We start from the raw sequence: 114,341 nt of genomic DNA on the forward strand, positions 1-114,341 counted from the left end.
TAGCGACTTCAAGTTTATCTCTAGCTTTGCTGAAGAATATGTGTGCGAATATACTGAAAGGGATAATATTTACTGGACCCAAGTACACTCCAAAGAAAACATATACTTGAACTCTATATTAGTGGATAAAATTATTAGTCACTTAGTTGGAATTCCGGCGACTCAACTTGCACAATCCACGAGCATCGTACTTTCAAAGCTTTCCAGCGCCATTTATGAGTGTTACTCCAAGTTTTTATATTTACAATCTCAAAGCAGGCCTTCAACCTCCGCAATTAGCCAGTACAAAGATGAATTCATTGCCACCTTTGAACATTTGAAGTGCAAACCAACATCAGAAAAGGTGGAATTTGAAGGTTGCGTTTTCTGGGACAAATTTCGTACTGACTTAAACTTACTTAATGAAAAGCTTTCCGACGTAATTAGCACAGAAAAAATAGATGACAGCTTTGAAAAGTATTCAAACAACTTAATAAAAGCAGGTATCTCTCCAGAAAATATTCATTACTTTGTCCGCGGACATGACCTATACTCACTAATAAACGAATTATCTTGTAAGACCATCGAGTCGTACAAGAAAAAAGCAATTTCGGAAATTGTTTCTTTAGTGACGAGAAACTCTTCACAAAATATTAAAGAATACGTGGGAAGTATGCAACCTTTTGGCATCTGTTTGAAAGCAAGAGAGCCTATATTTAACGGCCTGACTTTTTTCGAAAAAACACTAGAACATATAAAACATACTTATAAATGAAACTTGTTCCGCTCACAATTATGGAAGCCGACTAACTCCAAACCAGGCACATAAAAAGCCTTACAACTTTAAGATCTGCTGTTTATTGAAGACTGCTGCTGGTTGCGGCGGCAGTTTTCGATCATCGGAATTAGAGAGTAATATATTTTAGCTTTATTCCTAGTTGAGTAGCTTCGTCTGAATTGCTTAAAAACACCGATGCATTTCCTGGTACTGGCGTTGCCCCGTGAGTATGAGCGGCCAACTGGGTGTTCATCTTTTGCACCAGTTCGAGCAAATCACACACCACCTGAAAGATGTTCACACTCTCGGAGCCAATATGGCATTTTGGAGCAACTAACCGTTAACTGATCGCTGCCACACTCTCACGCAGCCCCAAAATCCTTTCCTCCATATCGCCACTCACCGTGGCGTTGTGCTTCTGCCCCACCACCAGGTTCAGATCCCGCCCAGTCGCCTGGTGCAGATCATCCACTGCCGCCAGGCTTGCAGATCCTCCCGAAAGCAGCTTGAGCGCGCCCAGGGCTTCAAGCGTCTTGATGCCCCCTACCGACTCGGTTGAATGGTCGTCCACGGTCCTGGTGTGGCTCTGGTAATGCTCAGTGTTGCCCATCGCCTCCACTTCCCGCTCGATCGCCTTGTCCAGAATCTTGCCGTCCGTCTGGCGCAGCCAGTTGCCGTCCGCGTCGACACGCTGCTGACAGGCTTCGCTGTGCTGCCACACCTGGTCACCCTTCGGAACGCTGGGCATGCTTAGGCCGTGGGGCAGAATGGTTTGGATATAGGGCTTGTGTGGCAAGCCGTATGGGCCGGCCCTCGGGTATCCGAGACCATCGCCCTAGCTTGGGAAGATGTCGACCTGGAGCAAGGCACCGTGACATTCCGCAGGTCCAAGGTACGTGGAGCTTACCGGGTGACGAAAACCAGACGATCTACCCGCAAGGTTCGCCCCCTCCCCCCGCCTGGGATGCGCTGCAGAAGATCGATGCACTGAGGAACCGGAAAGCGGAGACGGTTGATATTGTTGAGCGGGACAACAAGACGGTGCGAAAACACAAACTGCATTTTGTCTTCCTTAATACGAAAAGCGGCCTGCCTCACGCCAACGATTTTGTGGTCCGCCACAGGTTCTTCAAGGCTCACTTGCTCGCGGCCGGGGTCCGCTATCGTGGGCCTGGCCAGTGCAGGCATACATACGCCAGTCAGTTACTAACCACCGGCGTTGCGTCGATCGACTGGATAGCCGAACAGATGGGACATACCAACGGGAACATGATCCGTCAGCATTACGGGACCTGGATCAATGAAGACGGCCCAGATGTCATGGGGATGCTGCAGCTGGCATTGAGGCTTTAGGCGCAAGGTTGTTTTTCTCTGAAAGGAAGCTTTCTGCCAACAGCTGCCGTAAACGGGCCTACGAAACGGGGAAAATTCGGAAATACAAATTGGTCAACGCTTGATAGATTGCTCGATTCTCGAATAAAGAGGCTCTAGATCGGAAAGCAATGATGACTGTCTAACTACATCTTCAAATCCGAATTTTCGCGCAACGGCTTTAACCGCCTTGACATATGAGGCGCTGCAAAATGGTGATACCACAATTTCATCAATAATAAAGGCGCAATCAATAGGAGCCATGTGCGACCTGTATGTCTCAAGATCATTTATCTGAGCCCCTTCAATTTGCATATACGCTCTCACCTCTCTCTCGTGAGCATAGGAACTCCTCTTGAAGATAGGATCAAGAAGAGCGTTTTGTTTTTGTGCGTTCATCACTGCTTCGGAGTCCGCCTGCGTCAAGCGCGTATAATTAACGTAACTCACCCTTGCGATTTTACCGTTAAACTCTTTTCCCAGCGCTTTCGCAAGTCCTCCTACCGTAGTGCGAATTGCAATAGCTTTCCCGGCATCACCATAAAGTTTCCACATTGCCTCAGACTCGTCATCTCCTTGATACCAACAAGATACTACCCTAGAATGAAAAAGCCTTTGAGCAAATACCTTGAAGTTATTTAAGTCTTGCGACCCACTAGCCTCATGAGAAAAATACATCGTGGGGGGGCACTTCTCTTTGACCAAGTTAAGAACAACAGGCGGGGGATATCCCTCATAAGGATCACTTTTGCTATATGCGCCCAAGCTAGACATGTATAGCGCACTATCATCTAATATATTGATAAACCTATCGAGTGTCATGTAGCGCCAAATATTTTCCTCGCAGGACAGATCCCCCACTAGAGTCGCTGACATTTCTCCACCCCCAATGATTATTCAATAAAGTTATCAGCAGCTCATGCTGAAAAATTTGATCCATATCGCCTTGTACATCTGCTACTAACGAAATTAGCTTTGGCTTGATGTTGATTGTGACTTTACCAGACACACAGGACGTAGTGTTTTTGTCAGAAAAACAGAATCTACCAAACCTGGCAGAAAGCATCCTATGATCGAACGCTCCATATTGGCAGATCTCCATCGGTCCCAACAAGCGGGCTCCTGCGAAGGTGAGTTGCTCGGAGATATTCACAAAACCAAGAGCTATTCAATATCGTCCTTTCAGGTGTTCTGTCACAGTGAATGGTGCTACATACGGAGCTGATCGAACCTGATTCATTAGATTCCAGTAGCAACTTCTGGCATATTGATGCTCAAGTGCCGTTGGATGCTGAAATCTATAGAGAGAAGACCCATTAATATCCGGAGTAAAACTACGAGAGTATTCAGGCATTAAATAATTTTGAATTCCCCACGACAGCCTGTTCAAATGCTCAGCAATGGTGCTGGCCTGGTACGCACAAATGTCATCATGAAAAATTTCGTACATCTCTTCTTGGGCGAGCATTGCTTGGTATAACTCGACCGTATACCCCGCCTTATTTAGAATGCCCTGCAGCTCCTCAGCCACACCAACGGAGCGCAAAGAATTGTGTTTGGATAAATTCCCAACAATTTTGAGAACAAGGTATCTGGGAACTCGTATCTCTGCTTCCAAAATTATCGAAGGCAACCATAGATCCACAGCAATTTCCAAACTAAGCCATTCTGTGAAGTCGTCTACGGCCTTTTTTAGATCGAATACAGAGAAATTTTCTTCAAAGCTTGGTGCTTCAGCGATAGACTTTAATGCACGTAAATAGGGAGTCGACGGAACTAGCGCTTTCTTGTCTGTCATGGACAAAAAATCCACAAGTACAATAAAGAAAAATTGCTGATGCGTCATTGTTTTGAACTGGATGCTTTGACGCTTTCCCTCACCGCCTTGGGTAATCAATTCATAGTTGAGCATTGAACGCAGTAGTTCATTCACAGCTGAAAGGTAAACGACCTCTTGTTCCATTTTATTCAACTGACTCATCTCTATTTACCTTTCAGGAGCGGTCACGCGTTAAAGGATCCATGAGCTGACTCTAGAAATCCCGCAGGTCACCCTGAATGGGAAACTGAATCGCGTCTAGATCCCCATCGCTAGCGGAGGCGGAGGCCTGATGTTGATTAATTTGCCGCCAGCAAATATCGACTTCTGCATGTCGATTGTAGGCTGACAGGCCGACGCGGCAAGGCTCCATTCGCAGACGAGAAAAACAATCATCTGTCCCAGATCTGTCCCATATAGCCTTTTTTCAGACACCAGAAACCAAAAACCCCCGACTTTCTCTAGGAAAATCAGGGGTTTGTGTTTACTTAATGTGGCGGTGAAGGAGAGATTCGAACTCTCGATACAATTTCTTGTATACACACTTTCCAGGCGTGCTCCTTAAGCCACTCGGACACTTCACCGTATCTCGTCAAACCAGTTCAGTCTGTCGAGGCGCGCTAATGTAGTCGAAAGCCTTTCTGATGGCAAAGGTTTTTTTCAGAATTTTCATGCGCTTAGACGGTTATGCCGTTACCCACCCAGCGAGGGACGGTGAATCTGCCATTCTCGGGCATCGGCGGTACGCGTTTGGTAGGGCTGCTGCGCCCTGCTCCGGGCCGTCTACCCTTGGGGATGCAGGAAAAGTCTGACTGTGTAGTCAGTCACGGCGCTTTACCGGGGCGGGTGTGGTGGGTAACGTCTGCGCATGCGCTTCTATAAACAGCCTATCTATAACAAATCCTACAAGGAACCGCGTCATGAGTGAGTTGATTGCCTACCACCTCGAAGACGGTATCGCGACCCTGACCTTGAGCAACGGCAAGGTGAATGCCATTTCTCCGGCCGTCGTCAGTGAGTTTAATGCTGCACTGGATCAGGCCGAGAAGGATCGCGCGGTGGTGATCATCACCGGCACGCCGGGGATTCTGTCGGGTGGTTATGATTTGAAGGTGATGACAGCCGGGCCTAAAGAGGCCATCAGCCTGGTGACGTCGGGCTCGACGTTGGCGCGTCGCCTGCTGTCGCACCCGTTTCCGGTGATTGTGGCGTGCCCTGGGCACGCGGTGGCCAAAGGTGCATTCCTGCTGTTGTCGGCCGATTACCGCATTGGTGTGGAAGGCCCGTTCAGCATTGGCCTGAATGAAGTGGCGATCGGCATGACCATGCATCACGCCGGTATCGAGTTGGCGCGGGATCGTCTGCGCAAGTCGGCGTTTCACCGTTCGGTCATCAATGCCGAAATGTTTGACCCGCAAGGTGCCTTGGCAGCCGGCTTCCTGGATAAAGTGGTTGCGCCAGAAGAGTTGCACGCGGCGGCCCTGGAAGCGGCGCGCCAGTTGAAGAAGATCAACATGAACGCTCATAAGCACACCAAGTTGAAGGTGCGTAAGGCACTGCTGGAAGCCTTGGATGACGCAATCATCCAGGATCAGGGCCATAACCTGATCTGATGCCTTACCCATGTTGTGCCAAAGCCCGACCTTGAGTCGGGCTTTTTCTTACAAAAAATGGGGATACGTCTTAAACCGCTCTAGCTGGGCGCTGCCGGCACACATTGAAACATGTGCTTAAACATCGCCTATCTCCCACATCTGTAGGGGCAATTGCCGAATACAGTGCACATCCGTACACTGCGCCACCTTTTGTCCCGATGGGCTGTGTCGATGCTTTTTCTGTTACGTATGTTGTTGATGGGCCTGCACTTTATGGTCGCCGGAGTGCTGGGCGTGCTGCTGGGCATCTGTCGGCCGTTCAACCCGGATAACAGCCGCTTGTGCGCTCGCCTGTATGGGTTGCCTGCGATGTGGATGTTGCGACTGAACGTGAAGGCGGACGTCGACTCGCTGCGTAATAAGCCCGGCACGTGCGTGATCATCGCCAACCACCAGTCCAACTACGACCTGTTTGTGCTGGGCACTGTGGTGCCGCATCGCACGGTGTGCATTGCCAAAAAAAGCCTGAAATGGGTGCCGCTGTTCGGCCAGTTGTTCTGGTTGGCGGGCAATGTGCTGATCGACCGGGGCAACGCGCACAAGGCGCGGCGCGCGATGCTCACCACGACGCGCACTTTGCAGCATGAAGACACATCGATCTGGGTGTTCCCGGAAGGCACACGCAACTTGGGCAAGGGGCTGCTGCCGTTCAAGAAAGGCGCGTTTCATATGGCGATTGCGGCGGGTGTGCCCATCGTGCAGGTGTGTGTCAGCAATTACGTCACGCACATGCAGCTTAATCGCTGGGACAGCGGTGATGTGCTCATACGCTCGCTGCCGCCGATTCCTACCGTAGGACTGACTTCGGATGACATCCCGGCGTTGATGCAGGCGTGTCAGAAGCAGATGGATGAGTGTATTGCACAGATGGACCGTGAACTGCAGACCGCTTGGGCACCTGCGCCTTTGTGATTTTTTGCGGGCGCTTTGCACCCCCATACAAACAAGCGTGCTCGCCACAAAAAGCGTGCCTGCATGAGCAACAAGGGAACGCCATTCAAGCTAAGCTGCCCAACATCTGTCCTCCCAATAAGAAGCGATCAGCACCATGGGTAGAGTTGTTGCGGCGGCCGTTTACAGCGCCGGAAAGAAAGTCACTGATATCACCCTCGATGAAGGCGCTGCCTGGGCCGCCAAGCCCGATCACTTTGTGTGGATCGGCCTTGAAGAGCCCAGCGCCCAGGAGCTGGCCAACCTGCAACGCCAGTTCAACCTGCACGAACTGGCCATCGAAGACGCCCTCGAAAAACACAGCCGCCCCAAGCTTGAAACCTTCGGTGATGCGCTGTTTATCGTCACCTACTCACCGGTGCGCGAGAACGGCAAGCTGGAGTTTATCGAAACCCATATTTTTGCCGGCAACGGTTACATCATCACTGCCCGCAACGGCCACTCGGCGTCCTACGGCTTTGTGCGCCAGCGCTGTGAGGCGCGGCCGTTGTTGCTGGAGCACGGGGAAGATTTCGTACTCTATGCGCTGCTGGATTTCGTCACCGAGAATTACCAGCCGGTGAGCGAAGCGATCCACGCCGAAATTGATGAGCTGGAGCGCAATGTGCTGTGCAGCTCGCTGAGCGAGCGTGATATCCAGAACCTCCACGGCCTGCGCCGCGACGTGCTGCGGCTTAAACGCTATGTGGCGCCGATGGTAGAGATCAGTCAGGAACTGCAAAAACTGAGCTTCCCGTTTATCGACAAGAACATGCGCCCGTATTTTCGCGACGTGCAGATCCACGTGACGCGGCAGATGGAAGACCTCACCACCTTGCGCGATATCGCCAGCCAGACGATTGAGATTGGTGTGTTGCTCGAAGCCTCGCGTCAGAGCGTGGTGCAGCGCAAGTTCGCCGCGTGGGCGGCGATCCTGGCGTTCCCCACCGCGGTGGCGGGGATTTATGGGATGAACTTCCAGAACATGCCCGAGCTGCAATGGCATTACGGCTACTTTGCGGTGCTCGGGTTTATTGCGGTGGGCTGCACGAGTTTGTGGGCCAGCTTCAAGCGGTCGGGCTGGTTGTAAATCAACGCCAGCCAGCCGGCCCCGCCTCAAGCGTGATTCAGGCCACGTCGGCTTCTGGCTTGTGCGCCACAAAACGCATCATCCATTCCGCCACGGTTGCGCCGTGGTGGTCACGCGCCAGACTGGCCACGCCATTGGTGTAGATCTTCTCGCCCAACGTTGTCTGAAGAATTTCCAGCAGCTCGCGGGAATAGTCGTGGATGAATTCCGGGTGGCCCTGGAAGCACAACACCTGGTCTTCAATGTGGTAAGCGGCGTACGGGCAGAAATCGCTGGAGGCAATCACGGTAGCGTTTTCCGGCAGGCGGGTGACCTGGTCCTGATGGCTGATCAACAAGGTCAGCTCTTCCACCACCGGGCTCATCCACGGCGCCTTGGCGTTGAGTTTGTAGTCGTGGATGCCCATGCCCCAGCCCTTGCTGGCGCGCTCGGTCTTGCCGCCCAACAGCAGCGCGAGCAACTGGTGACCGAAGCACACGCCCAGCAACTTGTCGCCGCGCTCATAGCGTTCAAGCAGGTAGGTTTTGAGGGTCTGAATCCACGGGTCGGTGCCAAAGGAATCGGCTTTGCTGCCGGTGATCAGGTAGGCGTCAAACGCCTCGTCATCCGGCGGGTATTCGCCCTGAACCACGTTGTACACAACAAACTCAGCAGCAATCGGCTGCTTGGAGAACAGGCGCTTGAACATCTGCCCGTACCCTTGGTATTGATCGATCAAGCCTGGACGCAGGATATCGGTTTCCAGGATACAGACGCGTAGCGACATAAAAAATACCTGACACGGTGGTGGGAATAATGCACACCCCAGAGCCTGCCTTGAAACACCCCTGCAAAGCAAGTCTCGCCAAGTGCCTCAGTGTGGGGGCGGGCTTGCGTGCGATGGCGTCATATCAGCCGACATATGCATTGGCTGACACACCGCTATCGCGGGCAAGCCCGCTCCCACATGGGTGCTATATCGCTCAGGCTAAGGTGTTTAGGTCAGGTGAATATTTCTCCTTGTGCTGCTTTTTCCAGCAGCAGAGCCGGGGGCGAGAAGCGCTCCCCGTACTGCTCGGCCAGGTAGCGCGCCCGGGCGATAAAGTCGTTCAGGCCGTACTGGTTGATAAACTGCAGCGCACCGCCGCTCCACGCGGCAAAGCCTATGCCGAAGATTGAGCCGACGTTGGCGTCAGCCGTCGACCTCAACACGCCCTCCTCCACACAACGCACGGTTTCGATGGCCTGGATGAACAGCAAACGGTCGCGCACATCCTGCGGCGAAATTTGGTTATCGGGCTGTTCAAAGCGCGCTTTCAGCTCCGGCCACAGGTGTTTCTGCGCCCCTTGGGGGTAGTCGTAAAAACCACCGCCCGCCGCCTTGCCCGTGCGTTTGTACTCATTCACCAACAGGTCGATCACCAAGGTCGCGGGATGCGTCGGCGGCGCCTTGCCTTCAGCCTGTAGATCTTTCGCGGTTTGCTGCCGGATGTGGCTCATCAAGCTCAGCGACACCTCATCCGACACCGCCAACGGCCCCACCGGCATGCCGGCCTTGCGCGCTTCGGTTTCGATCATCGGCGCGGCCACGCCTTCGCCGAGCATGGCAATGCCTTCGTTGGTGAAGGTGCCGAACACCCGCGAGGTGAAAAAACCACGACTGTCGTTGACCACGATCGGAGTTTTCTTGATTTGCAGGACGAAATCAAAACCTCGGGCCAGGGTTTCGTCGCGGGTATGGGCGCCCTTGATGATTTCCACCAGCGGCATCTTGTCGACCGGACTGAAAAAATGCAGACCAATGAACTTGCCTTGATCGGGCACGGCGTTGGCCAGGCCGCTGATGGGCAAGGTCGAGGTGTTGGAGGCGATGACGGCGTCGCTGCCGACCACACGTTGCGCGGCGGCCGAGACCCTGGCCTTGAGCTCACGGTCTTCGAACACCGCTTCGATGATCAGGTCGCAGCCGGCCAGGTCGGCGTCGTCTTGCGTAGGATGGATCCGCGCCAGGATGGTATCGCGCTGTTCGGCCGTCAGTTGCCCACGACTGATCTTCTTGTCCAGCAGCGCGGCCGAATGCGCCGTGCCCTTTTCGGCCGCAGCCAGGCTGACGTCCTTGAGCACCACGTCGATGCCCGCACTGGCGCTGACATAGGCGATGCCCGCGCCCATCATCCCCGCGCCCAGTACGCCGACTTTGCGCGTGACGTACGGCGCAAAACCTTGTGGCCGTGAGCTGCCGGCGTTGATGTCATTGAGCTGGAACCAAAAGGTGCCGATCATGTTTTTCGCCACTTGGCCGGTGACGAGTTCGGTGAAGTAGCGCGTTTCGATCAGGTGCGCAGTGTCGAAATCGACTTGGGCGCCCTCCACGGCGGCGCAGAGGATTTTCTCCGGGGCCGGGAAGCAGCCATGGGTTTTGCTGCGCAAAATCGACGGCGCAATCGCCAGCATTTGCGCCACCTTCGGGTTCGACGGCGTGCCGCCAGGGATCTGATAAGCCTTGTTGTCCCACGGTTGTCTGGCCTCGGGATTGGCCAGAATCCAGGCGCGGGATTTGGCCAGCAGCTCATCGCGATCCATCGCCAGCGCATTGATCAACCCGGCTTGCAGCGCCTGCTGCGGCCGCACCTTCTTGCCTTCCAGCAAATACGGCAGGGCCTTTTCCAACCCGAGCATGCGCACCATGCGCACTACCCCGCCGCCGCCCGGCAACAAGCCCAAGGTGACTTCAGGCAAGCCGAGCTGTGTCGAGTTGTCATCCAGCGCGACGCGGTAATGGCACGCCAGGCAAATCTCCCAACCGCCGCCCAACGCCGCACCGTTGATAGCGGCCACCACTGGCCTGCCAAGGGTTTCCAGACGGCGCAGTTGGGCCTTCAACACCAACACGCCGTCGTAAAATTCCTTGGCGTGAGCCTTATCGACTTTGATCAATTCATTGAGGTCACCGCCGGCAAAAAAGGTTTTCTTCGCCGAGGTGATCACCACACCGGCGATGCCGTCCTTTTCTGCCTCCAGGCGTGCGACCGCGGCCGCCATGGCCTCGCGGTACACGCCGTTCATGGTGTTGGCGCTCTGGCCGGGCATATCGAGGGTCAGCACCACGATCTGGTCCTGGCCTTTTTCGTAACGAATGGCGTCGGTCATGACAGGTTCCTTGGACTCAGAGGCGTTCGATGATGGTGGCGATGCCCATGCCACCGCCGACACACAGGGTGGCCAGGCCGTAGCGCTGCTGGCGCACTTCCAGTTCGTCGAGCAGGGTGCCGAGGATCGCGCAGCCCGTGGCGCCGAGCGGGTGCCCCATGGCAATGGAGCCGCCGTTGACGTTGACCCGTGCAGCGTCGATGCCCATGTCTTTGATGAACTTGAGGACGACCGAGGCAAACGCTTCGTTGACTTCAAACAGGTCGATGTCTTCCACGCGCAAACCGGCCTTGGCCAGGGCTTTGCGCGTGGCCGGTGCCGGGCCGGTGAGCATGATGGTCGGGTCGGTGCTGGTGACCGCCGTGGCGACGATGCGCGCCCGCGGTTGCAAGCCCAGTTCGCGGCCTTTGGCCTCGGAGCCGATCAACATCAGCGCGGCGCCGTCGACGATACCGGAACTGTTGCCTGGCGTGTGCACGTGATGGATGCGTTCCACATGGCTGTAGACGCGCAGGGCGGTGGCATCGAAGCCCATCTGGCCCATCATCTCGAAGCTTGGCTTGAGCTTGCCGAGGCCTTCAAGGCTGGAGTCGCCACGAATGAACTCGTCGTGGTCCAGCAGCACGATGCCGTTTTGGTCCTGCACCGCGATCAGCGACTTGTTGAAAGAACCGTCCGCACGCGCCCTGGCCGCTTTCTGCTGGGAATGTAGGGCGAAGGCGTCGACGTCATGGCGGGTGAAGCCTTCCAGGGTCGCGATCAAGTCCGCGCCGATGCCTTGGGGCGTGAAGTGACTGTGCATGTTGGTCTGCGGGTCGAGCACCCAGGCGCCGCCATCACTGCCCATGGGCACGCGCGACATGGATTCGACGCCGCCGACCACCACCAGGTCCTCAAAGCCGGAACGCACTTTCATCGCGCCCAGGTTCACCGCTTCGAGGCCCGAGGCACAGAAACGGTTGATTTGTACGCCGGCGACACTGATGTCCCAGTCCGCCACCAGTGCGGCGGTTTTGGCGATGTCGGCGCCCTGGTCGCCCACCGGGGTGACGCAACCGAGCACGATGTCATCCACCTGGCGTGTGTCGAGGTCGCTGCGCTGCGCCAGCGCGGTGAGCAGATCCGCCACCAGGTTTACCGGTTTGACGCTGTGCAGGGCGCCGTCGGCCTTGCCTTTGCCCCGGGGCGTGCGTATCGCATCAAAGATCAAAGCTTGGGTCATGACATCCTCGAACGCAGTGCGTGTGTGCCCCTACCTTAGGCCCGATTGACACGGTTTCAATGACGGATGCGCTCATTGCTTTTGACCCTCACGCTCGGACGAACGGTAGGGTGCTATGGGAAAGCGCGGGTTAATCGTTTTAGCGGTCTAGCCAAGGCATTGGCGCCAAGATGGCGATATGCCTCATGCCTTTTTAAGTAGAAATGCTGATTAGCTGATATTAAATGGATCTAAGCGACGCAGAACGAGGGCTCTAAGGTTCAATCAGTAAGAAGTTGCTGCCGGGTTTTGCTGGAGCAGCTGTAAGAAAAGCGACACGTCACGTTGCGATACTGAAATTGACCGGCACGCATTTGACGCTCAGGAATAACAACAAAAGGCAGTCAGCCATGTTCAAACATTCGAAAGTACGTCAGGCGGGACTTATTCTGTTCGCCACCACACTGATTCTGATCTTGCCCAATTTAACCAAGGTTATTGGGTGACGACTCGATCCTCACATTCCGTGCACACATTGCATCAGGACTGCAGCTTTTGGCAGCACCTGCCGGGACATTGCGCATAGCGGTCCTGTTGCAGGGGCTGTCTTTTTGCGTGCCGATTTCCGGTATCGTGGGCGCCATCGCCACTTCAAACCGGGCTCACTCTTGAAACTGATCCTCGCCTTTCTCGCCGCGCTGTTGGCCCTTCCCGCTGCGGCCGCCCAGCTGACCATCGACTTGGACCACGCCAGCAAAACCTGGCAGACCGAAGACCTGCTCAAGCACCCGCAGGCGCAGACGGTGCATATCGTCGATGACGTTTCCTACAAGCGCGACATGACTTATCGCGCGGTGCCGCTGGCGGCTCTGTTGCCGGGCCTCTCGCCGGAAAATCATCTGCAAGCCGTCGCCCTCGACGGCTTCGCCGCCGAGCTGACGGCGGCGCCTTTGCTGCAAAAACACGGTGCCCGTGCCTGGCTGGCGGTGGAAGACCCAGCTCATCCGTGGCCCGCGCTGGCCGAAGGCAAGCCAAGTGCCGGGCCGTTCTATCTGGTGTGGACCGACCCGCAAGCCGGGAACATCAGCCCTGAGCAATGGCCCTTCCAGATGTCCGGGATCAAGCAATTGAAGACGGTGGCCGAGCGCTTTCCAGCCCTGTTGCCTGACCCGAAACTCGCCGCGAATGACCCGATCAACCAGGGCTTTGCGCTGTTCCAGAAAAACTGCCTGGCCTGTCACCGCCTCAACGGCGCCGGCGATGCGCAGGTGGGGCCGGACCTGAATATTCCCTACAACCCTACGGAATATTTCAGCGGGGATTTCCTCAAGCGTTATATCCGCGACCCGCAGAGCCTGCGGCACTGGCCCCAGGCGAAGATGCCAGCGTTCGCAGCCAGTGTGTTACCGGACGGCGAGCTGGATTTGCTGGTGGGGTATTTAAAGCATATGGCGGGGCGTAAGCAGCAGCCGTAAGCCTTACCAAGCTCCCTTGCTCAACGGGACTGCTGTGGCGAGCGGGCTTGTTGTGGCGAGCGGGCTTGCCCCGCGTTGGGCTGCGCAGCAGCCCTAATAAAGCAGAATGCGGTGTGTCAGGTACTTCTCAAAGTGTAGTTTTGGGGCCGCTTCGCAGCCCAACGCGGGGCAAGCCCGCTCGCCACAGCAAGCCCGTCCGCCACGACAGGTCCGCGCCTGCATTTGAGCTACCCGACTCCGGAGATTATTGCTGCTGCACCGAAATCACCGGCGTCGGCGCCACGAACACTTTGGCGTGCATTTGCTCATGCCCGCCGCCTCGGCGCATGCCGCGTACCGGGCAGGCATCCAGGTAATCCAGGCCTACCGCCAACTTTAAATGCCGCTCGGGCCGCGCCAATTGGTTGGTCACATCAAAGCTGTACCACGCGTCATCCAGCCAGGCTTCGGCCCAGGCGTGGCTGGCCAGGTGCGTGCTGTCTTCGGTGTACAAATACCCCGACACATATCGCGCTGGAATGCCCAGGCTGCGCGCGCAGGCCAGGAATGCATGGGTGTGGTCCTGGCACACGCCTGCGCGCCCCGCGAATGCCGTGGCGGCGCAGGTGTCGACTTCAGTGGCGCCGGGCGTGTAGACCATCGACTGGTTGAGCGCATGCATCAGGTCGATCAACGCAGAGCGGTCGCGGCGTTGACGGCAATGCTGGTCGGCAAAACCGCGCAACGCGTCGTCCGGCTCGGTCAGTCGCGTGCTGCGCAGGAACGGAAACGCCGACTGGCTTTCATGCTCAGCTTCGCGCAATTCATCGATGTCCACTTGGCCACGGGCGCCGATGATGATGGCGTCGTGGGGCTCATCAAGGGTCAGCACATGCAGGATGTTGCCAAACGGGTCGACCTGCGCGCGCACCGGGCGCGGCAGGTCGAGCTGCCAACTGAGCACGTGCTGGCGTTCGCTGTCGTGGGGCGTGAGGCGCAGGTACTGGATGCTGGCGCGCACCTGGTCTTCGTAGTGATAGGTGGTTTCGTGGCTGATGGAAAGTCTCATGCCGCCTCCAGGTAGGAACTGTAGATGGCGTCGCCCAACTGGCGGACCAAGGGGATAAAGTCGGTCAGCCAGGCATGCAGGCCTTCCTCGAGAATTTCGTCGATGGCAGTAAAGCGCAGGCGCGCGTCCATCTCGGCGGCCAGGCGCTGGGCCGGGCGCCCGTTGAGGCCGGGCAGGCTGGCAAGGATCTGGTCAATCTCTTCGCTGCAAGCACGCAGCGAACGTGGGACATCAGCGCGCAACAACAGCAGTTCGGCCACTTGCCGGGCGCCGGGTGCGTCACGGTAGATCTCGGTGTAGGCCTCAAACGACGACAACGCGCGCAGCAGGGCACTCCACTGATAGTAGGCATGAGCCGTGCCGTCGCTGACCGCAGCGGCTTGGTCGCCAGCCATTTCGTAGCGCGCATCCAACAGGCGCAGGGTGTTGTCGGCACGCTCGATGAAGGTGCCCAGGCGAATAAAACGAAACGCGTCGTTACGCATGATGGTGCCGTAGGTGGCGCCACGGAACAGGTGCGACCGCTCCTTGACCCACTCACAGAACCGACTCATGCCGTAGCGGCTCAGCCCTTGCTGGGCGATATCCCGGATATCCAGCCAGGTGGCGTTGATGTTTTCCCACATGTCGGCGGTGATTCGCCCACGCACCGCATGGGCGCTGGCGCGCGCGGCGCCGAGGCAACTGTAGATGCTCGCCGGGTTGGCCGCGTCCAACGCAAAGAAGTGCAGCAGGCGCTCGGCATGCAGTTCGCCGTGGCGCTCGTGGTAATCCTCCAGGGTGCCGGTGATCAGCAGCGGCATGGCCAATTCGTGCAGGCCATCACCGCGCCCATCCTGGGGCATCAGCGACAGCGAATAGCTGACATCAAGCATGCGTGCGAGGTTTTCCGCGCGTTCCAGGTAGCGCGACATCCAGTACAAATCCGAGGCAGTTCTACTCAACATGGCATCAGTCCTCGACCACCCAGGTGTCTTTGGTGCCGCCGCCCTGGGACGAGTTGACCACCAGCGAGCCCTCGCGCAGGGCCACGCGGGTCAAACCGCCGGGCACCACGCGGGTTTCCTTGCCGGACAACACGAACGGCCGCAGGTCGATATGGCGCGGCGCAATGCCGTTTTCGACGAAGGTCGGACACGTGGATAAACACAGCGTCGGCTGCGCGATATAGGCGTGGGGCTTGGCCTTGATGCGCGCGCGGAAGGCTTCGATTTCCGCTTTTGTCGACGCCGGGCCCACCAGCATGCCGTAGCCGCCGGAACCTTGGGTTTCCTTGACGACCAGGTCCGGAAGGTTGGCCAGCACGTGGGACAATTCGTCGGGCTTACGGCATTGAAACGTAGGCACGTTCTTCAGAATCGGCTCTTCATCCAGGTAAAAACGGATCATCTCGGTGACGAAGGGATACACCGACTTGTCATCGGCCACCCCGGTGCCAATCGCATTGGCCAACACCACATTGCCCGAGCGATAGGCTGCGAGCAGGCCGGGCACGCCGAGCATGGAGTCGGGGTTGAAGGCCAGTGGGTCAAGAAATGCGTCATCGAGGCGACGGTAGATCACATCCACGGCCTTGGGGCCGTCAGTGGTGCGCATGAATACGCGGTCATCGCGCACGAACAAGTCGGCGCCTTCCACCAGTTCCACGCCCATTTCCCGCGCAAGGAAGGCGTGCTCGAAGAACGCGCTGTTAAAGCGCCCCGGGGTCAGCACCACCACGCTGGGGTTATCCAGAGGGCTTGAGCTTTTCAGGGTGTCGAGCAACAGGTTGGGGTAATGGTCGATGGGCGCGATGCGCTGGGCGGCGAACAACTCGGGGAACAGGCGCATCATCATCTTGCGGTCTTCGAGCATGTAACTCACGCCGCTCGGCGTGCGCAGGTTGTCTTCCAACACGTAGTAGGTGCCGTCGCCATCGCGTACGAGATCGACACCGGAGATGTGGGAATACAGATCGCGGTGCAGGTCCAGGCCCTGCATGGCCAACTGGTATTGCTCGTTGGCCAACACCTGTTCGGCGGGGATGATCCCGGCCTTGATGATGCGTTGCTCGTGATAGAGGTCGGCGAGAAACAGGTTCAGCGCCTTGACCCGCTGAATGCAGCCGCGCTCGACAATTTGCCACTCACTCGCCGGAATGCTGCGCGGAATGGTGTCGAAAGGAATCAGGCGCTCGGTGCCCTGCTCGTCCCCGTACAGGGTGAAGGTGATCCCGGCGCGATGAAACAGCAAATCGGCTTCACGCCGGCGCTGGGCCAGCAGTTCGGCGGGAGTTTCAGCTAACCAGCGGGCGAACTCGCGGTAATGGGGGCGGACCTGCCCTGCCCCGTCGTACATTTCATCGTAATAAGTGCGGATCATGCCGTACTCCTTGTCACCCGGGCGCGAGAACCGTCGCAAGGCCCGTGCCAGCGGCATAAACACTTAAAAATCAGTGAGTTAAATAACCTGCAGGTTTTGCGCGCACCGTCCTGGTGCGCAGAATGCCCGCTGTCCTGTACCACGCTTCATCGCAATGCGGGCTTTGACTATCAACAGCATAGTCAGAGTTGATTTCACTGCCCGGTTGCGCTTGCGGATAATCCTCACATCGGCTGACCAGGATGTTTCCTGAGATGTCAGCGAACCGCTCTTCCCTTTAGGCCACCCTCTTTGGGTGGTTTTTTTTGCGCCGTAGAAAGCCAAGAGCCCGGCTTGCCGGCGATCGCGACGTTAAAGACGCTATCGGCAGCAGGCCGGGCTCGTAGTGGGTGGCGATGTTAAGGGTGCAGTTGTGGGGAGTGCACAAACAAAATCGGCCGACCCAAAGGTCAGCCGATACGCTGTGTTGCTCATCGAATGCCGCTACATGGGTAACCCACGCACCTCCTGCTTGACGCCCCATCCCTCAATGATTCCGCCCAAAGGCTCGACCACCGCTTCAAAGTCTTGCTCGAAGTCTCCTATGCCGTCGTAGGTTGCGAACATGATTTTGCTCAGTTCCAGGTACCAGGCGCCATCGTCGCGCGCGCTGACCTGGGCATTCAGGGATTCCCCACGAAATCGACCCGCAGCCCTGCGCGCCCGTTCCTCATCCGGGAAAATGGCGTAGAACTCGATGGGGTGGAACCGTGAGAAGTCGAAACCGCCTTCTTTCATGCGGCGCAGTACGTTGGTGCTGATGTCTTCTTGATAGGCTGTGCTCATGAAACGTCCTCCTCAAACTGATGGATAGACTTTCCGTGCTTCCCGAAGACCGCGCCCTGCTGGCGCGGGTGCTACGGCATTAACGACACCGCGGGAAAACAAGCATGTAGCTGACAAGACCAGACCTTAGCGATTCATTCGCTGATCTCGGTTGCAGAGTAGCGCGAAGCTATCACCTCCACCAGAGGTGCTTGAAGGGCATACAGGCAATGTTCAGGCGGCGGGCGAAATGTCGAGGATTTGAATGCTGTTCTGGTCTTTAAGAATCTTGACCGTAGGCTCGGGTTTGCGCCCTTCCAAGTCATTCAGGTCAAGTTCGGCGGCCACTGGCACCAGCTTGTTACGAATCATGTGTGCCGCATCTTCGAGGCTGGGCTTCTGGTCGCAGCTGAACTGCTCGACGGACTGAACGCCGTGATCATCAACGAAGGTAATCTGCCACTTTTGCATCGGTGCCTCCTCGATAAAACCCATGTGTGGGCTTACAACTATCTGGACCTTGAGGGCTCTGCAAACGTTCCACTCAAGTCAGGAGGCACTTGATTAATTACACTTATTTTTCAGCGTGTTCTTTCAAGGCTTTCAAGGTGTTGAACGGCGCGTCCACTACAAACTTGTTGGCCAGCCACGATGGCACGCTGCCGCCTGGCTCGGTGTGCACCTGGTAGGTCACTTCGGTCTGGTTGTCGCCTTTGGGTACCAGCTTCCAGTAGCCGTCTACCTGGGCAACGCGCACGTAGCCTTTCACTTCTGGCTGATAGGTCGGCACTTCCAGCAATTTGCGGGTCACGGTGCCGTCGGCAGCCTTGGAAGTGGTGATTTCGAGGATCGAATCGCGGTCGGTCACCGGGAACGGTGCCTTGAACTGGGTGTAGGTCCAGCTCTTGTCGCCTTCGGTCTTGAGCAGTTTTTGCGATTTGCATTCGTGGATCCAGGAGCAGGCACCGGCCACGTCTTCCTGCAGGGCCTGGATCTTGGCGACAGGCGCCTTGATCAGCGCCACACCGCGGTAGGCCTTGTATTTGGAGCCGGCAATTTCGCTCAGGGAGACCTTGATACCGTCTTCGTCCTTGGCGACCTGCCAATCCTCAGCCTGCGCAGTGGCAGCAAACAACACCGTAAAACCGCACAACACAGCCATTCGTTTCAGCGAACCCATTGTTGTATTCCTTATTGTCGAAGTTCTGAAAGTAAGTTCTGAAAGTAAATTCCGATAGTAAAGCCCATCAAGCCGCCGTCATCTGCTCCCACCAGCCGATCAACCGGATCGCATCGGCCTGGTCGTTGCCACAGACATCCAGATCTGCCTTGAAATCACTGCACACCGCTGGGCGTTCCGGTTGGCCAAACAGCAGGCATAGCTGTTCGACCGACAGGTGCAGGCAGCGTTCGCCCGCAGGTTTGCCGTGTGGCATTCCCGGCAATGGCGAACTGATGGAGGGGGCAATGCAGCATGCGCCACAGCCTTCACGGCATTTCATGACCAACAGGTCCTCGACGACTCAATGTGGATGGCCGGGCTAGAGTACGCCCTTAAACAGCCGTTTTAAAATGGTCTAACAGGGGTTTTTCGCACAAAAAAAAAGTGACTGACCAGTCTGCGACAGATGGTCGATGAGCGGCGTCACCTTTGCGCGAAATTTATTGCTTGAACTCGAAATCCAGCGCCGCGCCTTCGATATCGCGACGTTCATCGTTACGCAACTGCAGCTTCATCTCGTTGCTGAGCAAGCGGCCGTTGATCTGGAACGCGCTGTTGTCGGAAGGTTTCTCGCCAAACATCGGCGGCAGCAAGGGCACGCTCTTGGGCTTGGGCATGGTGCCAATGGGCTGCAAGTGCCTGACCATGTCCGTAGGCAGTGTCAGGTCCAACTGTGCCGGTGGCAGTTTGGTCTGCGCCACTTCATGGGCTGACTTGGATTTGCTCGCGACGGGGGCGCGCTTTTTCACCGTGGCGGCTTTCTTCTTGGCTGCCGGAGCCTTTTTGGCGGGCGCCGGTTTTTTCGCGGGGGTGGCCTGCTCGGTACTGGCGGCGGGCTTGCTTTCAGACACCACAGGCGTTGCCGCCAGCACGGTGCCGACGTTACACAGGCTTAACAGGCCAACCACTACAGCAGCGCGAAAAATAGATGTCATATCGCCAACAGCATTAACGGCAGAGGGCCATATGCTCGCTTGTTGTGCGCGGCATGACAAGTCTGGTGATTAGCCAGCTATCGGTAATGTCCCCATTACACGCCTCAGCCACCGGCCTCAAAGCCCGGCCGCAGTTTCCTGGCACAGCTGGCTGGCGAGCATCCCCAAGGTCATCAGCGCCCGCTCTGCCTCGCGGTTCCACGGCGTGCCGCAGTTGAGGCGAATACAGTGGTTGAACTGTTCCGTATTACTGAAAATCACCCCCGGCGCAATGCTGATGCCCTGCTGCAGTGCGCGCACGTGCAGTTCCTGGGTATTGACCCGCCCCGGCAAACTGACCCACAAGATAAAGCCGCCGTTGGGACGCGTCATCTGTGTGCCTTCCGGGAAATACTGCTGCACCGCCAGCTGAAAAGCGCTGAGGTTCTTGCGGTACTCCTGGCGGATATAACGCAGGTGGCGGTCATAGCCGCCGTTTTCCAAGTAGGCCGCAACGCCCATCTGGGTCACGCTGCAGGCCGAGTGGGTGCTGAACATCTGCAGCCGCTGGATTTCCTGCTGGTATTTGCCGGCAATCATCCAGCCGATGCGCACGCCGGGAGACAAGGTCTTGGAAAAGCTCGAGCAGTAGATCACCCGGTCGAGGCGGTCATAGGCTTTCAGCGCCTTGGTGCGGCCCAGTTCGAACATCAGTTCGCCGTAGATATCGTCCTCGACGATCTGGATATCGAAATCCGAGGCCAGGCGCAGCAACTGTTTCTGGCGTTCTTCAGGCATGGTCGCGCCCAGGGGATTGCTCAGGCGCGTGGTCAGCACCAGGGCCTTGATCGACCATTGGTTGGCCGCCAGCTGCAAGGCCTCAAGGCTCATGCCGGTGGACGGGTCGCTGGGGATCTCGATGACTTTGAGGCCCAGCAGGTCGGCCAATTGCAGCAAACCGTAATAGGTGGGTGATTCGGCGGCGATCAGGTCGCCCGGGCGGGTCAGCACGCGCAACGACATCTGCAACGCATCGACACAACCGTGGGTGATCACCACTTCGGAGGGGTCCACCACTACGCCGGCGTCGCGCATGCGAATCGCCACTTGGCGGCGCAACGGCTCAAAGCCCGGGCTGAACATGTAACTGAATGCGCGCGGGCTCTGGAAGCGGGTGACTTTGGCCAATTGCTGGTGCAGCGCCCGCACAGGCAGGTAATCCACACTCGGCACGGCGGCGCCCAACGGGAACACACCTTCGCGGCGCGACTCGACCAAGACTTGCTGGATGATGCTGCTGCGGGTGACCAACCCCGGGCGCTCGACCCTCGCGATGTCCGGCGTGGGCGCCGTCAACGCAGGCGTCTGGTGCACGTAATAGCCCGACTGCGGCCGCGCCCGGATCAGCCCCTGGTCTTCCAGGTTGGCATAGGCCTGTAACACCGTGGCGTGGCTGACGTTGAGCTGGGAGCTCATTTTGCGCACCGAGGGCACACGCTCACCGGGTTGATAGACACCACGGCGGATGTCCTCAGCCAGTTGCTGGGCGATACGTTGGTAGAGCAACAGATTGGTCATGACGCAGCACTCGATTTCACGGGTATTTTATTTTTGTGTGAAACATACCGGCACAGTTTAGAAGTGTACGGGGACAGTTGCGAGAATAGTCGAGCTCGGGCGGCAGTGATAGAAAAAACTGTGCGGGTGTTGAACATGAAAAACCCGATCAGCGATCGGGTTTGCTTGGGTGGGAGCTGGCTTGCCTGCGATGGCATCACCTCGGTTAGCCAGATCCACCGAGGTGCCCGCATCGCAGGCAAGCCAGCTCCCACAGAGGACCGCGCAGGGCGTTAGCGGGCTGCGCCCAGTTGGCCCTTTTCATCGGAGAACACAATTTCCACCCGACGGTTCTGCGCGCGACCGCGCTCGGAGGCGTTGGCTTCGACCGGGTACTGGTCGCCATAGCCTTCGACCTGGATACGTTTTTCATCGATTCCCAGGTCCATCAGCACGTCGGCCACCGATTGCGCACGGTCGCGCGACAGCTTCAGGTTTTCCTGCTCGCCACCGGTGTTGTCGGTGTAACCCTCGATGCGCACCACGCGCTTGGGGTTAAGTTGCAGGAACTGCACGATCTTCAGCACCGTCCGATTGGCCGAGTTTTCCAGCTGCGCATCACCGGTGTCGAACAGCACATCGCCGAGGGTCATCACCAGGCCGCGATCGGTCTGGGTGGTGGTCAGGCTGGCGATTTGCTCTTCGAGCCACTTGCCCTGTTGCTGCACGCTGGCGAGTTTGTTTTCGCGCAGGGCCAGTTGCAGGCGTTGGCGTTCCAACTCGAGCTTGGTGCCGCGCTCGGCGTTAAGGCCCTGTTCGGTGTGTTCGCGGGCGATCGCACTGTACCGCTGGCTCAGGTAAGCGTAATGCACCACGTCGGCACCGCTGCCCCAGTAGCTGGACAAACGATCGGCGCGCGCCAGGGATTCACCGGCGCGAATGACGTCCTTGGGTGCAAAACGCAGCACATTGGCGTCTTCCTTGACCTTCTGGAAATCAGTGCCGGCCTGTTGCAAGGCCTGCTCGCTGCTCGGTTGGCTGGCGCAACCGCCCAGGGCGGCGCTGCCCAGCAGCACGACACAGCTCAACCCACGGATCATCGGGCTCATTGGGCTTCTCCCAACTGCAATTGCTTGCGCAGGCGGGTGATGCGGGTGTTGAGCACGCTCAGTTGCTCCTGGCTCTTTTGGGTCAGAACCTTGGCTTCTGCAAGGCGCGCGTCCAACTCGGCCTGTTCGGCCCGCATGCGCGCATGCTTGTAGGACTCATCGGCCATGTCGGCCTTGGCCCTGGCGAACTTGTCTTCGGCCAGTTTCAGCTCAGGCGAATCGTCGGCGCTGGCCCCCACGGCGCTGGCTTGTTCCAGGGCTTGCTGGGTGAGGCGTATTTGCTCATTCGGCGCAGGATCGGCTGCACATCCCGCCAAAGCGACAACGGCGAGGGCCGCGAAAAGAGGTCGAATAGTCACTGTAAATCCTTACTTTGCTGGGGTGCCGACGGGTTGCTGCAATTGCGCTTTCCAGCGCTCGAGGTTGCGCTGCATTGCTGTTTGCACCACACCGGACGCGGGCAATTCTGTCATCTTTTTGGCCAGCTGTCCGCGCAGCCACGGATCATTGCAGGCCGAGTTGTGGGAAATCGCCAGGTACAAGCCGGGTTGATCGACAGGCACTTCCCGCGCGATCAAGTCGTTGCTCATGCCCAGCGTCTGGGCCATGGCCATACCCGAATAACGCCCGGCGAGCACGTAGTCCACTTCCCCCAGCAGCAGTTTCTGAAAGGCCGGCGTCAAGGTGGGGAAGCGTTGCAGGTTGAGCTGTTGGCTGGCGAAGGTGTCGAAATCGGCACTCAAGCGTGCGCGTTCCGAGACTGCGCCCTTTTGGCCGTGCAAGTCGGCCGCCGTGGCGTAGACCAGCGCCGAATCCTTGCGGGTCCAGACCAGGTAGTCGATCTGCATCAAGGCCGGGTGGATGTAGTCGAGGGTTTCCAACTCGCCCAGGTTCAGCGGCGCATCGGCGAGGATGTCCATGCGCCCGCTGCGCACTTCATCCAGGGCCAGGGCGCGTTTGCCGCCATAGAGCAGGTCGATTTTAAGCCCCAGCTCCTTGGCCACTTGTTGCAGCACATCGGCGGTGGCGCCGATCAGGTGCGTCGGGTCTTGTGGGTCACGCCATAACAAGGGCGGCGCGTCCGGGCTGCCGGTGATCACCAGGCGCTCACATTTGCCAGCGGCCAGCGCCAGGCTCGGCAGTAGTGCCAATCCAAGTGTCAGTGCCAGCCCTACGGGACGCAGATCCATGGCGGTTCTCCAGATTAAAAAGGGGCGCGCAAAAAAAAGCCCGGTCCAAAGACCGGGCTCTTTATAAGTGAAGCGGCTGGATTAGACCAGCTTCTCCAGCTCAGGTACGGCTTCGAACAAGTCCGCCACCAGGCCGTAATCAGCCACCTGGAAGATCGGCGCTTCTTCGTCCTTGTTGATCGCAACGATCACTTTGGAGTCTTTCATACCGGCCAAGTGCTGGATCGCGCCGGAGATACCGACGGCAATGTACAGCTGTGGCGCAACGATTTTGCCGGTCTGGCCGACCTGCATGTCGTTGGGTACAAAACCTGCGTCGACGGCCGCGCGGGAAGCGCCCACCGCAGCGCCCAGCTTGTCGGCCAGGGCGTACAGGTGCTTGAAGTTGTCACCGTTCTGCATGCCACGCCCGCCGGAAACGACGATCTTGGCAGCGGTCAGCTCAGGACGATCCGACTTGGCCAGCTCTTCGCCAACAAAGCTGGACGTACCCGCGTCGTGGGCGGCGGAGACGGCTTCAACGGCCGCCGAACCACCTTCAGCAGCAACCGGGTCGAAACCGGTGGCACGCACGGTGATGACTTTTACCGACGCGTTGGACTGCACGGTGGCGATGGCGTTACCGGCGTAGATCGGGCGCTTGAAGGTATCAGCGCTTTCAACCGAGATGATCTCGGAGATCTGGTCAACGTCCAGCTGCGCGGCAACGCGTGGCAGGATGTTTTTGCCGTTGGAAGTAGCGGCAGCCAGGATGTGGCTGTAGCCAGCGCCCAGCTCTGCGACCAGAGGAGCAACGTTTTCCGGCAGTTGGTGAGCGTAGGCGGCGTTGTCGGCCAGCAGTACTTTGCTCACGCCAGCGATTTTCGCCGCGGCGTCAGCCACGGCGCCAGCGCCCTGACCTGCTACCAGCACGTGAATGTCGCCACCGATTTTCGCAGCGGCAGCCACGGTGTTCAGGGTGGCCGGGGCCAGCACCTTGTTGTCGTGTTCTGCGATTACCAAGATAGTCATGATTAGATTACCTTCGCTTCGTTTTTCAGTTTCTCGACCAGTTCAGCCACCGACTTGACCTTGATGCCCGCGCTGCGTGCAGCCGGTGCTTCTACCTTGACGGTCTTGTTGGTGGAGGCGGTGGAAACGCCCAAAGCTTCTGGAGTCAGCGACTCAAGCGGCTTCTTCTTGGCTTTCATGATGTTTGGCAGGGACGCATAGCGCGGCTCGTTCAAACGCAGGTCGGTGGTGACGATGGCCGGCAGTTTCAGCGAAACGGTCTGCGCGCCGCCGTCGATTTCACGGGTAACCGCTACGCTGTCGCCGCTCACTTCGACTTTGGAGGCGAAGGTGCCCTGGCCGTAACCGGTCAGTGCAGCCAGCATCTGGCCCGTCTGGTTGTTGTCGCTGTCGATGGCTTGTTTGCCGAGGATCACCAGCTGAGGCTGTTCCTTGTCGACAACGGCTTTGAGCAACTTGGCAACGGCCAGGGAGGTCAGCTCTTCAGCCGATTCAACCAGGATGGCGCGGTCGGCGCCCAGTGCCAGGGCGGTACGCAGCTGCTCTTGGGCAGTGGTAGGACCGATGGAAACCACGACGATTTCAGTCGCCACGCCTTTCTCTTTCAGGCGTACGGCTTCTTCCACAGCGATTTCGCAGAAAGGGTTCATCGACATCTTGACGTTAGCGAGGTCGACGCCGGAATTGTCCGCCTTGACGCGAACTTTCACGTTGTAATCGACAACGCGTTTGACAGCTACAAGAACCTTCATGGATTCCTCGTTACTCTCCGGTGAAAAGAAAGTCGCCTAGGCGAACCTGGCGGTTGATGCTCATCGGCACACAAGGGCACCTCCAAAAACGTCGGCGGATGACCTTACTCACGGGAAATGATGACCGTTCGTCAGTGGTGACTGAGAGGTCATTCTTTATCGCGGCGTGTAAACTGCGCGCCATCAATGAAACGCGCGTCACCTGTTTTGCCTTGGCCCTGCTTTTGGACGTGCTCTTGAAACCTGCGGTATGCCTACGGTATGCGCAAAACCGACCGTATATTGACCGGAACGCCTATTCTGGTCAATACGCCAAAATAGCCAGTCATAAGCCGCGTTGCTTTGATTTACCTAGCTTCCAAGCAATTCAAACAAACGTTTGTATTGGACGCTGCCAGTGGTGTAGATATAATGCGCCACCTAGAGAGAAAGGTGGGTCATCGCTTGCTCCGAATGCACTGATGACGGATGCGACACCGAACCTCCACCCATTAAAAAAAAAGCCTGTTGAGCCTTGAGTAGGAGATAGCCTGTGGAACGCGAATACATGGAATTCGACGTGGTCATCGTCGGCGCTGGCCCGGCAGGCCTGTCTGCCGCCTGCCGACTGAAGCAGAAGGCCGCCGAAGCCGGTAAAGAAATCAGCGTCTGCGTGGTCGAGAAAGGCTCCGAAGTCGGCGCGCATATCCTTTCCGGTGCGGTGTTTGAACCCCGCGCCCTGAACGAACTGTTCCCGGACTGGAAAGCACTTGGCGCCCCGCTCAACACTCCCGTGGTGCGCGATGACATCTATGTACTGCGCAGCCCGGAAGCCGCCACCAAGGTTCCCGACTTCTTTGTGCCCAAGACCATGCACAACGAAGGCAACTACATCATCTCCCTGGGCAACCTGTGCCGCTGGCTGGCCCAGCAGGCTGAGAACCTGGGCGTGGAAGTCTACCCAGGCTTCGCCGCTCAAGAAGCACTGTTCGACGAAAACGGCGTGGTCCGCGGGATCATCACCGGCGACCTCGGCGTCGACCGTGAAGGCCATCCAAAGGAAGGCGTCTATACCCCGGGCATGGAGCTGCGTGGCAAGTACACGCTGTTCGCCGAGGGCTGCCGTGGCCACATCGGCAAGCAACTGATCCAGCGCTTCAACCTGGACAGCGACGCCGACGCCCAGCACTACGGCATCGGCCTCAAAGAAATCTGGGAAATCGACCCCGCCAAGCACCAACCTGGCCTGGTGGTACACACCGCCGGTTGGCCGCTGGACATCATGAGCAACGAGAACACGGGCGGTTCTTTCCTCTATCACCTGGAAAACAACCAGGTGGTCGTGGGTCTGATCGTCGACCTGTCCTACAGCAACACCTTCCTGTCGCCGTTCGATGAGTTCCAGCGCCTCAAGCATCACCCGGTGCTGGCCCAGTACCTGGAAGGCGGCAAGCGCGTCAGCTACGGCGCGCGTGCCTTGGCCAAAGGCGGCATCAACTCGTTGCCGAAGATGGTCTTCAAAGGCGGCGCCCTGATCGGCTGCGACCTGGGCACCATGAACGTGGCCAAGATCAAAGGCAGCCACACCGCGATGAAGTCCGGCATGCTCGCCGCCGACGCGGTGGCCGAACGCCTGTTCGCCGAGTCTGAAGGCGGCGACGAACTGACCAACTACGTCGACAGCTTCAAAGCCAGCTGGCTCTACGAAGAGCTGTTCGCCAGCCGCAACTTCGGCCCGGCGATGCACAAGTTCGGCCCGATCCTCGGCGCCGGCTTCAACTGGTTCGACCAGAACTTCCTCGGCGGCAAAATGCCGTTCACCCTGCACGACACCAAGCCGGACCACGCCTGCCTGAAGCTCGCCAAGGACAGCAAGAAGATCGATTACCCAAAACCCGACGGCAAGCTGAGCTTCGACAAGCTGAGCTCGGTGTTCATCTCCGGTACCAACCACGAAGAAGAACAGCCATGCCACTTGAAGCTCAAAGACCCGAGCATCCCGATCGGCACCAACCTGCCGCTCTACGATGAACCGGCGCAGCGCTACTGCCCGGCCGGCGTGTATGAAGTGATCACCAAGGAAGACGGCGAGAAGCGCTTCCAGATCAACGCCCAGAACTGCGTGCACTGCAAGACCTGTGACATCAAGGATCCTTCGCAGAACATTACGTGGGTGACGCCGGAAGGCGCCGGCGGGCCGACTTACCCGAATATGTAAGTCATTGGCTTGAACAAAAAGGCTCCCAAATGGGAGCCTTTTTTATGCGCAACATATATCAACTGTGGGAGCTGGCTTGCCTGCGATAGCGGAGTCTCAGTCAACCAATCTTTAGCTGACCCATCGCCATCGCAGGCAAGCCAGCTCCCACATTGAGCGAGGTGTGATCAGGCAACCCGCTCTTCACCGGGGTTACGCAGGAAATAGCGCTTATATTCGCGACTGAACTGCGACGTACTCTGATACCCCACACTGTGCGCCGCCTGCGCCACGCTCAGGCCGTCCACCAGCAGCAACTGCTGCGCCTTGAGCAACCGCAGCCGCTTCAAATACTGCACCGGCGACAACAACGTACAGCGCTTGAAATGCTCGTGGAACGTCGACGCGCTCATGTGCGCATAACCGGCCAGCGTCTCGATATTCAGCGGCTCGGCGTAATGGGCATGCAGGTGATTCAACGACGTGGCGATGCGCGAAAATTGCCCCTGCTGCTCCACCAACGCCCGCAACACATCCGCCTGCGGCCCGCGCAACGCGGTGAACAACAATTCGCGCACCCGCGCCGGGCCCATGATCCGGCTTTCCAGCGGATCGTGCAGGCACTGCAACAGCCGCTCCACGCACCCACGCATCGCATCATCGAGCACCACCGAACTCATCGATTCCAGCGTCTGCGCTGCCGGCGGCGGCCCGGCCTGAATGCCCATGGCCATGACCAACTCGCCCAGCACCACCCGATCAATACCCACCGTCACGCCATACAACGGCGCGTTCGGCAGGGCAAAGGTCTCGCATTCAAACGGCACCGGCATCGCCTGGATCAAATAATGCCCGGCGCCATACTCCAGCGTACGCGGGCCCAGGTAGGCGACTTTGCTGCCCTGGGCGACGATCATCAGGCTCGGCTCGTAGATCTGCGGGCCGCGCGCCACGTCGCAGCTGGCGCGCAAGACCTGCACGCCGGGAAGGTTCGTCGGCGAAAATCCGTCGCAGGGCGTAAGCCCTTTTATCAAGGCCACCAACGTGGCGTTGGCGTCGAGATGGCGGGTCAACAACATGGCAAAAAACTTCGCGAAAAAGGGATGAGAGCATCATCGCAGGTCTGAGGGCACATGAATCCAAACAAGGGGCACTCCCGGACGAATAGGCATGAGACTCGGAGCAATCGCCATGGCCGCATCGGGGCGCGGCGCGGAGAATGCGCCGCCTCCCTAGTTATTCCTGTTGCGAGGTTTCCTCATGTATACCGCCATCGGTTATGCCGCCCAGTCGGCGACCACTCCCCTCGCCCCCATGTCCTTCGAACGCCGCAGCCCGCGCGCCGATGACGTGGCCATCGAGATTCTCTACTGCGGCGTGTGCCACTCCGACATCCACCAGGCGCGCAACGAGTGGGGCATTGCCGTGTACCCGCTGATGCCGGGCCACGAGATCGTCGGCAAAGTCACCGCCGTCGGCGCCAGCGTCACCGCGCACAAAATCGGCGACCTGGTCGGCGTAGGCTGCATGGTTGACTCGTGCCGCCACTGCGACGCCTGCCACGCGGACCTGGAGCAATACTGCCTCGAAGGCCCGACCATGACCTACGCCACCCCGGACCGGGTCGATGGCAGCAACACCATGGGCGGCTACTCCGACAGCATCGTGGTCAGCGAGCACTTCGTGGTGAAAATCCCGGCCAAGCTCGACCTGGCCAGCGCCGCACCGATCCTGTGTGCCGGCATCACCACCTACTCGCCGCTCAAGCACTACGGTGTGAAAGCGGGCGACAAAGTCGGCGTGCTGGGCATGGGTGGCCTGGGCCACATGGGCATCAAGTTCGCCAAGGCGATGGGCGCAGAAGTCACGCTGTTCACCCGCTCCGCGAGCAAGGCTGAAGAAGGCCGTCGCCAAGGCGCCGATCACGTGATCGTGTCCACCGACGCCGAGCAAATGAAAGCCGCCGCCGGCAGCTTCGACTTCCTGCTCGACACCATTCCGGTGCAGCACGACCTGAACCCCTACCTCGACGTGCTGCGCTTTGACGGCGTGCACATTCTAGTCGGCCTGATCGAACCGGTCGATCCGCCGGTCAACGCCGCCAAGCTGGTGTTGGGCCGTAAAGTGCTGGCCGGTTCGTTGATCGGCGGTATTGCCGAAACCCAGGAAGTCCTGGATTTCTGCGCCGAGCACAACATCACCTGCGACATCGAAATGCTCGACATCCGCCAGATCAATGAGGCTTACACCCGCATGATCGCCGGTGATGTGAAGTACCGCTTTGTCATCGACATGGCGACCTTGAAGGCCTGATCAGGCCTTCGCGCCCAACTCCGCTGACAGCCGCGTTGCGACCTGTTTGATCACAGGGATCAGCTCGGCCATTTTTTCCAGCGGCATGTAGGGCACGGTACTGGCGATGCTGATGCCGGCGACGATTCGCCGGCTGGCATCGCGCACCGGTGCCGCCACACAACGGATCGACGGTTCGTTGTCTTCCAGATCGAACGCATACCCCCCCGCCACGTATTCGCGCATGCGCTGCTCGAACTGCGCCCAGGATTGCTCCGGGTGCTGCGGCCACTGCTGGCTCTTGCCACCGGCCGGAAGGCTGGCTTCATACAGGCGCTGCCACTCCTGCACCGAGTCGTCCAGCAACATCGCCTTGCCCACACCCGTGCGCGCCAGTGGCATGCGATGGCCCACCCGCGAGCGCATTTCCGGACCGTTACGGCCGGGATTCTTGTGCAGGTAAAGCACGTCGTCGTATTCGCGAATCGCCAGGTGGATGGTGTCGCCTGTCAGCGCCGACAACTCATCCAGATACGGCACCGCGAGGCTCACCAACGGCAATTCTTCACGGGCCTGGAAGCCCAACTCGATCAGCTTGGGCCCCAACAGGTAACCGACTTGCGGCACCACGCGCAGGTAACGCTCCTCCACCAGGCAACTGGCCAGGCGGTGGGTGGTGCTGCGGGTGGTGCCGATGCGCCGGGCGATCTCTTTCAGATCCCGCGCACCGGCCGCCACTGCCTGCACCACGCCCAGGCCACGCAACAGAGTCTGGGTGCCGGTGGGCGCGGCGTCTTTGACGGGGATGTGGGCGTTTTCCTGCATATCGGGCCTATTGGGAAGTACGAAAACGGCGCCATTATGGCAAAAGCAGCCCTCCTGAACAGAGGAGATCCACTGTGGGAGCTGGCTTGCCTGCGATGAGGCGTGTCAGGCAGTCAATGTGCAGGCTGACACACCGCTATCGCAGGCAAGCCAGCTCCCACATTTGGATCTCCACAGGGCAAGGCTTCAGCGTTGTTTCATACGGTCGATAATCACCGCCAGCAACAGGATCGAACCGCGGATCACATACTGGTAAAAGGTGTCGATGTTCTTCAGGTTCATCGCATTCTCGATGATCGCCAAAATCAGCACCCCGGCAATCACATGCCGGATCATGCCGATGCCGCCGCTCAGCGACACGCCGCCCAGTACACAGGCGGAAATCACCGTCAGCTCAAAGCCCTGCCCGATCATCGGCTGGCCGGAGGTCATGCGCGAGGCCAGAATCACCCCCGCCAACGCGCCGATCAAACCGTGCACGGCAAAGATGATGATCTTGGTGCGATCGACATTCACCCCGGCCAGCAACGCCGCTTCCTGGTTACCGCCAATGGCCATGGTGTTGCGCCCGTAGGTGGTGTAGTTGAGCAGCCAGCCGAAGAACACAAAGCACAGCACGGTGATGATGATCGGCACCGGCACGCCCATCAATTGGCCGTTGCCGAATACGAAAAAGCGCTCGTCCATCACGCCGACGGCCTTGCCGTTGGAGAAGATATAGGCCAGGCCGCGCACGATCTGCATGGTCGCCAAGGTGGCGATCAACGCATTGATGCGCAGCTTGGCGATCACAATGCCGTTGATCAGCCCCACCACCAGGCCCATGGCCAACGCCGCCGACACGCCGAGCACCACGCTGTCGGTGTCACGAATCACAATCCCCGCCACGACGCCGGCGCAGGCAATCACCGAACCCACCGACAAGTCGAAGTGCCCCGACGCCAGGCAGAACAACATCGTGCACGCAGCGATACCCACCGTGGAAATCGCCAGGCCCAGCCCGCGCATGTTCAGCGGCGAGAGGAAGTTGTCGATAAACAACGCGCTGAGCACAAAAATGCTCAGCGCGGCGAGCAGCATCACCCAATCATCAAGAAACTTGCGCTGGTTAAAACCCGGCCAGAAGCTCTTTGCAGTTTTTATTTGCGACATCATTCACCTCGAATTCTTCAAGCCCGCGTACGCGGAAGTGCCAGTTGCAATAGCTGTGCTTCGTCCGCCTGATCGCGGTTCAACTCGCCGGTCAGCACGCCTTCACTCATCACCAGGATGCGGTCGGAGATGCCCATGACTTCCATCAAGTCGCTGGACACCACGATCACCGCGATGCCACTGGCAGCCAGGTTGTGGATGATCTGGTAGATCTCCGACTTGGCGCCGATGTCGATGCCGCGCGTCGGCTCATCGAGCAGCAACACCTTCATCGGCATCGACAGCCAGCGGCCGAGAATGGCCTTCTGCTGGTTACCGCCGGACAGGTACATGATTTTCTGTTCGGCGTTCGGCGTTTTGACTTTCATCGCCTTGATTTGATGGTCGGCGTTGCCCTTCTCCCAGCCGTCACGCAAGAGCCAGCCAAACGTGGAATGGGCGCCGCGTGCGCTGATGTTGATGTTCTCGGCGACGCTGGACAGCGGGATGATGCCTTCCTTTTTACGGTCTTCCGGGCACAGCAGCACGCCCGCATCGATGGCATCACGCGGCGAGCGCAGGTGCAGGTTTTCACCAAAGAGCTGCAGCTGCCCGGCGGTGGAACGCGTCAATCCGCTCAGCAGCCGAAACAACTCGGTACGCCCCGCGCCAACCAACCCGAACAGGCCGAGAATCTCGCCTTTGTGCACCTCAAGGCTGACCGCTTCGCGCAAGCCCGGGCCCAGCAAGCCCTCGACCTTGAGCGCCACCTCGCCGCGCTCACGCGGGCGGTAGTCGTAGATGTCCTGAATATCCCGGCCGACCATGCACGTCACCAATTGGTCGTGGGTCAGCGTGGCCATGTCGTCAAAGGTGCGCACGAAGCGGCCGTCCTTGAACACCGTCACCGCATCGCAGATACGAAACACCTCTTCCATACGGTGCGACACGTAGAGCACCACTTTGCCCTCGTCACGCAGGCGCGTGATGATCGCCATCAAACGGTCGATCTCCCGCGCCGACAGACTGCTGGTGGGTTCGTCGAAGGCAATCACATGGGCGCCACGGGACAATGCCTTGGCGATTTCCACCAGCTGACGCTGGCCCAGCGACAACCGCCCAAGTTTTTCCTGCGGGTCGATCTCATCGGCCAGGCCTTTGAGACACGCCAGCGCCTGCTTGCGCAGCAGCCCGCCATTGACCACGCCGAAACGCGACGGCAAATGCCCGAGGAACAGGTTCTCGGCCACGGTCATTTCCGGCACCAGGTGCAGCTCCTGGTGGATCACCGCGACGCCGCTGGCAATGCTGTCGGCGGCAGACTTGAAGTCCATGGTCTGCTCGCCGATCTGCACCGTGCCGCTGCTCGGAATGTAGGCGCCGCCGAGGATTTTCAGCAGGGTCGATTTGCCCGCGCCGTTCTCGCCCATCAGCGCGTGCACCGAGTGCGGTCGCGCTTCAAAGCTGATCTGCGCCAAGGCTTTGACCCCGGGAAAATCCTTGCCGATGCCGTTGAACCGCAAGGCCGCGCCGGTCATTTCCACAGACCGATTTTGCTCAACTCTTCCTTGAAGTTGGCGCGGGTGATCAGGGTCACGTTGTCCAGGGCGGTGAACTTGGCCGGCTCAGTGCCTTTGGTCACCCACTCGAACATCGCCGTGGCGGTTTTGTAGCCGGAAGCGTCCGGGCTCAGCAGCATCGAGCCGTAAAAGCCGGTGTCTGATTTCTTGAGTTCTTCGATGGCATCGGTGCCATTGATACCCACGCCAATCACATTGGCCGCCTTGAACCCGGCGCTTTCGGTGGCGCGCACGCCGCCGAGCACGGTGCTGTCGTTCATGCCGCCGATGATCAGGTTTTTCGCGGTGCCCGGCAGTTTCACCAGTGCCGAGTTGGTCGAATCCATACTGCCCGGTACGTCGAGGGTTTTCTGTGCGCTGAACAGGATGTGGTCGGCGGGCAAACCGGCGGCCTTGAGGCCTTCTACCGAACCGTCGGTGCGCTTCTTGCCGGTTTCCAGCTCGTCAAAGGTGTTGATGACGGCGTAGGTTTCCTTCCAGTCCCAGTTGCGGTGCTTGGCTTCGGTGGCCATGGCTTCACCTTGTTTCTGGCCGATCTTGTAAGCGTCCAGGCCGACGTAAGGGACGTCTTCCATGGGCTTGCCTTTGGCGTCGACGAAACGGTCATCCACCGCCAGCACTTTCAAACCGTTGAGCTTGGCCTTGGCCATGATCGCCGGGCCCAGTGACACGTCCGGCGGGCAGATCACAAAGCCTTTGGCACCGTTGGCGGCGAGGGTGTCGATGGCCGACAGGGTTTTCTCGCCATCGGGCACGGCGATCTTGATCACGGTGAAGCCCTGGTCCTTGCCGGCCTTTTCGGCGAAGGCCCATTCGGTCTGGAACCAGGGCTCTTCTGCCTGCTTGACCAAAAAGCCGATCTTTACCTCTTCGGCAGACACGAAGCCGCTGAAGGCTGCGGCGAGCGCCAGGGCACCGAGTGTTTTCTTGAACATGAACCACCTCTTCTTGTTATCGAAAAATTTTAGTCGTGGTACATCACAGAACGCCCGCCATCGATCATCAGGCAGGTTGCGTTGATAAAGGGCGCCTCGTCAGTCGCCAGGAACAGCGCCGTCATCGCCACCTCGACCGGCTGGCCGATGCGCTTGGGGGGGTGCAAATCGAAGGCACGCTGGCGCTCGGCATGCGGGTCGGGAAAACCGTTCCAGTAATCGACGTTGAGCTGGGTTTCGATATAGCCCGGCGCGATGGCATTCACACGGATGCCCTTGGGCGCGTATTCGATGCCAAGCGCGCGCGTCAGGCCGAGCAGGCCGTGCTTGGCGACCGGGTAGGGAAAGCAGCCGGGGATGATGTGGCTGGAATGGGTGGAGGCGATGTTGATGATGTTGCCGATGCCCTGCTCGATCATGTGCGGCAGCACCGTACGGCAGCCGTACCAGGCGCCGTCGAGGTCGATGGCGAAGCAGCGGCGCCAGTCTTCGTCGGTCATTTCCAGTGGGTCGCGGAACACGTTGACGCCGGCGCAGTTTACCAACACATCCACACGGCCAAAGCGCTCGATGGCCAGGTTAACCAGCGACTGCCATTGCTCTTTGGACGTGATGTCGACGGCCTGCGCGACAATGTCGGCACCGCGTTCGCGCCAGTGGGCGGCGACGTTCTGGACTTTTTCAGCCTGGATATCCGCGATCACCAGACGGGCCTGCTGGGCCTGGAAGCAAGCGACAATCGCCTCGCCAATGCCTTGAGCGGCGCCGGTGATGATCACCACTTTGTTTTTCAGCCGCTCGCCGTAGGTGGGTTCCGGCACGGCGGGTAATGACAACGGTTGGGGCTGCATCGCTTCACCTGTTTTATTTTTGGTAGTGAGTGCTGATGCAGGCGACTATAAACCCATCTTTTGAAATATCTCAATATATAAATTTGCATCCCATATAGTGAAACAAAAGCTGAGAAGTGCGGGTGTGGGGTTGCTTGGGAATGCGGTGGGTCAGAGGTGAAGGGTTGGCCGGACGAGCGCCATCGCGGGCAAGCCCGGCTCCCACAATTGGGCTGAGGTGGATGCGGAATTTTGCTCTGTCGCTCATTAGTGTGGGAGCTGGCTTGCCTGCGATAGCGGCGGGTCAGGCGGCCTGGTTGGTGCAGATACACCGCCTTCGCGGGCAAGCCCGCTCCCACATTTGGGCTGCGGCGGGTGCGGAGATTTTGGTCTGTCGCAAAGTAAGTGTGGGAGCTGGCTTGCCTGCGATGGCGGTGGGTCAGGCGGCTTGGTTGGTACAGATACACCGCCTTCGCGGGCAAGCCCGCTCCCACATTTGAGCTGCGGCGGGTGCGGAGATTTTGGTCTGTCGCCAATAAAGGTTGGAGCTGGCTTGCCTGCGATGGCGGTGGGTCAGGCGGCTTGGTTGGTACAGATACACCGCCTTCGCCTCAGGCGGCTTGGTTGGTACAGATACACCGCCTTCGCGGGCAAGCCCGCTCCCACCTTTGATCTTCTGGGGTTACAGAGGGTTGGCTTCAGCCCTGGGCGAAATCGCGCAGTGCGTCGCCTTCCATGCGGTAACGCACCCATTCTTCCTGCGGTTGTGCGCCGATGGACTTGTAGAAGGCGATCGCCGGCTCGTTCCAGTCCAGCACGCTCCATTCGAAACGTCCGCAGCCGTTGTCGCAGGCGATCTTCGCCAGGTGGCGCAGTAATTTCTTGCCCGCCCCGCCGCCGCGCTGTTCGGGGTTGATGTAGAGGTCTTCGAGGTACAGGCAATTGCTGCCCAACCATGTGGAATAGCTGAAAAAGAACACCGCAAAGCCAATCGGCAGGCCGTCCCGCGAGCAGATCAGGCCGTGGGCGGTGGCGCCCTCGCTGAACAGACTGCGCTCGATATCCGCCACACTGGCGATCACTTCATGCCGGGCCTTTTCGTATTCGGCAAGCTCGGTGATGAAGGTCAGGATCTGCGCAGCATCGCTGGGCACGGCAGGGCGAATCTCGATGGTCATGGGCGGGCCTTGGGCAATTTGAAAGCCCACATACTAAGGCGCTTTCATGACTGATTGCAGCGCATTTTCGTGCAGTCAGGGCGCCTTACTCCAGCGGATGCTAAAGCAAGCACCACCAAGCACAGAACAATCGGTCGCAGCGTGCGTGGTAAAAGTTGGCCACAACTCCAACTATTCCAAGGCTTACCCCATGCACGCCACTGCATCCGCAAAAAAGCAAGGCGCGACGCTCTTCGCCCTGTTCTGCCTGGCCAGCTTCCTGTTGTCGCTGTCGTACGGCTCGACGTTTCTGCTGTCACTGCTGATCCATTCACGCGGTGGCAACGAGCATGATGCGGGCAGTGTGATCTCCACGGCGATGCTCAGTACCTTTGTGGCCGTGGTGTTTTCCGGGCACCTGGCCGATGCGGTCGGGGCCGCGCGGGCTATTGCGGGAATGGGCGTATTGCTGGTTGTGGCCTGCCTGGGTTTCGCCCTGACGCCGGGGTTCGGCCAAGGCTTGATGGTGTTCGGACTGGCCCTTGGTTTGGGCTGGGGCGTGTTCTACACCTTGGGCCCGATCATCGTGAGCCTGCTGGTGGAGCCCCAGCAGCGAGCCAAATACTTTGCCCTGCTGTCGGGCAGCATGTTGAGCGGGATCGGCTCCGGCCCGTTGCTCGGCCGAGCCGCCAGTGCGCTGGACCTGCCGCTGACGACGGCCTTCTATATTGCCGGGCTGGCCAGCTTTGCCGGGGTGCTGATGTTCTGGCGCATGGGCGCCCGCCTCAAACAGCACGCGAATGTGCCGGCCTCGAGGATTTCCTGGGCCGCCAGCCGTCGCGTGCTGTCATCCAAGGCCGGGTTCGCAATCCTCATGGTCGGCCTGGGAGGGTGTGTGTTTGGCGGGCTTTCGTCATTTCAAACCAGCTATGCGGCCGCGCATGGCCTGGACTACTCGCTGTTCTTCGCCGGGTTCCTGAGCGCTGCGATCACCAGCCGTCTGTTGATCGCAGGCCACGTGGTCAAACGTGATGCCTACCGGGCGGCGTGTGTGTTGTCGGGGATCATGCTCGGGTCGATCGTGCTGTTTGCGGTGGGCGTGAGCGGCAATTTCAGCTACTTGCTGGCCGCCGCCACGCTGGGAGTGGGTTACGGCCTGACGTATTCGGTGATCAACGGGCTGGTGGCCAACGAAGCACCGCCCGGCACCACGTCCCAGGCATTGCTGCTGTTCAGCCTGGCGTACTTTGTCGGCGTGTTCGGGTTTCCCTGGCTGGCGGGCAGGATCATCGTCGATTACGGCCTGCCGACATTGATGGCAATTGTCGTGGGCGTGGCGTCGTTGAATTGGCTGATCACGGTGGCGCGGCTGGTGTGGCGCAAAGCCTCTGCACACAAAATCTTACAGGTGAGCTAAGACCGTTCGTCGCCATCAAGGCACGAACCGCCAGCGGGGGCTGACCAATAAAGGGTAAGGACATTAATCATATGGAGACACCCCCATGAAGAATTCCAAGTTTGCCGCCCTCGCCCTCACCGGCCTGCTGTCTGCCGCATCGCTGAACGCCTTTGCCGCCACTTCCTCGACTGGCAAGACCGACCCGGTCGGCAGCCCACCAAGCCCCGCCACCCAGGAATCCCAGGATTCGATGGGCACCGGCCTGGACACCAATGGCGGCGCGATCATCGACAACGGCGCTGGCGCTGACCCTCGCACCAAGGGTAACGACACCCAACGCCAGGCACCGGCTGCAGTCGGCAACGGCAAAATGGGCCCCGGCATCAGCAATGAGCCGAAGGTCAATAAAGGCGACGACTCGAACATCCCAGGCGCCCCAAAACAACCTGCGCCTTGAAGCATCCATAACGACACCGACACCCGATCATTCCCAGTGAAGAGGTACGCATGAACGTCGATAGAAACCTTGAAAGAGAAGTCCTCACCCGCCTGCTGCACGCCCACCCTAACGGTCTGGGCAAGGAGGTGCTGGATAACTACCGCGGCGGGAAGGAGGTTGCCAGTGTCTTGGCGTTCCTGCAGGACCGTGGATTTATCAAGGATGGGCATGTGACCACCGACGACGCCGGTGAATACTCGTTGAACCTGCCGATCAAGCTGACCGCGTCAGGCGTTGACGAGGCGCGCAAGCTGGAAGGCGAAAGCACCCAGTAATCCGTTTTGTCTGGTCTGGCCCTGACAACAGGGCCAGTTGGAGTATCGCAATGCCTCTTGGAAGCAAAGCTAAATACACCGCCGCACAGAAGCGCAAAGCTGCCCGTATCGAACACAGTTACGAGCACAAAGGCGTGCCCAAGGAAGAAGCCGAAGCCCGCGCCTGGGCCACCGTCAACAAGCAGTCCGGCGGCGGCGACAAAGCCGGCGGTTCGGGCCAGCGCAAAGCGCCGCAGAAAAAAGCCGAGGCACGCAGTGATTCGGCCAAGCGAGCTGCCGCCAGCCGCGAGGGTCACCCTCGCACCGGTCGCACTTCGCTGGCGACGCAGACCAAGGAAAGCTTGCTGAAAGAAGCGCGGGCGAAGGATATTCCGGGCAGGTCGAGCATGCGCAAGGATGAGCTGATCGAAGCGCTGCGCAAGGCTAGCTGACGCCGGCCTTGCCGACACAACAAACACAATGTGGGAGCCAGCTCCCACATTGTGTTTTGCGTTGCACATCCAGAGTCAGCGGTGAGCCGATACCAGCAGCATCATGGGGCGCTCTTGTTCTTCGGCCAATGCTGGCCGAGCAATGAGGTCCGCTTCGCTTGGCCCCCACTCCTGCACGTGACTGAGCGTGAACCCCGCCTGAATCATCAGAGTGAGCAACGTGCCCAGCGTACGGTGCTGCTTGATCACGCCTTCGGCCAACCAATGGGTCACCCGCGGCCCTTCCAATTGATAGCCATCCACCGGCCAGCTTTTGCGGCCTTGATCATCGACCAGCCAGCCCGGATTGCGCGGTGCCATGAAGATTGGATGCTCGATGGAAAACACCAGTCCCCCGCCAGGCACCAGGGCGTGGTGAATACGCTCGAACAGCCCCTTCAGATCGACGATGTAATGAAAGGCCAGCGAGCTGTAGGCCAGATCGAACGAGGCAGCAGGCAGGTCGAGCTGTTCCAGGTCGGCGATGGCATAGGTGATGGTCGCCTCAGAGGTCATCTGTTTGGCCCGCGCCAGCATCTTCTTCGACACGTCCAAGCCCAGCACATGAGCCGCGCCCTGCTCCTGCGCCCAGCGGCTGAACCAGCCATAGCCACAGCCCAGGTCCACCACTTTCAAGCCAGCCATCGGCGGCAACATTGCCTGTAAGGCAGGCCACTCCGGCGCGCCAGCCAGGCCTTCGACCGAGCGGCCCATTTTGCTGTAGCCCTCGAAGAAGGCTGGCGTGTCGTAGATGTTCTGGGTCATGGCGTCGCTCCGTGCTGAGTGGCGCCTATTCTGCCAACAACGCATCCACTTCGGCAGCCCCAGGTGAGGTTGCCGGCCCCCAGCGCGTGACCGCCAGCGCTGCGGCCGCATTGGCGCGGCGTGCCGCATCAGCCGGTTTCAAGCCCTTGGCCAACCCCGCAAGAAACACACCGGCATGCGCATCGCCGGCGCCGTTACTGTCCACGGCGGTCACCTTGAAGCCGGGCACATGCCTGGCCTCGCCTTGAAGGCTGACCCAGCACCCGTTCGGCCCGTCGCGCACCACCAGCAACGCATCGGCAGGCAAGTGCCGTTCAAGTTCGAGCAATGCCTCGGCCAGGGTATCGGCGCCGGTAAACGCCAGGGCTTCCGGGCCGTTGCTGGTCCAAATGTCGATGCGCGGCAGCAAGGCCACCATCAGCGCCGAGTCCGGCGCCTTGACCAGCGGCCCCGGGTCGAACACCACCGTGATGTCACGCGCCAACGCCAGCAGCCAATCAAGCAATGCCTGGGCCTTGCCTTCGAGCAACAGGCTGTAGCCGCTGACGTACACGTAATCGTCCGCGCGCGGCACGACGTTCGCCAGGTCCTCGGCGCTCAAATCCCCTTCAGCGCCGATATGCGAAATGAAGGTACGTTCGGTGGTGGCTTCGGTCAGCGACACGCATAAGCCGGTGTCCTTGTCGTCGCTGGTCGCCTGGGCCATCTCTACGCCCTCGGCTTGCATGGCCGCGCGCGCCAGGTCGCCGAAACGGCCGTTGCCATGGCGGCCGAGGTAAACCACCGGCAGACCATTGCGTCGGGCGGCGGCCATCACGTTGAAACCGCCGCCGGCTTCGAAGCTGGCAGACCGCGCCAGCACGTCGCCGCCGGCTGCAGGCAAGGTGTCGAGGGCCATGACCAGGTCGACGATGACCTGGCCGGTGTGCAGCAATCTAGACATTGGGGCTCTCTACTAAAGCCGGACGACGGTCAGCTGCGCCGCCCAGTACTGCGTAAATTCCGCCGGCCACCAGGAAGGTGACGATCCAGCCCAGCCCGTTGTGACCCAGCCATGAGTCGGACAGCGGCCCGGCGAACCAGATGTTTTCGGCCGTGGTGCCGATGGTGGTGAAGCTGAAGCCCAGCACGATGGCCACGGCCCAGGCGCCGAACGCACGCCATTCCACGCCGCCGCGATACCAATAGGCACTGCTTGGGCTCACGTCCAGCAAGTCTTTGGGGCTGTAGTAGTGGCGATGAAGCAAGTCGACCACGAAGATCCCGACCCACGCCGTAATCGGCACCGCCAGCAGTGAGATGAACGTGATGAACGGGCCGTAGAAACTGTCGGCAATCAGCATGAAGTAGATCGAACCGGCGAAGATCGCGACGATGTCGACGATCACCGCGTGCACGCGCTTGACCTTCAAGCCAAGGGTCAAGGTGGTCAGGCCCGCCGAGTACACCGACAGGTTGTTGGACAGCAGCAGGCCGCCAAACGCGGTGATCAGGTACGGCACGGCCATCCAGGTGGGCAGCATGTCGCGGATCGCGATGATCGGGTCAGTGGCCGAGGCCAAATCGTTGTTGCCCACCGACAGCAAGCCGCCGAGGGTGATCAGCAACACCAGCGGAATCCCCGCACCAAACGCGGCGGAGGCCACCAGGCGCACGGCCTTGACGCTGCGGTGCTGGTAGCGCGACATGTCGGCGCCGGCATTGGCCCAGCCGATACCGGTGCCGGCAGCCATGGTGCCGACGCCGATGATCATCGCGCTCAGCGGCGCCGGCGTGGCGTTGAACACCGCGCTCCAGTCGATGGTGGCGCAGAGGAAGCCGCCCACCAGGATGTTCAAGGCGCCAAATACGTAGGTCGCCCACTTCTGGATCACCAGCAAGGTCGCGTGGCCCAGACCGGAGACGGACAGGGTCAGCAGCACGAAGATGGCGATGAAGATCAGTGTCAGCACGGGCGCGCTTTTCGCTTCCACCGGCGAGTGGAACAGGATCGAACACAACGACAGCAACACGAATGCTGCCGTGGTGGTGTTGACGGTTTCCCAGCCCAGTCGCGACATCAGCGACACAAGGGTCGGGCCGATATTGCCGCGCACGCCGAAGATCGCGCGGGACAGCGTCAGGCTCGGTGCACGCCCGCGGCGGCCGGCAATCGAGATGATGCCCACCACGGCGAACGAGCCGGCGGCGCCGAGGATTGCGACGATGATCGCCTGCCAGATCGCCAGGCCACGGAACGCCACGAGGGTTGCGCCCAGCGGCAAACCGAGAATGCTGATGTTGGCCGCGAACCACACCCAGAACAGTTGCAGCGGATGACCGTTGCACTCGCCTTCAGGGACCGGTTCGATACCGCGTGTTTCCAATTGCCCGGCACTTTGGCCGGAAGAAGTGCTGCTCATGAGGGGTGCTCCTGGTGCCTGTATTGTTGTGGTTGTGGCAGATACTCAAGGTGAATCGACTCTCGGTCTTCCTGACTCTGCGAGTTCAATGCCTGCGGCGCTTAGCGAATTTGCAGCAGCCCCTGCACCAGCGGCTGCAAGTCCAGGCCATTGACCCGCTTGACCTGTTCAATCATCGCTGGCGGCCAGCACTGCATGCCCAGGCACGCGCCCAACATCGCGCCGAGCATCGCGGCGATGGTGTCGGTGTCGCCGCCAAGGCTGGCAGCCAGGCACACGGCTTCAAAAGCATTCATCGCGCCCACCGCCACTTGCTGCGCGAGGGCGAACGACACCACCACCGATTCCTGGGAGGCGACAGAGGTGCCAATCAGTTCGTAAAGCAGGTCGGCAAACAGGGCCTTGTCGCCGCTGCCGACGCTCAAGGTCCGCGCCCAGCTGATGCGCGTGGAAATACGCCCACCGGCAATCCAGTGACCATGGTTTTCCGCCTGCTGGGCGATCTGCGTGCCGATGTTGAGCGCTTCGCCCAAGTCCACGCCGTTGATACCGGCTGAGACCACCGCCGCAACAGCGGCCGCGCTGGAGATGCCCAACGTGGTGTTGTGGGTGACCTGGCAGGCCTGGATCACCGCCTGGATGAACGGCGCCGGGTCGCTGACATCGGCGGCGATTCCCACCGGCGTGATCCGCATGGCGGCGCCGTTGGTGGTGCCATAGCGCCCGGACTCTTCCGGGGTGTGGCCGGCGAGGATCATGTCGATGGCGCGCTTGGTCGATGGCCCGAGCAAATCCTGGGAGCCCTTGGCGCGCATCGCCGCTTCCCAGTCGATCAAGCGCTGGGCGAGCACGGTCGGTTCGATCTTGCCGTGGCCTTCAACCAGTAACTCGCCGACCAGGATCGCCTGCTCAGTGTCATCGGTGATCGAACCGGCCGGCATGTTTGGCGCAATGGGTTGGTCGGCGTCGGCGTCTTCCAAACCCGTGATGGCACCGAAGCGCTGTTGCACCTGCTCGCGACTCAAGGACTGGGTGGGCATGCCCAATGCGTCGCCCAACGCCAGGCCATAGAAGGCGCCGAGGGCGCGGTTTTGCGGGGTCATTTTGACGCTCCAAACTGCAGGTGCAGGCGAAAGTGCAGAGGGTCGAGCAAACTTTCGACGTACTCCATGAAGCGCTCGCGGCGGTCGTAGGTGGTGCGCGAGGCCTTGAGAAACACCGTGCCCGCAGGGCGGCCAAGCAGCTCGGCGTCTTCGTCGCTGAGGGGCTCGGCGCCGATCCATTGGTCACCTTCGGCGCCAACGTAGCCGTAGGCGGCCAGGGTGATGGTCAGGGAATTGTCGATCAGGCCGACGCGGGGCAGGCCTTCCAGGCCACCGGAGGCGGGCATCAGCGAGCGCTCCAGCGACACCGCCGTGCCATCGGTGGTACGCCGGCGACGGTCGAGGGCGATAAATTGGTCGCTGCCGAAACGGCTGAGCAGGTCGGGCCGGGTCACGGCTTCCAGGCGCAGGACGTCGGTGGTGACCAGCGCCCCCGTGTCCGCCAGGGCCTGGGCCCAGCCGCTGTGTTGGTCGAGCACCATGCCGTCGAACGTGACGATGGAGCCGACGCCGCTCTGGGTCGCAATGTAGTTGCGGCGTTTGAGCTCGGCCAGGGCTTCGCGCAACGTGCCACGGCTGACCGCAAACTCTTCGGCCAACTGGTGCTCGCCTGGCAGCAGGAAACCGTCGGCCATCACCCCCGCCTCGATACGGCGGATGAGCTCGTCGACGACGCGTTTTTTCTTATCAAATCGGACATGTCTAATCATGTACAAATTGATAACCGATAGCGCCCGACGACAGCAAGCGAATTATTTCAGGAAGGTGAAAAAGCCGGCCTCAGGGCTCCAGGCCAATGCGGAAAAACTCCCCAGCGCTCCATACGCCAAGCCAGTTCTGACCGTTGATCGGACGGCTGACCGCCAACTCGACCAGTTGGTAGAAAACATTGCGATGCACGAGGGCTTCGAGGTTGGTGCGCACGCGCAAATAGGGCGCGGGCTCCTGGGTGATGGGGTCGATTTCGACGCGCAGCGGGTGTTCGAGGCTGGCCTCGACGTGCTCGTCGACGTTGGTGGTGAAGTGCAGCACCTGGCTTTCGCCCTGCCCTTGCACCTCAAGGGTTACCGCCACAAACGGCGCGTCATCGACGGTGATGCCGACCTTCTCTACCGGCGTCACCAGAAAATAATCATCACCGTCGCGGCGAATGATGTTGGAGAACAACTTGACCATCGGCTTGCGCCCGATCGGCGTGCCCTGGTAGAACCAGGTGCCATCGCGGGCGATGCGCATGTCGATGTTGCCGCAGAAATCCGGATTCCACAGGTGCACCGGTGCCGGCCCCTTGCCCTTGGGCAATTGAGCCAACAGGTCATTTGCCTTGGCGGAATCGGACATGCAGTTCTCCTTGAGTTTTTTACTGATCTCCCATGCCCAGCAGGCCGCGGGCGTACTGCGCCAGGGGGCGGGCAATCAGATCTTCTGGCTTGTTGTCGTGGAACGTCAGTAAACCGCCACGACTGCGAATACGTGCAGTATCAATCAAATACTGGGTGCTGGTCTCGATCAACATGATCTGGATGACGCCGCTGTCCAGCCCGACGCGGTCCAGCGCCTGTTGGTCCGTCCATTCATCGGCATTGCCGATGCGGTCATCGGCTGCAGCGAAGCGGCAATACAACAGGTAATGCGCACCCGCCCCACGGGCTTCGGCCATCGCCTGCTCCAGGCCTTCGGGCTTGCGCGCGCGGCGCACCATCGGGAAGTATTCGACAAAGCCGTTGAAGGCTTCTTCGGCCACCACGTTAGGTCGCGGATAAGCGCTGCCCGGCGGCACAAACGCACCTTGGGCGATAAAGACAAAAGAGTCCGGCTGTATGCGAATCGACGCAGTGCGGCGGGTATCACTGTGGTCCAGCAAGCCGGCGTCGCTCATCTGATAGCGGGTGCCTTCGGCCATATCGCTGACGGTCATGCAACCACTCAGCGTCAACGACGCCAGCAACAAAACCAGACTACGCATCCTAATCCTCCAGAAGCCGGTGACGGAAAACCGGCGAATGGGCGTGAGATGCAGAATCCGCGCCATCCGGCAGCGCCGCAAATGAAATGTGGGAGGAGCGTGCGTGGGCTAGCCGCCAATGATCTTCATGATGGTGGCACCGCCGGAGAAGGCCACTTCCTGTTTGTCGCCCAGGGCCTTCATCAGCAGGCCTTGCAAGGCTGGCAGCGCCTGATGGCGCGGCAGGTCGAGCAGGTCGCCGACGTAATGACGGTTGCTCGACGACAGGCAGCCATGCAGCCAGCCGGTAGACGACAAACGCAGACGCGAACACGTCCGGCAAAACGGCACGCTTTCATTGGCGATGACACCAAAGAAGCCCTGGCCAGGCACCTCGTAGCGCACTGCGGTGGCGTCTACTGGCGCGTTGGCTTGCAGGTATTCGTGGTGTTCACCGATCAGGCTGAGCAGTTGCTGCAGGCTGACGAATTGCTGCAGGAAGGCGTTGGAATCCTTGGCCAGATGGCCCATGCGCATCAGTTCGATAAAGCGCAGCTCGTAGCCACGCTCAAGGCAGTAGTCGAGCAGCGGCATGACCTGGTCCAGGTTCTGCCCGCGCAACGGCACCATGTTCACTTTGATCTTGATCCCCGCGGCGCGGGCCTGGTCCATGCCATCAAGCACCGTGGCCAAGTCGCCGCCACGGGCGATGCTGCGGAAGGCGTCGGCGTCCAGGGTGTCGAGGGAGACGTTGATGCGCCGAATGCCGGCATCCACCAGCAGCGGCAGTTTACGCGCCAGCAATTGGCCGTTGGTGGTCAGGCTGATATCACTGAGGCCCATTCCGCCGACCGCGCTCATGAAGGCTTCCAGCTTGGGGCTGACCAGCGGTTCGCCGCCCGTGATGCGCAGGCGGTCGATGCCCGCCGCTTCAATCAGGTACGCCACCCCACGGGCCATAGCCTCGGCCGAGAGTTCGTCCTGGGCAGCCACCAGCCGCTTGCCGTTAGGCACGCAGTAGGTACACGCGTAGTTGCAGGCTGAGGTCAGGCTGATTCGCAAGTTGCGAAATCGCCTGCCTTGACGATCAACGATCATGGATCACTCCGGCAGAGGATGATTCGGGCGCGCTAAAAGCTGACCTATAAATCAACTTTTAGCAAGGTCCTTGCCTGAGTATATTCCTGGGGTACTGCAACTGGCAGTAAATCATTGCGCCATCACTGTCGGGAATAGCTCAAGCAGCGGGGGTTTCACCGCTCTTGGGCTCAGCGCCCGGCAGTTCAGCGCTGTGCTTGCGTTTGTTGCCCATGCGCACGCCGATGTCCATCAGGAACTGGAAGAAACCTTCCTGATCTTCCAGCACGTTGCTCCAGAACGGCGAGTGGTACAGCGCCACGGCGCCGTGCACCAACGCCCAGGCGGCGCAGTAGTGGAAATAAGGCGGCACATCTTCAAGCTTGCCTTCGCTGATGCGACCTTTGATCAGCAGGGTCAGGCGCTCAAAGTTCGAGGCGCGAATCTTGTGCAGCTCCTCGACCATTTCCGGGACCTGGTTGCCCTTGACCACTTTCTCTTCCAGGCGATCGAACAGGCGGTAGCGCTGCGGATCACGCATGCGGAACTCGAAATAGGCACGGGACAAGGCTTCCTTGTCTTTGTCCACATCGGCCGAGTGCAGCAGCTCGTTCAAGTCGCGCTCGTAGTCGAGCATCAGGCGCAGGTAGATCTCGGCCTTTGACTTGAAGTGCTTGTAGATCGTGCCTTTGCCGATACCCACGGCATCCGCAATCATCTCGACGGTGACGCTGTCTTCACCTTGTTCGAGGAACAGCTTGAGTGCAGTGTCGAGAATTTCCTGCTCACGGCGGCGAAACTCACGGACCTTACGGGGTTCTTTTTGCATGAGGGAGAAGTCTGCAGAGGTCAAAGTGGGAGGGTTACGCAGGGCCATTGATACGTGGCGATACGATTTACCCAGTGCGAGGGATTATCCCGACTGAACAGTCGTTGGGCAACGCCTATGTGAACCCGTTATGCACTTAACTTTCAGCACGCCAACGTTTTTGCCGTTGTCAGTCAGAAACAATACGCAATAATGACACCCGTGCACCTGCGCAATGAGAACTCAAGCGAAGCGCGCGTATTCCAAATCTGTTTAAAAAACGATCAGATGCGACTGGACTGAATGGGATCCTGATCAATACTTGAACTGTCGGCGTGGCATCTCCCCCAAGTGACGCGTCGACCTGGGTACCGACGGACTGTGTACCCTTGTTTACTCCTAATGGTCTTAGCCCGGATTCACCCCCCAGAACCCGGGTTTTTTTTGCCTGCAATTTGGCCCTATCAGCCGCCGACGTGGGCCAGTGGGAACAGGCGCTTGAAGTTTTCGGTGGTCTGCTCGGCGAAGCGTTCGTACGACTCACCCCGCAGCATTGCCAGGTAATCCGCTACATCGCGCACATATTCCGGCAGGTTCGGCTTGCCGCGATGGGGGATGGGCGCCAGGTAGGGCGAATCGGTTTCCACCAGCAGGCGGTCGGCCGGCACCTGGCGCGCCACATCACGCAGGGCATCGGCGTTGCGGAAGGTGACGATGCCCGACAGGGAAATGTAGAAGCCCAGGTCCAGTGCGGCCTTGGCCATGTCCCAGTCTTCGGTGAAGCAATGCAGCACGCCGGCCTGGGGCAACGCGGCCTCGCGCAGCAGCGTCAGGGTGTCTGCGCGGGCGCCACGGGTGTGAACGATCACCGGTTTGCCGGTTTGCTGGGCGGCCTGCAGGTGCAGGCGGAACGACGCCTGCTGCAACTCAGCGGCTTCGGGCTCGTAGTGGTAATCCAGTCCGGTTTCGCCAATCGCCACCACGCGTGGGTGATTGAGTTCGCCCAGGAGCCAATCGAGGGCGGGGGCTTCGCCGGGCTTGAGGTCCAGCGGGTGAATGCCCACCGAACAGTCAACATCGGCATAACGATCAGCCAACGCTTTGACGTCGGCGGCGTTTTCAGCGCTGACCCCAATGCACAGGAAGTGCCCTACTCCACGCTGGCGGGCAGCTTCAAGGGCAGCGTCGAGGGAGCCACCATGTTGGGCAAGGTCGAGGCGATCAAGGTGGCAATGGGAATCTACGAGCATAGGAATGTACAACTTGAGTCACGGAAAGTGTCTGGCCGACGATACACCGTCGGCCGCGGAAATTAACGCCGGCCGAGCAAGCCGACCCACTGCACCAGCAATGCTTCGAGTAACAGCACGCGGTTGAGGTTGGCTTTGCCGAGCACCTTCTGGCGCTGGGCCAGAATCCAGTCCTGGATATTCAGCACCTTGTCCTGCGCGCTTTTCTGCGCCAAGTACTGCACCACTTTGCGCATGTCCGGCAGGCCCAGGCCGGTTTCATCCTGGGTCAACTGGTAGCGCAGGATGAGGCTCGACCAGTCACAGAACCAGTCGAACAGCAGCAATAACGGAATATCTTTCCAGGCGCTTTCGGCCAGTTGCGTCGCGGACAGCTCCTGCTTGAGCAGCTTCTTCACGCCATCGACCACCAGCGCACGTTGTTCACGCACACCTTGGGCGTGCAGCTTCACGGCCGCCAAGGGGGAACCTGCGGCCAGGGTCAGCAACTCGACGCGTTCGTCTTCGCCGCACTCGGGCAGCGCCTGCGCCAGCCACCGCAGGCTCATCGCTTCGCTCGGCAATGGGCAGGCCTGCTGCACGCAACGACTGCGAATGGTCGGCAACAGGCGACTGGACTGGTGACTCACCAGCAGAAGCACCGTATCGCCCGACGGCTCTTCCAGGCTTTTTAGCAAGGCGTTGGCGGCGTTGATGTTCATCGCCTCCACCGGCTCGATCAGCACCACTTTGCGCCCGCCCATCTGCGCGGTCTGCACCACAAAGCTGACGAGGTCACGCACCTGGTCGACCTTGATCGCCTTGTCGGCTTCCTCGGGCTCCAGCAGGTAGTTGTCGGGGTGGCTGCCGGCCTTGAGCAGCAGGCAGGATTTGCACTCACCGCAAGCCTCCAGATTGACCGGACGCTGGCATAACAGGCTGGCCATCAGGCGCTCGGCCAACGCACGCTTGCCGATCCCCGCTGGCCCATGCAGCAAATACGCATGCGCATGCTGGGCACGCCCGGCCAGTTGCTGCCAGAGGCTGTCCTGCCACGGATAGGCTTCAGCCACGGGCGCGCTCCAGCAGCGTCGGCACCAGGGCGTCGATGGCGCGCTGTACCTGCGCCAGCGGCTGGGCCGCGTCCAGCAGGTGGTAGCGCGCGGGCTCCGCCTTGGCGCGTTGCAGGAACGCACTGCGCACCGCATCGAAAAACACCTGGCCTTCCAGTTCGAAGCGGTCCAGACGCCCCCGGGCACTGGCGCGGGCCATCCCCACTTCCACCGGCAGGTCGAACAGCAAGGTCAGGTCTGGACGCAAATCGCCCTGGACGAAAGTTTCCAACGTGGCGATACGCGCCAGGCACAAGCCGCGCCCGCCGCCCTGGTAGGCGTAGGTCGAATCGGTGAAACGGTCGCAAATCACCACCGCGCCACGCGCAAGGGCTGGGCGAATCACCTCGGCCAGGTGCTGAGCGCGTGCAGCAAACACCAGCAGCAGCTCGGTGTCCGCGTTCATCGGTTCCTCACCCGGGGCCAGCAATACTTCACGGATGCGCTCGGCGAGCGGCGTGCCGCCGGGTTCGCGGGTCAATACCACCTCGATGCCCTCCGCGCGCAGGCGTTCGGCCAGGTAATCGCGGTTGGTGCTTTTGCCGGCGCCTTCCGGGCCTTCCAGGGTAATAAACAAGCCAGTCACAGGCAGTCCTTAGTCAGAGTCATTGCGGGCTTTGCGGCGCGGCGGTATCCGGCGCAGCCTCGACGGGCTTTTCAACCGGCGCTTCGGTCGGTGCTTCGGCAGGAGGCGCCGCGTCTTCCGCCGGTTTCACCGCCGGCGCAGGGCTGGAACGGTAATCGGCACGGCGCTTGAGCTGAAACTCGCGCACGGCGGCATTATGCGCATCCAGGTCATCGGAGAAAATATGGCTGCCATCGCCACGGGCGACGAAATACAGGCTGCTGCCCGGCGCCGGGTTCAACGCCGCATGAATCGCCTCGCGGCCGACCATCGCAATGGGTGTCGGCGGCAGGCCTGCAATCAGGTAGGTGTTGTAAGGGTTGGCTTCCTTGAGGTGCGCACGGGTCAACTTGCCGTTGTAGCGCTCGCCCAGGCCGTAAATCACTGTGGGGTCGGTCTGCAGCAACATGCCGATCTTCATGCGCCGCACGAACACACCGGCGATTTGCCCGCGCTCTTCCGGCACGCCGGTCTCCTTCTCGACCAGGGAGGCCATGATCAGCGCTTGGTAAGGGTCGGTGTAGGGCGCATCGGCGGCGCGTTTGCTCCACTCCTGGGCAAGTACATCATCCAGGCGGTTGTAGGCTTTTTTGAGGAATTCGACGTCGGTCATGCCGCGCACGAAGCGGTAAGTGTCAGGAAAGAATCGCCCTTCGGGGAACACGCCGGGGTGACCGAGCTTGTCCATCACTTCACTGTCACTCAGGCCCGACAGGGTCTGCACGATCTTTTCATGCTTGGCCAGGGCCGACCTCACCTGACGGAAGTTCCAGCCTTCGACCAGCGTCAGGCTGTATTGCACCACTTCGCCGCGCTGCCACAGGCCGATCAGGCCTTCGGCGGTGAGGCCTGGGGTCATGCGGTATTCGCCGCTGTGCAGTGGCTGGCCGTCAAGGTTGAAGCGCCAGTACAGGCGCAGCCAGAAAGCGTCATCCAGCACGCCCTCGGCTTCGAGGCGATTGAAGGTGCCCGTCGGGGTCGACCCGGCAGGCACATCAAGCAATTGGTCCTGGGTCAGATTCAGGGGCTGCTTCAAGGCAGAATCGAGCTTCCAGGCCGAGAAGCCCAGCAGCAAGCCTGCCGAGACCAGGCCGATCTGCAGCAGTAAAACCAGTTTTCGTATCAACTCAAATATCCAATAGCGCGCGAACAATGCCCTGCAGTTTACGGGTGAGCGGCCCAACCGACCAGCTCATCGCAGCGCAACTGCGCACCGGCCAAACGCCATAAACGCTGTTGCACACGAAGACTTCATCGGCCTGCTGTAACTGCTCAACGCTGATGTCGGCCACGGCCAGCGGGATACCCAGTGCGTGCGCCTGGGCGAGAATCTCGGCGCGCATGACCCCGGCAACGCCACAACGATTCAGATCAGCGGTCAATAACACGCCATTGCGAACCAGAAACAGGTTGCTGAACACGCCCTCGATAACGCGACCAGACATATCCAGCATTAAACCTTCGGCATGCTCGGCATCCTGCCACTCGGCGCGGGCGATCACTTGTTCCAGACGATTAAGGTGCTTGAGACCGGCGAGCAACGGCTGCTCGGCCAAACGGGTAGCGCACGCAAACAGGCGGATGCCGTCGGTTGCGTGAGCGTGGGGATAGGTCGCGGGCGGATTGCCCTGCAAGATACGGCGCACCGGGGCGCCGGGGTTGATGCCATAACCGCGCTGGCTGTCGCCGCGGGTGAGGATCAACTTAAGCACTGCGTCGCCAAGAGCGGCGGCGTAAGCCAATACTTCGTTGCGGATCAGTGCGTGATCCGTGATCAACGCAAGGCGCCGGCAACCCTCCTCGAGGCGTTGCAGGTGGCGGTCGAGCAGCACGGGCTGCCCGGCCTTGACGGCGATGGTTTCAAACAGCCCATCACCGTACGCCAGGCCGCGATCTTTCAGGGGCACGCTGTCCGCTGGCTGACCGTCGACCCAGCTGTGCATCACTCGGCGAACCGGCGGAACACCAGGGAGCCGTTGGTGCCACCAAACCCGAAGGAGTTGGATATCACCACGTCGATTGGCATCGGCTGGGCTTCGTGGGGCACGAAGTTCAGGTCGCAACCTTCGTCCGGCTCATCAAGGTTGATGGTCGGCGGAGCGACCTGATCCTTGATGGCCATCACGCTGAAGATCGCCTCGACCGCGCCTGCCGCACCCAACAGGTGGCCGGTCATGGACTTGGTGGAGCTGACCGCCAGCTTGTAGGCGTGCTCGCCAAACACCGACTTGATGGCCTCGGCTTCCGCCAGGTCGCCGGTCGGGGTCGAGGTGCCGTGAGCGTTGATGTACTGCACCTGGTCGGGATTCACCTTCGCATCGCGCAACGCATTGGTGATGCAGCGCGCAGCGCCGGCACCGTCGGACGGTGGCGACGTCATGTGATAGGCATCGCCGCTCATGCCAAAGCCGATCAGCTCGGCGTAGATGGTGGCGCCACGCGCCTTGGCGTGCTCCAACTCTTCCAGCACCAGGGCACCGGCGCCGTCAGACAGTACAAAACCGTCACGGCCCTTGTCCCACGGACGGCTGGCACGGGTCGGTTCGTCATTGCGCGTCGACAGCGCACGGGACGCGCCGAAGCCGCCCATGCCCAGGCCGCAGGCGGCCATTTCAGCGCCACCGGCGATCATCACGTCCGCCTCGTCATAGGCGATGTTACGCGCCGCCATGCCAATGCAGTGAGTGCCCGTGGTGCACGCCGTAGCAATGGCGTAGTTAGGCCCCTGCGCACCCAAGTGGATGGACAGGAAGCCGGAAATCATATTGATGATCGAGCCCGGTACGAAGAACGGTGAAATTCGACGGGGGCCGGAATCGTGCAGCGTGCGGCTGGTTTCTTCGATATTGGTCAAACCGCCAATACCCGAACCCATGGCCACGCCGATGCGGTCACGGTTGGCGTCGGTGACTTCCAGGCCGGCATTACGCACCGCCTGAAAACCGGCTGCCAGGCCGTACTGAATGAACAGGTCGAGTTTGCGGGACTCTTTGATCGAGAGATATTCCTCGACATTAAAGCCCTTTACCGAGCCGCCAAAACGGGTGGAATAGGCAGAAAGGTCCGTGTGCTCGATCAGACCGATACCACTGTGGCCAGCCAGAATGCCCTGCCAACTGCTTGGCACATCCGTACCCAGTGGCGACAACATACCCATACCGGTGACTACGACGCGTCTACGCGACACAGCACTCTCCTTTTTTCTTGATGGCGACACTTCGCTTCAGCACGCATTTTATCAGCGCTGAAGTTTCATCAGAGCTAAAGAAAAAACCGCACGCCGTTACAGCAGTGCGGTTTTTCCCTAACAGCAAGCGACGACTACAAACTATTACGCCTGGTGGGCAGTAACGTAGTCGATAGCAGCTTGAACAGTAGTGATTTTTTCAGCTTCTTCGTCCGGGATTTCGGTCTCGAATTCCTCTTCCAGAGCCATCACCAGCTCAACGGTGTCAAGGGAATCGGCACCCAGGTCTTCTACGAAGGAAGCGCTGTTGGTCACTTCTTCTTCTTTAACGCCCAGTTGCTCGGCGACGATTTTCTTGACGCGTTCTTCGATGGTGCTCATACCTTGTTTAACTCCTAATGGACAAATTCAGGCAGCTGGCCAGTGGGTAAGTGTATAGAAAGCCATTTCAGCTTTTCAACTGAAAGCTTCACCCTGTACCCGGTCGGCCACCAGCCTATAAATTAAGTTGCAGCTTTATAACGGATTTTAGACAGCTCGTATGACATTTTTTTGAAGCGATCCGTCACAATTTAACTCATGTACATCCCGCCGTTCACCGGGATTGTAGCCCCAGTCACGTATGCCGCACCGTCGGATGCCAGGAAAGTGACCACATTTGCGATCTCTTGAGCCTGGCCCAGACGGCCCAGCGGAATCTGCGTCAGCAACGCTTCACGCTGTGTTTCCGGCAGTTCGCGGGTCATATCGGTGTCGATGAACCCAGGGGCCACCGAGTTGACCGTAATCGACCGCGAACCGACTTCACGCGCCAATGCACGGCTGAAACCTTCCAGACCGGCTTTGGCCGCCGCGTAGTTTACTTGGCCTGCGTTGCCCATGGCACCCACTACGGAGCCAATATTGATAATTCGGCCCCAACGCGCCTTGGTCATGCCACGCAAAACGCCCTTGGACAGGCGAAACAGACTGTTCAAGTTGGTATCGACCACGTCGTACCACTCGTCGTCTTTCATGCGCATCATCAGGTTGTCGCGGGTGATACCGGCGTTGTTCACCAGAATAGCCGGTGCGCCAAATTGTGCAGTGATTTGCGCCAGCACAGCGGCAACCGACTCATCGTTGGTCACGTTCAGCTCAAGGCCAGTGCCCTGAACGCCGTTTTCCTTCAAGGTGGCGGCGATACGCTCGGCACCCGAGGCGGATGTCGCGGTGCCGATGACTACGGCGCCCTGACGGCCCAGTTCCAGGGCGATCGCCTGGCCAATGCCACGGCTCGCGCCGGTAACCAGTGCAACTTTACCTTGCAGACTCATGCAGGCTTCTCCTAAGTTCGGGGATCAGGGATTCAGGCCAGTGCCGCGCGGGCGGCAGCGAAGGCATCCGGGGTGTTGAGGTTGGCAGTCGAGACGCCGTCGGCGCAGCGCTTGTTCAGGCCAGCCAGGACCTTGCCCGGGCCACACTCGACAAGCTCGGTGGCACCCTTGGCCGCCAGGGTCTGGACCGACTCAACCCAGCGCACAGGCTTGTAGAGTTGCTCCAGCAGGTCGCGCTTGAGGGTCTCGAGGTCGGCGGCAACGGCCGCGCTGACGTTCTGCACCAGCGGAATCTGCGGCGCCTGCCAGTTGATGGCGGCGATGGACTCGGCAAACCGCTCGGCAGCCGGGCGCATCAGCTCACAGTGGGACGGCACGCTGACCGGCAATGGCAAGGCGCGCTTGGCACCACGGGCCTTACAACCTTCGATGGCACGTTCAACGGCAGCCTTGGCGCCGGCGATCACCACCTGGCCAGGCGAGTTGAAGTTCACCGCGCTGACCACTTCGCCTTGGGCCGCTTCGGCGCAGGCGTCGATCACCACGGCGTCGTCCAGACCCAGGATAGCGGCCATGCCGCCCTGCCCGGCCGGAACGGCTTCTTGCATCAGTTGGCCGCGACGCTCTACCAACTTGACCGCTTTGCCCAGAGTCAGGCTGCCCGCAGCCACCAGGGCGCTGTATTCGCCCAGGCTGTGACCGGCCACGTAAGCCGGGCGCGCGCCACCTTCAGCCAGCCACAGGCGCCACAGTGCGATCGACGCAGTGAGGATGGCCGGCTGGGTTTTATCGGTTTGATTGAGTTGTTCTTCCGGCCCTTGCTGGGTCAGCGCCCACAGGTCGTAACCCAGGGCGTCGGAAGCTTCCTTGAAGGTGTCCAGGATCAACGGATGTTGCGCGCCCAGCTCGGCCAACATGCCGAGGGACTGCGAACCCTGCCCTGGAAAGACGAATGCGAGGGATGTAGACATGTAACAAGCCCCTAATGATCTGGTCGTCAAAAATGAACGCTCCCGATTTTGAGATGAATCCACGGGTGGGAGCGCACGAAACTGACAGATTGGATGGTCAATTGAACTGGCCGGTCACATTTAAGCATTCCCGGGCCGATTCGCCTAAGGCAACAAGTCCTCAAGACGGCCGTGCAAGCGTTGCGGCAGGTTTTCCTGGATCTCGATCAATGCCCGCGCAATCGCACTTTGAAAACCTTGCACCCCCGCCGAGCCATGGCTTTTCACCACAATGCCCTGCAACCCCAGAAAGCTCGCACCGTTGTGCCGCGCCGGCGCCAGGTCGGCCTGCAAGCGGCGCATCAACGGCAGCGCCAGGGCGCCGACCATGCGTGAGGCGAGGTTCTGCTTGAACAAGGCCTCGATACGCGTAGCGATCATGGTTGCCAGGCCTTCGCTGGACTTGAGCAGGATATTGCCGACAAACCCATCGCATACCACCACATCGGCTTCGCCACGGTACACACCGTCACCTTCGACAAACCCGACGTAGTTCACCCCCCGCGCATTTTGCAGCAAAGTGGCGGCGAGCTTGACCTGCTGATTGCCCTTGATGTCTTCGGTGCCGATATTCAGCAACGCCACCCGCGGCCGGGTCACGCCCAACGCCTCAGCGGCCACCGAGCCCATCACCGCGAACTGGAACAGGTGCTCGGCACTGCAATCGACGTTCGCACCCAGGTCCAGCAGTTGGCAGTAGCCTTTTTGTGTGGGGATGGCCGCAACCATCGCCGGGCGATCGATCCCGGGCAGTGTCTTGAGCACATGCCGCGACAACGCCATCAAGGCTCCGGTATTGCCGGCACTGACACAGGCTTGCACCTTGGCATCACGCAACAACTCAAGGGCCACCCGCATCGAAGAGTCGGGCTTGCCACGCAGGGCTGCCGCCGGCTTGTCATCCATGCTGATGGTTTCACTGGCTGGCGTAATCGTCAGGCGCGCGCGATCCACCGCCGGATGGCTGGCAATCAATTCTTCAAGAAGGGAGGGTTGACCGACGAGGGTCAGGTGCAGCGAGGGCGTAGCAGACAGGCTGGCAATGCAGGCCTGAACAATGCTGCGGGGACCGAAGTCCCCGCCCATTGCGTCAATCGCGATGACTTGAGCAGACAAGTGATTACTCGTCAGCGCCCTTGTCGATCACTTTACGACCACGGTATACGCCTTCTGGCGATACGTGGTGACGCAGGTGAATTTCACCGGTGGTTTTTTCTACAGACAGAGTGCTTGCCGTCAGGGCATCGTGCGAACGACGCATGTCACGGGCAGAGCGGGATTTTTTGTTCTGCTGAACAGCCATAATTGATTAACTCCTAAACGTTTGGGTCACGCTTTAACTGCGCCAATACACTGAACGGGTTGGACCGCGTTACCTCGTCCTCGCTCGGCTCGGCCTCGTCATCGAGACCCTCCGGCTGCTGGCATTCTTCCGGATGATGAGCAGGCACAATGGGCAAGGCGAGCAAAAGCTCCTCCTCGATCAGTGCATGCAGATCCAAAGGATCTTCGCCCAGTTCCAGCACGTCATAACCTTTCGGCAACGACTGGGTATTCGCACCCTCCTTCACCACAGCGTAACTGCATTCGCTGTGAATCGGCAGGGTGACCAGCTCAAGACAACGCTGGCAAACCATTTTGACTTCGGTGTCGATAAAACTGTGGATTACCACAGACTTACGTTCATCTCGTTCAAAAACAAATTTGGCCTGCACCGTACCGACAGTGTCGGAAAGCGGGTCGCAGAGTCTCTCCAAATCGGCCAGCAGCAATTCACCTTGAAGGGAAGTGCCACGATCTGCCAATTTGCGCGGGTCAACGTGAGGTGGAATCGGGTCATTCAACATAGGCGCAGCATTATAGGGATGCACCCGGCCATGTCAAAGGAAATTCAGCCCTGTGCGTCAGCCGGTCACCCCGCTAGAATCCCCGGCTGCTCTGAGGAGACGCCTATGCTGCCTTTATTACTTGCATCCAGCTCGGTTTATCGCCGGGAATTGCTGAGCCGCCTGCACCTGCCGTTCATCTGCAGCTCGCCGGATATCGACGAAAGCCACCGTGAAAATGAATCCGCCATTGAGCTGGTCAAGCGCCTGGCCGAACAGAAAGCTCGCGTCCTCGCCGGCAGCCATCCGGGGCATTTGATCATTGGCTCCGACCAGGTCGCAGCCCTGGAAGGCAGGATCATCGGCAAGCCCCACACCTTCGAGAACGCGCGCGCACAACTGCTGGCAGCGAGCGGCAAGCGTGTCAGCTTCCTTACCGGGCTGGCGCTGCTGAACAGCGAGACCGGGCACTGCCAGGTCGACTGCGTACCGTTTACGGTGCACATGCGCGAACTGAGCGCTGAACACATCGAGCGTTATCTTCGGATCGAGCAACCTTATGACTGCGCCGGCAGCTTCAAGGCCGAGGGACTGGGCGTGAGCTTGTTCCAGAGCACCGAAGGGCCGGATGCGACCAGCCTGATCGGCCTGCCACTGATTCGCCTGGTGGACATGCTGCTGGCCGAAGGCGTACAGATCCCCTAAGCCCACCACAAAACCAATGTGGGAGCTGGCTTGCCTGCGATAGCGTCACCTCGGAACATCAGTCGAACCGAGGTGACGCTATCGCAGGCAAGCCAGCTCCCACAGTTGAACCCTGGCGCTTTCGAGGTATCAGCGCAACGTCGGGCCCTGGAAGCCCATGTACATCGCCAGCTTCTCGGCCACGCTGGCACCCAGCTTCTTGGAGAAGCGATCAAACGGCGATTCCTGAACAGTGAAATCCACCAATTCCTTCTCGCCAATCACGTCCCGCGCCACCGAACTGGCACTGCCCAGCCCATCGATCAAGCCCAGCGGCAACGCCTGCTCACCTGACCACACCAGGCCGGAGAACAGCTCCGGATGGTCTTTATCCTTCAGACGATCGCCACGCCCCTGCTTCACGCTGGCAATGAACTGACGGTGAGTGGTATCGAGCACGCCCTGCCAGAACTGGGTTTCATCGGCTTTTTGCGGCTGGAACGGGTCGAGGAACGCTTTGTGCTCACCCGAGGTGTAAGTGCGACGCTCAACCCCCAGCTTCTCCATGGTGCCGACGAAGCCATAACCGGCCGCCGTCACGCCAATGGAGCCGACCAGGCTGGCCTTGTCGGCGTAGATCTGGTCAGCGGCGCTGGCGATGTAATAGGCGCCCGAGGCGCCCAGGTCGGAAATCACCGCATACACCTTGATATCCGGGTGCAGGCCGCGCAGACGGCGAATCTCGTCATACACGTAACCCGACTGCACCGGACTGCCACCTGGGCTGTTGATGCGCAGGATCACGCCCTTGACCTTCGGGTCTTCAAACGCCGCGCGCAGGCTGCTGACAATATTGTCGGCGCTGGCGGACTCTTTGTCGGCGATCACGCCACGCACTTCGATCAAGGCGGTGTAGTTACTGCCACGGGTAGCGCTTTTTTCCATGTCCATCAGCGGACTGAACAGCACCAGCATCGCGAGCAGCCAGATAAAGGTCAGCAGCTTGAAGAAAATCCCCCAACGCCGCGCACGACGCTGTTCCTGAACACTGGCCAGGAGGGTCTTCTCCAGCAGCTTCCAGCTTTTATCATCGCTGCTATCCGCCTTTTCCGGCGCCTTCCACTCGTCACTCATGCCATTAACCCCAGCAAAGACTTATTGGGCCCGGTTGAGCCAGGCCTGCAGTTCGGAAAAATGATCAATCGTCAGCCTCGGCTCGTACTGCTGCAAGGCCTCGGCAGCCTGAGCGCCGTAGCTGACCGCCACACTGTCCATGCCAGCATTGCGCGCCATCATCAGGTCGAAGGAGGCATCGCCCACCATCAACGCCTGGCGCGGCGACACACCACAATGGGCAAGGATCTGCTCAAGCATCAGAGGATGAGGCTTGCTGGCGGTTTCATCCGCCGCCCGGGTGATGTCGAAATAATCTTCGAAGTTGTGCGCCTTAAGGACCCGGTCCAACCCGCGACGGGCTTTGCCGGTGGCGACTGCCAAGTGATAACCCTGGGCACGAAAGGCCTCCAGCGATTGAACCACACCGTCGAACAGCGGCGAAGGCGTGGCCTCCAGCGCGATGTAGTGTTCGGCGTAATGGTCGCGAAAGGTCACCAGCTCAGCGTCACTGATCTGCGGGTACAAGGTACGGATGGCTTCAGGCAAGCCCAGGCCGATGATGCCTTTGACCGCGAGATCGGTGCACAACGCAAAGCCCGAGCGGGTTGAAGCTGCGTGCATTGATTCCACGATCCGCCCGATGGAATCGCACAGGGTGCCGTCCCAGTCAAAGATCAGCAGTTTGTAATCAAGGTGCGACACTCAAACGCTCCACGGTCTTGGCCCACATCTCGTCGACCGGCGCCTGCAGCTTCAACTCACCGCCATCAGGCAGTGGGACCGTCAGCATGTAGGCGTGAAGGAACAGGCGCTTGCCGCCCAGGTCGCGAATTTCCTTGGAGAAATCCTCGTCACCGTACTTGGTGTCGCCGGCGATGCAGTGGCCTGCGTGCAGGGTATGCACGCGAATCTGGTGAGTACGCCCGGTCACTGGCTTGGCCTCGACCATGGTGGCGAAGTCACCGAAACGGCGCAGCACCTTGAACAGGGTCAGGGCTTCTTTGCCCTCCTCGTCCACTTCGACCATACGCTCGCCGGAGCGCAGGTTGCTCTTCTGCAGCGGCGCACGAACGCTTTTGATCGAGCTGGCCCAGTTGCCACGCACCAGCGCCATGTAGCGCTTGTCGACACCATCGCCACGCAGGGCGGTGTGCAGGTGGCGCAACATGCTGCGCTTTTTGGCGATCATCAGTAGACCGGAGGTGTCGCGGTCCAGGCGGTGGACCAACTCCAGCTCCTTGGCATCCGGGCGCAACTGACGAAACGCTTCAATCACGCCGAAATTCAGGCCGCTGCCGCCGTGCACCGCAATGCCGCACGGTTTGTTGATCACGATCAGCTTGCTGTCTTCGAAAACAATTGAAGCCTCAAGGCGCTGCAGCAAGCCTTGGGCCAGCGGCACGGGTTCGTCACGCTCAGGCACGCGAACCGGCGGCACACGGACGATATCGCCCGCCTGCAGCTTGTACTCGGGCTTGATGCGGCCTTTGTTCACGCGCACTTCGCCTTTACGCAAGATGCGGTAAATCAAGGTCTTGGGCACGCCTTTGAGCCTGGCCAGGAGAAAATTGTCGATGCGTTGGCCGGCATATTCCGGCGAGACCTCGAGCAGCTGGACGCTGGGGGTCTGGGGGGCGGTAGTCGTCATGGCGGCGATGATAACAATTTTTTATGGAATTGAAGCACTTAATCATTGCTGCTATAGTCGCGAACGCCGCCAAAAGCGGCCTGGACAGAGGACTTGCGGCAAACTGCCGGCCCTGACCATCGCAATTCATCAGGACGCGAGGCCGTCCTACGGGGCTTTTGCCACCTTGGAAGGCTCGAGATTGTAACAAGCGCAGGTGACATGAGGCCTGAAGCGAGTGCAGAAAGCAGAGTGAATACTCGCGTTCTGCGCCGATATTTACGGCCAGTTCACAAAGTGCAGTCAGTCTTGAGCCAGACCATGGCGAAAGCTTCGGAAACAACGCCTGTTAAGAGCTGAGTGAGAGCGCAGTCGCCCACACCTAGTCTTGTTTAGCCATGAGCGTGGACTCCCCATTGGAGAACACGGTAAATGCCAACCCGCTGCGGATTCTGCGCGCGGCAGCACCCGAATTATCAGGGATACGTGTAGGGTGGAGATGCACAACCGTCGGACCGTGTAGCACTAGGCTTATATTTAGACGCTTCATCTCGTCCACAGTCGCCGGTTGATTCCTCCTCCTGACCTTAGCTTTTGTTGAAGTGGTGCCTTTGTCACCACCGCTAACAAGCAGGACGCGTCCGTCGCGATACCGGCCCAATTGGCTCGTTATTGCTGGACACTGGAGTGGCCAACCACTCTTGACGCACCTGACACCGACCGTGAGAAGTCGTGTGTGCCGAACGCCGTTTCCGGCAGCCCGGAAACCGACGGTACAACATGAAAAGAATGCTGATTAACGCAACTCAACCCGAAGAGTTGCGTGTTGCACTGGTAGATGGCCAACGCCTCTACGACCTGGACATCGAATCCGGTGCACGCGAGCAAAAGAAGGCCAACATCTATAAAGGCCGTATTACTCGCATCGAACCAAGCCTTGAGGCTGCCTTTGTCGATTTCGGCTCCGAGCGCCACGGCTTCCTGCCCCTCAAAGAAATCTCCCGCGAATACTTCAAGAAAGCCCCAGAAGGCCGCGTGAACATCAAGGACGTCCTGAGCGAAGGCCAGGAAGTCATCGTTCAGGTCGAAAAAGAAGAACGTGGCAACAAGGGCGCCGCCCTGACCACTTTCATCAGCCTGGCCGGCCGTTACCTGGTGCTGATGCCGAACAACCCGCGTGCCGGCGGTATTTCCCGTCGCATCGAAGGCGAAGAGCGCAACGAACTGCGTGAAGCGCTGAACGGCTTGATTGCACCAGCCGACATGGGCCTGATCGTGCGCACTGCCGGCCTTGGCCGCAGCAGCGAAGAAATGCAGTGGGACCTCGACTACCTGCTGCAACTGTGGACCGCTATTAAAGAAGCGTCCCTGGACCGTTCCGCGCCGTTCCTGATTTACCAGGAAAGCAACGTGATCATCCGCGCCATCCGCGATTACCTGCGCCAGGACATCGGCGAAGTGCTGATCGACAGCGTTGAAGCCCAGGACGAAGCCCTGACCTTCATCCGCCAGGTAATGCCGCAGTACGCCAGCAAGATCAAGCTGTACGAAGACAGCGTTCCGCTGTTCAACCGTTTCCAGATCGAAAGCCAGATCGAGACCGCCTTCCAGCGCGTCGTCGAACTGCCTTCCGGTGGCTCCATTGTGATCGACCCGACCGAAGCCCTGGTGTCCATCGACATCAACTCGGCGCGTGCGACCAAAGGCAGCGACATCGAAGAAACCGCCCTGCAGACCAACCTGGAAGCGGCTGAAGAAATCGCTCGCCAGCTGCGCCTGCGTGACATCGGCGGCCTGATCGTGATCGACTTCATCGACATGACCCCGGCCAAAAACCAGCGCGCCGTGGAAGAAAAAGTCCGCGAATGCCTGGAAGCTGACCGTGCCCGCGTACAGGTCGGCCGCATCTCGCGCTTCGGCCTGCTGGAAATGTCCCGTCAGCGCCTGCGTCCATCCCTGGGCGAAAGCAGCGGCATCGTCTGCCCGCGTTGCAACGGCACCGGCATCATCCGTGACGTTGAATCGCTGTCCCTGGCGATCCTGCGCCTGATCGAAGAAGAAGCCCTGAAAGACCGCACCGCCGAAGTCCGCGCGCAAGTGCCGATCCCGGTTGCAGCTTTCCTGCTCAACGAAAAACGCAACTCGATCACCAAGATCGAACTGCGCACCCGTGCCCGTATCGTCATCCTGCCGAACGATCACCTCGAAACGCCGCACTTCGAAGTGCAGCGCTTGCGTGATGACAGCCCGGAAGCGCACAGCGGCCAGTCCAGCTACGAAATCGCTGCTGCCGCGGCTGAAGTGGAAGAAGTCCAGCCAGCTGCCGCAACCCGCACCCTGGTTCGCCAGGAAGCTGCCGTGAAGACCGCGCCGGCGCGTGCCAACGCACCGGTACCTGCCGAGGTAGCCGCCCCGGTTGCCGCGCCAGCCGCCCTGCCTGAGCCAAGCCTGTTCAAAGGCCTGGTGAAGTCGCTGGTCAGCCTGTTCGCCACCAAGGAAGAGCCTGTTGCTCCGGTAGTGGTTGAAAAACCTGCCACCGAGCGCCCGGCCCGTAACGAAGAACGTCGCAACGGTCGCCAGCAAAGCCGTAACCGCAACGGTCGCCGTGATGAAGAGCGCAAGCCGCGCGAGGAACGTGCACCGCGTGAAGAACGCGCGCCACGTGAAGAGCGTGCACCTCGCGAAGCCCGCGAAGAAACCCCGACCGTAGCCCGTGAAGAACGTGCACCGCGTGAAGAGCGCGCACCACGTACCCCACGCGCCCCTCGTGAAGACCGCAAGCCACGTGGCGAGCGTGAAGAACGTGTGCGTGAACTGCGCGAGCCACTGGACGCAACTCCAGCCGTGGCTGCCGAAGCGGCCAGCGAAGAACGCCCGGCTCGCCAGCCGCGTGAAGAACGCGCCCCACGTGAAGAGCGCCAGCCGCGCCCACCGCGTGAAGAGCGTCAACCACGCGCCGAGCAAGCCGCTGCCGCCAGCGAAGAAGAAGTGCTGACGGGCGAAGAGCAACTGCAGGAAGACGGCCAGGACAACGCCGAAGGCGATCGTCCACGTCGCCGCTCCCGTGGCCAGCGTCGTCGCAGCAACCGTCGCGAGCGTCAACGTGACGCCAACGGCAATGTCATCGAAGGCTCGGAAGAGTCTGGCGAAAACGCAGAAGCCGCTACCGCCGAACCGACTGGCGCCGAACTGGCTGCCGGCCTGGCTGTGACAGCCGCCGTGGCCACCTCGGTGATCAGCGCACCTGCTGAAGCCCAGGCTCACGAGCAAGCTGAACGCGCCACTGCCGCCGTCGAAGACACCTCTGCTGTAGAAGCGCCAGTCGCCGAAACGCCAGCAGTTGAAGCGCCAGTGGTTGAGGCCCCGGCAGTTGAAACGCCGGTAGTTGAAGCTCCAGTCGTCGAAGCAACCACCCCGATCGAAGCCCCAGTGGTGCCGGAAGTGGAAGTTGCACCGGTTCGCGAAGCCCAACCGGCAGCGGAAGTCACCGCTGTCGAGCCTGCACCGGTGGTTGAGCCTCAGCCAGTGGTTGAAGCCGTGGTTGAAGCGCCGGTTGTCGAAGAGGCCGCCCCGGCAGTGCGTGAAGTTCGCGAAGAACAGACCGCCTTCCAGTGGACTGCCGAGCCAGCCGCTGCGGTTGAAGCGCCGACCCCTGCCCCTGTGGCAGAAGAAGCGCCAGCACCGGTTGCCGAAGTGGTTGAAGCCGCTCCGGTGGTGGTTGCCGAGCCTGCGCCAGTGGTTGAAGCACCAGTGGTTGCCGAAGTCGCCACCCCGGTGGTTGAAGCAGCCCCTGCCAGCGCCCTGACTGAAAATGGCCGCGCGCCGAACGACCCACGTGAAGTGCGTCGCCGTCGCAAGGAAGCTGAGGCCGCCGCCGCGGCAGCCGCTGCCGCACCGGCTGCTGCTGAAGTGGTCGAGGCGCCAGCCCCGGCTACTACTGAGCACGCCCCAAAGGCTTTGGAAGCAGAACACGAGCCTAAACCTCTCGTCTGATTCCATCAGCCACTAAAAAGCCCCGCCTGAGTGATCAGGCGGGGCTTTTTAGTGGGCGATTGATTTGAGACCTGCGCAGTTCCAACACGGGAGCGAGCAAGCCCGCTCCCACATTCAGTCGGCGTTGAAATTTAGCTTCTGTGGCAGATCCACATCCCAAAGCACACCCGGATCATTCACGTGAACCTGCGCTACCTTCGCCTGAGCGAACAGAGGCTTGGCGCCACGATCCCCGGTCAACGCCATCAGGCCTGGCCCGAGGGCACGACCAAACGCCACAGGATGGCCGCACGTTCCCGCATGCACCGGCACGCTGATACCCTCTTCCTGCAGCGCATCCAGCACCTGTTCAATGCTCGATGATTGAATAAACGGCATGTCGCCCAATACCACCAACCAGCCGTCTGCCGCGCCACTGGCCGCAACCACCGCCGCAAGGCTGTCGCCCATGCCGGCAGAATGCAGCAACAGGACTTCACAGCCGTAAGCCTGTGCCAGGCGAATCACCTCCAGGCGGTCCGGCGAAGTCACCACCCAGCGCTTTACAACACGCTCAGGCAAATTCACAAGCACCTGCTCGATCACCGGTCGCGTCACACCATCCCGGCCTACGCAATCGGCCAGCAACTTGTCTTTATCAGCCCCCGCCTCAGCCCGAAAACGACTGCCCTGCCCTGCCGCCAGCACAATCGCGGCAACGGTCATTGAGCTGCTACCGGCAACGGCTTTTTCTGCAGTGGTGCCACGCCGTTCTTGATCGCAACGATTTCGGCCATCAACGACAACGCAATTTCCGACGGTGTATGACTGCCGATGTGCAAACCGATCGGCCCATGCAAGCGGGCAATGGCCTCCGCAGACAGGCCCAGCGCCGCCAGGTTCTCTCGGCGCTTCTGGCTGTTGACCCGTGAACCAAGGGCACCAATGTAGAACGCCGTGGAATTGAGCGCCGTCAGCAGCGCCATGTCATCCAGGCGTGGATCGTGGGTCAGGCAGACGATGGCAGTGCGTTCATCGGTCTGGATATTGAGCACTGCTTCATCCGGCATGCCCGGTACAAAGCGGCCGTGCTGCTCTTCCCAGCCATAAACAAACTCTTCACGCGGGTCGCAGATCAGCACTTCGAAATCCAGCAATCGCGCCATCTCGGCCACGTAGCGTGACAACTGGCCCGCGCCGATCAGCAACAAACGCCAGCGGGGGCCATAGATCGCGCGCAGGCGTTCACCATCGAAGGTCACGACATCGGTCTTGCTCGCACCGCTCAAGTTCACCTCGCCAGTGGCCAGGTCCAACTCGCGCGCAACGATTTCATGCGCCTCACACCGCGCCAGCAATTGGGCGACCCAAGCCCAGTTGTCCACGCGCTCTTCGGTCAGGCGTAATGTACCGCCGCAGGGTAAGCCAAAACGCGCAGCCTCATCCCGGGTGACGCCATAGGTCACCAGTTGCACCGGCGGCCCGTCGTCCGGCAAGCGACCGTCCTGCAAGCGCGCGATCAAGTCATCCTCGATGCAGCCACCGGACACCGACCCAATCACGACACCGTCGCCCCGCAAGGCCAACATCGCCCCAGGCGGGCGCGGTGCACTGCCCCAGGTCTGGACCACGCTGTAGAGCACCACTCGGTGCCCCGCGCGGCGCCAATCGAGCACGCTGCGCAAGACATTCAGATCCACACTGTCCATCAAAACTCCTGCAAGCGATTGCAGCGCAAACATGCGGCTGGCTAATGGGTTTTAGAGCGGACACCCCGGCGTGAGTTTCATCAGCATCGTCCGGTCAGGGCCAACGGACGTAGGCAGATACGAGCCTCATCGCGATTTGATGAAGCGGTGACTGACTGTAAATCAAAAGCACCGAAAAGTGACCCCGCAGAAACGCAAACGCCCCGATCAAGTCGGGGCGTTTGCAGAGCGTCTGGCGCGATTCACGCCTTCGGCATGTTACTTGACCGCAGGAGCAGGGCCTTCAGCCACGCCCAGGTCATCTTCCGGACGGGTGTCGGAGATGCCAGTGCCGCCGGACGCCAGCTCGCTGTGCAGCTTGTCGGTGTCCAGTTCCTTGACCCACTTGGCCACAACGATGGTGGCAACGGCGTTACCGACCAGGTTGGTCAGTGCGCGGGCTTCGGACATGAAGCGGTCGATACCCAGGATCAGCGCCAGGCCGGCAACCGGCAGATGGCCAACAGCCGACAGGGTGGCCGCCAGCACGATGAAGCCCGAACCGGTCACGCCTGCAGCGCCTTTGGAGGACAGCAGCAGCACCAGCAGCAAGGTGATCTGGTGGGTGATGTCCATGTGGGTGTCGGTCGCCTGAGCGATGAACACGGCCGCCATGGTCAGGTAGATCGAGGTACCGTCGAGGTTGAAGGAGTAGCCGGTCGGGATCACCAGGCCTACTACGGATTTCTTCGCGCCCAGACGCTCCATCTTGATCAGCATGCGTGGCAGTGCCGATTCGGAGGAGGAAGTCCCCAGTACGATCAACAGCTCTTCACGGATATAGCGAACCAGCTTCAACACGCTGAAACCGTGTGCGCGGCAGATGGCGCCCAGCACCACGACCACGAACAGGATGCAGGTGATGTAGAAGCAGATCATCAGCTGACCCAGCTGTACCAGCGAGCCTACACCGTAGGCGCCGATGGTGAACGCCATGGCGCCCAGGGCACCCAGTGGCGCGAGCTTCATGATCATGTTGATGATGTTGAACATCACGTGCGCGAAGCGATCGATGAAGTCCAGCACCGGCTTGCCGTAGGCACCCAGGCGGTGCAGGGCGAAACCGAAGATCACCGAGAACATCAGCACTTGCAGGATATCGCCGTTGGCGAAAGCGCCGACGATGGTGTTCGGGATCACGTTAAGGATGAAGCCGACCACGCTCTGGTCTGCACCGGCAGTCACGTAGGCCGCGACTTTGGAGGCGTCCAGGGTAGCCACGTCGATGTGCATGCCAGCGCCCGGTTGCACGACGTTAACCACGACCAGGCCGATCAACAGGGCGATGGTGGAAACAACTTCGAAGTACAGCAGCGCGTAGCCACCGGTTTTGCCCACCGATTTCATGCTTTGCATACCAGCGATGCCGCTGACGACGGTGCAGAAGATGATCGGGGCGATGACCATTTTGATCAGCTTGATGAAGCCGTCACCCAGTGGCTTGAGCGCCACGCCGGTCTGCGGGTAGAAGTGACCGAGCAAAATACCGATAACGATTGCAACGATCACCTGGAAATACAGGGATTTGTACAGTGGCTGACGAGTCGTCATTGCAAAGTTCCTCAATCGCACCGTGTGGCAAATATCCGCCATTGCCCACGACACTTGAATTGCGAACCCTCCTGCACTGGAGGGATTTGTTGTTTGCGAGGTCTGCTGAAACAGGCCTGCGCTGTTTTCTGTATCGCAAACGCCGTGCCACTTCGCTTAAAAAATGCTGAAGGCCTTTAGACATCAGGGCTGGGGGCAAGACGACAGCCCTGCACACCTTGAGAGATGTGGCGGAATTCCGCCAGACCACCCGGTCTCGTCCTACAATTTGGCGGATATCCGCCTTGTTGCCCCTCTCGGTGATGGCTAACATCCGCCACTCCATGGACGAGGCCCTCACATGCGTGAACGTACCATCGCCAGCCACTACGCCCGGGCCGCCCTCGGCGGTGCGCGCCGGGTCGGCTACGACTGCTCGGGCCTGCTGCTGCAGGTGGGCATCACACCCGAGCTGTTGACCGAACCCCGCGCCCGCATCGCCCCCGAGCAATTTACCCGGCTGTTGCAGAGGTTGTGGCTGGCGCTGGACGACGAATACCTGGGGTTTGCCGAAGGCCCGAGCAAGCGCGGCACTTTCGCCATGATGTGCCACGCGCTGATTCACTGCCGCACCCTGGAGAAGGCTCTGGAACGCGGCTTATTATTTTATAGCCTATTCCCACAGGGTCCGCGCTGGCAGCTGACGAGAGAAGGCGACATGGCCCGGCTGAGCCTGGACGATTCGCAGCTGTGGGACCCGGATCACTTCCTCAGTGAATGCCTGCTGGTGATCTGGCATCGCCTGGGCAGTTGGTTGATCGGCCAGCGTATCCGCCTGCAACAGGCAACGTTCAGCTACCCGATGCCGGCCCATGCCGGCGAATACGACCTGCTCTTTCCGTGCCCTCAGGTATTCGGCGCGCCACACAGCAGCCTGGTGTTTCCCAGCCGCTACCTGAGCTTGCCGCTGCTGCAGGACGAACGCACCCTCAAGCATTTTCTCGAGCGCTCCCCCGCCGACCTGCTGTCGCGGCCGGATGAAGGCGACAGCCTGAGCAGCCAGCTGCGCCGCCTGTTGAGCCGAGACCGCACGCCCTGGCCGGACCTGGAAGCGGTCGCGCAGCACCTGCACATCAGTCCTCAAACCCTGCGCAGGCATTTACGTGAGGAAGGCACCAGCTTTCAGGCGCTCAAGGATGAGTTGCGACGGGACATTGCCATCTATCACTTGGGACGAGCGGATTTGTCGTTGCAGGAGATTGCCGAGCAGCTGGGGTTTTCCGAGCCGTCGGCGTTTCATCGGGCGTTCAAGAAGTGGACAGGCTTGACGCCGGGGGCGTATCGGGCGCAGGAGAGTTAGCGCGGTGTTGTGTGTGCTGGCCTCATCGCAGGCAAGCCAGCTCCCACATTTGATCGGGTTCACATAATCAAAAGGTGGGAGCTGGCTTGCCTGCGATGGGGCCGGTCCAGGCGATACAAATCAAACCGCCGGAAAGTGAATCTTGAACGCCGCGCCGCCCAATGGTGAGTCGCCCAAGGTCAGCCGCGCGTTGTAGCTTTCAATAATGTCCTTGACCACCGCCAAACCAATGCCCTGCCCCGGATGCTGGCGGTCCAGCCGCTCGCCCCTTTGCAGAATCCGCGCACGCTGATCAGGCGGCACGCCAGGCCCGTCATCTTCAATGCACAGCTCGGTGCCTTCGAGGCTTTCTGTCAGGCTGATGCGCACTTCACTCAGGCACAGGCGATAGGCGTTTTCCAGCAAGTTGCCGAGCATTTCGAGCAACGCGCCCTTCTCGATCGGCACATCGCATTCGGCCGGCAACTCAAAGGTCACCGTCACGCGTTTATCGCGATAGACCTTGTCCAGCGTGTCACACAGGCTTTGCAATACCGGCTCAAGGCGCACCTGGTGGCGCACCAGCCCGCTTTTGCGCAAGCTGGCACGCTGCAACTGGTAGCCGATCTGCTGGCTCATCCGTTCGATCTGCGACTGCAATACCCAGGCCTGGCCGCGATCTTCCGGGCGCTGGGCCATGTCTTCACTCACACCCTGCAACACGGCCAGCGGCGTTTTCAGGCTATGGGCCAAGTCGTCGAGGGAATCGCGGTAGCGCGCCCGTTGTTCACGCTCGCTGTGCAGCAACCGGTTGAGAGAGCCCGTCAGACGCAGCAATTCTCGTGGATGCTCTTCGGAAAGGCTTTCGCGGGTGCCGCCTTCGATCTGGTCAAGTTCCTGGCTAAGGCGCCGCAGTGCTTGCAGGCCCCACGTCAGGCCCAGCCACAGCAACGTCAGCAACACCAGCAAGGCCGCGCCGAACCCCAAATAGAGGTTTTCCCGCAGGCCTTCAAGGGTCAGCTGGTATTCGCGCACTGGCTGCAGGGCCACGATACTGAACGCCGCGCTCTTGCCGCCCAGCAGCTTGACCTCGACGTCATACACGAAAAATTCCTGACCATTGGCCTCGCGAATGCGCGCGAACTCATTACCGCGCCCGTCGTAGCGCGGCTTGTAGTTGATGTTTTCTTCCTGGGTAGCGCGTGAGCGCCATACCAGATGGCCTTCACGGTCGTAGATATAGCCAAGCAGACGGCTATCGGTGAGGTTGAAACGCTCGTCCGGCAACTGCGCAGGCATCAGCAGGCGATTGTTTTCGACGCGCGCAGCGGAAATCAGGGTGGTGACGTCCGACGCCAGGCGCTGCTCGATGGAATCCTGCAGCGCCAGGCTGAACGCCCCTTGCATGGCGGGCAATAAGCCCAGCATGAACAACACGGCCAGGGTGGTGGCCGCCAGCATCAAGCGCACACGTAACGAGCGTATCAACGGCAGCGCTCATTAAACAGGTAACCCAGGCCCCGCACGGTGTCGATCGGCTTGAACCCGGCTGGCCCTTCCAGCTTGCGGCGCAGGCGGCCGACGAGCACTTCGATCACGTTCGGATCGCGCTCGTCGTCATCGGGATAAAGCTGCTCCATCAGGCGGTCCTTGGCGACAACTTGCTGATGGTGGCGCATCAAGTATTCGAGAATCCGATACTCATAGGCGGTCAGCGCCAGCGGCTGTTCATCCAGGGACGCTTGCTTGCGATTGAGGTCCAGCAGCAAGGGCCCGGCAACAATGGTCGACTGGGTGAAACCGCTGGAGCGGCGCAGCAACGCGTTCATCCGCGCCTCCAGCTCTTCGAACTGGAACGGCTTGACCACATAGTCGTCAGCGCCGGCCGCCAAGCCTTCGACCTTGTCCTGCCAGTTGCCGCGGGCGGTGAGGATCAGGATCGGGAAGGTCTTGGCCTGGCTGCGCAGTTGGCGGATCAGGTCCAGGCCGCCCATGCCGGGCAGGCCCAGGTCGATGATGGCCAGGTCATGGTTGAATTGCCCGGTCTGGTACAGGGCTTCCTCGGCATTGGCCACGGCCTCGACCACGTGCCCGCTGTCGGTCAGGCGGGTGAACAGGTGATGACGCAACAGCGCCTCATCTTCCACGACCAGCAATTTCATAAGGCTCTCCAAGGCAATTCAACTGTCCGACAGGGGGATATCATAGCGGCCCTGCAAGTCTTGCGGGCGCAGTTTAATGCCATTGTATTGGCCCGTCAGGTGTTCGTAACCGGTGCGGTAGGCAGGTTGCGGGGCGCTCAGGCCCAGGGACTGGCCCCACGGCGCGGCCTGGGTGCCCGCGTCTTCGAAGCTGACACGATGGATCAGGTTGCTGGACTTCTTGGTTTTCTCGCCACCAAAGGCCGCAAATGCACCGTCCGACGCCTGGACGCCGGCAGTGGCACTGAGCATGGTTAACGCCAACATCAGCTTTTTGATCGCAGTCATGGTGCTTACCTCTACGCGTTTTGGCTGTTGAGCCCAGACTACGCAGGCGCCCCTGAACTCCCCCTGAACGGGCTCTGAACCGCGCCTGAACCGTGACGGGCTATCCACTGGCGCGCCAACTGACGCAAAATACCGCGCATGACGCCTCTACCCGCTTGCTGCACCCCACTCGATGCCCATTGGCCGCTGCCCGCTCCGTTGCCGGGCACGGTGTTTCTGAGCACCCGTTTCGATCCAGCCTTATTAGCCGCCGGTGATTTCCAGCGCTGCGCGGTGCCGCCTCCGGCCAGCATCCAGCGCTCGGTGGCCAAGCGCCAAGCGGAGTTTCTCGCCGGCCGCCTGTGCGCCCGCGCGGCGCTGCAACAACTCGATCACCTTGATTGCGTGCCGCCCATCGGCGAAGACCGTGCGCCGGTGTGGCCTGAACACATCAGCGGCTCAATCACCCACAGCACCGGGCATGCGGCGGCGATTGTCGGGCACAAGGCGCAATGGCGTGGGCTGGGGATGGACCTGGAAAATGTGCTGGCCCTGGACCGGGCCGAACGCCTGGCCGGGGAGATTCTGACGGCTGAAGAAATGCAGCGCATGGCAAGCGTGCCGCGCGAGCAGGTCGCCTTGTTGGTGACGCTGACGTTTTCGGCCAAGGAAAGCCTGTTCAAGGCGCTCTACCCGATCGTGCAGAAGCGCTTTTACTTCGAACATGCCGAGGTGGTGGCGTGGTCCGAGACCGGGCAGGTGCGACTAAGGCTGCTGACCGACCTGTCTGCCGAGTGGTGCCATGGCACGGAGTTGGAGGGGCAGTTTGCGGTGGAAGGTGAGCAATTGTTGAGTCTAGTGGCCGTCAGGGCCTGATCTGACGCCATCGCAGGCAAGCCAGCTCCCACATTGGAATGCATTTCAACTGTGGGAGCTGGCTTGCCTGCGATAGCGATCTCAAGCCTTCTCCTGATCCCTGGGCCAACTCAGGCTGAAACACGCCCCACCCAGGTTGTTGCTCTTGCTGATCAGCGCCCGCCCGCCGTGCCAATAGATGATCCGCCGCACAATCGACAAACCCAGGCCGTGCCCGCCGGAGGCGCGGGTGCGGCTGTCGTCCAGGCGCAGAAACGGCGTGAAAATGCGCTCCCAGGCGCTTTCCGGCACACCGGGGCCGTCATCTTCCACATCAATGCGGCAACGCACCTGCCCGACCTGGTAGCTGATCAACACCTGGCCCTGGGCGTGGCGCATCGCATTACTCACCAGGTTTTGCACAGCGCGGTGCAGGTAGCGCGGCTCGGCATCGACCCAGGCGTCGTCCCAATGCGCCGACGACAAGCAAATACCACGGGCCACGTTGACCTGAGGGCGCAGTGGCGACAATTCGCCGATCACCTGATCGAGCAACGCGCTGAGGTCGACCCGCTGGAAATTCAGCTCCGGCGCGCCCTGCTCCAGGCGGGCGTAGGTGAGCATTTCGTCAACCAGGCCATCCAGGTCCTGAATGTCGCTGTCCATGCCGTCCATGTATTTGCGCCGCGCCTCGGGGCTGGCGGCGTCGCCGATCATCTCCAGGCCAAAGCGCAGGCGTGCCACCGGAGTGCGCAATTCGTGGGACACCGCCCGCACCAGCTCACGCTGAATCGCCAGTAACTGCTGCAAGTGCTCGGCCATGCCATTAAAGGCCGCCGCCAGTCGCCCCACCGAGTCGGCGCCGCGTGCCGGCACGCGGACCTCCAGATTGCCTTTGGCGATGCGTGTGGCCGCCGCTTCCAGCCCCTTGAGCCGCCGCTCGAGCTGACGCACCAATAAATACACGATCAAGCCGATCAGGGTCAGGCTGATCAAGGCGATCAGGATCAGCCACTGCGGCGGGTAAGGGTTCATTTGGTACAGCGGGCCGATTTCCAGTACCCATGGCGTCCCGACCATGCCGGCAAACACGCGGATCGAATCGCCGCCCTTGCCCAAGGCCATCACCGTATCGCCTTCCGAGACCCGTCGGCGCTGGTCGTCGTCCATGTCAGCCTGGTCCAGGGTCATCAGGTGCATGTCAAAACCAAAGCCCTTGGCTTCTTTTATGTCAGCGAGTTTTTGCGGCTGCTCGGCGACCGGAAAGCGCACCAGTTCGTCAGCCAGCAGGTAAATCGTCGCGCGGGCCAGTTGTTCGCTGATCTGTTGCACTTCGCCGGTGAGTACCAGTTGTTCCTGCTCGCTGACCAGGCGCAACACTCGCGCCGCATGCGGCCCGGTCTGCTCGACCAGCACCTGACCGCGTTGCAGGCGGTTGCGTTGGCTCAGGTCGAGTTGAGCATCGACCAGCGGGCGCAACTCCAGGGGAATGCCCAGCAAACGCTCCCACACCGCCAGGGCGCGCTGGCGTTCGATGGCGCTCATGGGCTGCAGGTTGTCGCCCATCAACGCGAAGGTGCCGTGGGCCAGGCGTTCACGGTATTGACCGCTGCGCACTTCATTGAGCAGGTGCAAGGCCAGTACGCCCAGCAGCGCGACCAGGATCAGCGCCGCGCACATGCCGCCGTAGATGCGCAGGAAGATCGAGTTCACAGCGGCATATCGGCAGCAGCTTCGGGGACGAACAGGTAGCCTTTGCTGCGGATCGTCTTGATCAGGCGCGGGTGGATCGGGTCGTCGCCGATTTTGGGGCGAATGCGTGAGATGCGAACATCGATGGAGCGGTCCTGGCCGTCGTAGCCGATGCCGCGCAGGGCGATAAAGATTTCTTCGCGCGACAGGATGCGCCCGGCATTCGCCACCAGCAGCCATAGCAGGTCGAATTCGGCACTGGTCAACTCAATGCCGCCTTCGTGCAGCCAGGCTTCGCGCAGGGCGTTGTCCACCACCAAGGGGCCAAATTGCAGGCGACGCTGGTTTTCCACGGCGATCGGCAAGGCCGGCTCACTGCGCCGCAGCAGGGCCTGGATACGCGCCAGCAACAGGCGCGGGCGCACGGGTTTGCACACGTAATCATCGGCACCCATGTCCAGGCCCTGCACCTGATCCATGTCATCGGTGCGTGCAGTGAGCATCAGGATCACACCGTCATAGCGCTCGCGCACACTGCGGCAGATGCTCAGGCCATCTTCGCCGGGCAGCATCAGGTCGAGGATCACCAGGTCGGGCTGTTCGGCAATGATGCGTGCCGCCGCCAGGGCGCCGTCGCTTTCCACCGCCACCCGCAGGCCGTTGCTCTGCAAATAATCACGGGTCAACTCGGCCAATCGCTCGTCGTCCTCGACGATCAATATCTGCCAGGCTTCTTGCTCCATGCGCTACCTCGGTTCTAATTATTGTCATCTACGGGGCACACACTGCTGCCTCTATTGAAGGCCGATTGTAGCCATGCGCCAGCCCTCTGGCACAAGCCGGGAAATCCATTCGGTGATCGCATTTTTTTGTGGTAGGGTTCGCGCCCTCAAAATTCCAATCGGCTGTTTTTACCTTGGAATATTCGGTGACAAACGGCGCGATCCAGTAGTACTGCGGCCTACACGGGCGTTCTACGATTCATACACATTTTACCCACAGCGTTATCCACAGGTAGTGCGTTGCTAAGCCCCCCAAAACGCATTATCTTGTACCTCGGCGCTAAAAAAACCCTACATGTAGGGTTTTAAGCGAAAAACCAAACACAGATCAGACAAGAAACTCAAGCGCTTTCTTGCTCCCGTTTGGTTGGAACCAACGCATTTTTTAAAAGCCCAAACCGCGCACGCGGATGGCAGCCGTTTTCCAGCCTCCAGGGCAGAAAGCGGTACGGGTGTTGCAGTGCTTGAAGCGAGCAACTGTCACCCACCAGGAATACGGCGAAGGGCGCCTCATGGCCCGAACCGAAGACTTCGGCATGGAAGCGGCGCGATGAGCTCCCTTCCTCCTGTCCCGAAGTTGTTATGCCAGGCCCAGGCCTGCTGTAAGTGCTTCAGGACGGAACGGTGGGCACCGTGATGGTGCCCAAATAAATATAGAATGTGGAGACAACCCCCCATGCAAACCGACACAACTCGCGAGAACCCGCAGGGCTCCGTGCCGCAGGCCGCTGATTCGAACCTGGATCTGTCCGCCACTGCACCTGGCCAACTGCGAGTGATCAAGCGTAACGGCACTGTCGTTCCTTACACCGATGACAAAATCACCGTCGCCATCACCAAAGCGTTTCTTGCAGTTGAAGGCGGCACCGCTGCTGCCTCGTCGCGCATCCATGACACCGTTGCCCGCCTGACCGAACAAGTCACTGCGACCTTCAAGCGTCGCATGCCCTCGGGCGGCACCATCCACATCGAAGAAATCCAGGACCAGGTCGAACTGGCCCTGATGCGTGCCGGCGAGCAGAAAGTTGCCCGCGACTACGTGATCTACCGTGACTCCCGCGCCAAAGAGCGCGCTGTACGCACCCCGGCTGAAGAAGCTGCCGTGCAAGCTCACCCGTCGATCCGCATCACCCTGGCTGACGGCACCTTTGCACCGCTGGACCTGGGCCGCCTGAACACCATCATCACCGAGGCCTGCGAAGGCCTGGAAGAAGTCGACGGTGACCTGATCCAGCGCGAAACCCTGAAGAACCTGTACGACGGCGTGGCCCTGACCGACGTCAACACCGCCCTGGTGATGACCGCCCGTACCCTGGTTGAACGTGAGCCGAACTACTCGTTCGTGACCGCGCGCCTGCTGATGGACACCCTGCGTGCCGAAGGCCTGGGCTTCCTGAAAGTCGCCGACAGCGCCACCCACCACGAGATGGCTGACCTGTACGCCAAGGCCCTGCCTGCCTACATCGCCAAGGGTATCGAGTTCGAATTGCTCAACCCGATCCTGGCCACCTTCGACCTGGAAAAACTCGGCAAGGCGATCAACCACGAGCGCGATCAGCAGTTCACCTACCTGGGCCTGCAGACCCTGTACGACCGTTACTTCATCCACAAGGACGGTATCCGTTTCGAACTGCCGCAAGTGTTCTTCATGCGCGTGGCCATGGGCCTGGCGATCGAAGAGAAGCACAAAGAAGACCGCGCCATCGAGTTCTACAACCTGTTGTCGTCCTTCGACTACATGTCGTCGACCCCGACCCTGTTCAACGCCGGTACCCTGCGTCCACAGCTGTCGAGCTGCTACCTGACCACCGTGCCGGATGACCTGTCGGGCATCTACCACGCGATCCACGACAACGCCATGTTGTCCAAATTCGCCGGCGGCCTGGGCAACGACTGGACCCCTGTGCGTGCACTGGGTTCGTACATCAAGGGCACCAACGGCAAGTCCCAGGGCGTTGTACCGTTCCTCAAAGTAGTGAACGACACCGCTGTAGCCGTGAACCAGGGTGGCAAGCGCAAAGGCGCTGTGTGTGCCTACCTGGAAACCTGGCACATGGACATTGAAGAGTTCATCGAGCTGCGCAAGAACACCGGTGATGACCGTCGTCGTACCCACGACATGAACACCGCCAACTGGATCCCTGACCTGTTCATGAAGCGTGTCTTCGATGACGGCCCGTGGACCCTGTTCTCGCCATCCGAAGTACCAGACCTGCACGACCTGACCGGCAAGGCCTTCGAGGAGCGTTACGAGTACTACGAAGCCCTGTCCCAGTACCCAGGCAAGATCAAGCTGTTCAAGACCATCCAGGCCAAAGACCTGTGGCGCAAAATGCTGTCCATGCTGTTTGAAACCGGCCACCCATGGCTGACCTTCAAAGACCCGTGCAACCTGCGCAGCCCGCAGCAGCACGTGGGCGTGGTCCACAGCTCGAACCTGTGCACCGAGATCACCTTGAACACCAACAAGGACGAGATCGCCGTTTGCAACCTGGGCTCGATCAACCTGCCGAACCACATCGTCAACGGCAAGCTGGACACCGCCAAGCTGGAACGCACCGTGAACACCGCCGTTCGTATGCTCGATAACGTTATCGACATCAACTACTACTCGGTACCACAGGCGCAGAACTCCAACTTCAAGCACCGTCCGGTCGGCCTGGGCATCATGGGCTTCCAGGACGCGCTGTACCTGCAGCACATTCCTTACGGTTCGGACGCTGCGGTCGAGTTCGCCGACAAGTCGATGGAAGCGGTCAGCTACTACGCCATCCAGGCTTCCTGCGACCTGGCCGACGAGCGCGGTGCCTACGAGACGTTCCAGGGTTCGCTGTGGTCCAAAGGCATCCTGCCGCTGGATTCGCAACAGATCCTGATCGAGCAACGTGGCCAGAAGTACATCGACGTTGACCTGGAAGAGTCCCTGGACTGGGCTCCGGTACGTGCCCGTGTGCAGAAAGGCATTCGTAACTCCAACATCATGGCCATCGCACCGACCGCCACCATCGCCAACATCACTGGCGTATCGCAGTCGATCGAACCGACCTACCAGAACCTGTATGTGAAATCGAACCTGTCGGGCGAATTCACCGTGATCAACCCGTACCTGGTTCGCGACCTGAAAGCTCGTGGCCTGTGGGACTCGGTCATGATCAACGACCTGAAGTACTACGACGGTTCGGTGCAGCAGATCGAGCGCATCCCGCAAGAACTCAAAGAGCTCTACGCGACTGCGTTCGAAGTGGACACCAAGTGGATCGTTGACGCCGCCAGCCGCCGTCAGAAGTGGATCGACCAGGCCCAATCGCTGAACCTGTACATCGCTGGCGCATCGGGCAAGAAGCTGGACGTGACCTACCGCATGGCCTGGTACCGTGGCCTGAAAACCACTTACTACCTCCGTGCCCTGGCCGCGACCAGCACCGAGAAGTCGACCATCAACACCGGCAAGCTGAACGCTGTTTCCAGCGGCGGCAACCACGGTGATGATTCGGTTCTCGCAGCACCAGCCGGTCCAGCGCCAGTGCCAAAGGCCTGCGCGATTGATGAGCCGGATTGCGAAGCTTGCCAATAGCAATCATAAGATTTAGAACGTATACATTCTGAACCTTATAGCCCTCTAACCCTAATAAATCCAAGGGGTTAGGGGGTTTACTTGTCGTATACTCCTCCCTATACTCGCCGCCCTATCTAGCTCATAGGTCGGAATCGTATACATTGCACAGCTTCTCTCTCAGATCCTTCATTGCATCAGACGACCTCCCGATGGCCGTACTGGTCGATCAGGAAGGACGTCCTCCCTTCCTTCCGAATGCTTATGCGACCCTTCGATACCGGGACGTCGGCTTCGCCTTGACCACTATCGAGAAGGTGCTGAGGGCAGTCGGTATGGCATACCTCTGGGCGGCGTCCAGAGAGATTAATCTAGACGTCGTGCTGTGTTCAGAGTCGTTCCTCTCGATTGAACAGTGTGAGGATCTGGCCTTCTTCCTTCGCCTAGACCGGGGTGCGCAGGATCGACTTGTTAAGGCTTCCCTTGAAGCGAAAGAGAGTAAGGTAGTACGGCTTGAACAGGTGCGCAGTCGAGGTGCCCATCTCCCTGAGAGCACACTTCTTTCCGCAGTGGAAGGTGGTTACAGAATTCGAACCGTGGCGAACTTTCTTCAGTTCAATCACGAGCGCATTGCCTCAAAAGCATCCCAGAGGCCACGAAAAGACCTCACCAAGGCTCGGGAAAACGCAATCGCGGCTCTGAGAGCTCAAGAGCCTAGAGCGGCGCCGTCAGATGAAGGAGACGCACCAGAAGGGCTTTCCGAGGAGCTGATGACGGCTATCGAAGCTGCATTCGAGCCTGGCTCAGAGACCAATCCATTCCAGGATGACTTTCATCAATACCGCAATCATCTGATGTACCGAATCTTCACTGAAACGGCTATCAGACGGAGCGAGTTGCGCTACATCAAGGTGGAGGACATTAATCACGCGACTCGGCGAGTGAAAGTGCGAGTTTCGAAAACCATTGCCCGAACCCTCGCCATATCCGAACAAACTGCAGATGACTTCCACGAGTTCGTGATGCAGCACTGGGCTAAGATCCCCGTGAAAGCAAGGAAGCACGGTTACCTCTTTACAACGTCTAGTGGCGAACACCTCTCCTTGGGAGCGATAAACCTCTCATTTAGGGAGCTACGTCGCAAAAACAAGCTGTCAGAAAGCATTGCTCCCCATGCACTTCGCAGGACATGGAATGATCGACTGAGCAGGAAGATCGACAGTCTCCCCCCCGAAAAGCGAATGAGGCCCGAGGAAGAAAAGCAGTTGAGGAGCCGCCTGAATGGTTGGTCGAAGAAATCCAAAATGGAAGAGCGTTATTCTCGCAGACACATTCGCAAGAAAGCAGATGAGATTGCTGAAAGCCTAGCCAACGACCTGACTCCCAAAGAAGAAAAACCCAGATGATCCAAGAACCTTTCATCTTGCAGCAGATTGAAGTACCCGCAGTCTCAAGGACTGACAACGTCATTTTACTTGATGGCAGAATCATTGAAACAAAAATGGGCGAAGCGCTAGGGATAACTGATCGCGACGGAAAAACCGTGCTCATGCGATTTGATAACTTGGCAATTGGCAATGCTTTGCATGAAAGCATTTATTCTGCACTCAAGAAGACTCTTTCGACTCACAGCGTTTCGTATAACAGCACAGTATCTTATGCGATCAACCACTGGCTTGAAACTCCGGGCATGAGCCACAAGGATCAAGCTGATATCGCAGAATTAAACCTGCTACACCAGATACCCCAGAGCTACAGAGCTTTTGCAATACCATTGCTGCGCCGGATTTCATCTTTGGACATGCCCGGACTATCAGCGCAAGTGCGAGATTTTCTTGAACACCCGTTTAAGTGGGAGGAACAGGGCACTGGGGCTTATTTTGGGCTGATAACAAACGACCCGGAAAGAGGTGCTCTGACGGAACAGGAAATCCACAATATCAACCAGCAGCTTAACAAAGCGTATTCCGAAAACATAGTTACTCAAGCTGAGTATACACTTTGCTGGTTTTTCATTGGAACGGGCGTCAGGCCTGTTCAGGCCGTAAGAATGAACAAGGAAGACGTAATCATTCACAGCCGTGAAGGGCTTGAGGTAACCCTTAGAGTGCCATTGGCGAAGGGGGAAATGAGTGCATCTCAAGAAATGTGGAACAGGCGGGCCCCAACTGTCCTTGCAGAGTGCTTGATTAGCTACCTCGATACATACCCCACTGCAAAGCTAGACCAAGCCAGAAACGCTCTTTTTGGGGAGTTCTCTGCAGGTCACCTCGGAGGCAAATTGACTTCGATTATGCGACGGCTAGATACCTACTCTGACCGGCTTGGAACAAGAATCCCGATAACCCCATACCGCTTCAGATACACACTGGCGACCCGAGCTCTGGCGCAGGGGGCATCAGACTATGAAGTGGCACGACTTCTCACACACCGTAGCACCTCCTGTATTCACTACTACCGCGCCTCCATGCCAGAACTCCAGAAACCTGTGCGCGACGCGCTAGGCAAGGAAATGGGCTACTTTGCAAGAGCGTTTCAAGGAAAGGCTATCTCAGGGCTGCACGAAGCCACTAGAGCCGGTGATCCGGATGCTGTTATTTCAGACTTCCTTAGGCTCATGGGCAAACCTGTGGGTGCCTGCGGAACAAGAGCCGAATGCCACCAAAATGCCCCGGTCGCATGCTTGGCCGGCTGTTCGCATTTCGAGCCTTTGCTAAGCGCACCGTGGGAGACATTGATGGCGTCATTGGTAGCTGACCAAGAAATGGAAACCGAACCAAAAATCCAACAGATCAATCACAGCGCTATGTCTGCGATCCATCAAATCATTGCTCTCCGGGACAATTTGGAAGGTGCTGAATAATGCGCACCATTGTTCACTTTGTAGGCAGAGATGATTCGAGCGCCCAGGAAAATCTTAAGCGTTATGTGGAACACGCACGCACAAACTTCCCGTTCATCGATGTCGACTGGGAGGATAATGTTTGGGATATCACCACCTACGTTATCGGTCGGGCGCAAGGTAGAACAAGGAAGCTAGCTTACTTTAAGTCCTTGCGGGACATGTCTGACAATAAAAAAATCATACAAGTACCGCTTGATTCCAACTTCATGGATTTTGCCAAATCAGCGTTTAGCGAAGTAATGCGGCGCTTACGCTTAGTCGAATATAATCGACACTTATCGGCGCTACGGATTATTGAGCAAGCTTTGATAAATGCAAAGCTTGAACCATGCATTACCAAGCTCACCCCACTTGTGTTAGACAGTGCCGCCCAGCTTATTCGGGAGAAATATCCGGATCCATGGGCAATGGGCCGCGTTCTGGAAAGAATCGTAACTGAGATAATTAATCCTGCTCGATTGACACCCGTTCTTCTGGAATGGCGAAGTCCAGTTCAGTACCAGGCGCCTGTGCGAAACGACAGGATCTCCACTACAGACTGTGATAAATCAACATCTAGGCTCCCCTCTCTGGAGTCTATTCTCGCCTTGGCTAGTATTCATCACAACAGCAAGAGTATGCCCGATAAGGTTGCTACTGCTTTCGTCAGCTTAGCCATGTATGCTCCTAGCAGATCAAGCGAAATTCTGAGCTTGCCCGTCAACTGCATACGTCATGCTGACACTAAAGATGGCCCAATATTAGGCATTGCATGGGCTCCTGCAAAGGGGGCTATGCCAATGACAAAATTCGCTGCAAGCGACGAGTTTGAAGCAGTTATTGAGTCTACAATTAGCTATCTTACGGACTTGGGTGCTCCCGCCCGCAAGGCCGCACAATGGTATGCCAATAATCCTAGCGACCTTTACCTCCCGCCTGGCACCGAACATCTACGGGGTATGCCGATTACTCTGCAGGAAGTGTCACAGATTCTTGGAAAGGAAACGGCGATCCAAACATCGCATGCCAAAAGAGGTTATGGACTTGCCGCTACCGGAGAGGTAACGCGAGACAGAAGTAGAATGCCGGACTCTCGAAAAACCGGTATCGCTCCGCTGTATACATTCGACTCTCTAGAGAAATATGTACTAGGAAAGCTTCCGGCTATATTTCCGATCTTGGATGGGCATACGAAGATAAAATGGCACGAGGCGCTGTTCGTGCTCCCAACCAACGTTTTGCGACCTGATGGCGAAACTCTCCTATACGTCCCATCACCCATTTCTACGAATCAGATTAATCATCAACTGGGTACAAATCCCAATGGCATCACGGTGTTTTCCCGGAACGGCAAAGCTAATCCGGATGGTAGCCCTATGGGCATCTCTACGCATGCGTTCCGGCACCTGCTGAACACCTTGGCTCAGAGCAAGCACCTGAGCGAGGCTCTAATCGCGTTTTGGTCAGGCCGCAAGAGCGTCAAGCATAACGAATGGTACGACCATCTGCCCCAGGAGGCCTTCATTGAGGCCTATTTGAAGCTTGGAGGAGCAGACAAACCCCTACAGGTAGGGGGTCATCTCGATCTGAAATTGCGCTCTATTGAAGTTACCCATGGGCTCACTAGAGAACAGGCACTCAAGCTTGAGCTTGGGGCAACACACCGCACCCGCTATGGTATCTGCCGCCACGACCATGCTCTTACTCCTTGCCCCAAAGACAAAGATTGCGCCAACTGTAGCGAACATACTTTTGTGAAAGGCGACCAGCGCCATCGTGATGAGGCTGAGTTTCAATTCGAAATGCATGAGAAGGCTGTGGCGGATGCTCAGAAGGCTGTGGACGAGGGTGAACCAGGCGCAGCGCGCTGGCTCAGGTTGCATCAGCCAAAACTTAGTCGATGGAAGCTTGTTCTGGAGATGCTGAACGATCCAAGTATTTCAGACGGCACATTGCTCACCCTTCCCCCCCCTGATCAACCTCAGTCAAAAGCCGGGTTGGCTGAAGCTGTAAGGATTATCAACCAAGCCGGCCCAGGCACCAACATTGCCGGGGCTGAGACCGAGACTGATACGGACGAAAAGCTGTTGCTTGAGATGGGGTTTTTCTGAATGGGTGCGCCAAAGCTACACGACACGGGGATCGACAAGGCCGTACGTCTGTTGGACGGTTGGACAGGGAAACTCACCTGGGATAGATATCTGGCCGTACTTGAGGTAGAGGTCGGTCACAAGTACACAAAGGCTGCAATGCTGAGGCATCCGCGCATTAAATCGGCTTGGGATCACGCTAAGGGCCTGGCCAGCGATGGCGGCGGCGCACCCGGTTCCCGGAACGCCGTAGAGACGGAGAAAGCTTTGGAGCGTGTCAGGCTTCTTGAGGGAAGAGTCGAGCGCTTAAATCGTGAAAATCAGGTCTTGTTGGAGCAGTTTGTTCGATGGAGCCATAACGCTCTGCGCAAAGGTGTGACGCTGGAGGAGCTTGAGGCGCCGCTGCCATATGCAAAGCCGAAGGAGATTCGATAGGGGTTAGCATGCAGCGTCGTAGCTCCGCCCGCATGATCCTTCGACCAACAGACGATGCGTAGTTGATGTGCAAGGTTGGCAACGCTCAAAATGAGCCACCTGTGTGGTTGCCGCAATCCCAAACTCTCATAATCACTGGAGATGGTCATACCCTTTGCAGTCTGATGATGGTAAGCGTCGGGCCAATACACCTTGCTGACCCCGACGCTCAGGGCGATGGTGGACACCGTTTATAGCCCACGCAGCGGAGCGCCATGCAACAGCGACACTTTTACCTAACTCTGCCCTCACGGAGGCCCGAAAGATGGCAAAACTTCAAGCATCGGAATATCACTTCTTACTATCCTTCCAGATCTCAACGAGCTTCATTGCCAATGACGGTTGTCCCAAGGCTGAGCAGCTTCAAGAAAGGCTGAAGCAGCCGCCCATGCCTACCTGGAAAAACGAACAGTACGCACCTGGCTACTTCAAAGGCATCTTGAAGTTGACAAGCAAGACTAAAGCCGACAAGCGCGACGAAGCCATGGCTCAGGTATCTGCAGAGTTCAGCCGGCTTATGGCAGAGCTTGAGGCGGGTGATGCCGTGGTGGTAGACCTGGCACTGATGGTGGATCGCCTCGGTGAAGTTATTGAGTGGCGAATGTAAGCTAACATCCCACCACTGTCAGTTCGGTATCTGTAGTGGTCAACTGATCCCGGGCCCTGCCTTAAGTTTTTCCTCGGTGACCGCAGGTGCTATGGCTGGGATCAGGTTGATGAGCCCGCCGATCGCTTACGGGCCGAGGATTCAAATATCGAGCAGATCTTGCATATGTAGAGCGAGACATCTAGTCTAACCCCAAGAATCTCAAACCGGTCAGCCTTTAGTTGATGAGCAGGACAGTGCAGCTAGCTGATGGCGTGAATATTCACCTCAATCCCAATTATCGCCTGATAACTAATAGATAAGTTTACCGGGAAGTTACCAAGTAGACAGCTGTAAACCAGAAAATCAGCCTGTAAACCTCGTAGGTTTACAGGTTAAGAAAGAGGTTTACACTCTGCTACTCCTAATTGGCATTGGATGGATAAATGCCGCAGATACGCTTCGGCGACATAGCTTCAACAAGGCTAAGACTCGCGAAGCACATGGTGGGCAAACACCATCAAGTCATTGATACGACTACCCTCTGATCTATCTAAATGTATGCCGGTAATCCCCACTTCGCGCGGGCCGTGACAATCGCAGCGTAAAGAATCTCCCACCATGATTACCCTGTGTTCGCCAAATACGTTGTCGAGCTCAACGTCTATCATTTCGCAGGTCGCCCGGTACATCCCTGGATTTGGTTTAGCCAAGCCAGTTTCGTAGCTAAACCCGAATGCATCCATGGTCGGAAACAACCTTTTGACCGCACGACCGTATGGATACGCCAGATTGCTGCAGACCGCCAGCAAAACCTTACGCTCTTGCAGCAAGGCGACTGCTTCCAGGGCATCCGGAAATGCCACGATGGAGCTTAACTCTTGCTCAAGCATTTCTTCGATTTCAGCCAACCGAAGAGGATGAACGCTTATACCCAAGTGCTCTGCGGCTTGGGCCAACCCTCCGTTAAAAGTCACCAGTTTTTTTGCATCATCAGGGCTCGGACGGCGTCCGTGACGAAGCCCCTCCTTCAAAAGCTGTCTATACGGATGCTTGCCAGCCTTGATTTGCAAAATCGTGCCGAAGGCATCTAGAAGCACGGCCCGATATCTCATCATCCGTCACCTGGTTTCGTAGGGTTATCTAGCCAAAATCTATAACCAGAAATCACGACCTGTGCTTCTACCGCGCGGGCGCAACTGTGCAGCCCTCAATGTACTGGCGTCCGCCTGCTTCCTAGAGCACCGTCCATAGGTATGCGCGCAGGAAGACGTTCTTGCTAAAGACCGGCCTTCTAGAAAGATCATTTCGAAGATCAATAACCATCCCATCGTCATGATCCAGGCGGGGTAAGCATTTCGCAGCTTGGCGCTATTAATACGTACGTACTGCCAGTGAGCGTAACCGCCACGAAATGGTCAGCAATTTCGACAAACTCCAAGACATCGGACGTCCGGATCAAGCGGCCATTTCGGAACCTGTCCTTGCGATCAAAATAGACTCGCCCTGTCAGCGAAAATCCGCAGACCTCAGGGTGGTGCAAATAGGCAGTGATGCCTATGCCAAAATTTAGGCGGGCAGCATTAACCACATCATTGGGAATTTCCGCTTCCACCGGACTCTTACTCCCCGACTTGCTCATGCCGGCTGACGATAACGTAGTGATCCTGGCCACTCAGACTTTGTACCAGTAAAAACCCGTCCTTCTCGACCATCGCTTTCACCATGGGCGTCACCACCGTCATGCCGTCGTTAATTGCTCCAGAGCGATCTAGGAACGCACGGGCGGCAAAGCGGCCCCCTACATACGCTGCGCTCACTAGATATGCATCAACCACCACCTCCCAATCGATCGCACCCGCTTTCAGCACTTTGTCCGGCACCGTGTGTGAGAGATCTTCAGCTGTAGCTTGCTTCATGGTGAGGTGCATCAGAATTCCACAATTTTGTACGGGTCGAACCCGGTAATTTCCGAGGGATAGCCCCGCGGATTAGAAAGCACTCGACATTTGCCGAAATGGGCATCAACGGCGCAGTGGGTGTGGCCAAAAATCCATCCGTCAGCTTGAGCAAGCAAGTCGTGCCACCGATTGAAATATGCAGCACTGACATGCCCTTCTTGGTCATTTCCGGCAGCCTCCGGTATCGGACAGTGGTGATTCACGACTACGGTTTTGCCAGCAAAAGGCGTCGCCAGTTCGCGTGTGAGAAAGCCACGAGTCACTCGGTTTTTCTCGATCACATCGGCAGGGCGCAGCCGCCTGTAGTTCTCCCCTGCCCTGATTATGCGGAAGTCAGTCATCTCTCTGGCGCAGACTGAGGAAGCTGCCACCACATCGCCGGTACCGGTGAAATCAGTCCACGCAGTCCCAACAAGAAAACGCACATCACCCTGTACTAAGGTTTCGTTCTCCATGACATTGACGTGACTATCAGCAGCGGCCTTCATTTTCACCAACGTGCGATCGATATGTCCTTTGTACAGCTCGTGGTTGCCGCAGCAGTAGATTACAGGGCAGTCAAAGGTGTCATTGGCCCACAGGACGCCCCGTGTTAACAGATCAATATCGCCGGCGAGCACCACCAGATCTACCTCTACCTGGGGCGGCTGAAAGCGATCGAACTCATTGTGTAAGTCAGAATAAATCAGGATTTTCATAAGGCCCGTTACGATTCTGATATCTCAGTGAACCGGTGATGCCGATTCGATTTTAGCCTTAGCCTCAACCTCATCAGACATGAGCTGCAAGACGCTTTACCGGTATATTGAAGGCCGACCGAAAACCTCACAGACTTCCGCATTGATCCCACCGACTCGCCTGCTGAGTGCCAGTCCCCAGCGCATCCCCAAAGCCTCCTCATGAAAGCAGGCACCTACGCCAGTCCGGACATGTTCACTATATACAGTAGAACCGGACTGAGCAACGTGGCTTTATCCTCATCTTTGGGGATTTTTCATGTCGCTTAAGCTTGCCTTGGCCGCCGTGCTTCGTACCCTGCGTCGCCGAGGCCGCCATAGCCAAGAGAGCCTCAATTACGGAAGCAGCCGTACCTACATGTTCCGCTTGGAAAAGGGAGCATCAACGGTCACGTTGGACAAGCTCGAATCAATCTGCGCAGGGCTAGAAATCAGTCCGCTTACATTCTTGGCCCTCACTTTGTCGGCGAAAAGTGGTGATTCCACTCAAATGCTTCTACAGAAAGTCCAGGCAGAATTGGATGAATTTGAGCATTCCGGTGGCGGCGAAGTATTGAAAGCGGAGGTCGCGGCAGGAGCGGTGGTTGAGCGCCGGCCTGGGAAACCGGTCGATCCTGAAAAACTCAAGAAAGTCCTCCAGTGCAAAGCCGAAGGTATGAGCCAGAAGATGGCGTCCGAGATGCTTGGGATACCCAAGCAGACCGTACACGACCTTTGGCGACGTGACGTTGAGTGAGAAGTCTTACAGCTCTCATCGCTTGCTAGGTGCATCACGAGGTGTCCGGTTCACGTACACGCAATGTCATCCAGTGTGTTCGCTTTCGATAAGGAAATCCCTTTTATGGATAGAGTCTGCGCAAGATGCATTGGCGACGCAGATCTCAAGCAGTGGATCGCAAACGCAAGCGGTGGTCGCGGCTGCGATTATTGCGGAGGCTACACCTCACCCACCGTACCGCTCGACGAGCTTTGCGATTATCTAGAAAGCTGCCTGGGCCGATACTATGGTGCAGCCGTGGATCAGTTGCCCTGGAATGGTCGTGAGGGCGGCTATCAAGGCAGAACGTGGTCTACTGAGGAAGTCCTGTTTGATCTTGTGGGGTTGAATCTTCCATTGGACTACGATGGCAGACTCCAGCAAGCCATAACTTGGGGACTCTCAGATGAGATCTGGTGCGACTATGACTGGATGCGCCTTGATGAAGATAAAGCCATGCAGCAGGCCTGGGATGGTTTCTGCAGCACGGTGAAGCATAAGCGCAGGTTCTTTTTCCACCACATGGGTGGCGACCACGAAGATCCTGACTCATTTTCATCGTTAGATATCTTAGGGGCCATCGCCCATCTGGTTGAAACTTCCGGTCTAATCCGCGTCCAGGCTCCGGGGCTTCGCCTTTACCGGGCCAGGCCAAATTTCACAAAGCGGTCGCCCACAGCAGGTGACTTTGGGCCTCCCCCTCGTCATGTCTGCCAAAGCAACCGGATGAATCCTGCCGGTGTACCGATGTTTTATGGCGCGCTTGATCCTCGCACGGCGGTAAAGGAGGTACGTGAGACGAAGTCCCGGGTCGGGTATTTCATCACAGAGACGCCTCTCATAGTGCTTGATTTGACAAGGGTGCCACCTGTCCCTGGTATTTTCTCGGACGCGAGCCGAAGCCGGCGGCTTCACTTACGATTCATCCATTACTTCATCCACGACATCATGCAGCCAGTGGCCAGGGATGATCGTATCCATATGGATTACGTGCCATCTCAAGTCGTCACAGAGTTTTTGCGTGAGCATGAATTTGGATCAGGATCCCTGGACGGGATCTTGTACGGTAGCGTTGCGGCCCCCGGAAAACACAACTTGGTTCTGTTCGTTGATACTCTTGAAGCGCCGAGTGATTTTCTTGGCCGCGCTAGAGTCGCGCCGCTGAAGTTTCTTCGCGCGAAGACGGTATCTTCCGTCGCGGGTGCGTGCTCAAGCGCACAGGCTACATAGCCTGTAGTCCCGTCATCAGTGCGGCGGAACGGGCTACTTCAATGTTGATGACGATCAGCTCAACCGGTAGGTCGCATGCAAGGCGCTCAACTCATTGAGACCTCTCTGAAGCATCTGACTATAGCCAGCCCGATCCTTGATGAATGGGGAAAAAAGGCTGTGACCCAACCACTCGTCGAACCCGACTTGGGCGACGTTAGCTAATGCCATCCCGACCGACCTCACATCTTCAAATCGGCCATGCTGTGGATCCTGAATGCCGAGGTCGTCATAAACATAATCTGTGGTGTCGACCAACTTCCCCCACCTCTGGAATGAACCGCGTCTGACCTGACAAGGAACGCAGCGGCCACAGTGTCTGTAACCAAAGCGCTGAAATCTTCCGCAGCTCGTAGATGCGACCGCATATTGGGTGAGAAGGCCCTGATTGGTGCACTCAGCGAGCATTTCTCCCTTAGTCTTGAGCGAATATGGATTCTTGATCTGGACATTGATCTGCGCGGAATCGAAGATTTTCTGTAAGCGTCCTAGATATTCAGGGTGCGCCGTTCGCGTACTCAAGCTTCCAAACCGGGTGACTGTGAGCGGAGGATTGATCGCGATGAAGCCGTTCTCACAAATATAAAGCGGAACAATATTGCCACGCTGGTACCGGTCAAGGGATGTTGCTACGGCCATCCCGAAGGCTAGGAAGATGATTGAGCGAGCGCGTTGTGAGGGTTCCTGGCTACTTGGAGATTTTGCAACATGATTCAGCCCGATTCTGGTAAGACCAAGGCCATCTGCAAACTGAGCTTGCTTTGCACCATCTCCGCGCACTATCTGGCTGACTGCATAAGGCCTTAACCCTTCGTTAACCAGATCGATCGCGCCGATCAAGCTGTCCAGGCCACCAGAGAGCAAAACAACAGAGTCTTCCTTTGGGTGTAGGGCTTGCATTTGGGGTGGCGGAGCAAAGCCATCAGGATGAAATGACAGTGTCCACCGATCAGTAGTGAGGAAGGCCAATGCAGATGCTAAGGCGACGCTTTGCGTGTTCCAGAAGTCGGGATCCTGCACCGCAATCTCAAGGTCAATGACTCGCGTCCAACCATCAGCGCTGGTGGCGCGTATAGCGGTGAAGTCTGCTGCCACAACGGAAAGAGCGATGCTCAGAAAATCCCACGCCCTAGGCGATATCTCCAAATGCCTCTTCTCAAGCAGGTATCGCGCGTAGCCACCTACACTGACCTCGCCTTTCTCAGCCTTCCCGTAAATTACAACCTGCGTCGCCCGCTCACTAACTCGTACCCGAAAGCCGGCTGGGCCACATACAAATTTCATTCTACGTACCCCTCAAACACCTCAAAGGTATCCTGCAAAGCGCGGGTGACCACTTGTGAAATCCGCCCTGTCGTCAAGCGAGAGCCGGACGCCGCAATCTTGCGAAACGATGCGGATACACACTCTTTGATGTAGTCCTTGATTTCTCTCAGACGCCTCACAGCGACAGTCGCTGATGAAGCTTTTTCCTGAACGGCCTTCCCAAGATCGAGCTCGTATCGGTGAAATACATCCATCGCAGTAAAGCGTTCGATTGCAAAAGCGCGTTGGTCTGCCGATAGGTTGAGCAAATCAGCATCCGGGTATCGTACTAATACGTCAGACAGAGATCCTCGGATGGACGCACGCTCCGCTTCCGCGTCTTGAGTGCCGTCGACCGGGCGCACAGCCTCGACCAGAGCGTCCATGACCTCTGAAGCTGATCGACCACTCCATAGCACCGGATCAAGTGCGGTTGAGCTTGCTGGAGCAGATGGATCAGCGAGGGATTCCAGGGTATTGCTGAAGACTCCGGCGATAGCTGCTGTACCACCGAACCGGGCAGTGGTCGTTTTCGCCCCACCATATCCATGGCGAACGTATTCACGAAGGCTTCTGCGTAAGCTCCCGCGATCGCCGTTTCTCGCATAGTCTCCGAGCCCTCGACGCGCACCAATGAATCGAGCCGGAGGAGCAATGGGTACGGCTGCGGCAGGAACCGTTTCAGGAATGGAAGTATCCGCATCAACATCTCCATGCGCATCTTCCTCTTGGCCCGGAGGGTCTTCACCCCCTGGCTCCTCAAGTGGAGGCTCAGGCGGCAGTGGCGGCAGTGGCGGAGTCCAGGGAGGCACCATAGGCACCCCTTTGCCTGGCCCATCGCTATTTTGTGACGTTCCCATCCCATTTCCTTATTGCTGCCTTCACAGGGGAGCTGACTTCGGCGCTCAGCCAGTATTCGTAGACAGATTTCGCCCATGACTCGTCAGTCAATTTTGGGACGATGCCAGCTTGAATCTGCGCCGGCGGACGCTCTTTCAAAAACGCAGCAAGGCGAAGTCCTTGTTGTCCATCTAGCTTCCCTACAACAAGGAGAGCCTCAAGAATGGATGGCACTCCCCACTCCTGTTCAGTGCTAGCCCTATCCAGGAGACGATCCATCAACACTGTGATTTCGAGCGGCGCGAGGGTCGCGAGTCTCTCTCTGAGCTGATAGGCCATATCGGGCATTTCAAGTAATGCCGACAGTAATTCGGAACCCTCTGATGAAAGGCGATCCTCATCAGTGATAATCGGCGCGTGCTCGCGACTTACATAAATGGCGCCTCGCAGATCCTTGTCGGCTAACGCCGGAGGCAACGCCAACCAGTCCTTAACGAAAGGGTGCTCCCACGGTTGGGGAAGCGTAAGCGCTTTGCCCTGCTTCAAGCTTTCCTCCCATTCCTGAAGCATTGCGGGCTTGCCCTGCTTGTGGGAAGCGACCGCTTTCATCAACTCCTCATAGGCTTTGGGGTTACCACTACGTTCAAAGAGCATCAACTTGACGAGCACGGCCTCATCGACTCCAACACCTTGAGCTCGCGAGATGGTCATACGGATGGCGAGAGCGTTCAGGAAGCGCTTGATCAACCGTGGATTACCTTGGATTCCAGAGGCCGAGGTCATCACAGCCGCCAAACGTTCGGCGGTGTCGAACTTGCCAATCAACTCAGTCGGGTAAGAATCGTAGAGCCCCTGCATGAAGGCTCTGTCTACACGGTTACCTTGCCATGTCGTCCTGAGCTGATCTCGAACCCTGATGCGTATCTGCTCGACAATTGGCTTATCCAAAGTGCTGTTCTCCAAGAACAGCATCATCATGTAAGCCCTTACTTCCTGCGTACCTAGAGGAGGAACGCGGATGGGAACCTGGATCAGTTTGTCAAAATAGCTGGTGACTAACACGTCGTCAGGGACACCACTGAAGTGCCGGCGAACCGCGTGCTTGATCATCTCGTTATCAGCGGCGATGACGAATGCGGTATTACGCAGGAAAAGGAACAGTCGAATGGCTTCAAGCGTCGAAATCGTTGTTTCTGGAAGACAGCGATCCAGATCGTCGATCAGCACGACCAGCGTCACACCTAGGTCGTCGAGAATGGATTCGAAATTGTCTCTTAGAGCTTGAATTTCCCGTGGCGGCGATGATCGCGGTGGCTTTTCCCGGACAAGATCCTTGGCGAGCTTTGCAGCTTCTTCGGCCTTATCGTGAATGTCGGAAACTGCTGCTTGATCGACCCCACCTGACCAGACTCGGCCTGCCAAACTGAAAACTTCACCCATAAATCCAGGAGGAGGTACGCCGCTGGCCAACGCGAATGCTGCTCCACCAACCATTTTGGCCGCACGAAGCCAATTGACTCGTGCGATCAGCTCGCCGGCTTTCTCCAAACCTGTTTGACGCTTTAGCGCTTCCTCCTCAAGGCGGGTCGCAATAACGTCCATGAGTGCAGCCCTGGCGTCATCGTAGCCTTGGTAGAGCCATGCATTGAACTCAACGAATACGAAATCTTTTGATGGTTTCTCTTTCGGCTCAGGCGGGGTTCGAAGCGACGATTGGATCAGTTTGATCATCGAGGACTTACCGGCGCCCCAAGCCCCTGAGACACCGATTGAGATTGGCCGACCATCCGCCTGATAGATGATTTCGGCGACGGTGTCGGCCACTCCGGAGAAGTTTAGAAAATCCGTTTCTGTTTCATTATCAACCCACATATTTCCCTCCTTGGAATCTCACAGTGCCAAAATGACCTCAATGCTGCCTCAGAAAGCACAGCAGGACTGATCAAAGTTGACGGTGTCAAATCGACAGTATCTCAGAATGAGGAGAGACGCTATACAACGTCGGTCAGCGAACCTTCCTGGTCAGCACCCAACAGCACTACTCAGCATCCCAGAAGCTCTGGGCAAATCCTGCGTCATCGGACAAGACCAAGATCATTTTGCTTCGGTACGTCCCTCCATCTAAGCCCCGATACCGTATTTGAACAGAAAATTTGGCACCGCTCCTCCACGTAGCCTTTTCCCCGCCGAGCACGCCAAATGCATTGGATGCAGTCTTTCCGTTAGCTAGCACAGGAATGATTATGTTCGAAAAAAAACACCTCCTGGCATCGCTGGGCAATTGCGTGGATGTCGGATCGACTAATGCAGCCCGGACGTCCCGCTCCCTGGCTCTGAGCCTCACTTCGCAGGCCGGGCGATTTCCAGTGTTCTCAATCAATAGGTTCAGCGCAATCCCTTCAGAGCCTCCGGAGTGGGTAGTGACTCTGGCCGTCAAGATGGGACGGTTCGCTCGCTTCCACAAATTGACCGTCATGAGTAGGGACGCAAGAGAAATGATGAGCGCACTGACGCCCACAGGGTTGGACAGCATCTCGTTGGAGATAGCCAAAGAATCCGACATTCAAGAATCCATCCATTCATACATCGGCTTGTCACAAAGCCATTTTGTGGGCTTTTTTTTGAGTGGATCGCCCACTCTGCCAAGGCCTGCATGTTTAATTACACTCACTAGACCTGCCTGATTCTATTCGACTTGACCACCCAATTTCATTCGACCTGACCACTTTCCCAGACTCAAATCCTCAGTACCCAAGTCAAGCCCGTACTCATAGCAAGCTGAGCATCTCGGAAAAATGAAATCTAATAGCAACCTCAGGCAAGGTCTTGATAAGAATACGGGGTCAAATTGGATTCTGTTCAACTCATTACGACCAAGTCAGTTGCCGACCTGGAGTGCGACCATCTAAAGTTTCGGGCTGCTCTCACTGAAAGGCACGGGCGGTTTTGGCGGATTCGTGACATTCAGCGCAATTCGCCAATACCCGACGTCATGCCAGACGCCGTGCTTGAATCCAACTTCTGGATACGTACCGATGTGAGCGAAGCCAAGTGCTTCGTGTAGCCCCACGCTGCCATCGTTGGGTAGCGCGATGCCGGCATAGGCTGCGTGAAAGCCTTGCCTTTCCAGTGTCGGCAGCAATACGTCATAGAGAGCCCGGCCAACGCCGCTACGGTGTGCGTTTGGCGCTATATAGACCGTGACGTCGACCGACCAGCGATAGGCCTCACGAGCACGATGCTGACTGGCGTATGCATAGCCGATAACCTGGCCGTCTCGCTCCGCTACGAGGTAGGGGTAAGTCCGCAAAGTCGATTCAATCCGCTTGGCCATCTCTTCGACTGGAGGGGACTCTAGCTCGAACGAAATCGCGGTACGCTCGACCATCGGTGCGTAGATTGCCTGGATGGCTTGCGCGTCCGAAAGCTGCGCAATCCTGACTGTGGTGATGTTACTCATCCTTTATCCCCTTGGTGGCTCAAATCGATCTTTGGTTGACCCGTTTCGAGAGTGCCTCAGCGCTTTCCTTACGCTCGGAGTAGCGGTCTACCAGATACGTTTCCCGGCCCCGAACCATCAGCGTGAACTTCATCAGTTCCTCCATCACATCCACCACACGGTCGTAGTAGGCAGATGGCTTCATACGCCCTACGTCGTCGAACTCCAGGAAGGCCTTGGGTACTGACGACTGGTTTGGGATGGTGATCATCCGCATCCAGCGCCCGAGGATCCGCAGCTGGTTTACCGTGTTAAAGGACTGTGATCCACCGCAGACCTGCATTACGGCAAGGGTTTTACCCTGACTAGGTCGCACAGCCCCCATCGTGAGAGGAATCCAGTCGACTTGGGCTTTGAACACAGCAGACATTGCACCGTGACGCTCTGGCGAACACCAAACCTGTCCCTCCGACCATAGAACCAGATCCCGCAGCTCTTTTACCTTTGGATGGTCTTCCGGAGCGTCATCAGGGAGAGGCAGACCTGATGGGTCGAAGATCACGGCCTCGGCTCCTATTAGAGTCAGGATGCGTGCGGCCTCCTGAGTCAACAGCCTGCTGAAAGAGCGCTCACGGGTTGAACCATACAACAACAAAATACGCGGCTTGTGGGCCGGTTGATCGTGGCCCTGCAGCAGATCCAGTGTGGGGATATCAACCAGTGAAAGATCCAGATTTGGAAGATCCGGACTGCTCTCCGAGGAAAATTCGTCCATCACAGCTCACCTATACGATCTAGCTCGCGCTTCAGTTCCTGCGGCGTAAGCGTCGAATGATTCAGACTGAAGAACGCTTCGAAACGCTTTCTGATCTGGACGACGGTCGAGTCAAATGCGGCCTGTATGTCGCTGTCCGTTCCTTCAACATCGGAAGGGTCGGCAAGGCCCCAGTGGCTTTTGACAGCAGGCCCAAAATAGACCGGGCATGGCTCGCCCCCGGCCTTGTCACAGACGGTGATAACCACATCCGGTGGTGATTCCGAAAAGACCTCTGAGCCTTTGCTGTAGAGATCTGTGGTGTCGATGGCCAGCGCTTGTAGCGTGCTCACAGCGCGGGGATTCAGTTGCCCACTAGGGAAGCTACCTGAACTAACGGCAGTAAAACCATTCGGGGCCGAGTGGTTGAACAGCCCCTCCGAGAGAACGCTCCGACAGCTGTTGGCCGTGCACATAAACAGTACTTTCATGGGTATCTCCTAGACGGGAATGCTCAGCCGCAACGCCAGTGCCGCAAGCGTTGGCAGCAAGATAGGGAGGGTGAGGATGCTTCCGACTTTGAAGTAGTAGCCCCAGGTGATACGGATATTTTTCTGCGCCAGGACATGCAGCCACAGCAGCGTGGCCAGACTTCCGATTGGCGTAATCTTTGGGCCGAGATCGCAACCGATGACATTTGCGTAGATCATGGCCTCACGCACGAATCCGGTGGCGTCGCTACCCTGAATGGACAGAGCGCCGATAAGCACACTCGGCATGTTGTTCATGATCGAGGACAGCAGCGCAGCGGTGATGCCCGTGCCCAAGGTAGCGGCCCACAGTCCATGCTCGGCAAACGTGTTAAGCAACCCCGAGAGGGAGTCAGTCAGACCAGCATTGCGCAGGCCGTAGACCACCAGATACATGCCCAACGAGAACACTACGATCTGCCAGGGTGCGTGCTTGATGACTTTCCTCGTCGAGATGATGTGGCCTTTCCCTGCGATGACCAGCAGGATCACCGCACACACAGCAGCGACGGCGCTGATGGGGATGCCTAGCGGTTCCAGTGCGAACAGGCCAACCAGTAATAGGCCAAGCACCCACCAGCCAGCAATGAAAGTCGCCCGGTCACGAATCACAGCCTCTGGCGCCTCAAGCTGATTCGCGTCGTAGTGGGCGGGAATGTCCTTTCGATAAAACATCCAGAGCATGAACAGCGTCGCGGCCACTGCCACTAGGTTCACTGGCCACATGACTGAAGCGTACTCCCCGAAACCTACGCTGAAAAAGTCAGCCGAAACGATGTTGACCAGGTTCGACACCACCATGGGCAGACTGGCGGTATCGGCGATAAAGCCTGCGGCCATCACGAACGCCAGGGTCGATGCAGGGCTAAAGCGCAACGCCGTGAGCATCGCTATAACGATGGGAGTGAGGATCAGTGCTGCGCCGTCGTTGGCGAAAAGCGCCGAGACGGCTGCCCCGAGCAAGATCATCAAAGCAAACAGGCGCCCGCCTTTCCCACCGCCCCAGCGGGCAACATGAAGCGCTGCCCATTTGAAGAAGCCCGCTTCATCAAGCAGCAAACTGATGATGATTACGGCGATGAAAGTCGCGGAAGCGTTCCAAACGATGTGCCACACCACCGGCACATCCCCCAGACTCACGACGCCAGTCAGTAGTGCCAGAACGGCACCCGCTGCCGCGCTCCAACCGACACCTAACCCCTTGGGTTGCCAGATAACAAGGACGAGCGTAACTACGAAAATCGACGCAGCGATGAGCATGAGTATGAGTATGTTCCAGATCAGGAGGTCAGCAGCAGGAGGCCTGGCGTACGGGCCGGTCTTCCATGGAAGCCAGCCGTCCTTGATGGTCGTTAACCCAAGACAGGTGGGCCTGCGTAGTGACGTTCAAAACATCCAGCGCCCATTGTTCCAGCTCGGGATGCAGCCGGTAGTAAACCCACTGACCTTGCCTGCGATCCGCGAGTAACCCGCAAGCACGCAACTGTGCAAGGTGCCTGGAAACCTTCGACTGGTTATCGTCCAGTGCCCAGATCAACTCGCACACGCACAGCTCACCCTCTGCGGACAGCATGAGCATGATCCGAGCGCGGGTTTCGTCTCCCAGGCACTTGAAGAAGGTGTGTGGTGCAAGGTTCATAAGCAATCGACCTAGATATGTGGATAACCGAATATACAGATATAAACACATTCAGTTCGCTTGCACAAATGACTAGCGACCGGACTTGATGATCCAGGTATCGGAGGTTGAGGTTCACTTCAAAGGCAGCGATACCGCGAGATCAGCACTCGCCAGCTTGCATGTGATCGACGATTTGGGGCCTAGTTGATTCCCCATGGACTCCCCATCTGACTCGGCTCCGGTGTAGGCGATCTGCCATACGTCGCTAAGTCCGCTTGCGATATGATGCCAAGCAGATATCAAGCAGGCAGCTTGGGAACGGTTGAAAGGCCGGGGCTGTATGGCTTTTATTTCACAACACAGGAACGTGTTCTATGCCAGTCGATGCACCTCCATTTGTCCCTCCACCACGACTGCCTGTAATTTCTCTCCCACCCACGTACCAAGGGCAGCAGGCATACCTTCCACCAGGTGCTAGTGAGTGGATGCCGCTGACAGCTGAGGCTTATCAAGTCCTGAAGGGCGTCGAGCCTGATGATGAAAATGTGATCAGCTCGAACAGGAATAGGCTTAGCGAGATGTTTTCGTCTGCTCTTCAGGTACCTAACTTAGGTTTTTTTGCTGGAAGCGGTACATCTCTAGGTAACCCAGGCGGGCCTAGCATGTGGAAGCTATGGCAAGACTCGATGTGTGACCCGCAGACTCATGCGCTGACAGCTGCCGGCCAGCAGGTTACTGAGCGTGTCCGTTACGCCGAGCGCGATAATCCGAACATTGAGCATTTCTTATCACAGTGCGACGCCTACCTGGCGTTCAATGACGACCCAGTCGTCGAAGAGTTTGTCGCACGCGTGAAGGAGCAAATCCTACACGCTTGCTCAACGTTCATTACTCTGCCCACTTCAGACATATCGGCATATCGTGAACTCCTCCAGAAGCTGGCTAGGAGAAGGGTTCGTGACCCGCGCCTGAAGGTGTTTACGACAAACTATGACATGTGTTTTGAAACGGCAGCGTCGGAACTGGGCATGGTCATTATTGACGGATTTTCCTACACCCGCAGACGCCGGTTTGACGGCAAACATTTCACGTACGACATCGTGCGCCGGGAGGCAGACAGCCACGAGTTTGCCGAAGGCATTTTTCAACTGCTGAAGCTACACGGATCAGTCAGCTGGAGCCGTGATGGTCATGAAATCTATGAGGACAGCCGACCGACGCCGGAAAACGCGTGCCTGATATATCCCGCAAAAGGAAAATACCAGCAAGCGTTTCTTCAACCCCACTTGGAGCTGCTTTCAAGATTTCTGGAGTTTTTACGTCAACCAAACAGCTGTCTGGTTGTGTCAGGATTCGGGTTTAACGATGACCACCTTTCCGAACCGATCTATTCAGCCTTGCAATCCAACCCTAGCCTGAAGCTGATTCTTTGCGACTACAGTGGCATCAGCCATGTCCACAATCGTGGGGATAATGGATCGAGCGCCTACTGGGGAAAATTCCGCGATCTCGCTCAGCGTGGTTTCGACGTCCATTTTGTTAGTGGTTCATTCAGCGATCTGGCCGCGCATATCCCCCACCTACGCACGGCTTCGCCAGCTGAGAATTTGGCGAACGCAGTCAAACGGATCGGTAGGTAATCATGTCCCCAGAAGGAATACTCCTTAGCACGCTTAAAATCGGGGTGGTCACCAGCGTGGCTGCGCAGTTGATCAAAATCAACTTGGCACATGCTGGAGAGAACAGCGGTCGATATCTCGGTCAAAATCGCTATGGCAAGGGTGAGGTGGGGGAACTGGTTCTGATCGAGGGTCAGCAGGCAGTGCTCTTAGGACGCATCACCGAGGTGAACCTACCTGATCGCGAGCGTACCGAGATTTCCCAAGATTTTGCTGGCACGCATGCTATTGACGCGATCGGCTTTATCCGCCTGCTGGGGTCTGTTCACCCTCACACCTTGAAAGTCACTGCAGGCGTCAGCTCCTACCCACGATTGGGAGACCGGGTTTACTCAGCACCGGGCTCGTTTATCTCCAAAATCCCAACATTGATTTCGAGCGGAATAAATGGAGAGTCTCCCCGCGTAACGCTTAACCTCGGACATGTTTCTGGGGACGGCGGTTTCGCGATTGCTGTAACGCCAGAAAAACTCTTTGGTCGGCATTGCGCGATCTTGGGCTCAACTGGGGGAGGGAAAAGCTGGACGACTTCAAAGCTTATTGAGGAGTGTCGTCGATATGCCTGCAAGATCGTGCTTGTGGACGCTACCGGGGAGTACCGGTCGCTTGAGGGGGAGGACTCAACACATCAACATCTTGGAAACCCGCTGCATCGCACGACAGGCTCACTTGAGGTAGGCATTCCACCCACCTGCTTCAATGAGACTGATTTCATTGCACTCTTTCAGCCATCTGGTAAAACCCAAGGCCCGAAACTCAGAGAAGCCATCAAGAGCCTGAGACTGGCAGCGTTGGCTCCAGATATCTTCCCAGGAGGGTATGTCCCGAAAGTAAGTCAACTCAAAGCTGATTTCCGTCGGGCGATGAACAGGGACGACAACGCCAACAGGGTAGGTAATCCAAATCTACCCTTCGATCCGGGCATGTTGGTTCGGCAGATTGTCGAGGAATGCTGCTACCCGACCGGCCATAACAACGATATGACTAGATGGGGCGCTGCGAGTAGCGAGCTATCTTATTGCTCCTCTCTTATGACACGAATCATGAGCGTAATGGACTCCCCTTCGTTGAGCAGCGTATTTAGCCCAGCTCAGGGCCTACCGAGTTTAGTTGAACATCTGGATGAATTTATTGCCGGTGAAAAGCGGCTATTCAGAATATGCCTCAGCTCAGTTGGCTATGAGTTCAACGCGAGAGAAGTCATCGCCAACGCTATCGGCAGACTGTTATTGCTTCGAGCACGCAACGAGTCTTTCAGGCAGCGCCCGCTAATCGTCATCTTGGACGAAGCTCACAATTTCCTAGGAAAAACATTAGGGAATGAAGACGACGTTCAGAACTTGGATGCGTTCGAACTCATCGCGAAAGAGGGACGAAAATTCGGGCTTAACATCTGCCTGGTGACTCAGCGACCGCGAGACATCACAGAGGGAGTGCTGAGTCAGATGGGCACGTTGCTCGTGCATCGCCTTACAAATGACCGTGACCGAGAAGTGGTCGAGCGTGCGTGTGGAGAGCTGGATCGTTCCGCTGCAGCGTTCTTGCCCAATCTGAAACAAGGTGAGGTGGCATTGGTAGGTGTAGATTTTCCAATCCCTGTAACTATTCAGATCGGACGTCCCACCCAGCCTCCAAAGTCGGACGGGCCGAGCTTTCAGGAACTATGGTGAAGTCGAAATCCGTTCAGCCAGCATCGCAGTTCTGAGGCTTTATAAGTGCCTTAGAATTCAAACACTTATAGGTAGGGCGCCTACGGTCGGCGCCCATGCTATCGCTGAGGGCGAGAGCTCAACTATGAAATGCACATCATCAACGGGTACTTGATCGCTGGAGCCATATATTTGGCGATCTCTTCGATTATCCATGCAGCGCATGGCCACAATGCCTGCACACCCAGCAGCACCGTAAATACGACAAATGCCCTTAATAGATACTCATGGGCGAGCTTGATATGGCTCACTTTTGCGTTATTGCCCGGATAATTATCGATGACGGCGATGGCAATACATTTCGCCAAGCTCGCTGCAGGCTTTTGTGTCGCCCAGCAGCGCGAGATGTCGTCGGCCCCTACTGTATGGGCCGAGCTCACACGCAATACGCAGAACGCACTGTAGCCAGCCCGAATGACGTAGGCGACTGCGAGGGCAAATACGATTAAACATATGACACCCAAGGCTTTGCTGGCTTTATCGCTCCAAAGGCTAGGCAACAAAGACGCCAATACTGGGATGAGCGCAGTCACCGCCGCGAGATAAACACCGGCCTTCGCATCGGCCCCTTTGCGCCTTTCCTGTTCCGCATCGTACATGCGACGAGCTTCTTCTAGGGCGATCTCGCTCTCAGCGTCCCAATCACCATTGCTGACCGACGCTTTCCATCCATCGCGCATTTGAGCGCTCGCCGCAGCCTGATCGGGCGTAGCAGGGACGAGGGACGGCCAAAAAAACTGCATGTCAAACCGAGCCATCTCGAATACTCTCCAGCTCATCAACGATTGCGCTAGCAATTGGGTATCCCGTTTGATTCTCGATCCAAGCCCACTGCCCGTTTGGATTGACCTCTAAGAACCAGAGCTTCCCGTCTCGATCGCATACCAAATCAATAGCGCCATAACGCAGATTCAACCGCCGTACTAGCTCACGGCATTGGTTTAGCGCCTCATTAGGCAGGCTGATTGGCTCATGCCTTAAATCAGGGTGGCTACCTCGACGCCAATCAACCTCAGTTTCTTCTTTTTCCTGAGACCAGATGGCAGTGGCAAATACCTGAAAACCAACAACGGTGACACGGACATCATATTTCTTGAGCACCTCCGCCTGGACTATTAGCGGAGCGAGACCAAGAGCTGGCTCATCCGCTGAGGCCAATGGTTGCAGTCGCGACGTGAACATCACCTTTTCTAGCGCACCAGGCAAAACGGCTTGTCGCAGCGGCTTCCCCACAGCGCGGCCTTCTGCTGTTATAGACTCTACAGACTGCAACCGGTTGGTGATTACGGTGTTGGGGATGTTGAAACCGAGTTGATGCGCGGTAATGAGCTGTCGAGGTTTGTCCTCAGCCAGAAATATTTGGATAGGGTCGCTGAACCAACGGCCCTCCAGGCGGAAATACAGACTTTTGAGAAAGCTGCCCCACTCAGCCTCAATGTAGGCGCGCTCACCATGATCTTTCACTAATTCTGGAGCCTGAGGAGCACCCGGTCGGCGGAAATATGCGGCTGTTACTTTTTGCCCCGAGACCGTCTTGCCATTCTGTTCAATCGCCCAATCGTCGACGCTAACAACGCCCATCGAACTTCGAGATTGAGGGAGCAATTCTGTGTTCAGCCTAAAGTAAGGCAGGCCCCGCCGCTGGAGCTCTGCGACGACATAGTCCATCGTTATATCGCGGCAGTTTGTAACTAGCAAAAACATGACAGCCCAGCCTCAGTCTAAGTAGAAACGGTTGTCTAGTCCGAACTGCTCACTGCCCGGATCGTCGTTTTCAAGCTCAGCCTCAGTTTTGGTCATCAGCTCCAGCATGAAGTTGCGATCCCCTGGATCGTCCTCCTCAACCACCGTATCTGTTTTAGTAATCAGTTGAAGCAGGTGGGATCTCTGACCCGGACGCGTGAAGTCGTCGTCAGCCTCGGGGGTTTGGGATGTTTTTGTTAGTGTTTCCAGCATGATGAACGAGTCGTCATCATCCTCACCGTTGACTTTAGTCTTAGTGAGAAGCTCATCTAGCGCTCCGCGAGCAATAATGGGCTTGACTCCGTCCGGAGTTTCAACGACCCACATGTCGTGATGAGTAGAGTAATAACCGGGTAGATTATCTGTGCCAGATCTGGGTACCGCGCTTCTCGCGAGCAAAGGTGATACTGCCTTTTCTGCGTCTGTCGTCGAGCTGGGCATCACACTGAACTCCTACATGGCGATGTGCCAATGTAGCACGGGAGACTAGGTAAAACGCCGTCGCCCGTTTGGTGGCATGCATTTGAGTTTTGGAAGGCACCACTATCCAGAAAAATAGTGAAGCGCTGCGCCGACGCATCTGATCCCCTATGCCCACGCTAGCCTCGTTGACTGGAAGCTGTGCCAGCAAGCTCCATGCGCACCTACATTGTTGCTAACCTGGCTTTCGAAAACGAAAATTGTCGTCGCGCAGTGATGGCAATAGCGGCTCTCTTCCGCACGAGGATTTAACATGAACTCCGTAGCTCAAAGCCAGATCGATGATGAGGTCGCCCATGGCTACAAGCCCCACGCTTTAGGCTCTGGATTGGCGATGTTGCCGCTGAACGAGCTCGGAGATCGTGAATTCGAGATAATGGTGTACTCGCTGATAGAGGCAAGGATCCGGAGCAATGACTATGCGAGCTTCGACCGAGTTGTATTGATGAAAGGCGTGGGTGAGCGAGGAAGGGATTGTCTTCTGTACCGCCAGGGTGATGTTGCCGGGCTAATCCAATGCAAAAAACTCCAAAAAAAGATGTCGCGACCAGAGGTGATGGAGGAAATAACAAAGTTTTTGATGTTTACAATCGCTGAAGATGAATTGATGCCTTCGCCACGGGAATTTGAATATCACCTTTACGCTAGCGGCGGTTACTTCGAGCCCGCCGTCACGCTGCTCTCAGCGTTCAAGGCTGAAAGCAAGAAGGAAGTCGAATCCGGAAATTTACTCAGAATCATTCAGGGGTTGAAAGAAAAATACGCTACGTTCAAGGCCTATGACGAGCAGCAAGCACTTGAGCACATAGCGAGGGCGCTAGACGCGGTAACGGTGAAGCCGTTTACCGGCGTTGACCTAAATCTTAGTTTGGCTAGCTATCCAATCGTGATGTCGAGATTTTTCAGGACACTACCCGTCTTGGACTCAAGCAGCTTTGAGGAAATTCTTACTCAGAAGCTGGAGGAATCCGGCATAAAATTTCTGACAGATCAAAGCCTGAGCGATCTGTACAAGCGTCTGTCTGCGGTGCCTCCTGAATTCCAAGTCGTTTTGGGCAATGTCGACCTCTTCGGCTACTCGGAAAATTATTTTAAGTTTCTTGGCAAAGAAGGCTTCTCTGAACTGATAAAAAAGGTTTCTGACGTGCGCCTTTTTCTGGACATCAAAACTCATGACTACGCCGCGTCGCTCATCATGCCTGAAATGGTGAAAAAGCTCACAGAGCCTTACGTCCACACAGGGCTGGTGCTTCCATTCACGCTCAGCGTCGTAGCTCAATATCTAAGCAAGCGGATTCTCCCTAGCGTTATGTCTAGGGCGAGTCCAAAAGCAGCGCTCAAGCATATGCACCCTCATCTGGGGCTCACCAAGCAGACCCTGATGGATTCGATACTGGAGGAATGCCTTGAGAGCAGTCGACGTATCTTTGCTGGCGATTATAGTGGGTTTCCAGATCCCGATCCGGATAGACCGAGACGTATAGCGCTGTTCGACGGGCTGCACGCTGGATGCACCACGGATGAACAGCTGAAAGCGAGGTTTCAGCTGGATCTTCCCCTGATCATGCCGATCATTGATGAAATTGAAGTCACCATAAACGCGGCGGTGCCGCAACTGCGCACCGTTGTGATCAACGACATGGCCTACTTCGACGACCCGGAAAAGCTTCAGCGGATCCTCACAACCATCAAGACGATTGAGTAGCGGGGACGTCCTGCTAGAGAGAGAGTGATACCCTCCAAGAGGAGGCGAGGTGACTCGGAGAACGAAAATTTCAAGGTATAATTTGTCCGGCGATTTTCGTATACTTTCGTGAGCTTTTTAAGCGGAAAACCTACAAATGTATACATTTCACAGGTATTTTTCCGCCGCGATAACGCTGCAGGCCTAGTGAATACTGGCCCAGAGAGAAGTATACGGCCTTGAACATAACGCTTATGTCAGTAAGCTGAGCTGATCCCGGGCTTGATTGCCCGGGGTTGAAAAAAACCGATAGACCCTGCTGCAGTGGGTTTATCGGTTTTTTTGTTTTTACGCTAAACGAATTCGTAGGCGTTGCCTTCCTGGGGAGCGCCGCCCCGCCCTCCCCACAACTCCACGCGCCCGCCAATCACCGCCATTGAATGGCCGCCATAGTCAACAACGCCCAGTGTGCCGCTTGCCAGCTCCGAACTCGAAGAGGCTTTGTAGAGGCCCTTCAACCCAAGCCGGTCCAGCGCCTCTTGCCCCATCTCACCGTTGTTCAAGCTTTGCATCGCATGCGCAAAACTCTGTTTTGAAGCCTCGGGATTGTCATCAAAACCATTCCCTTCCATCTGTGCACGCTTGGCACTCACCGCGTACATGAAGTTGGCGTCGGTCATCATCGAGGGGTTGTCCCCCTTGAACTGCGCGTAACTGGCGGCGTACCTCAGTTCAGCCTTGGATAAATCCAGTTCGAACCCATCGCGCATCTTGACGTGATAGCCACCAGCGGTCTCATGCACCTCAGCGAAAACATCAGTGGGCTTCTGCCCAAACTTCATCATCGCCCCCTTTATCGCGGCAACCGTGACGCAATTACCATCAGGCCCCTGGCTGAATCCACTCCAGATATTGTCCGGCTTCTTGCCCGGGTTACTTGCGTCCGGCTTGTAGTTGAAATGCTTGGAGCCCTCGGTAATCGGCAGATTACTCATGGGCTCACTGCCGCCAAAATCGCTTGGATTAACCCGGCCGCCATCACCCCCACCGCCACCGCGATCTGGCGACGGTGTGGGACGCGGTGTTGGAGACGGAGTCGCGTCATCTGCAAACAGCTCCGGAAACAGCCTCTTCAACAGCGCAAGAAAATCCGTGACGGCATCGCGCTTCAGCTGCTCAAGGATCGCTTTGAATTTTTCCTCTCCCAGCGCGTTTCGCTTGTCATTGAGCTTGTCGCGCAGGTCCTGGACCGTCTGGTTTTTGGAGGTTTTCTCGGCGTCATCCAACTGCCTGAGAAGCTGCGTGACCGCCTCTTTATCGGCATCGAACGCATCCCGGTTGCCCTCTGATCGGCTGACGCCATTCAGGAACTGCCCTGCCCACCCAACGCCATAACGCACACCTCCAGCCCCTTGGCCGGACATCGACGAACTTCCCATACCGAGCCACCTTGTGATCGAACACGTTGAGGCTTGATGAGTGGGAAGAACCGTGTGGCCGGTTCCAACACGGGCCTGTCGGCTGTAATCAGGCGAGAGGTGGGAATATTCCCCGATGCCAAATGGCAGGCAAAAAAAAGCCCCTCGATCGAGGGGCTTTTGTTGCGCGTGCGCGTCAGGCCAACAGCATCAGGTCATCTGAATGATGGTCTGCATGATGGTGCTCTGAGTGGAGATGGTCTTGGCGTTCGCCTGATAGTTGCTCTGGGCCTTGATCAGGTCCACCAGCTCGTTGGTCAGGTTGACGTTGGAGTTCTCCAGGGATTTGGACACGATCGAACCCAGGGTACCGGCTTGCGGGGTGTCGTAACCCGGCTGGCCCGATGCATAGGTTTCTTTCCAAGTGGTGCCGCCCGCCGGCTGCAGGCCTTGTTCGTTGTTGAAGCTGGCCAGGGAAAGCTGGCCGATGGACTTGCTCTGCTGGTTGCTGAAAGTGGCGAACAATACGCCGTTACCGTCAATGTTCAGGCCGGTGATCTGGCCGGTGGCGTAGCCATCGGTGACCGGTGGGTTACGGTAGGTGGCCGAGTTGTACTGGGTGATGTTGCTCATGTTGATAGCAATCCCACCAGGGTTGGCGTTCGCACCGTTTTGGGTCCACACGCCGTCGGTCACTGTGCCTGGCACCCAGCCGGTCAGCTGCAAGGTGGTGCTGGAAGTGGTGCCCGTGACAATCCCGGTGAGCTTGCCGGAACCGTCGAAGCTCAACGTCGAGGCTACCGGCGGCGTCGAGCCTGTGCCGGTAGGCGCCGAACCGTCAGGGTTACGGCCATCGATCAGGGTGTAGGATTTCCAGGTGTTGGAATCTGTTTTCACCAGGTATTGCACCATTGGGTGGGCGTTGCCCTGGGTGTCATACAAGGTGGTGTTGTATTGGGTGCTGAAGGTGGTGGAGTCTGTTGGATCAAACGGCTTGGTCGTTTGATCGATCACCGGCGAAGACGAGTTCAGGTTACTGGTGGAATCGACTTTGGTGGACGCCTTGGGTGGCAGGTTCGACAGGTTCAATTGCAGGTCGGTCAGCGCGCCCTTGATGATGTTGCCGTCGGCGTCCGCCGCGTAGCCTTGCAGACGCGAGGTGCCGGTGTTGTTGGTGATGTAGCCATCCTTATCCGAACGGAAGGCACCGCTGCGGGTGTATTCCAGCGAGCCGTCACTGCCCTTCTGAACGAAGAAGCCGCCGCCCTGGATCGCCATGTCCAGCAGACCACCGGTGTTGTTGACGTCACCCTGGGTGAACTGCTGGGAAACGGCGGCCAGGTTTACACCACTGCCGACACTGTTCTGGCCGGTGCCCAGCTTGGACGCGGCGTAGATGTCCGAGAACTCGGCACGGGACGACTTGAAGCCCGTGGTCGCGACGTTGGCGATGTTGTTGCCGGTCACGTCCAGTTGTTTGTTGGCCGCATAGAGGCCGCTAAGGCCGATGTTAAAAGACATGTTTCTCTCCTTCTGCCGTATTTAGCCGGCTCTATGTACCGATAGTCTGAATTTGCGACAGCTTGACGCTGCCCATGCCGCCGGCAAGGTTGAGCAGCATTTCGCCGCCGGTCTGGCTCAACGTCACGCTGGTCACTGTTGCCGGCAGCGAGGTCAACAAGGCAACCGAGTCGCCCGTATCATTTTTGGTGCTGGCCGCGAAGGTATAAGTCCCGGCGGGGGCGACCTCGCCGTTGTCGTCCTTGCCATCCCAGATAAAGCTGGAATCACCGGCGCTTTGGGCACCCATGTCGAGGGTGCGGACCACGTTGCCGTCCTTGTCGGTGATCTTCACGGAGACGTTGCCCGTCGCCGCGGTCACCGCCACCGAGCCGGTCATGCTCTTGCTGGTGTCAACCATGGCCTTGTCGGTCTGGGTGATGATCGAACGCCCGACCATCGACGACGCCTGCAGCGCTTGCGAGGAGCTGAAGTTGCTGGAGATCGCATTCACCGAATCGTTCAGGGTGTTGATGCCTTCCAGGCTGCTGAACTGAGCCAGCTGGGCCACGAAGGCGCCGTTGTCCTGTGGCGACAGCGGGTCCTGGTTTTTCAGCTGGGTTACCAGCAGCTGCAGGAATGCATCTTTACCCAGCGCCTGGTTACCGGTGGCCGTCGTGGCCACCGAAGCGAGGCCGCTGTTGTCCGTCGAGGTCTTGACCTTGGAGTTGAAAAGGTCCTGAACCGGCGTGTTGGTTGTCGTAGAAGTGCTATCAACAATGGCCATTATTTGGCGCCCCTTATCACTGACCCAGGGTCAGGACCTTCTGCATCATGGTTTTGGCGGTGTTCATCATTTCCGCGTTGGTTTGGAACGAGCGGCTGGCGGAAATCATGTCGGCCATTTCCTCGACCACGTTGACGTTGGGGTAGTACACGTAACCCTTTTCGTTCGCGGCGGGATGGTTGGGTTCGTAGCGGGCTTCCAGATTGCTCTGGTCTTCGACCACGCCAAGCACCTGCACGCCCTGGCCTGCGGCGTCCTGGTTCTGGAACAGCGAGTCGCCGCTACCGCTCTGGCCACTTTGGCCGTCCTGAAACATGGTGGCGAACACCGGGTGACGGGCACGGTAGGTCTGGTCAATGCTCGAAGACACGGTCTCGGCGTTGGCGATGTTACTGGCGACGGTGTTCAGGCGCGTGGTCTGCGCGCTCATGCCACTGCCGGCAATATTGAAAACACTGGCTAAGGACATGGCTTACTCTCCACGCAGGGCTGACATCAGCCCTTTGAATTTGCTGTTGAGCAGGGTGAAGCTGGCCTGGAAGTTCACCGAGTTTTCGGCGTAGGCCGATTGCTCCAGCTGGGCGTCGACGGTGTTCTGGTCGATCGATGGCTGCATCGGCGTGCGATACAGCAACGACTCGTCACCATTGCTCAAGCCTTGCGCTTCAATATGACGGCTGTTGGTCATGTTCAAGGCGAAGGTGCCGTTCTTGGTCTTGTCCTGCTGTGCAGCGAGCACGGCAGAGAAGTCCAGGTCCCGAGCCTTGTAGTTCGGGGTGTCGGCGTTGGCAATGTTGTTGGCCAGGACTTCGGCACGCTGGGCGCGGAAGCCCAGGGCTTGTTCGTGGATACCGAGCGCTTTATCGAAGCTGATGCTCATGGCGGAAACCTTTAGGCTGACCTGCTTTTCGTAACAGGGTTATAGCAAGGCGCATGCCAATTCCATTTAGGCCCGTAATTCAAGGGTTTGCGGGGTGTTTGCCGGTGGCAATGCCAGAAAAGCGGCAACGGCCTTCCGCGTGGCGCCAGTAAAGCGGCAATACCGGTTGCCGCTTTTATGCAGACTGCCGGCAGTGACACGGCTGCTTGGACGACAGGTTCAGCAGGCAGCCCTTCACTGCAACGGCCTGAACACTGAATATTGCGTCGCCTGGGCTTGAACCCTGCCGAATCGCGCGCATAAAAAACGGGAGGCCTTTGCGGGCCTCCCGTTTTTTAATGCTCGTCTGCCCATCACTTGGCCTGGTAAATGATACCGGGGCTGCACTGCACCATCTGGTAATGATCCGGCAACCCGTTCAGCGCCTCGGACGCACCGAGGAACAGGTACCCACCACGCTTGAGCGTGCCGTGGATGCGCAACAGGATGTCTTTCTTCACTTCGGCCGAGAAATAGATCAGCACGTTGCGGCAGAACACCATGTCGAACTTGCCCAGGCTGGCGTAGCTGTCGAGCAGGTTGAACGAACGAAACTCCACCCGGCTCTTGATCGGTGCCTTGACTGCCCAGCGCCCCGCCCCTTTGGGGTCGAAGTAACGTTGCAGGCGCTCCTGAGACAAACCACGGCCCAAGGCCAGGCTGTCGTACTCGCCGGTCTTGCAATTGGTGAGCATGGTGCCGGACAAGTCAGTGGCGACAATCTGCGCCCCGGCCTTCAACTGGCCCATGTTCGTGCGCTCGAATTCGTCGATGGACATCGAGATCGAGTACGGTTCCTGCCCCGAGGAGCAAGCGGCCGACCAGATACGCAAACGCTGGCCCGGGCTGGCCTTGATGGCCTCCGGCAGCACTTTGTTCTTGAGCACTTCGAAGGGGTAGGTATCCCGAAACCACAGAGTTTCGTTGGTGGTCATGGCATCCACCACCATTTCCTTGAGCCCGCTGCGCGGCTGGCCCTGAATGCGCTGGACCAACTCGCCCAGCGACTTGATGCCCTGCTGCTCCATCAGTTTGTTGAGGCGGCTGGATACCAGGTACTGCTTGTTTTCACCGAGCAATATGCCACAGGCTTTTTCCAGGAAGACCCGGAACTGTTCGAAATCCAAATTACCCGTAGACAATGATACCGCCTCTTAAATCGTGTGACCGCCAGGGGAACTCCCCTTAGCCGTGATCTGCTGCCTTGATCCGGTCGACTACCCGGGATGCCAGGTCATCAGGGCGGAATTTGGCCAGAAAGTCATCGGCACCGACCTTCTTGACCATCGCCTGATTGAATACGCCCGACAACGAAGTATGCAGGATGATATGCAATTTTTGCATGCGTGGATCGTTGCGTATTTCGGCCGTGAGCGTGTAGCCATCCATTTCCGGCATCTCGATGTCGGAGATCATCATCAAAAATTCTTCTTCCGGCTTCTTGCCTTCATCCACCAGCTTGCGCAGGTAATCCAGGGCCTGGCGACCGTCGTTGAGGGCCACCACTTCCACGCCGACGGTCTGCAGGCAACGGCTCACTTGCTTGCGCGCGACCGAGGAGTCGTCCACGGTCAGCACGCGCAGCGAGATTGCCTTGTGCGCCGTTTCGGCGTCGACGACGCCTACCGAAATCGACTCGGAGGTCGGTGCCACTTCCGCGAGGATCTTCTCCACGTCGATGATTTCCACCAACTGGTTATCGACCCGTGTCACCGCCGTCAGGTAGTGATCGCGCCCCGTGCCCTTGGGCGGCGGGTGGATTTCCTCCCAGTTCATGTTGACGATGCGTTCTACCGAGCGCACCAGAAAACCCTGGGTCTTGGTGTTGTATTCGGTAATGATCACGAACGGATTCTGACGGTCCTGCAGCCCCGCAGAGCCGGTGGCCAAGGCCAGGTCAAGAATGGGAATGGTCGCACCACGAATGTTGGCCACGCCACACACCACCGGACTGGACTTGGGCATGATCGTCAGTTTGGGACACTGCAGCACTTCCCGCACTTTAAACACGTTGATGCCGTACAGCTGCTTGCCGTCCAGGCGAAAAAGCAACAACTCCAGGCGATTCTGCCCTACCAGCTGTGTGCGCTGGTTTACTGAATCCATTACTCCTGCCATGCCCAGACTCCTACGCAAAAACCTTAGGGGTACGACGCGTACCCAACACTAAACGGCACGAGCTTTGCTATTTATTGATTTATGAACCTTAAAACGACAGTTTCCCGACGCATCCCACGCTACCGCAGAGTTGTCTGCGTCTGGCTGGCATTGCTTGCCTTGGGCACGGGCACCATGGCCCGTGCAGATAATGTCACCCTGCCTGATCTCCTTATCGGCGTCACTCAAGGCTTTCTTGAATTCACTGTAGAAGATTATCTGGCGACCACGCAGACGCCGGGACGTTATGAAATTCAGGTGAACCAGTTGGACCCGCGCCTGCGCATGCCCATGTGCGACAAGGAATTGACAGCCACCCTGGAAAGCCCCGCCCAGCCCATCGGCCGCGTGACGGTCAAAGTACGCTGCGACGGCGCCTCGCCCTGGACTGTGTTCGTCCCGGCGCAGGTCAAACTGTTTCGTGATGTAGTGGTTGTCACACGCCCGCTCAAACGGACGGGCATCATCGGGTTTGAAGACGTTGCGCTGCGTGAACGGGATATCAGCTCGATCAGCCAGGGTTATCTCACCTCTGTGGACCAGGCCGTCGGGCAAAAACTTACCCGACCAATGGTCGCCGACCAGGTGATTACGCTGGTGCATCTGGAACAGGCTGAAGTGATTCGCAAGGGCGACCAGGTGGTGATTTCCGCCAGCAGCGGCGGGCTGACGGTAAAGATGCCCGGCGAGGCGCTATCCAATGGCGGCATGAGCGAACAGATTCGGGTCAAGAACCTCAATTCCAATCGCGTGATCAAGGCACAGGTGATGGCGCCAGGCCAAGTCGAGGTCGCTTTATAGATCACTGGTATCAAGCGCCAGCTTTTCCTACACTGTGCTCTGGATGTCGACCTGTACAGGTTTATTGTCAATCGAGCCTAAAGTTTGTCCGGGTATGGCCGAAAACATGGCAAGCGTCCAAATACCCAGAGGTTTTTTTATCATGGTCATCGATTTCAGTCGTTTGAATAACACCCCGGCATTGCCCGGCAATACGCGCACCAGCGGTGCCAAGGACAGCGTAGAAGCCAAGGCCCAGCCAGCGCCCGCCAAGACCGAACAGGCCAGCGCCAGCCAAAGCGGGGAATCGGTTCACTTGAGCAATGAGGCTCAACAGTTGCAAAAGGTCACTGACTCGCTGCGCGACCAGCCGGTTGTCAATAAAGCCCGTGTGGCCGAGTTGAAACAGGCCGTTGCCGATGGCAGCTATAAAGTCGACAGCAGCCGTGTAGCCAGCAAGCTGCTTAACTTCGAAGCCGAGCGCTAGGCAAAGGCCTGCGCAGGGCTTTTGGACGCTTAAAACCCAAGGCCAGCCATGCACCACGACGAACATTTGCTTCAACTGATCATTGATGATCTGGCGCCGACGCAACATTTGCTCGAGCTGCTAAAGGAAGAGTCCCTGGCCCTGTACGGCCGGGACATGCGCTTGCTGGAAGAAATTCTGGCGCGCAAGCAGTCGCTGATTGTGCTGCTTGAGCAGCACGGCAAAAAGCGCAGCGAAATTCTTCTCAGCCTGGGCCTCCCGGCTGATCACGACGGCCTCGCACAATTGGCCAGCCACTCTTCGGTTGGCGATCAGTTGCTGGCGCAGAGCACCGCACTTAATCAATTACTTGCCCAATGCCAGGAAGCCAACCTGCTCAACGGTCAGTCGATCCAGCTGCAGCAAGCGACGACGGCCAACCAGTTGCGCATCCTTCACGGCGGAGAACCCCCGGCGCTGTATAACGCCCAGGGTTCCACCTCGCGTCTGGTCAAGCCAAGCACCCGCAGCCAAGCCTGACAGTGGTTTACAGCGCGCCCTATCCAAGGCGCGCTACATGCTGGCAAAATGCCGGTTCTTGCGTGTAGTCGTATTTTGTCTGGAGATGGAAGAACCGTGTTCAACGCCCTTAATGCGGAAGATGCTCCGCAGCCACCCAAGGTGCTCACCACGCCTCTGGAAATCGCCAGCACATTGCGGATGCTGCAAGAAAGCCATGATCCACTGATCATCACTTTCCATGAACGCAGCCAGCGCTTTCAAAGCTACCTGGTGGACGTTGACCGGGACAGCAAGACGCTGATCCTGGACGAAATGATTCCGCGTGACGGTGAACGCTACCTCGAGAATGGCGAACCCTTTCGTATCGAAGGTTTCCACGATGGCGTACGCGTCGCCTGGGAAAGCAACGGCACGCTGACCATCAGTGAAAAAGACGGCCACCGCATCTACACCGGCAGCATGCCCGACGAGGTGGTTTACCACCAACGCCGCAATGCCTTTCGCGCGGCGTTGAA

General features: G+C 58.2%; 109 protein-coding genes, 1 tRNA gene and 2 pseudogenes (2 of these 112 cut by a window edge). 31 read left to right on the forward strand and 81 right to left on the reverse strand.

Annotation, left to right across the window (positions count from 1 at the left end; genetic code table 11):
• Positions 1–754: the 3' portion of a DUF4435 domain-containing protein gene (locus FPT15_RS05770; protein ID WP_145159206.1), read on the forward strand. 284 nt of this gene lie to the left of the window's left edge; 754 of the gene's 1,038 nt are visible here — the last part of the coding sequence; its start codon lies beyond the left edge, outside the window; the stop codon is at positions 752–754.
• Positions 755–884: 130 nt separating this feature from the next.
• Here FPT15_RS05770 and FPT15_RS05775 read toward each other — a convergent pair.
• Positions 885–1,559: pseudogene (locus tag FPT15_RS05775) on the reverse strand (hypothetical protein); the annotation flags it as partial.
• On the opposite strand from FPT15_RS05775, the pseudogene FPT15_RS29955 reads away from it, so the two are divergent.
• Positions 1,557–2,110: pseudogene (locus FPT15_RS29955) on the forward strand (tyrosine-type recombinase/integrase); the annotation flags it as partial. The pseudogenes FPT15_RS05775 and FPT15_RS29955 overlap by 3 nt on opposite strands.
• Positions 2,111–2,203: 93 nt before the next feature.
• On the opposite strand, the gene FPT15_RS05785 reads toward FPT15_RS29955, so the two are convergent.
• The 3 genes from FPT15_RS05785 to FPT15_RS05795 form a co-directional block, all read right to left on the reverse strand.
• The gene (locus FPT15_RS05785) at positions 2,204–3,004 is read right to left on the reverse strand and encodes a DUF2971 domain-containing protein (RefSeq protein WP_145159208.1); all 801 of its coding nucleotides are present in this window, start codon (positions 3,002–3,004) and stop codon (positions 2,204–2,206) included.
• A gap of 292 nt (positions 3,005–3,296) precedes the next feature.
• Entirely contained in the window at positions 3,297–4,109 is an 813-nt protein-coding gene (locus tag FPT15_RS05790) for a hypothetical protein (RefSeq protein ID WP_145159210.1), read from the reverse strand.
• Between the two features lie 332 nt (positions 4,110–4,441).
• Positions 4,442–4,531: transfer RNA gene (locus FPT15_RS05795), tRNA-Ser, on the reverse strand.
• 336 nt (positions 4,532–4,867) lie between these two features.
• Here FPT15_RS05795 and FPT15_RS05800 point away from each other — a divergent pair.
• The 3 genes from FPT15_RS05800 (at position 4,868) to FPT15_RS05810 (ending at position 7,622) form a co-directional block, all read left to right on the forward strand.
• On the forward strand, positions 4,868–5,560 hold the full coding sequence (locus FPT15_RS05800) for a crotonase/enoyl-CoA hydratase family protein (RefSeq protein WP_145159212.1): 693 nt from the start codon (positions 4,868–4,870) through the stop codon (positions 5,558–5,560).
• Between the two features lie 213 nt (positions 5,561–5,773).
• Positions 5,774–6,514, forward strand: coding sequence for a 1-acylglycerol-3-phosphate O-acyltransferase (locus FPT15_RS05805; RefSeq protein WP_145159214.1), 741 nt, complete (start codon positions 5,774–5,776; stop codon positions 6,512–6,514).
• A gap of 136 nt (positions 6,515–6,650) precedes the next feature.
• Positions 6,651–7,622, forward strand: a complete 972-nt coding sequence (locus tag FPT15_RS05810) for a magnesium and cobalt transport protein CorA (protein ID WP_058420797.1) — start codon at positions 6,651–6,653, stop codon at positions 7,620–7,622.
• Between the two features lie 37 nt (positions 7,623–7,659).
• On the opposite strand, the gene FPT15_RS05815 is transcribed toward FPT15_RS05810, so the two are convergent.
• The 3 genes from FPT15_RS05815 to FPT15_RS05830 all read right to left on the reverse strand — a co-directional run bounded on the left by FPT15_RS05815 (position 7,660) and on the right by FPT15_RS05830 (position 11,973).
• Positions 7,660–8,388 (reverse strand): amidotransferase, encoded by a 729-nt coding sequence (locus tag FPT15_RS05815; protein ID WP_145159216.1) that lies wholly within the window; start codon positions 8,386–8,388, stop codon positions 7,660–7,662.
• Positions 8,389–8,603: 215 nt separating this feature from the next.
• Positions 8,604–10,751, reverse strand: a complete 2,148-nt coding sequence (locus tag FPT15_RS05825; RefSeq protein ID WP_145159220.1) for a 3-hydroxyacyl-CoA dehydrogenase NAD-binding domain-containing protein — start codon at positions 10,749–10,751, stop codon at positions 8,604–8,606.
• A gap of 16 nt (positions 10,752–10,767) precedes the next feature.
• Positions 10,768–11,973, reverse strand: coding sequence for an acetyl-CoA C-acetyltransferase (locus FPT15_RS05830; RefSeq protein WP_145159222.1), 1,206 nt, complete (start codon positions 11,971–11,973; stop codon positions 10,768–10,770).
• A 647-nt stretch (positions 11,974–12,620) separates the two neighbouring features.
• Between FPT15_RS05830 and FPT15_RS05840 the strand changes: the two genes are divergently transcribed.
• The gene (locus tag FPT15_RS05840; protein ID WP_145159226.1) at positions 12,621–13,427 is read left to right on the forward strand and encodes a cytochrome c; all 807 of its coding nucleotides are present in this window, start codon (positions 12,621–12,623) and stop codon (positions 13,425–13,427) included.
• A 244-nt stretch (positions 13,428–13,671) separates the two neighbouring features.
• On the opposite strand, the gene FPT15_RS05850 is transcribed toward FPT15_RS05840, so the two are convergent.
• The 14 genes from FPT15_RS05850 to FPT15_RS05915 form a co-directional block, all read right to left on the reverse strand.
• Positions 13,672–14,475, reverse strand: coding sequence for a transglutaminase family protein (locus FPT15_RS05850; RefSeq protein ID WP_145159228.1), 804 nt, complete (start codon positions 14,473–14,475; stop codon positions 13,672–13,674).
• Entirely contained in the window at positions 14,472–15,422 is a 951-nt protein-coding gene (locus FPT15_RS05855) for an alpha-E domain-containing protein (protein ID WP_106576198.1), read from the reverse strand. Before FPT15_RS05855 ends, FPT15_RS05850 begins: the two co-directional genes overlap by 4 nt.
• A 4-nt stretch (positions 15,423–15,426) precedes the next feature.
• On the reverse strand, positions 15,427–16,836 hold the full coding sequence (locus FPT15_RS05860) for a circularly permuted type 2 ATP-grasp protein (protein WP_145159230.1): 1,410 nt from the start codon (positions 16,834–16,836) through the stop codon (positions 15,427–15,429).
• 483 nt (positions 16,837–17,319) lie between these two features.
• The gene (locus FPT15_RS05865) at positions 17,320–17,661 is read right to left on the reverse strand and encodes a ribonuclease E inhibitor RraB (RefSeq protein ID WP_003193463.1); all 342 of its coding nucleotides are present in this window, start codon (positions 17,659–17,661) and stop codon (positions 17,320–17,322) included.
• 213 nt (positions 17,662–17,874) lie between these two features.
• Positions 17,875–18,111: a hypothetical protein gene (locus tag FPT15_RS05870; protein WP_106576196.1), complete on the reverse strand. Its 237-nt coding sequence runs from the start codon at positions 18,109–18,111 to the stop codon at positions 17,875–17,877.
• Between the two features lie 103 nt (positions 18,112–18,214).
• Positions 18,215–18,820, reverse strand: coding sequence for an START domain-containing protein (locus FPT15_RS05875; RefSeq protein ID WP_064453725.1), 606 nt, complete (start codon positions 18,818–18,820; stop codon positions 18,215–18,217).
• A 67-nt stretch (positions 18,821–18,887) separates the two neighbouring features.
• Positions 18,888–19,142 (reverse strand): YkgJ family cysteine cluster protein, encoded by a 255-nt coding sequence (locus tag FPT15_RS05880; protein WP_083357231.1) that lies wholly within the window; start codon positions 19,140–19,142, stop codon positions 18,888–18,890.
• Positions 19,143–19,302: 160 nt separating this feature from the next.
• Positions 19,303–19,797: a translation initiation factor 2 gene (locus tag FPT15_RS05885; protein WP_145159231.1), complete on the reverse strand. Its 495-nt coding sequence runs from the start codon at positions 19,795–19,797 to the stop codon at positions 19,303–19,305.
• Positions 19,798–19,914: 117 nt separating this feature from the next.
• Entirely contained in the window at positions 19,915–21,354 is a 1,440-nt protein-coding gene (locus FPT15_RS05890) for a PLP-dependent aminotransferase family protein (RefSeq protein ID WP_106576193.1), read from the reverse strand.
• Positions 21,355–21,626: 272 nt separating this feature from the next.
• Positions 21,627–22,442 carry an OmpA family protein gene (locus FPT15_RS05895; RefSeq protein ID WP_145159233.1) on the reverse strand — a complete coding sequence of 272 codons (816 nt, stop codon included), beginning with the start codon at positions 22,440–22,442 and terminating at the stop codon, positions 21,627–21,629.
• The gene (locus FPT15_RS05900) at positions 22,439–22,801 is read right to left on the reverse strand and encodes a DUF4398 domain-containing protein (protein WP_145159235.1); all 363 of its coding nucleotides are present in this window, start codon (positions 22,799–22,801) and stop codon (positions 22,439–22,441) included. Before FPT15_RS05900 ends, FPT15_RS05895 begins: the two co-directional genes overlap by 4 nt.
• Positions 22,802–22,810: 9 nt before the next feature.
• Complete coding sequence (locus FPT15_RS05905; RefSeq protein ID WP_145159237.1) at positions 22,811–23,632, reverse strand: ABC transporter substrate-binding protein; 822 nt, start codon at positions 23,630–23,632, stop codon at positions 22,811–22,813.
• Positions 23,633–23,713: 81 nt separating this feature from the next.
• Entirely contained in the window at positions 23,714–24,643 is a 930-nt protein-coding gene (locus FPT15_RS05910) for an electron transfer flavoprotein subunit alpha/FixB family protein (protein WP_145159239.1), read from the reverse strand.
• A 2-nt stretch (positions 24,644–24,645) separates the two neighbouring features.
• Positions 24,646–25,395: an electron transfer flavoprotein subunit beta/FixA family protein gene (locus FPT15_RS05915; protein ID WP_057009251.1), complete on the reverse strand. Its 750-nt coding sequence runs from the start codon at positions 25,393–25,395 to the stop codon at positions 24,646–24,648.
• A gap of 532 nt (positions 25,396–25,927) precedes the next feature.
• Between FPT15_RS05915 and FPT15_RS05920 the strand changes: the two genes are divergently transcribed.
• Entirely contained in the window at positions 25,928–27,592 is a 1,665-nt protein-coding gene (locus FPT15_RS05920; RefSeq protein WP_145159241.1) for an electron transfer flavoprotein-ubiquinone oxidoreductase, read from the forward strand.
• Between the two features lie 167 nt (positions 27,593–27,759).
• On the opposite strand, the gene FPT15_RS05925 is transcribed toward FPT15_RS05920, so the two are convergent.
• Positions 27,760–28,650, reverse strand: a complete 891-nt coding sequence (locus FPT15_RS05925; RefSeq protein ID WP_145159243.1) for an AraC family transcriptional regulator — start codon at positions 28,648–28,650, stop codon at positions 27,760–27,762.
• 181 nt (positions 28,651–28,831) lie between these two features.
• On the opposite strand from FPT15_RS05925, the gene FPT15_RS05930 reads away from it, so the two are divergent.
• A complete protein-coding gene (locus FPT15_RS05930) occupies positions 28,832–29,884 on the forward strand; it encodes an NAD(P)-dependent alcohol dehydrogenase (RefSeq protein ID WP_145159245.1) in 1,053 nt (350 codons plus the stop codon).
• On the opposite strand, the gene FPT15_RS05935 is transcribed toward FPT15_RS05930, so the two are convergent.
• The 6 genes from FPT15_RS05935 to FPT15_RS05960 all read right to left on the reverse strand — a co-directional run bounded on the left by FPT15_RS05935 (position 29,885) and on the right by FPT15_RS05960 (position 36,342).
• Positions 29,885–30,688 (reverse strand): IclR family transcriptional regulator, encoded by an 804-nt coding sequence (locus FPT15_RS05935; RefSeq protein ID WP_145159247.1) that lies wholly within the window; start codon positions 30,686–30,688, stop codon positions 29,885–29,887. It abuts the gene before it with no gap.
• Positions 30,689–30,874: 186 nt separating this feature from the next.
• Positions 30,875–31,840: an L-arabinose ABC transporter permease AraH gene (araH, locus tag FPT15_RS05940; RefSeq protein ID WP_106576704.1), complete on the reverse strand. Its 966-nt coding sequence runs from the start codon at positions 31,838–31,840 to the stop codon at positions 30,875–30,877.
• Between the two features lie 17 nt (positions 31,841–31,857).
• Positions 31,858–33,357: an L-arabinose ABC transporter ATP-binding protein AraG gene (araG, locus tag FPT15_RS05945; protein WP_145159249.1), complete on the reverse strand. Its 1,500-nt coding sequence runs from the start codon at positions 33,355–33,357 to the stop codon at positions 31,858–31,860.
• Positions 33,354–34,334 carry a substrate-binding domain-containing protein gene (locus FPT15_RS05950; protein WP_106576180.1) on the reverse strand — a complete coding sequence of 327 codons (981 nt, stop codon included), beginning with the start codon at positions 34,332–34,334 and terminating at the stop codon, positions 33,354–33,356. Before FPT15_RS05950 ends, araG begins: the two co-directional genes overlap by 4 nt.
• A 29-nt stretch (positions 34,335–34,363) precedes the next feature.
• The gene (locus FPT15_RS05955) at positions 34,364–35,185 is read right to left on the reverse strand and encodes an SDR family oxidoreductase (RefSeq protein ID WP_145159251.1); all 822 of its coding nucleotides are present in this window, start codon (positions 35,183–35,185) and stop codon (positions 34,364–34,366) included.
• Between the two features lie 677 nt (positions 35,186–35,862).
• On the reverse strand, positions 35,863–36,342 hold the full coding sequence (locus tag FPT15_RS05960; protein ID WP_119742815.1) for a GNAT family N-acetyltransferase: 480 nt from the start codon (positions 36,340–36,342) through the stop codon (positions 35,863–35,865).
• A 190-nt stretch (positions 36,343–36,532) separates the two neighbouring features.
• Between FPT15_RS05960 and FPT15_RS05965 the strand changes: the two genes are divergently transcribed.
• From FPT15_RS05965 to FPT15_RS05980, 4 genes are all read left to right on the forward strand, one after another.
• Positions 36,533–37,738 carry an MFS transporter gene (locus FPT15_RS05965; RefSeq protein ID WP_145159253.1) on the forward strand — a complete coding sequence of 402 codons (1,206 nt, stop codon included), beginning with the start codon at positions 36,533–36,535 and terminating at the stop codon, positions 37,736–37,738.
• 85 nt (positions 37,739–37,823) lie between these two features.
• Entirely contained in the window at positions 37,824–38,177 is a 354-nt protein-coding gene (locus FPT15_RS05970; RefSeq protein WP_145159255.1) for a hypothetical protein, read from the forward strand.
• Between the two features lie 50 nt (positions 38,178–38,227).
• Positions 38,228–38,494 carry a hypothetical protein gene (locus FPT15_RS05975; RefSeq protein WP_145159257.1) on the forward strand — a complete coding sequence of 89 codons (267 nt, stop codon included), beginning with the start codon at positions 38,228–38,230 and terminating at the stop codon, positions 38,492–38,494.
• Between the two features lie 50 nt (positions 38,495–38,544).
• On the forward strand, positions 38,545–38,925 hold the full coding sequence (locus FPT15_RS05980) for a Rho termination factor N-terminal domain-containing protein (RefSeq protein WP_145159259.1): 381 nt from the start codon (positions 38,545–38,547) through the stop codon (positions 38,923–38,925).
• A gap of 75 nt (positions 38,926–39,000) precedes the next feature.
• Here the strand turns inward: FPT15_RS05980 and FPT15_RS05985 are convergent, their stop codons facing one another.
• The 21 genes from FPT15_RS05985 to FPT15_RS06085 all read right to left on the reverse strand — a co-directional run bounded on the left by FPT15_RS05985 (position 39,001) and on the right by FPT15_RS06085 (position 57,390).
• A complete protein-coding gene (locus FPT15_RS05985; RefSeq protein WP_145159261.1) occupies positions 39,001–39,729 on the reverse strand; it encodes a bifunctional 2-polyprenyl-6-hydroxyphenol methylase/3-demethylubiquinol 3-O-methyltransferase UbiG in 729 nt (242 codons plus the stop codon).
• A 25-nt stretch (positions 39,730–39,754) separates the two neighbouring features.
• Positions 39,755–40,672, reverse strand: coding sequence for a PfkB family carbohydrate kinase (locus tag FPT15_RS05990; protein ID WP_145159263.1), 918 nt, complete (start codon positions 40,670–40,672; stop codon positions 39,755–39,757).
• Positions 40,665–42,131: a cytosine permease gene (locus tag FPT15_RS05995; protein WP_145159265.1), complete on the reverse strand. Its 1,467-nt coding sequence runs from the start codon at positions 42,129–42,131 to the stop codon at positions 40,665–40,667. The genes FPT15_RS05990 and FPT15_RS05995 overlap by 8 nt, the downstream gene beginning before the upstream one ends.
• 101 nt (positions 42,132–42,232) lie before the next feature.
• A complete protein-coding gene (locus FPT15_RS06000; protein WP_145159267.1) occupies positions 42,233–43,234 on the reverse strand; it encodes an ADP-ribosylglycohydrolase family protein in 1,002 nt (333 codons plus the stop codon).
• A complete protein-coding gene (locus tag FPT15_RS06005) occupies positions 43,231–43,944 on the reverse strand; it encodes a GntR family transcriptional regulator (RefSeq protein WP_145159269.1) in 714 nt (237 codons plus the stop codon). Before FPT15_RS06005 ends, FPT15_RS06000 begins: the two co-directional genes overlap by 4 nt.
• A gap of 70 nt (positions 43,945–44,014) precedes the next feature.
• On the reverse strand, positions 44,015–44,575 hold the full coding sequence (locus tag FPT15_RS06010) for a DUF1285 domain-containing protein (RefSeq protein WP_145159271.1): 561 nt from the start codon (positions 44,573–44,575) through the stop codon (positions 44,015–44,017).
• 19 nt (positions 44,576–44,594) lie between these two features.
• Positions 44,595–45,200, reverse strand: coding sequence for a DUF4823 domain-containing protein (locus FPT15_RS06015; protein WP_106576165.1), 606 nt, complete (start codon positions 45,198–45,200; stop codon positions 44,595–44,597).
• Between the two features lie 108 nt (positions 45,201–45,308).
• A complete protein-coding gene (locus tag FPT15_RS06020) occupies positions 45,309–46,277 on the reverse strand; it encodes a GTP 3',8-cyclase MoaA (RefSeq protein WP_145159273.1) in 969 nt (322 codons plus the stop codon).
• Positions 46,278–46,416: 139 nt separating this feature from the next.
• Positions 46,417–47,085: a TetR/AcrR family transcriptional regulator gene (locus FPT15_RS06025; RefSeq protein ID WP_106576163.1), complete on the reverse strand. Its 669-nt coding sequence runs from the start codon at positions 47,083–47,085 to the stop codon at positions 46,417–46,419.
• A 443-nt stretch (positions 47,086–47,528) separates the two neighbouring features.
• On the reverse strand, positions 47,529–48,314 hold the full coding sequence (locus tag FPT15_RS06030) for a TatD family hydrolase (RefSeq protein ID WP_145159275.1): 786 nt from the start codon (positions 48,312–48,314) through the stop codon (positions 47,529–47,531).
• Positions 48,315–48,376: 62 nt separating this feature from the next.
• On the reverse strand, positions 48,377–49,366 hold the full coding sequence (locus tag FPT15_RS06035; protein WP_145159277.1) for a DNA polymerase III subunit delta': 990 nt from the start codon (positions 49,364–49,366) through the stop codon (positions 48,377–48,379).
• Complete coding sequence (gene tmk / locus FPT15_RS06040; RefSeq protein WP_145159279.1) at positions 49,359–49,991, reverse strand: dTMP kinase; 633 nt, start codon at positions 49,989–49,991, stop codon at positions 49,359–49,361. Before tmk ends, FPT15_RS06035 begins: the two co-directional genes overlap by 8 nt.
• A 19-nt stretch (positions 49,992–50,010) precedes the next feature.
• Positions 50,011–51,156 carry an endolytic transglycosylase MltG gene (mltG, locus tag FPT15_RS06045; RefSeq protein WP_145159281.1) on the reverse strand — a complete coding sequence of 382 codons (1,146 nt, stop codon included), beginning with the start codon at positions 51,154–51,156 and terminating at the stop codon, positions 50,011–50,013.
• A gap of 1 nt (position 51,157) precedes the next feature.
• Entirely contained in the window at positions 51,158–51,973 is an 816-nt protein-coding gene (gene pabC, locus FPT15_RS06050) for an aminodeoxychorismate lyase (RefSeq protein ID WP_145159283.1), read from the reverse strand.
• Positions 51,973–53,217, reverse strand: a complete 1,245-nt coding sequence (gene fabF, locus FPT15_RS06055; protein WP_145159285.1) for a beta-ketoacyl-ACP synthase II — start codon at positions 53,215–53,217, stop codon at positions 51,973–51,975. The genes pabC and fabF overlap by 1 nt, the downstream gene beginning before the upstream one ends.
• Before the next feature lie 144 nt (positions 53,218–53,361).
• Positions 53,362–53,598, reverse strand: a complete 237-nt coding sequence (gene acpP / locus FPT15_RS06060) for an acyl carrier protein (protein ID WP_016973676.1) — start codon at positions 53,596–53,598, stop codon at positions 53,362–53,364.
• Positions 53,599–53,789: 191 nt separating this feature from the next.
• Positions 53,790–54,533 carry a 3-oxoacyl-ACP reductase FabG gene (fabG, locus tag FPT15_RS06065; protein WP_145159287.1) on the reverse strand — a complete coding sequence of 248 codons (744 nt, stop codon included), beginning with the start codon at positions 54,531–54,533 and terminating at the stop codon, positions 53,790–53,792.
• A 32-nt stretch (positions 54,534–54,565) separates the two neighbouring features.
• Positions 54,566–55,504: an ACP S-malonyltransferase gene (gene fabD / locus FPT15_RS06070; RefSeq protein ID WP_145159289.1), complete on the reverse strand. Its 939-nt coding sequence runs from the start codon at positions 55,502–55,504 to the stop codon at positions 54,566–54,568.
• 144 nt (positions 55,505–55,648) lie between these two features.
• Positions 55,649–56,659 (reverse strand): phosphate acyltransferase PlsX, encoded by a 1,011-nt coding sequence (gene plsX / locus FPT15_RS06075; protein WP_145159291.1) that lies wholly within the window; start codon positions 56,657–56,659, stop codon positions 55,649–55,651.
• A 4-nt stretch (positions 56,660–56,663) separates the two neighbouring features.
• Positions 56,664–56,846, reverse strand: coding sequence for a 50S ribosomal protein L32 (gene rpmF, locus FPT15_RS06080; protein ID WP_008152339.1), 183 nt, complete (start codon positions 56,844–56,846; stop codon positions 56,664–56,666).
• Between the two features lie 13 nt (positions 56,847–56,859).
• Entirely contained in the window at positions 56,860–57,390 is a 531-nt protein-coding gene (locus tag FPT15_RS06085; RefSeq protein WP_032886799.1) for a YceD family protein, read from the reverse strand.
• 105 nt (positions 57,391–57,495) lie between these two features.
• On the opposite strand from FPT15_RS06085, the gene FPT15_RS06090 reads away from it, so the two are divergent.
• Positions 57,496–58,074: a nucleoside triphosphate pyrophosphatase gene (locus FPT15_RS06090; protein WP_145159293.1), complete on the forward strand. Its 579-nt coding sequence runs from the start codon at positions 57,496–57,498 to the stop codon at positions 58,072–58,074.
• A 129-nt stretch (positions 58,075–58,203) separates the two neighbouring features.
• Here the strand turns inward: FPT15_RS06090 and FPT15_RS06095 are convergent, their stop codons facing one another.
• The 3 genes from FPT15_RS06095 to rluC are packed head-to-tail and all read right to left on the reverse strand — an operon-like array spanning position 58,204 to position 60,817.
• Positions 58,204–59,187: a S49 family peptidase gene (locus tag FPT15_RS06095; protein ID WP_145159295.1), complete on the reverse strand. Its 984-nt coding sequence runs from the start codon at positions 59,185–59,187 to the stop codon at positions 58,204–58,206.
• A gap of 21 nt (positions 59,188–59,208) precedes the next feature.
• On the reverse strand, positions 59,209–59,871 hold the full coding sequence (locus tag FPT15_RS06100) for an HAD-IA family hydrolase (RefSeq protein ID WP_145159297.1): 663 nt from the start codon (positions 59,869–59,871) through the stop codon (positions 59,209–59,211).
• Positions 59,858–60,817: a 23S rRNA pseudouridine(955/2504/2580) synthase RluC gene (rluC, locus tag FPT15_RS06105; RefSeq protein ID WP_058427510.1), complete on the reverse strand. Its 960-nt coding sequence runs from the start codon at positions 60,815–60,817 to the stop codon at positions 59,858–59,860. Before rluC ends, FPT15_RS06100 begins: the two co-directional genes overlap by 14 nt.
• 759 nt (positions 60,818–61,576) lie before the next feature.
• On the opposite strand from rluC, the gene rne reads away from it, so the two are divergent.
• A complete protein-coding gene (rne, locus tag FPT15_RS06110; protein ID WP_372241437.1) occupies positions 61,577–64,789 on the forward strand; it encodes a ribonuclease E in 3,213 nt (1,070 codons plus the stop codon).
• A gap of 114 nt (positions 64,790–64,903) precedes the next feature.
• Here the strand turns inward: rne and FPT15_RS06115 are convergent, their stop codons facing one another.
• The 3 genes from FPT15_RS06115 to FPT15_RS06125 all read right to left on the reverse strand — a co-directional run bounded on the left by FPT15_RS06115 (position 64,904) and on the right by FPT15_RS06125 (position 68,067).
• A complete protein-coding gene (locus FPT15_RS06115) occupies positions 64,904–65,494 on the reverse strand; it encodes an NTP transferase domain-containing protein (RefSeq protein WP_145159301.1) in 591 nt (196 codons plus the stop codon).
• A complete protein-coding gene (locus FPT15_RS06120; RefSeq protein ID WP_145159303.1) occupies positions 65,491–66,477 on the reverse strand; it encodes an XdhC family protein in 987 nt (328 codons plus the stop codon). Before FPT15_RS06120 ends, FPT15_RS06115 begins: the two co-directional genes overlap by 4 nt.
• Before the next feature lie 258 nt (positions 66,478–66,735).
• Positions 66,736–68,067: a dicarboxylate/amino acid:cation symporter gene (locus tag FPT15_RS06125; protein ID WP_145159305.1), complete on the reverse strand. Its 1,332-nt coding sequence runs from the start codon at positions 68,065–68,067 to the stop codon at positions 66,736–66,738.
• A gap of 340 nt (positions 68,068–68,407) precedes the next feature.
• Here FPT15_RS06125 and FPT15_RS06130 point away from each other — a divergent pair, with 340 nt between their 5' ends.
• Positions 68,408–69,406, forward strand: a complete 999-nt coding sequence (locus FPT15_RS06130; RefSeq protein WP_145159307.1) for an AraC family transcriptional regulator — start codon at positions 68,408–68,410, stop codon at positions 69,404–69,406.
• A 120-nt stretch (positions 69,407–69,526) separates the two neighbouring features.
• Here FPT15_RS06130 and FPT15_RS06135 read toward each other — a convergent pair whose 3' ends face one another.
• The 3 genes from FPT15_RS06135 to FPT15_RS06145 are packed head-to-tail and all read right to left on the reverse strand — an operon-like array spanning position 69,527 to position 71,874.
• Positions 69,527–70,873 carry an ATP-binding protein gene (locus tag FPT15_RS06135; RefSeq protein WP_145159309.1) on the reverse strand — a complete coding sequence of 449 codons (1,347 nt, stop codon included), beginning with the start codon at positions 70,871–70,873 and terminating at the stop codon, positions 69,527–69,529.
• The gene (locus FPT15_RS06140; protein WP_017138377.1) at positions 70,870–71,547 is read right to left on the reverse strand and encodes a response regulator; all 678 of its coding nucleotides are present in this window, start codon (positions 71,545–71,547) and stop codon (positions 70,870–70,872) included. The genes FPT15_RS06135 and FPT15_RS06140 overlap by 4 nt, the downstream gene beginning before the upstream one ends.
• 18 nt (positions 71,548–71,565) lie before the next feature.
• Positions 71,566–71,874 carry a hypothetical protein gene (locus tag FPT15_RS06145; RefSeq protein WP_145159311.1) on the reverse strand — a complete coding sequence of 103 codons (309 nt, stop codon included), beginning with the start codon at positions 71,872–71,874 and terminating at the stop codon, positions 71,566–71,568.
• Positions 71,875–72,012: 138 nt separating this feature from the next.
• On the opposite strand from FPT15_RS06145, the gene FPT15_RS06150 reads away from it, so the two are divergent.
• Positions 72,013–72,729 carry a 4'-phosphopantetheinyl transferase gene (locus tag FPT15_RS06150; RefSeq protein WP_145159313.1) on the forward strand — a complete coding sequence of 239 codons (717 nt, stop codon included), beginning with the start codon at positions 72,013–72,015 and terminating at the stop codon, positions 72,727–72,729.
• 81 nt (positions 72,730–72,810) lie between these two features.
• Here the strand turns inward: FPT15_RS06150 and FPT15_RS06155 are convergent, their stop codons facing one another.
• Together FPT15_RS06155 and FPT15_RS06160 are read right to left on the reverse strand one after the other, a co-directional pair.
• Positions 72,811–74,421: an ATP-binding protein gene (locus tag FPT15_RS06155; protein WP_145159315.1), complete on the reverse strand. Its 1,611-nt coding sequence runs from the start codon at positions 74,419–74,421 to the stop codon at positions 72,811–72,813.
• Positions 74,418–75,143 carry a response regulator gene (locus FPT15_RS06160; RefSeq protein ID WP_145159317.1) on the reverse strand — a complete coding sequence of 242 codons (726 nt, stop codon included), beginning with the start codon at positions 75,141–75,143 and terminating at the stop codon, positions 74,418–74,420. The genes FPT15_RS06155 and FPT15_RS06160 overlap by 4 nt, the downstream gene beginning before the upstream one ends.
• A 715-nt stretch (positions 75,144–75,858) precedes the next feature.
• On the opposite strand from FPT15_RS06160, the gene FPT15_RS06165 reads away from it, so the two are divergent.
• From FPT15_RS06165 to FPT15_RS06190, 6 genes are all read left to right on the forward strand, one after another.
• Positions 75,859–78,756, forward strand: a complete 2,898-nt coding sequence (locus FPT15_RS06165; RefSeq protein WP_145159319.1) for a ribonucleoside-diphosphate reductase subunit alpha — start codon at positions 75,859–75,861, stop codon at positions 78,754–78,756.
• Between the two features lie 191 nt (positions 78,757–78,947).
• The gene (locus FPT15_RS06170) at positions 78,948–80,141 is read left to right on the forward strand and encodes a site-specific integrase (RefSeq protein WP_256676373.1); all 1,194 of its coding nucleotides are present in this window, start codon (positions 78,948–78,950) and stop codon (positions 80,139–80,141) included.
• Positions 80,138–81,598, forward strand: coding sequence for a site-specific integrase (locus FPT15_RS06175; RefSeq protein WP_145159321.1), 1,461 nt, complete (start codon positions 80,138–80,140; stop codon positions 81,596–81,598). Before FPT15_RS06170 ends, FPT15_RS06175 begins: the two co-directional genes overlap by 4 nt.
• A complete protein-coding gene (locus FPT15_RS06180) occupies positions 81,598–83,730 on the forward strand; it encodes a hypothetical protein (protein ID WP_178119656.1) in 2,133 nt (710 codons plus the stop codon). The genes FPT15_RS06175 and FPT15_RS06180 overlap by 1 nt, the downstream gene beginning before the upstream one ends.
• Positions 83,731–84,144, forward strand: a complete 414-nt coding sequence (locus tag FPT15_RS06185) for a hypothetical protein (protein WP_145159323.1) — start codon at positions 83,731–83,733, stop codon at positions 84,142–84,144.
• Positions 84,145–84,448: 304 nt separating this feature from the next.
• Positions 84,449–84,790, forward strand: coding sequence for a hypothetical protein (locus tag FPT15_RS06190; RefSeq protein ID WP_145159325.1), 342 nt, complete (start codon positions 84,449–84,451; stop codon positions 84,788–84,790).
• Between the two features lie 464 nt (positions 84,791–85,254).
• Here the strand turns inward: FPT15_RS06190 and FPT15_RS06195 are convergent, their stop codons facing one another.
• The 3 genes from FPT15_RS06195 to FPT15_RS06210 all read right to left on the reverse strand — a co-directional run bounded on the left by FPT15_RS06195 (position 85,255) and on the right by FPT15_RS06210 (position 87,428).
• Positions 85,255–85,869 (reverse strand): HAD family hydrolase, encoded by a 615-nt coding sequence (locus FPT15_RS06195; RefSeq protein ID WP_256676374.1) that lies wholly within the window; start codon positions 85,867–85,869, stop codon positions 85,255–85,257.
• 522 nt (positions 85,870–86,391) lie between these two features.
• The gene (locus tag FPT15_RS06205) at positions 86,392–86,700 is read right to left on the reverse strand and encodes a hypothetical protein (RefSeq protein WP_230692034.1); all 309 of its coding nucleotides are present in this window, start codon (positions 86,698–86,700) and stop codon (positions 86,392–86,394) included.
• Positions 86,700–87,428: a metallophosphoesterase gene (locus FPT15_RS06210; protein ID WP_145159331.1), complete on the reverse strand. Its 729-nt coding sequence runs from the start codon at positions 87,426–87,428 to the stop codon at positions 86,700–86,702. The genes FPT15_RS06205 and FPT15_RS06210 overlap by 1 nt, the downstream gene beginning before the upstream one ends.
• 298 nt (positions 87,429–87,726) lie before the next feature.
• Here FPT15_RS06210 and FPT15_RS06215 point away from each other — a divergent pair, with 298 nt between their 5' ends.
• Positions 87,727–88,203: a helix-turn-helix domain-containing protein gene (locus FPT15_RS06215; RefSeq protein ID WP_145159333.1), complete on the forward strand. Its 477-nt coding sequence runs from the start codon at positions 87,727–87,729 to the stop codon at positions 88,201–88,203.
• A 63-nt stretch (positions 88,204–88,266) separates the two neighbouring features.
• A complete protein-coding gene (locus FPT15_RS06220; RefSeq protein WP_145159335.1) occupies positions 88,267–89,454 on the forward strand; it encodes a HEPN-associated N-terminal domain-containing protein in 1,188 nt (395 codons plus the stop codon).
• A 54-nt stretch (positions 89,455–89,508) separates the two neighbouring features.
• On the opposite strand, the gene qatC is transcribed toward FPT15_RS06220, so the two are convergent.
• From qatC to FPT15_RS06260, 8 genes are all read right to left on the reverse strand, one after another.
• Complete coding sequence (gene qatC / locus FPT15_RS06225) at positions 89,509–90,777, reverse strand: Qat anti-phage system QueC-like protein QatC (RefSeq protein ID WP_145159337.1); 1,269 nt, start codon at positions 90,775–90,777, stop codon at positions 89,509–89,511.
• On the reverse strand, positions 90,774–91,658 hold the full coding sequence (gene qatB / locus FPT15_RS30240; protein WP_145159339.1) for a Qat anti-phage system associated protein QatB: 885 nt from the start codon (positions 91,656–91,658) through the stop codon (positions 90,774–90,776). Before qatB ends, qatC begins: the two co-directional genes overlap by 4 nt.
• A complete protein-coding gene (locus FPT15_RS06235) occupies positions 91,639–93,510 on the reverse strand; it encodes a P-loop NTPase fold protein (RefSeq protein WP_145159341.1) in 1,872 nt (623 codons plus the stop codon). Before FPT15_RS06235 ends, qatB begins: the two co-directional genes overlap by 20 nt.
• Before the next feature lie 1,033 nt (positions 93,511–94,543).
• Positions 94,544–95,098 (reverse strand): arsinothricin resistance N-acetyltransferase ArsN1 family B, encoded by a 555-nt coding sequence (locus FPT15_RS06240; protein WP_145159343.1) that lies wholly within the window; start codon positions 95,096–95,098, stop codon positions 94,544–94,546.
• Positions 95,099–95,117: 19 nt separating this feature from the next.
• Positions 95,118–95,852 (reverse strand): arsenical resistance protein ArsH, encoded by a 735-nt coding sequence (arsH, locus tag FPT15_RS06245; RefSeq protein WP_145159345.1) that lies wholly within the window; start codon positions 95,850–95,852, stop codon positions 95,118–95,120.
• Entirely contained in the window at positions 95,852–96,322 is a 471-nt protein-coding gene (locus FPT15_RS06250) for an arsenate reductase ArsC (protein WP_145159347.1), read from the reverse strand. Before FPT15_RS06250 ends, arsH begins: the two co-directional genes overlap by 1 nt.
• Before the next feature lie 9 nt (positions 96,323–96,331).
• On the reverse strand, positions 96,332–97,621 hold the full coding sequence (locus FPT15_RS06255) for an arsenic transporter (protein ID WP_145159348.1): 1,290 nt from the start codon (positions 97,619–97,621) through the stop codon (positions 96,332–96,334).
• 28 nt (positions 97,622–97,649) lie between these two features.
• A complete protein-coding gene (locus tag FPT15_RS06260) occupies positions 97,650–98,000 on the reverse strand; it encodes a metalloregulator ArsR/SmtB family transcription factor (RefSeq protein ID WP_145159349.1) in 351 nt (116 codons plus the stop codon).
• 467 nt (positions 98,001–98,467) lie between these two features.
• Between FPT15_RS06260 and FPT15_RS06265 the strand changes: the two genes are divergently transcribed.
• Positions 98,468–99,622, forward strand: coding sequence for an SIR2 family protein (locus FPT15_RS06265; protein ID WP_019741364.1), 1,155 nt, complete (start codon positions 98,468–98,470; stop codon positions 99,620–99,622).
• 2 nt (positions 99,623–99,624) lie between these two features.
• A complete protein-coding gene (locus FPT15_RS06270; protein ID WP_178119657.1) occupies positions 99,625–101,331 on the forward strand; it encodes an ATP-binding protein in 1,707 nt (568 codons plus the stop codon).
• Between the two features lie 122 nt (positions 101,332–101,453).
• Here the strand turns inward: FPT15_RS06270 and FPT15_RS06275 are convergent, their stop codons facing one another.
• Genes FPT15_RS06275 through FPT15_RS06285 form a run of 3 tightly spaced genes read right to left on the reverse strand, consistent with a single transcriptional unit; the run spans position 101,454 to position 103,554 of the window.
• Positions 101,454–102,128 carry a hypothetical protein gene (locus tag FPT15_RS06275; protein ID WP_145159350.1) on the reverse strand — a complete coding sequence of 225 codons (675 nt, stop codon included), beginning with the start codon at positions 102,126–102,128 and terminating at the stop codon, positions 101,454–101,456.
• Complete coding sequence (locus FPT15_RS06280; RefSeq protein WP_145159351.1) at positions 102,115–103,074, reverse strand: hypothetical protein; 960 nt, start codon at positions 103,072–103,074, stop codon at positions 102,115–102,117. Before FPT15_RS06280 ends, FPT15_RS06275 begins: the two co-directional genes overlap by 14 nt.
• Positions 103,075–103,086: 12 nt before the next feature.
• Positions 103,087–103,554, reverse strand: a complete 468-nt coding sequence (locus tag FPT15_RS06285) for a hypothetical protein (RefSeq protein WP_145159352.1) — start codon at positions 103,552–103,554, stop codon at positions 103,087–103,089.
• A 292-nt stretch (positions 103,555–103,846) separates the two neighbouring features.
• On the opposite strand from FPT15_RS06285, the gene FPT15_RS06290 reads away from it, so the two are divergent.
• On the forward strand, positions 103,847–105,298 hold the full coding sequence (locus FPT15_RS06290) for a hypothetical protein (RefSeq protein ID WP_145159353.1): 1,452 nt from the start codon (positions 103,847–103,849) through the stop codon (positions 105,296–105,298).
• A gap of 332 nt (positions 105,299–105,630) precedes the next feature.
• Here FPT15_RS06290 and FPT15_RS06295 read toward each other — a convergent pair whose 3' ends face one another.
• From FPT15_RS06295 to FPT15_RS06325, 7 genes are all read right to left on the reverse strand, one after another.
• On the reverse strand, positions 105,631–106,716 hold the full coding sequence (locus FPT15_RS06295; protein ID WP_178119658.1) for a hypothetical protein: 1,086 nt from the start codon (positions 106,714–106,716) through the stop codon (positions 105,631–105,633).
• A 189-nt stretch (positions 106,717–106,905) separates the two neighbouring features.
• Positions 106,906–108,216, reverse strand: a complete 1,311-nt coding sequence (flgE, locus tag FPT15_RS06300) for a flagellar hook protein FlgE (RefSeq protein ID WP_145159354.1) — start codon at positions 108,214–108,216, stop codon at positions 106,906–106,908.
• A gap of 31 nt (positions 108,217–108,247) precedes the next feature.
• Positions 108,248–108,982 carry a flagellar hook assembly protein FlgD gene (flgD, locus tag FPT15_RS06305; protein WP_145159355.1) on the reverse strand — a complete coding sequence of 245 codons (735 nt, stop codon included), beginning with the start codon at positions 108,980–108,982 and terminating at the stop codon, positions 108,248–108,250.
• A gap of 16 nt (positions 108,983–108,998) precedes the next feature.
• On the reverse strand, positions 108,999–109,451 hold the full coding sequence (flgC, locus tag FPT15_RS06310) for a flagellar basal body rod protein FlgC (protein WP_106576134.1): 453 nt from the start codon (positions 109,449–109,451) through the stop codon (positions 108,999–109,001).
• A 3-nt stretch (positions 109,452–109,454) separates the two neighbouring features.
• A complete protein-coding gene (gene flgB / locus FPT15_RS06315; protein ID WP_010208346.1) occupies positions 109,455–109,862 on the reverse strand; it encodes a flagellar basal body rod protein FlgB in 408 nt (135 codons plus the stop codon).
• A gap of 353 nt (positions 109,863–110,215) precedes the next feature.
• A complete protein-coding gene (gene cheR, locus FPT15_RS06320; protein WP_119741973.1) occupies positions 110,216–111,043 on the reverse strand; it encodes a protein-glutamate O-methyltransferase CheR in 828 nt (275 codons plus the stop codon).
• Positions 111,044–111,086: 43 nt separating this feature from the next.
• On the reverse strand, positions 111,087–112,019 hold the full coding sequence (locus tag FPT15_RS06325; RefSeq protein WP_106576132.1) for a chemotaxis protein CheV: 933 nt from the start codon (positions 112,017–112,019) through the stop codon (positions 111,087–111,089).
• 81 nt (positions 112,020–112,100) lie between these two features.
• On the opposite strand from FPT15_RS06325, the gene flgA reads away from it, so the two are divergent.
• From flgA to FPT15_RS06345, 4 genes are all read left to right on the forward strand, one after another.
• A complete protein-coding gene (flgA, locus tag FPT15_RS06330) occupies positions 112,101–112,859 on the forward strand; it encodes a flagellar basal body P-ring formation chaperone FlgA (protein WP_145159356.1) in 759 nt (252 codons plus the stop codon).
• 142 nt (positions 112,860–113,001) lie between these two features.
• Complete coding sequence (gene flgM / locus FPT15_RS06335) at positions 113,002–113,325, forward strand: flagellar biosynthesis anti-sigma factor FlgM (RefSeq protein WP_145159357.1); 324 nt, start codon at positions 113,002–113,004, stop codon at positions 113,323–113,325.
• A 48-nt stretch (positions 113,326–113,373) separates the two neighbouring features.
• A complete protein-coding gene (locus tag FPT15_RS06340) occupies positions 113,374–113,844 on the forward strand; it encodes a flagella synthesis protein FlgN (RefSeq protein WP_145159358.1) in 471 nt (156 codons plus the stop codon).
• Positions 113,845–113,940: 96 nt separating this feature from the next.
• Positions 113,941–114,341: the 5' portion of a flagellar brake protein gene (locus FPT15_RS06345; protein WP_119741971.1), read on the forward strand. The gene runs 349 nt beyond the window's last position; the window shows 401 of its 750 coding nt (coding positions 1–401); the start codon lies at positions 113,941–113,943; its stop codon lies off the right edge, out of view.

The organism is Pseudomonas sp. RGB (assembly GCF_007713445.1).
Lineage (GTDB): Bacteria > Pseudomonadota > Gammaproteobacteria > Pseudomonadales > Pseudomonadaceae > Aquipseudomonas.

Excerpts from the sequence above, each read along its gene's own strand:
- FPT15_RS06120 (WP_145159303.1), bottom strand. The coding sequence starts at position 66,477 with ATGGACAGTGTGGATCTGAATGTCTTGCGCAGCGTGCTCGATTGGCGC.
- FPT15_RS05915 (WP_057009251.1), bottom strand. The coding sequence starts at position 25,395 with ATGAAGGTTCTTGTAGCTGTCAAACGCGTTGTCGATTACAACGTGAAA.
- arsH (WP_145159345.1), bottom strand. The coding sequence starts at position 95,852 with ATGGACGAATTTTCCTCGGAGAGCAGTCCGGATCTTCCAAATCTGGAT.
- FPT15_RS06015 (WP_106576165.1), bottom strand. The coding sequence starts at position 45,200 with ATGCGTAGTCTGGTTTTGTTGCTGGCGTCGTTGACGCTGAGTGGTTGC.
- FPT15_RS05955 (WP_145159251.1), bottom strand. The coding sequence starts at position 35,185 with ATGCAGCCCCAACCGTTGTCATTACCCGCCGTGCCGGAACCCACCTAC.
- FPT15_RS05960 (WP_119742815.1), bottom strand. The coding sequence starts at position 36,342 with ATGACCATCGAGATTCGCCCTGCCGTGCCCAGCGATGCTGCGCAGATC.
- FPT15_RS06280 (WP_145159351.1), bottom strand. The coding sequence starts at position 103,074 with ATGTTTTTGCTAGTTACAAACTGCCGCGATATAACGATGGACTATGTC.
- qatC (WP_145159337.1), bottom strand. The coding sequence starts at position 90,777 with ATGAAATTTGTATGTGGCCCAGCCGGCTTTCGGGTACGAGTTAGTGAG.
- FPT15_RS05830 (WP_145159222.1), bottom strand. The coding sequence starts at position 11,973 with ATGACCCAAGCTTTGATCTTTGATGCGATACGCACGCCCCGGGGCAAA.
- FPT15_RS05965 (WP_145159253.1), top strand. The coding sequence starts at position 36,533 with ATGCACGCCACTGCATCCGCAAAAAAGCAAGGCGCGACGCTCTTCGCC.
- flgC (WP_106576134.1), bottom strand. The coding sequence starts at position 109,451 with ATGTCCTTAGCCAGTGTTTTCAATATTGCCGGCAGTGGCATGAGCGCG.
- FPT15_RS05805 (WP_145159214.1), top strand. The coding sequence starts at position 5,774 with ATGCTTTTTCTGTTACGTATGTTGTTGATGGGCCTGCACTTTATGGTC.
- FPT15_RS05825 (WP_145159220.1), bottom strand. The coding sequence starts at position 10,751 with ATGACCGACGCCATTCGTTACGAAAAAGGCCAGGACCAGATCGTGGTG.
- FPT15_RS05850 (WP_145159228.1), bottom strand. The coding sequence starts at position 14,475 with ATGAGACTTTCCATCAGCCACGAAACCACCTATCACTACGAAGACCAG.
- flgA (WP_145159356.1), top strand. The coding sequence starts at position 112,101 with ATGAACCTTAAAACGACAGTTTCCCGACGCATCCCACGCTACCGCAGA.
- FPT15_RS05985 (WP_145159261.1), bottom strand. The coding sequence starts at position 39,729 with ATGACCCAGAACATCTACGACACGCCAGCCTTCTTCGAGGGCTACAGC.
- FPT15_RS06285 (WP_145159352.1), bottom strand. The coding sequence starts at position 103,554 with ATGCCCAGCTCGACGACAGACGCAGAAAAGGCAGTATCACCTTTGCTC.
- FPT15_RS06030 (WP_145159275.1), bottom strand. The coding sequence starts at position 48,314 with ATGCTCGTAGATTCCCATTGCCACCTTGATCGCCTCGACCTTGCCCAA.
- FPT15_RS06175 (WP_145159321.1), top strand. The coding sequence starts at position 80,138 with ATGATCCAAGAACCTTTCATCTTGCAGCAGATTGAAGTACCCGCAGTC.
- FPT15_RS06095 (WP_145159295.1), bottom strand. The coding sequence starts at position 59,187 with ATGAGTGACGAGTGGAAGGCGCCGGAAAAGGCGGATAGCAGCGATGAT.
- FPT15_RS05880 (WP_083357231.1), bottom strand. The coding sequence starts at position 19,142 with ATGAAATGCCGTGAAGGCTGTGGCGCATGCTGCATTGCCCCCTCCATC.
- FPT15_RS06140 (WP_017138377.1), bottom strand. The coding sequence starts at position 71,547 with ATGAAATTGCTGGTCGTGGAAGATGAGGCGCTGTTGCGTCATCACCTG.
- FPT15_RS06205 (WP_230692034.1), bottom strand. The coding sequence starts at position 86,700 with ATGCACCTCACCATGAAGCAAGCTACAGCTGAAGATCTCTCACACACG.
- FPT15_RS06165 (WP_145159319.1), top strand. The coding sequence starts at position 75,859 with ATGCAAACCGACACAACTCGCGAGAACCCGCAGGGCTCCGTGCCGCAG.
- FPT15_RS06260 (WP_145159349.1), bottom strand. The coding sequence starts at position 98,000 with ATGAACCTTGCACCACACACCTTCTTCAAGTGCCTGGGAGACGAAACC.
- flgB (WP_010208346.1), bottom strand. The coding sequence starts at position 109,862 with ATGAGCATCAGCTTCGATAAAGCGCTCGGTATCCACGAACAAGCCCTG.
- FPT15_RS06255 (WP_145159348.1), bottom strand. The coding sequence starts at position 97,621 with ATGCTCATCGCTGCGTCGATTTTCGTAGTTACGCTCGTCCTTGTTATC.
- FPT15_RS05970 (WP_145159255.1), top strand. The coding sequence starts at position 37,824 with ATGAAGAATTCCAAGTTTGCCGCCCTCGCCCTCACCGGCCTGCTGTCT.
- FPT15_RS06090 (WP_145159293.1), top strand. The coding sequence starts at position 57,496 with ATGCTGCCTTTATTACTTGCATCCAGCTCGGTTTATCGCCGGGAATTG.
- fabD (WP_145159289.1), bottom strand. The coding sequence starts at position 55,504 with ATGTCTACATCCCTCGCATTCGTCTTTCCAGGGCAGGGTTCGCAGTCC.
- FPT15_RS06025 (WP_106576163.1), bottom strand. The coding sequence starts at position 47,085 with ATGCAAAAAGAACCCCGTAAGGTCCGTGAGTTTCGCCGCCGTGAGCAG.
- rne (WP_372241437.1), top strand. The coding sequence starts at position 61,577 with ATGAAAAGAATGCTGATTAACGCAACTCAACCCGAAGAGTTGCGTGTT.
- FPT15_RS05975 (WP_145159257.1), top strand. The coding sequence starts at position 38,228 with ATGAACGTCGATAGAAACCTTGAAAGAGAAGTCCTCACCCGCCTGCTG.
- FPT15_RS05855 (WP_106576198.1), bottom strand. The coding sequence starts at position 15,422 with ATGTTGAGTAGAACTGCCTCGGATTTGTACTGGATGTCGCGCTACCTG.
- acpP (WP_016973676.1), bottom strand. The coding sequence starts at position 53,598 with ATGAGCACCATCGAAGAACGCGTCAAGAAAATCGTCGCCGAGCAACTG.
- FPT15_RS05785 (WP_145159208.1), bottom strand. The coding sequence starts at position 3,004 with ATGTCAGCGACTCTAGTGGGGGATCTGTCCTGCGAGGAAAATATTTGG.
- FPT15_RS06240 (WP_145159343.1), bottom strand. The coding sequence starts at position 95,098 with ATGAGTAACATCACCACAGTCAGGATTGCGCAGCTTTCGGACGCGCAA.
- FPT15_RS06000 (WP_145159267.1), bottom strand. The coding sequence starts at position 43,234 with ATGACCCCGCAAAACCGCGCCCTCGGCGCCTTCTATGGCCTGGCGTTG.
- FPT15_RS06115 (WP_145159301.1), bottom strand. The coding sequence starts at position 65,494 with ATGACCGTTGCCGCGATTGTGCTGGCGGCAGGGCAGGGCAGTCGTTTT.
- FPT15_RS05885 (WP_145159231.1), bottom strand. The coding sequence starts at position 19,797 with ATGACATCTATTTTTCGCGCTGCTGTAGTGGTTGGCCTGTTAAGCCTG.
- FPT15_RS05875 (WP_064453725.1), bottom strand. The coding sequence starts at position 18,820 with ATGGGTTCGCTGAAACGAATGGCTGTGTTGTGCGGTTTTACGGTGTTG.
- FPT15_RS06085 (WP_032886799.1), bottom strand. The coding sequence starts at position 57,390 with ATGTTGAATGACCCGATTCCACCTCACGTTGACCCGCGCAAATTGGCA.
- FPT15_RS05890 (WP_106576193.1), bottom strand. The coding sequence starts at position 21,354 with ATGACCAATCTGTTGCTCTACCAACGTATCGCCCAGCAACTGGCTGAG.
- FPT15_RS05895 (WP_145159233.1), bottom strand. The coding sequence starts at position 22,442 with ATGAGCCCGATGATCCGTGGGTTGAGCTGTGTCGTGCTGCTGGGCAGC.
- FPT15_RS05905 (WP_145159237.1), bottom strand. The coding sequence starts at position 23,632 with ATGGATCTGCGTCCCGTAGGGCTGGCACTGACACTTGGATTGGCACTA.
- FPT15_RS06020 (WP_145159273.1), bottom strand. The coding sequence starts at position 46,277 with ATGATCGTTGATCGTCAAGGCAGGCGATTTCGCAACTTGCGAATCAGC.
- FPT15_RS05910 (WP_145159239.1), bottom strand. The coding sequence starts at position 24,643 with ATGACTATCTTGGTAATCGCAGAACACGACAACAAGGTGCTGGCCCCG.
- FPT15_RS06160 (WP_145159317.1), bottom strand. The coding sequence starts at position 75,143 with ATGGAGCAAGAAGCCTGGCAGATATTGATCGTCGAGGACGACGAGCGA.
- FPT15_RS06325 (WP_106576132.1), bottom strand. The coding sequence starts at position 112,019 with ATGGCAGGAGTAATGGATTCAGTAAACCAGCGCACACAGCTGGTAGGG.
- FPT15_RS06275 (WP_145159350.1), bottom strand. The coding sequence starts at position 102,128 with ATGGCTCGGTTTGACATGCAGTTTTTTTGGCCGTCCCTCGTCCCTGCT.
- FPT15_RS06235 (WP_145159341.1), bottom strand. The coding sequence starts at position 93,510 with ATGTGGGTTGATAATGAAACAGAAACGGATTTTCTAAACTTCTCCGGA.
- FPT15_RS06150 (WP_145159313.1), top strand. The coding sequence starts at position 72,013 with ATGACGCCTCTACCCGCTTGCTGCACCCCACTCGATGCCCATTGGCCG.
- FPT15_RS05860 (WP_145159230.1), bottom strand. The coding sequence starts at position 16,836 with ATGATCCGCACTTATTACGATGAAATGTACGACGGGGCAGGGCAGGTC.
- FPT15_RS05865 (WP_003193463.1), bottom strand. The coding sequence starts at position 17,661 with ATGAGCACAGCCTATCAAGAAGACATCAGCACCAACGTACTGCGCCGC.
- FPT15_RS06290 (WP_145159353.1), top strand. The coding sequence starts at position 103,847 with ATGAACTCCGTAGCTCAAAGCCAGATCGATGATGAGGTCGCCCATGGC.
- FPT15_RS05995 (WP_145159265.1), bottom strand. The coding sequence starts at position 42,131 with ATGAGCAGCACTTCTTCCGGCCAAAGTGCCGGGCAATTGGAAACACGC.
- FPT15_RS06210 (WP_145159331.1), bottom strand. The coding sequence starts at position 87,428 with ATGAAAATCCTGATTTATTCTGACTTACACAATGAGTTCGATCGCTTT.
- FPT15_RS06005 (WP_145159269.1), bottom strand. The coding sequence starts at position 43,944 with ATGATTAGACATGTCCGATTTGATAAGAAAAAACGCGTCGTCGACGAG.
- FPT15_RS05925 (WP_145159243.1), bottom strand. The coding sequence starts at position 28,650 with ATGTTGTTGACCCGCCATCTCGACGCCAACGCCACGTTGGTGGCCTTG.
- FPT15_RS05810 (WP_058420797.1), top strand. The coding sequence starts at position 6,651 with ATGGGTAGAGTTGTTGCGGCGGCCGTTTACAGCGCCGGAAAGAAAGTC.
- FPT15_RS05800 (WP_145159212.1), top strand. The coding sequence starts at position 4,868 with ATGAGTGAGTTGATTGCCTACCACCTCGAAGACGGTATCGCGACCCTG.
- FPT15_RS06170 (WP_256676373.1), top strand. The coding sequence starts at position 78,948 with ATGGCCGTACTGGTCGATCAGGAAGGACGTCCTCCCTTCCTTCCGAAT.
- FPT15_RS06180 (WP_178119656.1), top strand. The coding sequence starts at position 81,598 with ATGCGCACCATTGTTCACTTTGTAGGCAGAGATGATTCGAGCGCCCAG.
- rluC (WP_058427510.1), bottom strand. The coding sequence starts at position 60,817 with ATGACGACTACCGCCCCCCAGACCCCCAGCGTCCAGCTGCTCGAGGTC.
- FPT15_RS06185 (WP_145159323.1), top strand. The coding sequence starts at position 83,731 with ATGGGTGCGCCAAAGCTACACGACACGGGGATCGACAAGGCCGTACGT.
- pabC (WP_145159283.1), bottom strand. The coding sequence starts at position 51,973 with ATGCACAGCTGGGTCGACGGTCAGCCAGCGGACAGCGTGCCCCTGAAA.
- flgE (WP_145159354.1), bottom strand. The coding sequence starts at position 108,216 with ATGTCTTTTAACATCGGCCTTAGCGGCCTCTATGCGGCCAACAAACAA.
- flgM (WP_145159357.1), top strand. The coding sequence starts at position 113,002 with ATGGTCATCGATTTCAGTCGTTTGAATAACACCCCGGCATTGCCCGGC.
- fabG (WP_145159287.1), bottom strand. The coding sequence starts at position 54,533 with ATGAGTCTGCAAGGTAAAGTTGCACTGGTTACCGGCGCGAGCCGTGGC.
- FPT15_RS05815 (WP_145159216.1), bottom strand. The coding sequence starts at position 8,388 with ATGTCGCTACGCGTCTGTATCCTGGAAACCGATATCCTGCGTCCAGGC.
- FPT15_RS06010 (WP_145159271.1), bottom strand. The coding sequence starts at position 44,575 with ATGTCCGATTCCGCCAAGGCAAATGACCTGTTGGCTCAATTGCCCAAG.
- flgD (WP_145159355.1), bottom strand. The coding sequence starts at position 108,982 with ATGGCCATTGTTGATAGCACTTCTACGACAACCAACACGCCGGTTCAG.
- qatB (WP_145159339.1), bottom strand. The coding sequence starts at position 91,658 with ATGGGAACGTCACAAAATAGCGATGGGCCAGGCAAAGGGGTGCCTATG.
- FPT15_RS06250 (WP_145159347.1), bottom strand. The coding sequence starts at position 96,322 with ATGAAAGTACTGTTTATGTGCACGGCCAACAGCTGTCGGAGCGTTCTC.
- araG (WP_145159249.1), bottom strand. The coding sequence starts at position 33,357 with ATGACCGGCGCGGCCTTGCGGTTCAACGGCATCGGCAAGGATTTTCCC.
- FPT15_RS06265 (WP_019741364.1), top strand. The coding sequence starts at position 98,468 with ATGCCGCTGACAGCTGAGGCTTATCAAGTCCTGAAGGGCGTCGAGCCT.
- FPT15_RS05990 (WP_145159263.1), bottom strand. The coding sequence starts at position 40,672 with ATGTCTAGATTGCTGCACACCGGCCAGGTCATCGTCGACCTGGTCATG.
- FPT15_RS06145 (WP_145159311.1), bottom strand. The coding sequence starts at position 71,874 with ATGACTGCGATCAAAAAGCTGATGTTGGCGTTAACCATGCTCAGTGCC.
- FPT15_RS06270 (WP_178119657.1), top strand. The coding sequence starts at position 99,625 with ATGTCCCCAGAAGGAATACTCCTTAGCACGCTTAAAATCGGGGTGGTC.
- FPT15_RS06190 (WP_145159325.1), top strand. The coding sequence starts at position 84,449 with ATGGCAAAACTTCAAGCATCGGAATATCACTTCTTACTATCCTTCCAG.
- FPT15_RS05980 (WP_145159259.1), top strand. The coding sequence starts at position 38,545 with ATGCCTCTTGGAAGCAAAGCTAAATACACCGCCGCACAGAAGCGCAAA.
- FPT15_RS05930 (WP_145159245.1), top strand. The coding sequence starts at position 28,832 with ATGTATACCGCCATCGGTTATGCCGCCCAGTCGGCGACCACTCCCCTC.
- FPT15_RS05790 (WP_145159210.1), bottom strand. The coding sequence starts at position 4,109 with ATGAGTCAGTTGAATAAAATGGAACAAGAGGTCGTTTACCTTTCAGCT.
- araH (WP_106576704.1), bottom strand. The coding sequence starts at position 31,840 with ATGTCGCAAATAAAAACTGCAAAGAGCTTCTGGCCGGGTTTTAACCAG.
- FPT15_RS05935 (WP_145159247.1), bottom strand. The coding sequence starts at position 30,688 with ATGCAGGAAAACGCCCACATCCCCGTCAAAGACGCCGCGCCCACCGGC.
- FPT15_RS06130 (WP_145159307.1), top strand. The coding sequence starts at position 68,408 with ATGCGTGAACGTACCATCGCCAGCCACTACGCCCGGGCCGCCCTCGGC.
- rpmF (WP_008152339.1), bottom strand. The coding sequence starts at position 56,846 with ATGGCTGTTCAGCAGAACAAAAAATCCCGCTCTGCCCGTGACATGCGT.
- FPT15_RS06215 (WP_145159333.1), top strand. The coding sequence starts at position 87,727 with ATGTCGCTTAAGCTTGCCTTGGCCGCCGTGCTTCGTACCCTGCGTCGC.
- FPT15_RS06125 (WP_145159305.1), bottom strand. The coding sequence starts at position 68,067 with ATGACGACTCGTCAGCCACTGTACAAATCCCTGTATTTCCAGGTGATC.
- FPT15_RS06295 (WP_178119658.1), bottom strand. The coding sequence starts at position 106,716 with ATGGGAAGTTCGTCGATGTCCGGCCAAGGGGCTGGAGGTGTGCGTTAT.
- FPT15_RS06340 (WP_145159358.1), top strand. The coding sequence starts at position 113,374 with ATGCACCACGACGAACATTTGCTTCAACTGATCATTGATGATCTGGCG.
- FPT15_RS06220 (WP_145159335.1), top strand. The coding sequence starts at position 88,267 with ATGTCATCCAGTGTGTTCGCTTTCGATAAGGAAATCCCTTTTATGGAT.
- FPT15_RS05950 (WP_106576180.1), bottom strand. The coding sequence starts at position 34,334 with ATGTTCAAGAAAACACTCGGTGCCCTGGCGCTCGCCGCAGCCTTCAGC.
- FPT15_RS05870 (WP_106576196.1), bottom strand. The coding sequence starts at position 18,111 with ATGCAAAAGTGGCAGATTACCTTCGTTGATGATCACGGCGTTCAGTCC.